The organism is Cupriavidus sp. FW305-F7 (assembly GCF_058782875.1).
Genome location: NZ_JBYSYC010000040.1, coordinates 1 through 81,717 on the forward strand (window position 1 = coordinate 1; position 81,717 = coordinate 81,717).

Annotated in this window: 81 protein-coding genes, 3 tRNA genes and 1 pseudogene; 41 read left to right on the forward strand and 44 right to left on the reverse strand. The window is 67.1% G+C overall.

Going from position 1 to position 81,717, the window contains the following annotated elements; translation table 11 throughout:
* Positions 1 to 210, forward strand: a 210-nt coding sequence (locus AC3WL8_RS29590) for an acyl-CoA dehydrogenase C-terminal domain-containing protein (protein WP_492379420.1), incomplete at its 5' end; no start/stop codon positions are given.
* A 78-nt stretch (positions 211 to 288) separates the two neighbouring features.
* Here the strand turns inward: AC3WL8_RS29590 and AC3WL8_RS29595 are convergent.
* On the reverse strand, positions 289 to 1,593 hold the full coding sequence (locus AC3WL8_RS29595) for a D-amino acid dehydrogenase (RefSeq protein ID WP_153955032.1): 1,305 nt from the start codon (positions 1,591 to 1,593) through the stop codon (positions 289 to 291).
* Between the two features lie 108 nt (positions 1,594 to 1,701).
* On the opposite strand from AC3WL8_RS29595, the gene AC3WL8_RS29600 reads away from it, so the two are divergent.
* Complete coding sequence (locus AC3WL8_RS29600) at positions 1,702 to 2,205, forward strand: Lrp/AsnC ligand binding domain-containing protein (RefSeq protein ID WP_013955869.1); 504 nt, start codon at positions 1,702 to 1,704, stop codon at positions 2,203 to 2,205.
* Positions 2,206 to 2,216: 11 nt separating this feature from the next.
* Complete coding sequence (locus tag AC3WL8_RS29605) at positions 2,217 to 3,437, forward strand: PA0069 family radical SAM protein (RefSeq protein WP_492379430.1); 1,221 nt, start codon at positions 2,217 to 2,219, stop codon at positions 3,435 to 3,437.
* A 296-nt stretch (positions 3,438 to 3,733) separates the two neighbouring features.
* Here the strand turns inward: AC3WL8_RS29605 and AC3WL8_RS29610 are convergent, their stop codons facing one another.
* The 5 genes from AC3WL8_RS29610 to AC3WL8_RS29630 form a co-directional block, all read right to left on the reverse strand.
* A complete protein-coding gene (locus AC3WL8_RS29610; RefSeq protein ID WP_211980825.1) occupies positions 3,734 to 4,642 on the reverse strand; it encodes a LysR family transcriptional regulator in 909 nt (302 codons plus the stop codon).
* Positions 4,643 to 4,664: 22 nt separating this feature from the next.
* Positions 4,665 to 5,156 (reverse strand): NINE protein, encoded by a 492-nt coding sequence (locus AC3WL8_RS29615; RefSeq protein ID WP_013955875.1) that lies wholly within the window; start codon positions 5,154 to 5,156, stop codon positions 4,665 to 4,667.
* Positions 5,157 to 5,292: 136 nt separating this feature from the next.
* Positions 5,293 to 5,448 (reverse strand): hypothetical protein, encoded by a 156-nt coding sequence (locus AC3WL8_RS29620; protein WP_013955876.1) that lies wholly within the window; start codon positions 5,446 to 5,448, stop codon positions 5,293 to 5,295.
* Positions 5,449 to 5,746: 298 nt separating this feature from the next.
* A complete protein-coding gene (locus AC3WL8_RS29625) occupies positions 5,747 to 6,148 on the reverse strand; it encodes a hypothetical protein (protein ID WP_013955877.1) in 402 nt (133 codons plus the stop codon).
* 153 nt (positions 6,149 to 6,301) lie between these two features.
* Positions 6,302 to 7,429 carry a PQQ-dependent sugar dehydrogenase gene (locus AC3WL8_RS29630; RefSeq protein WP_013955879.1) on the reverse strand — a complete coding sequence of 376 codons (1,128 nt, stop codon included), beginning with the start codon at positions 7,427 to 7,429 and terminating at the stop codon, positions 6,302 to 6,304.
* Positions 7,430 to 7,605: 176 nt separating this feature from the next.
* On the opposite strand from AC3WL8_RS29630, the gene rpsP reads away from it, so the two are divergent.
* From rpsP to AC3WL8_RS29655, 5 genes are all read left to right on the forward strand, one after another.
* On the forward strand, positions 7,606 to 7,860 hold the full coding sequence (rpsP, locus tag AC3WL8_RS29635) for a 30S ribosomal protein S16 (RefSeq protein ID WP_010812927.1): 255 nt from the start codon (positions 7,606 to 7,608) through the stop codon (positions 7,858 to 7,860).
* A gap of 111 nt (positions 7,861 to 7,971) precedes the next feature.
* Entirely contained in the window at positions 7,972 to 8,595 is a 624-nt protein-coding gene (rimM, locus tag AC3WL8_RS29640) for a ribosome maturation factor RimM (RefSeq protein WP_051591612.1), read from the forward strand.
* A 55-nt stretch (positions 8,596 to 8,650) separates the two neighbouring features.
* Positions 8,651 to 9,433: a tRNA (guanosine(37)-N1)-methyltransferase TrmD gene (trmD, locus tag AC3WL8_RS29645; protein ID WP_211980827.1), complete on the forward strand. Its 783-nt coding sequence runs from the start codon at positions 8,651 to 8,653 to the stop codon at positions 9,431 to 9,433.
* A gap of 75 nt (positions 9,434 to 9,508) precedes the next feature.
* The gene (rplS, locus tag AC3WL8_RS29650) at positions 9,509 to 9,901 is read left to right on the forward strand and encodes a 50S ribosomal protein L19 (RefSeq protein WP_013955882.1); all 393 of its coding nucleotides are present in this window, start codon (positions 9,509 to 9,511) and stop codon (positions 9,899 to 9,901) included.
* Between the two features lie 153 nt (positions 9,902 to 10,054).
* Positions 10,055 to 10,735 carry a CoA pyrophosphatase gene (locus AC3WL8_RS29655; RefSeq protein ID WP_153955034.1) on the forward strand — a complete coding sequence of 227 codons (681 nt, stop codon included), beginning with the start codon at positions 10,055 to 10,057 and terminating at the stop codon, positions 10,733 to 10,735.
* Between the two features lie 12 nt (positions 10,736 to 10,747).
* Here the strand turns inward: AC3WL8_RS29655 and AC3WL8_RS29660 are convergent, their stop codons facing one another.
* Entirely contained in the window at positions 10,748 to 11,596 is an 849-nt protein-coding gene (locus tag AC3WL8_RS29660; RefSeq protein ID WP_153955035.1) for a sulfurtransferase, read from the reverse strand.
* 208 nt (positions 11,597 to 11,804) lie between these two features.
* Between AC3WL8_RS29660 and dnaE the strand changes: the two genes are divergently transcribed.
* A complete protein-coding gene (gene dnaE, locus AC3WL8_RS29665) occupies positions 11,805 to 15,317 on the forward strand; it encodes a DNA polymerase III subunit alpha (RefSeq protein ID WP_153955036.1) in 3,513 nt (1,170 codons plus the stop codon).
* A gap of 19 nt (positions 15,318 to 15,336) precedes the next feature.
* Here the strand turns inward: dnaE and AC3WL8_RS29670 are convergent, their stop codons facing one another.
* Both AC3WL8_RS29670 and AC3WL8_RS29675 read right to left on the reverse strand, forming a co-directional pair.
* On the reverse strand, positions 15,337 to 16,410 hold the full coding sequence (locus AC3WL8_RS29670) for a glycosyltransferase family 4 protein (RefSeq protein WP_492379421.1): 1,074 nt from the start codon (positions 16,408 to 16,410) through the stop codon (positions 15,337 to 15,339).
* Positions 16,411 to 16,447: 37 nt separating this feature from the next.
* Complete coding sequence (locus tag AC3WL8_RS29675; protein ID WP_211980828.1) at positions 16,448 to 17,227, reverse strand: glycosyltransferase family 2 protein; 780 nt, start codon at positions 17,225 to 17,227, stop codon at positions 16,448 to 16,450.
* Positions 17,228 to 17,526: 299 nt separating this feature from the next.
* Here AC3WL8_RS29675 and AC3WL8_RS29680 point away from each other — a divergent pair, with 299 nt between their 5' ends.
* Positions 17,527 to 18,300, forward strand: coding sequence for a glycosyltransferase family 25 protein (locus AC3WL8_RS29680; protein WP_492379422.1), 774 nt, complete (start codon positions 17,527 to 17,529; stop codon positions 18,298 to 18,300).
* Positions 18,301 to 18,391: 91 nt separating this feature from the next.
* A complete protein-coding gene (gene msbA / locus AC3WL8_RS29685; RefSeq protein WP_153955049.1) occupies positions 18,392 to 20,122 on the forward strand; it encodes a lipid A export permease/ATP-binding protein MsbA in 1,731 nt (576 codons plus the stop codon).
* Between the two features lie 58 nt (positions 20,123 to 20,180).
* Here the strand turns inward: msbA and waaC are convergent, their stop codons facing one another.
* Entirely contained in the window at positions 20,181 to 21,167 is a 987-nt protein-coding gene (gene waaC, locus AC3WL8_RS29690) for a lipopolysaccharide heptosyltransferase I (protein WP_492379423.1), read from the reverse strand.
* A gap of 181 nt (positions 21,168 to 21,348) precedes the next feature.
* On the opposite strand from waaC, the gene AC3WL8_RS29695 reads away from it, so the two are divergent.
* On the forward strand, positions 21,349 to 21,939 hold the full coding sequence (locus AC3WL8_RS29695; RefSeq protein ID WP_492379424.1) for a peroxidase-related enzyme: 591 nt from the start codon (positions 21,349 to 21,351) through the stop codon (positions 21,937 to 21,939).
* 12 nt (positions 21,940 to 21,951) lie between these two features.
* Here the strand turns inward: AC3WL8_RS29695 and AC3WL8_RS29700 are convergent, their stop codons facing one another.
* Positions 21,952 to 22,464, reverse strand: coding sequence for a hypothetical protein (locus tag AC3WL8_RS29700; RefSeq protein ID WP_013955892.1), 513 nt, complete (start codon positions 22,462 to 22,464; stop codon positions 21,952 to 21,954).
* Between the two features lie 277 nt (positions 22,465 to 22,741).
* On the opposite strand from AC3WL8_RS29700, the gene AC3WL8_RS29705 reads away from it, so the two are divergent.
* The gene (locus tag AC3WL8_RS29705; protein WP_013955893.1) at positions 22,742 to 23,050 is read left to right on the forward strand and encodes a hypothetical protein; all 309 of its coding nucleotides are present in this window, start codon (positions 22,742 to 22,744) and stop codon (positions 23,048 to 23,050) included.
* Positions 23,051 to 23,121: 71 nt separating this feature from the next.
* Here the strand turns inward: AC3WL8_RS29705 and rng are convergent, their stop codons facing one another.
* The 8 genes from rng to AC3WL8_RS29745 all read right to left on the reverse strand — a co-directional run bounded on the left by rng (position 23,122) and on the right by AC3WL8_RS29745 (position 30,567).
* Positions 23,122 to 24,588, reverse strand: coding sequence for a ribonuclease G (rng, locus tag AC3WL8_RS29710; protein ID WP_013955894.1), 1,467 nt, complete (start codon positions 24,586 to 24,588; stop codon positions 23,122 to 23,124).
* 87 nt (positions 24,589 to 24,675) lie between these two features.
* The gene (locus AC3WL8_RS29715) at positions 24,676 to 25,290 is read right to left on the reverse strand and encodes a Maf family protein (RefSeq protein ID WP_153955042.1); all 615 of its coding nucleotides are present in this window, start codon (positions 25,288 to 25,290) and stop codon (positions 24,676 to 24,678) included.
* 33 nt (positions 25,291 to 25,323) lie between these two features.
* On the reverse strand, positions 25,324 to 25,803 hold the full coding sequence (gene rlmH, locus AC3WL8_RS29720) for a 23S rRNA (pseudouridine(1915)-N(3))-methyltransferase RlmH (RefSeq protein ID WP_011614787.1): 480 nt from the start codon (positions 25,801 to 25,803) through the stop codon (positions 25,324 to 25,326).
* Between the two features lie 53 nt (positions 25,804 to 25,856).
* On the reverse strand, positions 25,857 to 26,594 hold the full coding sequence (gene rsfS / locus AC3WL8_RS29725) for a ribosome silencing factor (protein ID WP_013955896.1): 738 nt from the start codon (positions 26,592 to 26,594) through the stop codon (positions 25,857 to 25,859).
* A gap of 61 nt (positions 26,595 to 26,655) precedes the next feature.
* Positions 26,656 to 27,390 carry a nicotinate-nucleotide adenylyltransferase gene (locus AC3WL8_RS29730; protein ID WP_013955897.1) on the reverse strand — a complete coding sequence of 245 codons (735 nt, stop codon included), beginning with the start codon at positions 27,388 to 27,390 and terminating at the stop codon, positions 26,656 to 26,658.
* Positions 27,391 to 27,400: 10 nt separating this feature from the next.
* On the reverse strand, positions 27,401 to 28,312 hold the full coding sequence (gene hemF, locus AC3WL8_RS29735; protein WP_013955898.1) for an oxygen-dependent coproporphyrinogen oxidase: 912 nt from the start codon (positions 28,310 to 28,312) through the stop codon (positions 27,401 to 27,403).
* Between the two features lie 176 nt (positions 28,313 to 28,488).
* Positions 28,489 to 29,757, reverse strand: coding sequence for a phosphoribosylamine--glycine ligase (gene purD / locus AC3WL8_RS29740; protein ID WP_010812906.1), 1,269 nt, complete (start codon positions 29,755 to 29,757; stop codon positions 28,489 to 28,491).
* Positions 29,758 to 29,841: 84 nt separating this feature from the next.
* Entirely contained in the window at positions 29,842 to 30,567 is a 726-nt protein-coding gene (locus tag AC3WL8_RS29745) for a YebC/PmpR family DNA-binding transcriptional regulator (protein WP_013955900.1), read from the reverse strand.
* Positions 30,568 to 30,796: 229 nt separating this feature from the next.
* On the opposite strand from AC3WL8_RS29745, the gene AC3WL8_RS29750 reads away from it, so the two are divergent.
* Complete coding sequence (locus tag AC3WL8_RS29750) at positions 30,797 to 32,323, forward strand: helicase HerA-like C-terminal domain-containing protein (protein ID WP_013955901.1); 1,527 nt, start codon at positions 30,797 to 30,799, stop codon at positions 32,321 to 32,323.
* A gap of 50 nt (positions 32,324 to 32,373) precedes the next feature.
* Here the strand turns inward: AC3WL8_RS29750 and AC3WL8_RS29755 are convergent, their stop codons facing one another.
* From AC3WL8_RS29755 to AC3WL8_RS29780, 6 genes are all read right to left on the reverse strand, one after another.
* Positions 32,374 to 32,538, reverse strand: coding sequence for a DUF3149 domain-containing protein (locus AC3WL8_RS29755; RefSeq protein WP_013955903.1), 165 nt, complete (start codon positions 32,536 to 32,538; stop codon positions 32,374 to 32,376).
* A 134-nt stretch (positions 32,539 to 32,672) separates the two neighbouring features.
* On the reverse strand, positions 32,673 to 33,323 hold the full coding sequence (gene upp / locus AC3WL8_RS29760) for a uracil phosphoribosyltransferase (RefSeq protein ID WP_013955904.1): 651 nt from the start codon (positions 33,321 to 33,323) through the stop codon (positions 32,673 to 32,675).
* A gap of 200 nt (positions 33,324 to 33,523) precedes the next feature.
* Positions 33,524 to 34,924 (reverse strand): MFS transporter, encoded by a 1,401-nt coding sequence (locus AC3WL8_RS29765; protein WP_013955905.1) that lies wholly within the window; start codon positions 34,922 to 34,924, stop codon positions 33,524 to 33,526.
* A gap of 620 nt (positions 34,925 to 35,544) precedes the next feature.
* Positions 35,545 to 38,427, reverse strand: a complete 2,883-nt coding sequence (locus AC3WL8_RS29770) for a c-type cytochrome (protein WP_492379431.1) — start codon at positions 38,425 to 38,427, stop codon at positions 35,545 to 35,547.
* A 50-nt stretch (positions 38,428 to 38,477) separates the two neighbouring features.
* Positions 38,478 to 38,975 carry a (2Fe-2S)-binding protein gene (locus AC3WL8_RS29775; RefSeq protein WP_013955907.1) on the reverse strand — a complete coding sequence of 166 codons (498 nt, stop codon included), beginning with the start codon at positions 38,973 to 38,975 and terminating at the stop codon, positions 38,478 to 38,480.
* 86 nt (positions 38,976 to 39,061) lie between these two features.
* Positions 39,062 to 40,222, reverse strand: coding sequence for an FAD-dependent monooxygenase (locus tag AC3WL8_RS29780; RefSeq protein WP_249678679.1), 1,161 nt, complete (start codon positions 40,220 to 40,222; stop codon positions 39,062 to 39,064).
* Positions 40,223 to 40,569: 347 nt separating this feature from the next.
* Here AC3WL8_RS29780 and AC3WL8_RS29785 point away from each other — a divergent pair, with 347 nt between their 5' ends.
* Genes AC3WL8_RS29785 through AC3WL8_RS29800 form a run of 4 tightly spaced genes read left to right on the forward strand, consistent with a single transcriptional unit; the run spans position 40,570 to position 43,885 of the window.
* Positions 40,570 to 41,322, forward strand: coding sequence for a maleate cis-trans isomerase family protein (locus tag AC3WL8_RS29785; RefSeq protein WP_010812897.1), 753 nt, complete (start codon positions 40,570 to 40,572; stop codon positions 41,320 to 41,322).
* A gap of 11 nt (positions 41,323 to 41,333) precedes the next feature.
* On the forward strand, positions 41,334 to 42,164 hold the full coding sequence (locus AC3WL8_RS29790; protein WP_492379425.1) for an alpha/beta fold hydrolase: 831 nt from the start codon (positions 41,334 to 41,336) through the stop codon (positions 42,162 to 42,164).
* A gap of 13 nt (positions 42,165 to 42,177) precedes the next feature.
* On the forward strand, positions 42,178 to 43,257 hold the full coding sequence (locus AC3WL8_RS29795) for a 2,5-dihydroxypyridine 5,6-dioxygenase NicX family protein (RefSeq protein ID WP_013955911.1): 1,080 nt from the start codon (positions 42,178 to 42,180) through the stop codon (positions 43,255 to 43,257).
* Positions 43,250 to 43,885 (forward strand): N-carbamoylsarcosine amidohydrolase, encoded by a 636-nt coding sequence (locus AC3WL8_RS29800; protein WP_492379426.1) that lies wholly within the window; start codon positions 43,250 to 43,252, stop codon positions 43,883 to 43,885. Before AC3WL8_RS29795 ends, AC3WL8_RS29800 begins: the two co-directional genes overlap by 8 nt.
* Positions 43,886 to 43,912: 27 nt before the next feature.
* On the opposite strand, the gene AC3WL8_RS29805 is transcribed toward AC3WL8_RS29800, so the two are convergent.
* On the reverse strand, positions 43,913 to 44,668 hold the full coding sequence (locus tag AC3WL8_RS29805; RefSeq protein ID WP_153955045.1) for a TetR/AcrR family transcriptional regulator: 756 nt from the start codon (positions 44,666 to 44,668) through the stop codon (positions 43,913 to 43,915).
* An 83-nt stretch (positions 44,669 to 44,751) separates the two neighbouring features.
* Between AC3WL8_RS29805 and AC3WL8_RS29810 the strand changes: the two genes are divergently transcribed.
* Positions 44,752 to 47,025, forward strand: a complete 2,274-nt coding sequence (locus tag AC3WL8_RS29810; protein WP_153955046.1) for a xanthine dehydrogenase family protein molybdopterin-binding subunit — start codon at positions 44,752 to 44,754, stop codon at positions 47,023 to 47,025.
* A gap of 27 nt (positions 47,026 to 47,052) precedes the next feature.
* Here AC3WL8_RS29810 and AC3WL8_RS29815 read toward each other — a convergent pair whose 3' ends face one another.
* The gene (locus tag AC3WL8_RS29815) at positions 47,053 to 47,532 is read right to left on the reverse strand and encodes a MarR family winged helix-turn-helix transcriptional regulator (protein ID WP_013955915.1); all 480 of its coding nucleotides are present in this window, start codon (positions 47,530 to 47,532) and stop codon (positions 47,053 to 47,055) included.
* 205 nt (positions 47,533 to 47,737) lie between these two features.
* Here AC3WL8_RS29815 and AC3WL8_RS29820 point away from each other — a divergent pair, with 205 nt between their 5' ends.
* Genes AC3WL8_RS29820 through AC3WL8_RS29835 form a run of 4 tightly spaced genes read left to right on the forward strand, consistent with a single transcriptional unit; the run spans position 47,738 to position 50,936 of the window.
* Entirely contained in the window at positions 47,738 to 48,625 is an 888-nt protein-coding gene (locus AC3WL8_RS29820) for a DMT family transporter (protein WP_492379432.1), read from the forward strand.
* Between the two features lie 55 nt (positions 48,626 to 48,680).
* On the forward strand, positions 48,681 to 49,469 hold the full coding sequence (locus AC3WL8_RS29825; RefSeq protein WP_492379427.1) for an SDR family oxidoreductase: 789 nt from the start codon (positions 48,681 to 48,683) through the stop codon (positions 49,467 to 49,469).
* Between the two features lie 57 nt (positions 49,470 to 49,526).
* Complete coding sequence (locus AC3WL8_RS29830) at positions 49,527 to 49,919, forward strand: methylglyoxal synthase (RefSeq protein ID WP_013955917.1); 393 nt, start codon at positions 49,527 to 49,529, stop codon at positions 49,917 to 49,919.
* 39 nt (positions 49,920 to 49,958) lie between these two features.
* Positions 49,959 to 50,936, forward strand: coding sequence for a quinone oxidoreductase family protein (locus AC3WL8_RS29835; RefSeq protein ID WP_013955918.1), 978 nt, complete (start codon positions 49,959 to 49,961; stop codon positions 50,934 to 50,936).
* A 71-nt stretch (positions 50,937 to 51,007) separates the two neighbouring features.
* Here AC3WL8_RS29835 and AC3WL8_RS29840 read toward each other — a convergent pair whose 3' ends face one another.
* The 6 genes from AC3WL8_RS29840 to AC3WL8_RS29865 form a co-directional block, all read right to left on the reverse strand.
* Positions 51,008 to 51,301 (reverse strand): YkvA family protein, encoded by a 294-nt coding sequence (locus AC3WL8_RS29840; protein WP_013955919.1) that lies wholly within the window; start codon positions 51,299 to 51,301, stop codon positions 51,008 to 51,010.
* Between the two features lie 324 nt (positions 51,302 to 51,625).
* Positions 51,626 to 52,771: a BMP family ABC transporter substrate-binding protein gene (locus AC3WL8_RS29845; protein WP_013955920.1), complete on the reverse strand. Its 1,146-nt coding sequence runs from the start codon at positions 52,769 to 52,771 to the stop codon at positions 51,626 to 51,628.
* Between the two features lie 59 nt (positions 52,772 to 52,830).
* Positions 52,831 to 53,751 carry an ABC transporter permease gene (locus tag AC3WL8_RS29850; protein ID WP_018312370.1) on the reverse strand — a complete coding sequence of 307 codons (921 nt, stop codon included), beginning with the start codon at positions 53,749 to 53,751 and terminating at the stop codon, positions 52,831 to 52,833.
* 18 nt (positions 53,752 to 53,769) lie between these two features.
* The gene (locus tag AC3WL8_RS29855) at positions 53,770 to 54,879 is read right to left on the reverse strand and encodes an ABC transporter permease (protein WP_013955922.1); all 1,110 of its coding nucleotides are present in this window, start codon (positions 54,877 to 54,879) and stop codon (positions 53,770 to 53,772) included.
* A complete protein-coding gene (locus tag AC3WL8_RS29860) occupies positions 54,872 to 56,434 on the reverse strand; it encodes an ABC transporter ATP-binding protein (RefSeq protein ID WP_492379428.1) in 1,563 nt (520 codons plus the stop codon). Before AC3WL8_RS29860 ends, AC3WL8_RS29855 begins: the two co-directional genes overlap by 8 nt.
* Positions 56,435 to 56,750: 316 nt before the next feature.
* Positions 56,751 to 57,683, reverse strand: a complete 933-nt coding sequence (locus AC3WL8_RS29865) for a pirin family protein (protein ID WP_013955924.1) — start codon at positions 57,681 to 57,683, stop codon at positions 56,751 to 56,753.
* A 689-nt stretch (positions 57,684 to 58,372) separates the two neighbouring features.
* Between AC3WL8_RS29865 and AC3WL8_RS29870 the strand changes: the two genes are divergently transcribed.
* The 5 genes from AC3WL8_RS29870 to AC3WL8_RS29890 are packed head-to-tail and all read left to right on the forward strand — an operon-like array spanning position 58,373 to position 62,290.
* The gene (locus AC3WL8_RS29870; RefSeq protein WP_013955925.1) at positions 58,373 to 59,089 is read left to right on the forward strand and encodes an ABC transporter permease; all 717 of its coding nucleotides are present in this window, start codon (positions 58,373 to 58,375) and stop codon (positions 59,087 to 59,089) included.
* A gap of 26 nt (positions 59,090 to 59,115) precedes the next feature.
* Positions 59,116 to 60,048: a glycine betaine ABC transporter substrate-binding protein gene (locus AC3WL8_RS29875; RefSeq protein WP_238553040.1), complete on the forward strand. Its 933-nt coding sequence runs from the start codon at positions 59,116 to 59,118 to the stop codon at positions 60,046 to 60,048.
* Between the two features lie 10 nt (positions 60,049 to 60,058).
* Positions 60,059 to 60,709, forward strand: coding sequence for an ABC transporter permease (locus AC3WL8_RS29880; RefSeq protein WP_013955927.1), 651 nt, complete (start codon positions 60,059 to 60,061; stop codon positions 60,707 to 60,709).
* Positions 60,706 to 61,875, forward strand: a complete 1,170-nt coding sequence (locus tag AC3WL8_RS29885; protein ID WP_211980834.1) for an osmoprotectant ABC transporter ATP-binding protein OsmV — start codon at positions 60,706 to 60,708, stop codon at positions 61,873 to 61,875. The genes AC3WL8_RS29880 and AC3WL8_RS29885 overlap by 4 nt, the downstream gene beginning before the upstream one ends.
* 40 nt (positions 61,876 to 61,915) lie before the next feature.
* Positions 61,916 to 62,290 carry a hypothetical protein gene (locus AC3WL8_RS29890; protein ID WP_013955929.1) on the forward strand — a complete coding sequence of 125 codons (375 nt, stop codon included), beginning with the start codon at positions 61,916 to 61,918 and terminating at the stop codon, positions 62,288 to 62,290.
* Between the two features lie 43 nt (positions 62,291 to 62,333).
* On the opposite strand, the gene AC3WL8_RS29895 is transcribed toward AC3WL8_RS29890, so the two are convergent.
* Positions 62,334 to 62,423: transfer RNA gene (locus AC3WL8_RS29895), tRNA-Ser, on the reverse strand.
* A 288-nt stretch (positions 62,424 to 62,711) separates the two neighbouring features.
* Here AC3WL8_RS29895 and AC3WL8_RS29900 point away from each other — a divergent pair.
* On the forward strand, positions 62,712 to 63,212 hold the full coding sequence (locus AC3WL8_RS29900; protein ID WP_153956178.1) for an outer membrane lipoprotein: 501 nt from the start codon (positions 62,712 to 62,714) through the stop codon (positions 63,210 to 63,212).
* Positions 63,213 to 63,292: 80 nt separating this feature from the next.
* Here the strand turns inward: AC3WL8_RS29900 and hemW are convergent, their stop codons facing one another.
* The 5 genes from hemW to AC3WL8_RS29925 form a co-directional block, all read right to left on the reverse strand.
* A complete protein-coding gene (gene hemW, locus AC3WL8_RS29905; protein WP_013955931.1) occupies positions 63,293 to 64,525 on the reverse strand; it encodes a radical SAM family heme chaperone HemW in 1,233 nt (410 codons plus the stop codon).
* Positions 64,522 to 65,139: an RdgB/HAM1 family non-canonical purine NTP pyrophosphatase gene (gene rdgB / locus AC3WL8_RS29910; RefSeq protein WP_013955932.1), complete on the reverse strand. Its 618-nt coding sequence runs from the start codon at positions 65,137 to 65,139 to the stop codon at positions 64,522 to 64,524. Before rdgB ends, hemW begins: the two co-directional genes overlap by 4 nt.
* A 15-nt stretch (positions 65,140 to 65,154) precedes the next feature.
* Entirely contained in the window at positions 65,155 to 65,874 is a 720-nt protein-coding gene (rph, locus tag AC3WL8_RS29915; RefSeq protein WP_153956179.1) for a ribonuclease PH, read from the reverse strand.
* Between the two features lie 361 nt (positions 65,875 to 66,235).
* Complete coding sequence (locus AC3WL8_RS29920) at positions 66,236 to 67,150, reverse strand: PP2C family protein-serine/threonine phosphatase (protein WP_153956180.1); 915 nt, start codon at positions 67,148 to 67,150, stop codon at positions 66,236 to 66,238.
* A 56-nt stretch (positions 67,151 to 67,206) separates the two neighbouring features.
* Entirely contained in the window at positions 67,207 to 68,253 is a 1,047-nt protein-coding gene (locus AC3WL8_RS29925; RefSeq protein WP_035819595.1) for a serine/threonine protein kinase, read from the reverse strand.
* Positions 68,254 to 68,443: 190 nt separating this feature from the next.
* Here AC3WL8_RS29925 and AC3WL8_RS29930 point away from each other — a divergent pair, with 190 nt between their 5' ends.
* From AC3WL8_RS29930 to AC3WL8_RS29945, 4 genes are all read left to right on the forward strand, one after another.
* Positions 68,444 to 69,379 carry a YicC/YloC family endoribonuclease gene (locus AC3WL8_RS29930; RefSeq protein WP_013955935.1) on the forward strand — a complete coding sequence of 312 codons (936 nt, stop codon included), beginning with the start codon at positions 68,444 to 68,446 and terminating at the stop codon, positions 69,377 to 69,379.
* A 31-nt stretch (positions 69,380 to 69,410) separates the two neighbouring features.
* Positions 69,411 to 70,073 carry a guanylate kinase gene (gmk, locus tag AC3WL8_RS29935; protein ID WP_010809225.1) on the forward strand — a complete coding sequence of 221 codons (663 nt, stop codon included), beginning with the start codon at positions 69,411 to 69,413 and terminating at the stop codon, positions 70,071 to 70,073.
* A gap of 105 nt (positions 70,074 to 70,178) precedes the next feature.
* Entirely contained in the window at positions 70,179 to 70,382 is a 204-nt protein-coding gene (rpoZ, locus tag AC3WL8_RS29940) for a DNA-directed RNA polymerase subunit omega (protein WP_006578656.1), read from the forward strand.
* A 196-nt stretch (positions 70,383 to 70,578) separates the two neighbouring features.
* A complete protein-coding gene (locus AC3WL8_RS29945; RefSeq protein ID WP_041228319.1) occupies positions 70,579 to 72,990 on the forward strand; it encodes a RelA/SpoT family protein in 2,412 nt (803 codons plus the stop codon).
* Positions 72,991 to 73,011: 21 nt separating this feature from the next.
* Here AC3WL8_RS29945 and greB read toward each other — a convergent pair whose 3' ends face one another.
* Positions 73,012 to 73,581, reverse strand: a complete 570-nt coding sequence (gene greB, locus AC3WL8_RS29950) for a transcription elongation factor GreB (protein ID WP_013955937.1) — start codon at positions 73,579 to 73,581, stop codon at positions 73,012 to 73,014.
* A gap of 156 nt (positions 73,582 to 73,737) precedes the next feature.
* Here greB and AC3WL8_RS29955 point away from each other — a divergent pair.
* Both AC3WL8_RS29955 and AC3WL8_RS29960 read left to right on the forward strand, forming a co-directional pair.
* Positions 73,738 to 73,814: transfer RNA gene (locus AC3WL8_RS29955), tRNA-Arg, on the forward strand.
* A 214-nt stretch (positions 73,815 to 74,028) separates the two neighbouring features.
* Positions 74,029 to 74,289 carry a hypothetical protein gene (locus AC3WL8_RS29960; RefSeq protein WP_013955938.1) on the forward strand — a complete coding sequence of 87 codons (261 nt, stop codon included), beginning with the start codon at positions 74,029 to 74,031 and terminating at the stop codon, positions 74,287 to 74,289.
* 55 nt (positions 74,290 to 74,344) lie between these two features.
* Here AC3WL8_RS29960 and AC3WL8_RS29965 read toward each other — a convergent pair whose 3' ends face one another.
* On the reverse strand, positions 74,345 to 74,530 hold the full coding sequence (locus AC3WL8_RS29965) for a hypothetical protein (RefSeq protein WP_013955939.1): 186 nt from the start codon (positions 74,528 to 74,530) through the stop codon (positions 74,345 to 74,347).
* A gap of 17 nt (positions 74,531 to 74,547) precedes the next feature.
* Between AC3WL8_RS29965 and AC3WL8_RS29970 the strand changes: the two genes are divergently transcribed.
* Positions 74,548 to 74,623: transfer RNA gene (locus AC3WL8_RS29970), tRNA-Met, on the forward strand.
* A 144-nt stretch (positions 74,624 to 74,767) separates the two neighbouring features.
* Here the strand turns inward: AC3WL8_RS29970 and AC3WL8_RS29975 are convergent.
* Positions 74,768 to 75,049: a hypothetical protein gene (locus tag AC3WL8_RS29975; protein WP_013955940.1), complete on the reverse strand. Its 282-nt coding sequence runs from the start codon at positions 75,047 to 75,049 to the stop codon at positions 74,768 to 74,770.
* A 151-nt stretch (positions 75,050 to 75,200) separates the two neighbouring features.
* Between AC3WL8_RS29975 and AC3WL8_RS29980 the strand changes: the two genes are divergently transcribed.
* The gene (locus AC3WL8_RS29980) at positions 75,201 to 75,884 is read left to right on the forward strand and encodes a Fe2+-dependent dioxygenase (protein WP_492379429.1); all 684 of its coding nucleotides are present in this window, start codon (positions 75,201 to 75,203) and stop codon (positions 75,882 to 75,884) included.
* A 57-nt stretch (positions 75,885 to 75,941) separates the two neighbouring features.
* Here the strand turns inward: AC3WL8_RS29980 and AC3WL8_RS29985 are convergent, their stop codons facing one another.
* The gene (locus AC3WL8_RS29985; RefSeq protein WP_013955942.1) at positions 75,942 to 76,250 is read right to left on the reverse strand and encodes a hypothetical protein; all 309 of its coding nucleotides are present in this window, start codon (positions 76,248 to 76,250) and stop codon (positions 75,942 to 75,944) included.
* A 158-nt stretch (positions 76,251 to 76,408) separates the two neighbouring features.
* Positions 76,409 to 77,857 (reverse strand): MocR-like pyridoxine biosynthesis transcription factor PdxR, encoded by a 1,449-nt coding sequence (gene pdxR / locus AC3WL8_RS29990; protein ID WP_153956182.1) that lies wholly within the window; start codon positions 77,855 to 77,857, stop codon positions 76,409 to 76,411.
* A 142-nt stretch (positions 77,858 to 77,999) separates the two neighbouring features.
* Here pdxR and AC3WL8_RS29995 point away from each other — a divergent pair, with 142 nt between their 5' ends.
* The 4 genes and pseudogenes from AC3WL8_RS29995 to lpxO all read left to right on the forward strand — a co-directional run bounded on the left by AC3WL8_RS29995 (position 78,000) and on the right by lpxO (position 81,426).
* A complete protein-coding gene (locus tag AC3WL8_RS29995) occupies positions 78,000 to 78,443 on the forward strand; it encodes a carboxymuconolactone decarboxylase family protein (protein ID WP_153956183.1) in 444 nt (147 codons plus the stop codon).
* Between the two features lie 136 nt (positions 78,444 to 78,579).
* A pseudogene (locus tag AC3WL8_RS30000) lies at positions 78,580 to 80,022 on the forward strand (DUF2252 domain-containing protein).
* A gap of 32 nt (positions 80,023 to 80,054) precedes the next feature.
* Positions 80,055 to 80,366, forward strand: coding sequence for a hypothetical protein (locus AC3WL8_RS30005; protein WP_013955947.1), 312 nt, complete (start codon positions 80,055 to 80,057; stop codon positions 80,364 to 80,366).
* A gap of 157 nt (positions 80,367 to 80,523) precedes the next feature.
* Positions 80,524 to 81,426 carry a lipid A hydroxylase LpxO gene (gene lpxO / locus AC3WL8_RS30010; protein WP_013955948.1) on the forward strand — a complete coding sequence of 301 codons (903 nt, stop codon included), beginning with the start codon at positions 80,524 to 80,526 and terminating at the stop codon, positions 81,424 to 81,426.
* Positions 81,427 to 81,717 lie beyond the last annotated feature (291 nt).

Consider the following 81,717-nt stretch of genomic DNA (forward strand, 5'->3'; position numbering starts at 1 on the left):
CTGTGCGGCATCGTGTTCTCCGGCTGGCAGTTCGGCCGCGCGATGCTGGCTGCCGATGCCAAGCGCGCCGAGGATCCTGCCTTCCACGATGCCAAGATCGCGACCGCGCATTTCTTCGCCGAGCACATCCTGTCGCAGGCGTCGGCATTGCGTGATGCCGTCGTCAGCGGCGGGGCGCCGGTCAATGCGCTGACCGCCGAGCAGTTCTGACCGGCAAGCGCTGCGCGCAGATGTGAAAAGGGCGACCCCGAAGGGTCGCCCTTTTTGCTGGTCGGGACGGTACCTGGATCAGGCGGCAGCCGGGCGCGGCGCCAGGTGCTGGCGCGCGGGCTTCAGGTAGCGGCCCACCGACAGGTCGTCGGCGCGGATCGCGGGCGACTTGCCCGAGACCAGGTCCGACAGCAGCTTGCCCGAGCCGCAGGCCATGGTCCAGCCCAGCGTGCCGTGGCCGGTGTTCAGCCACAGGCCGCGCACCTGGGTCGGGCCGACGATGGGCGTGCCGTCTGGGGTCATCGGGCGCAGGCCGGTCCAGAAGGTGGCGCGGCTGACATCACCGGCGCCCGGGAACAGGTCGGTCACCACGTGTTCGAGCGTGCGGCGCTTGGCCGGATCGAGGCTGCGGTCATAGCCGACGATCTGGGCCATGCCGCCCACGCGGATGCGGTCTTCGAAGCGGGTGATGGCGACCTTGTAGGTTTCGTCCAGCACGGTGGACACCGGGCTGCGCGACGGATCGTTCAGCGGCACCGTGATCGAGAAGCCCTTGAGCGGGTACACCGGCAGGTTGGACATGCCCGACAGGAACGGCTTGACCAGCTGCGTCGACCAGCTGCCCAGCGCCACCACCACCAGGTCGGCGGCCATCGGCTCGCCGTTGACCACGGCGCCGGTGACGGCATCGCCCTGGGTCATCAGGCTGTCGATCGAGCGGTTGTACAGGAATTTCACGCCCAGCATCTCGGCCATGCCTGCGAGCCGTTGCGTAAACAGCGCGCAGTCGCCGGTTTCATCGTTGGGGAGGCGCAGGCCGCCGGCCAGCTTGTGGCGGACGGCGGCCAGCGCCGGTTCGCTCGCGGCGAGTTCCTCGCGCGAAAGCAACTGGTAGGGCACCCCGGCTTCTTCCAGCACGGCGATGTCCTTGGCCGCGCCTTGCAGCTGCTCTTCGGTGCGGAACACCTGCAGCGTGCCTTGCTGGCGGCCTTCGTAAGCGATGCCGGTTTCCGCGCGCAGCGCGCGGATGCAGTCGCGGCTGTACTCGGCCAGCCGCACCATGCGTTCCTTGTTGACGGCGTAGCGCCCGGCGCTGCAGTTCAGCAGCATCTGCCACATCCATTGCAGCTGGAACAGGGTGCCGTCCGGACGGATGCTGAGCGGCGCGTGTTCCTGGAACATCCACTTGATCGCCTTGAGCGGCACGCCGGGCGCGGCCCATGGCGACGCATAGCCGGGCGAGATCTGCCCCGCGTTGGCAAAGCTGGTGCCGAGCGCGGGACCCGCCTCGCGGTCGACGACGGTCACTTCGTGACCGGCCTTGGCCAGGTACCACGCACTGGTGACGCCGATAACACCACTGCCGAGTACGAGAACGCGCATGTCCGGAAGCTCCAACTGCAATGACAAGTTGATAGAGGATTTATCTCTATACTATTGAATCCAATCCAGTCATTGTTATCGAATTTCTTCGGAAAACAGGAAAAACTCATGAGAACGAGTCGCCAGCCCATGCGCACCCTCGACCGGCTCGACCGCAAGATCCTGATGGCGCTGCAAAGCGACGGCAGGATGTCGATGAAGGACCTCGCCGAAGCGGTCGGGCTGACCATCACGCCCTGCATCGAGCGCGTTAAGCGCCTGGAGCGCGATGGTGTCATCATGGGCTACTACGCACGGCTGAACCCGGCACTGCTGGGCAGCGCGCTACTGGTGTTCGTCGAGATCTCGCTGGGCAACAAGTCGGGCAATATGTTCGAGCAGTTCCGGCGCGAGGTGCTGCGCATCCCGGAAGTGCTGGAATGCCACCTGGTCTCGGGCGATTTCGACTACCTGATCAAGGCGCGCATCCGCGAGATCGGCGAATACCGCCGGCTGCTGGGCGATATCCTGCTGCAGCTGCCCGGCGCAGCGCAGTCGAAGAGCTATGTGGTGATGGAAGAGATCAAGGAGACACTGGCGATTTCCGTCGAGGAGAAGAGCCAGGCAGTGTGACCAAGGCCAGCATGGAGCGCCCTCCGCAAAAACCCAAGCCCGCCAGCGGCCGCCCGACGCGGCCCGATGCCGACCCGGATGCACTCGCGCCGCAGGCAGGCCCGCGGCCGCCCGTGGCGCGCAAGGGCCGGGGCGCCGTGAGCAACCTGCAGGGACGTTTCGAGCGCGACCTGCGCGAAGCGTTCGACGATGGCTGGGGCAGTGCACCGGAAGAGGCACCGCATACCATCGAGGTCGCCCCGTCGCCGGAAGCCGCCCCGCTGCCGCCGCTGCGCACGGAAGTCCATATCGAGCGCGCCCGTTCTGTCCTGACGCGCAATGCATCCCCCGACATCCCGTTCGATGTCTCGCTCAACCCCTACCGCGGTTGCGAGCACGGCTGCATCTACTGCTTCGCCCGGCCGACGCACGCCTACCTGGACCTGTCGCCGGGGCTGGACTTTGAAACGCAGCTTTATGCCAAAACCAATGCCGCCGAGCGGCTGCGCGAGGCGCTGGCACGGCCGTCGTACCGCTGCGAGACCATCGCGCTGGGCGTCAACACCGACGCCTACCAGCCGATCGAGCGCGAACAGCGCATCACGCGCGGCCTGCTTGAGGTTATGAGCGAGTGTGACCACCCGGTGGCGCTGATTACCAAGTCGTCGCTGATCGAGCGCGATATCGACCTGCTCGCGCCGATGGCGGCGAAGCGGCTAGCGGTGGCGGCGGTCACCATCACCACGCTGGATGCCGGCATCGCGCGCACGCTGGAACCGCGCGCGGCCACGCCGTCACGCCGGCTGCGCACCATCCGCACGCTGACCGACGCCGGCATCCCGGTGGGTGTGAGCATCGCCCCGGTGATCCCGTTCATCACGGAACCCGACCTGGAGCGTGTATTGGAAGCGGCGCACGAAGCGGGCGCCGTCTATGCAAACTACATCGTGCTGCGGCTGCCCTGGGAAGTGCGGCCGCTGTTCGAGGAATGGCTGCTGGCACATTTTCCCGACCGCGCGGAACGGGTGATGAACCGCGTGCGCGACATGCGCGAGGGCAAAGCCTACGATGCCAGCTTTGCCTCGCGCATGCGCGGTACGGGCGTGTGGGCGGACTTGCTGCGCCAGCGTTTCTACAAGGCCGCCGAACGGCTAGGGTTTCGTTACAACCGGTTTGAGCTGGATACGTCGCGTTTCCGCCCGCCGGTCAGGGGGCCCCGCGGCAAGGACGATCCGCAGGGTTCGCTGTTCTGAGTCTTCTGAGCGCGCTCGGTGGCCAGTTGGTCGCCGATCATGCTGCTGGCGAGTTCCAGCGCGGCCTTCGCGCTCGATGGCGGCAGTCCCGAGGACAGCGCCAGCCTGACAGCGATCGCCGCCAGGCGTCCTTCCTCATAGGTTGGCATGTCGATGCTTGCTCCTTTGCGCCAGGGTGTGGCCCCGCCGCGCGTGACACCGCCGGGATCGGTCGGCTCTACCAGTATGGGCGAATTGGCGGAAAGGAGAGCCGCCGTTTGCGCCGGCCTTGATCGTGCGCAAGCGCGCAGTGCGCTCTAGGTATCGGGCCGGTCCCAATAGGGCGGGTTGCCGAAGCGCTCGGCGAAGAAGTCCACGAAGGCGCGTGTCTTGGGCGGTACCAGGTGCCGGCTGGGAAACACTGCCCAGATCGACACTGCCGGCACCACTGGATATTCGTCCAGCACTGTCGCCAGCGCGCCGCTGCGCAACAGCGGGCCCACATCCCAGGTCGACTTGAGCGAGATGCCGACGCCGGCCACCACCGCGTCGCGCAGCACTTCGCCGTTATCCACGCGCAGGTTGCCGCGCACGTTCACCACGGTCTCGCCCAGCGGCGTATTGAAGCGCCACGCCGACTGGTCGGCCAGCACCAGGCAGTTGTGCTGGCGCAGGTCGTCCGGGTGGCGCGGCACGCCATGGCGCTGCAGGTAGGCGGGTGAGGCGCAGATCACGCGGTGGCTGGGTGCGAGCGCGCGTGCCACCAGCGTGGAATCGGGCAGCACGCCCATGCGCAGCGCCACGTCGATGCTGGCATCGACCAGTCCGATCACCTGGTCGGTCAGGCGCAAGTCAAGCGTGATGTCGGGATAAGCGGCAAGGAATTCCGGCAGCGCCGGCGAGACATGCTGGCGCCCGAAGGACGCCGGCGCGGTCACGCGCAACTGCCCGCGCGGGTGCTCGGCGCCGGTGCCGACCGATTCGCTGGCCAGATCCGCGGTGGCAAGCAACTGCTCCGCATGCGGCAGGAAGCGTTCGCCGTCGGCGGTGAGTGCCAGCCGGCGTGTGGTGCGATGCAACAGGCGGCTGCCCAGGGACTGTTCCAGGCGGCCCAGGCGGGCGCTGGCGGTAGAGGTGGACAAGCCCAGGTCGCGCGCGGCGGCCGACAGGTTGCCCAGCGCCGCGGCGCGGACGAAGACGGCAATGTCGAGCAGGTCGAAATGCACGGCGCCAATGCCGCCGCGGCCGTTATTGCGACAACGCGCGGGCGGCCTCGACCTGCGATTCGAAGAAGGTCTGGAAGCTGATCGCCAGCCCGGCCATCAGCAGGCCGGTGCCGATCAGCAGCGACAGGATCACCAGAATCACCACCGGCCAGCCGGAGCGCGTAGGTTTGCCGAGCTGGTTGAAGCGTGCGTCCCATTTGTCGTCCGGGCGCAGCCCGTAGACGATGGCCGCCAGGAAGGCGCTGATGACGGAGGCTCCGCCGGCGACGGCGAAGGTCCAGTTCAGCACCGGGGTGCCCGCGCCGGCCGCCATCGAGGCCACGCCGATCGCGCCCGCCAGCAGCGCCAGCAGGTGCGTCCAGCCATACGGGTCGCGCAGGCCGCCCAGGTAGAAGCGATGCGCGCCCAGGCTGCCGAACAGGAACGCCAGCGCCACGGTCAGCAGCTTCGATTTGCCGCGCGCGGGCGGCGAGGCGAGCGTGGAGGCATGGCGGGCTGGCGTGGCTGCTGGCATGGTCGGATATCCGGCGGTTGCGGGCCGGCAATGCACCGGCACAGGAACGGCGGCACACGGGTACCGGCCGGCCCACATTGTACGCCGGCAGTCAGCGCAAGAAAGGGAAGTGCGTCAGAAGACGCGCAGGACGGCGCTAATGCCAGCCTGACTGCAGGCCGTCCAGGAAGGCCACCGCGTGCTCGCTGATATGGGTTTCGCCGTAGAGGACCAGGGTCAGGATGCCCATGAACAGGATTGACAGCGATAACTGGCCGGCGTGTTCGGCCAGGTCGCTAAGAAGGGATGACATGATAAACCTCACAGAATTATTGTTATTGTCTTTCTGGAGGCTGCGCCCGGGCCGTTTTGATCGGGTCCGGCAGGAGGTGTCGGGCAGAGGCAGGTCAGTTCGATTGCCGTCTGCACTGGACGGCACGCTGTGAGCCCCGGACAGCGCCGGGCGGCAGCCTGTGCGTGGCACCCGGAAAGCGGGGCACACACTTAAATAGAGACAGGGGGAGCGGGGGAGGAGTTCCGTGAACAGCCGAAAGACCGTTGGGCCGTGCGGCAATGGGCGGGGTTGCGCCGACAGCCGTCAGCAGCGACCTTTATCGGCCATTGTCGCGGCCACGTGCCTGCCAGCCGGGGCCGACGTTGCCTGGCCGGGAGTCGTTGCGGGCTTCATTGGGGTTGTCGCGTTCCTGGCCCCGGCCGCGGTTATCGTCGCGGGCACCAGCCAGCGCGGCGCGGCGCCCGCTCAGGCGGTCGTCGGCACGGGCGCGTGCTTCCATGCGGTCGATCTGGGCTTGCACGTGCTCGCGGCTCTCGGCGCGCACGCTGGCCATCTGCCAGCCGTCGCGGGGCTGCGGCTGCATCCGAGCGGAGCGGCCATCGGGCCGTACTTGTTGCCAGAACGCGACCTGGGCATGGCTGGCGGCAACCGCGCCGACCAGGCCCGAGGCCACCAGGATGCCAGCCACCAGGTCGCGCAGGAGAGAGCGGGTGAGCATGCGGATTCCCAGGTTCCTGACGCGCTGTGTTGCTGTTGGAAGATGGGTTCATGGTACGCATGGGCCATCGGGGCGCCTATGCCAATCCCGTTACCGGTGTAACGGATTGTTTCGGCCACCCGGGCCCCCTTTCCGTGGGGTTTTCAGCGGGGTTCAGGGCCGGTAGCGGATGCGGTAAATGGCCCCGGCAAGGTCGTCGCTGACCAGCAGCGAACCGTCCGGTGCAACCAGGACGTCGACCGGGCGGCCCCACGGCCTGCCACCGCGCAGCCAGCCCTGCGCGAACACCTCCTGGTGCACCGCCTTGCCGGCATCGTCGAGCACCACCCGGACCACGCGGTAGCCGGACGGCTCGCTGCGGTCCCAGCTGCCGTGCTCGGCAATGAAGACGTTGTTGCGGTAGGGCGCCGGGAATTGCGTGCCGGTATAGAAGCGCATGCCCAGGGCCGCCACGTGCGCACCCAGCAGGGCCACCGGCGGCACGAACTCGGCGCAGGAGCGCTGGCTGCCATATTCGGGATCGGCAACCTTGCCGGCATGGCAGTACGGGTAGCCGAAATGCTGGCCGGCAGCGGTGGCGCGGTTGAGTTCGTCGTCGGGCAGATCGTCGCCCATGCGGTCGCGGCCGTTGTCGGTGAACCACAGTTCGCGCGTGGCCGGGTGCCAGTCGAAGCCGACGGTGTTGCGCACGCCGCGTGCCACCACCTGCAGGTCGCTGCCGTCGGGCTTCATCTTCATGATGTTGGCGTAGCGGTTCTCGTCGGGCGCGCAGATGTTGCATGGCGCGCCGACCGGCACGTAGAGATAGCCGTCGGGACCGAAGGCGATGAATTTCCAGCCATGGTGCCCGTCCGTGGGGAAGCGGTCGCTCACCACCGTTGGTGCCGGCGGCTTGTCGAGGCTGGCCTCGATATGGTCGATCCGCACGATCTTCGACACCGAGGACGCGTACAGGCTGCCGTCGTGCAAGGCCACGCCGGCCGGCATGCGCAGCCCGGTGGCGACCGTGCGCACGCGCGGCCGGGCCCCCAGCGCGTCGGTCACCGCGTAGACCTTGCCTTCGCCGCGCGAGCCGACGAAGAGCGTGCCCGACGGCGACATCGCCATGGCGCGCGCGCCTGGCACGTCCTGCGTCAGCACCTCGATGCGGAAACCAGGCGGCAGCCGGACCTGGTCCAGCGGCAGGGCGGCCGGCGCGGACCCGGTGCCTGCCAGCAGTACAATGGCGAGCAGGGCCGCGGGCTGCACGGTGCGTGCCATGAAGTGCAGAGCCGGGCGCATGTCGGGCCTCCTGTCGCGGTTTTTGCCACGATGCCTGCACGGCAGGCGCGCGTCAATCGCCTAAGTTCACCTAAGTGTTTGTTTGGCCTCGGTAACTGGGCTATACTCTTGCGTTTCGTGTTCGAACGTCCTCGAACACCCCGTTTCGAACACCCCGTTTTCTGAGGAATCATTCCATGGTCGTTATCCGTCTGGCTCGCGGCGGCAGCAAGAAGCGCCCGTTCTTCAACATCGTCGCCACCGACTCGCGCAACCGTCGCGATGGTCGTTTCATTGAGCGCGTTGGTTTCTACAACCCGCTGGCTACGGAAGGTGAAGAAGGCCTGCGCCTGGCGCAAGACCGCCTGGCTTACTGGCAAGGCGTTGGCGCCCAGCTGTCGCCGACCGTTGCCCGCCTGGTCAAGCAAGGCGCCGCCAAGGCTGCTGCCTGATAGTCGCCTGCAGCGCGCCCCGTCGAACCGCTTTTACGGCCGGCGGGGCGTGTTCTTATTGCACACGTGACTGAACGAAAGCAGGGCGCCGTCCGGCCGCTGAACCGACCGCTGGTTCAGCCCCAGGGCGAGCCACAAAAGGCTTGCAAACTGCCCGCGGCGCTCCTGTATGCCGACCCCCTGCCGGAAGACCTTGTAGAGGTCGGCTATATTGGCGCTGCCTACGGCATCCGCGGCTGGATCAAGGTCTTGCCGCATGCCGATGATGCTTCGGCCCTGCTGCATGCCCGCCGCTGGTGGCTGCTGGCACCGCCGCAGGCGGGGCTGGTGGCGGCCGATGCGTCGCGTGCCCAGCCCGTCTGCGTAAAGATCGCGCAGTCGCGCGAGCACAGCGGCACCGTCGTGGCGCAAGCGTCCGGCGTGGCCGACCGCAATCTTGCGGAAGCGCTCAAGGGCCGTCGCGTGTGGATCCGGCGTGCGGATTTTCCCGCGCCGGAAGAAGATGAGTTCTACTGGGTCGACCTGATCGGCTGCACCGTCAGCAACGAGCAAGGCGAGTTGCTGGGCGAGGTGTCCGGGCTGATCGACAACGGTGCCCACCAGATCCTGCAGGTGGCCTGCGTGCTCCCTGACGGCAAGGCCGGTGAACGGCTGATTCCGTTTGTCGATGCGTTCCTGCGCTCGGTGGATACCGCGGGCAGGCGCATCGTGGTGGACTGGGGGCTCGACTACTGAGCCTGTGCCCGCGATGGTGCGGGATTGGCGCAGGATTGGGATTGGGAGAGAGCGGATGCAGTTCGATGTGATCACGCTGTTTCCCGACATGTTTCGCGCGCTGACCGACTGGGGTATCACCAGCCGGGCGGCCAAGCAGCAGCGCTATGGCTTGCGCACCTGGAATCCGCGTGATTTCACGGTCGACAACTACCGCACCATCGATGATCGTCCTTACGGCGGCGGTCCCGGCATGGTGATGCTGGCCAAGCCGCTGGATGATGCGATCGATGCCGCGGTGGCGGCGCAGGCGCAGGCCGGCGTGCCGAAGCCGCATGTGGTGCTGATGTCGCCGCAGGGCAAGACGCTGTCGCATGCCAGGGTGATGGAGCTGGCCGAACGGCCGGGCCTGGTCTTGCTGTGCGGCAGGTATGAGGCCATCGACCAGCGGCTGATCGACCGCCGCGTGGACGAGGAAATCAGCCTCGGCGACTTTGTGCTGTCGGGCGGCGAGCTGCCGGCGATGGCGCTGATCGACGCCGTGGTGCGGCACTTGCCCGGCGTGCTGGGCGATGCGCAGTCCGCCGTGCAGGACAGTTTCGTCAATGGCCTGCTGGATTGTCCGCACTACACGCGGCCGGAAGAATATGAAGGCGTGCGGGTTCCCGAGATCCTGCTCGGGGGGCATCACGCCGAGATCGAGAAATGGCGGCGCCAGCAGGCGCTGGCCAATACCGCGAGCAAGCGCCCCGACCTGATCAAGGCCGCTCGCGAACAAGGTTTGCTGACCCGCGCCGACGAGAAATTCTTGTCGGAATGGGCGGCGAAGGAAGGGCGGGGGGAGACCCCCGCCAGGTAAAACCCCATCCTCTGCCGGGGCCCGGGCAATGCCTGGGGCATACAACGCCGGCACGATGGTTACGGAGAAAAAACGATGAACATCATCGAGCAGATCGAGAAGGAAGAGATCGCGCGTCTGACCGCGAACAAGACCATCCCCGCATTCGCACCTGGCGACACCGTGATCGTCAACGTGAACGTGGTGGAAGGTACCCGCAAGCGCGTGCAGGCCTACGAAGGCGTCGTGATTGCCAAGCGCAACCGCGGCCTGAATTCGTCCTTCATCGTGCGCAAGATCTCGTCGGGTGAAGGCGTGGAACGTACGTTCCAGCTGTACTCGCCGCTGATTGCCGGCATCGAAGTGAAGCGTCGCGGCGACGTGCGTCGTGCGAAGCTGTACTACCTGCGCCAGCGTTCGGGCAAGTCCGCACGTATCAAGGAAAAGCTGGTGTCGAAGGCTGCTGTCGCTGCCAAGGCTGCGCAGTAAGCTGGGCATGCCGGCCGGGGCAGCCCGGCCAGCGTTTCCTCAGGAAGGGCACCCCAGGGTGCCCTTTTTGCATTGGCGCGGCGCAAACGTTGGAAGCGGCGGGCATTTTTGCTGCGACGCCAGAATGCGCGCTTCTGTCATACTTACAATGTTATGCGTCCTGCTTTCGATCCCGAATCCCTTCCCGTCATCGACACCGACCTGCGCAACAGCGCCCTGAGCGCGCCGCGGTTGCAGGTGGACTTTATCCGGCACCGCTTCCAGGTGCCGCCGGCCTGGGCGCCGGAGCTGACCGATGAATCGCGTGTCTATGACCGCAGCCGCGGGCTGCGCGACGCCGCCGTGCTAGTGCCGCTGGTGGAGCGCCATTACGGCCTGACGGTGCTGCTGACGCAGCGCAATGCCAACCTGAGCGCGCATGCCGGGCAGATCAGCTTCCCGGGCGGGAGGCAGGAGTCATGGGATGTCAACCGAATCGACACGGCGCTGCGCGAGACGGAAGAAGAGGTGGGCCTGGCGCGCGACTATGTGGAAGTGCTGGGTGCGCTGCCGGACTACATCACCGGCACCGGTTTCCACGTGAGCCCCGTGGTAGGGCTGGTGCGTGACGGTTTCACGCTGCGCCCCGATGCCTCGGAAGTCGCCGATGTCTTCGAAGTGCCGCTCGCGTTCCTGATGGACCCGTCCCACCATGAACGGCGCCTGTTCCGCTGGGTCGATGGCGAACGGGTGTTCTACGCCATGCCCTATCCGCGCGAGACAGGCGGCCACCGCTTTATCTGGGGCGCCACCGCGGGCATGCTGCGCAATCTTTACCACCTGCTGGCGGCCTGAGCTGCCGGGTTCTTACGCTGCGGCCTGGTCCTTGCTGCCGATGCAGTGGGGGCAGCTCTTGCCGACCACGTAGTGCGGGCTTTGCTGCTCCTGCGGCGTGACCACCGCGCGGCAGGCAAAGCATTGCTTAGGGCCGGCAGGCTCCAGGTTGGGGTTCAGCGCGGTGCGGTAGTCAAAGACGAAGCAGTCGCCGCGATAGTGGCTGCCGCCGACCTCCTCGAAGTACTTCAGGATGCCGCCCTCGAGCTGGTACACGCGCTCGATGCCGGCTTCCTGCATATGGATCGCCGCCTTCTCGCAGCGGATGCCGCCGGTGCAGAACGACACCACGGTCTTGCCTTCCAGCTCACCCTTGTGGGCCGCCACTGCGTCAGGAAATTCGCTGAACTTGGCGATGTCGTATTCGACGGCGTCTTCGAACGTGCCAACCGCGACTTCGAAATCATTGCGCGTGTCCAGCATCACCACCGGACGGCCTTCGTCGTCGTGCCCCTGGTCCAGCCAGCGCTTCAGGTCGGCCGGCCGCACTGACGGCGCGCGGCCTTCCTCGGGGCGGATCAGCGGCATCTTCATGGTGATGATTTCCTTCTTGGCGCGCACCAGCATGCGCTTGAAGGGCTGGTTTTCCGACAGGCTTTCCTTGGGCACGATATCGGCAAAGCGCGCATCGGCATGCAGCCAGGCCATGAAGCCGTCGATGGCAGCGCGCGGGCCCGCCAGGAACATGTTGATGCCCTCGGGCGCGAGCAGGATCGTGCCTTTCAGGCCGGCCGCTTCGCAGCGCTCGCGCATGGCCGGGCGCAGGGTCTCGATGTCGTCCAGCGAGACGAATTTGTAAGCGGAAATATTGACGATCTGCATGAGAGACTGCGCCTGCACGGCCGCGTCCGGGAGGGGCGCCGACGGCTTGCGATAACTACCTGATTGGAAAGGCGAAATTATAACGCGTGCGGGCGCCGGCGCCGCGCATTCCCAAGCACGCCGATCAGCTATGCCGGGCCCTCGCGCGAGGCCGCCTGCACGCAATATCGGAGGCATGCCAGCGGACTGAGCCGGTACAATGTCGCCCATGTCCGCACCCCGCTTCGTACACCTCCGCCTGCATTCCGAATATTCCATCGTGGACGGCATCGTCCGCCTGGAAGACGCCGTCAAGGCCGCCGCCGCCGATGGCATGGGCGCTCTCGCCCTGACGGACCTTGCCAACGCCTTCGGGCTGATCCGTTACTACAAGGAGGCGCGCGGCGGCGGCGTGAAGCCCGTGGTCGGTGCCGACGTCTGGCTCACCAACGCCGAGGACCGCGACAAGCCGTCGCGCCTGCTGCTGCTGGTGCAGGACCGCCGCGGCTACCTGAACCTGTGCATGCTGCTGTCGCGCGCGTGGCTGGGCAACCAGCACCGCGGGCGCGCCGAGATCGATCCGGCCTGGTTCCTGGAACCCGGCGAGGACGACCTGCCGCTGGCCACTGGCCTGATCGCCCTGTCGGGCGCAATGGGTGGCGATATCGGCATGGCGCTGGCCAACGGCAATGCCGACGGTGCGCGCCGCGCGGCACAGCATTGGTCCACGGTATTCGCGCAGCGTTTCTACATCGAACTGCAGCGTGCCGGCAATGCCGGCACCGATGCCTACGTGCAGCAGGCCGTGCAGCTTGCGGCTGAACTGCAACTGCCGGTGGTGGCCACGCATCCGGTGCAGTTCATGACGCCGGACGACTACACCGCGCACGAGGCGCGCGTGTGCATCGCCGAGGGCGAGCTGCTGGCCAATCCGCGCCGCACCCGGCGCTTTACCACCGACCAGTACTTCAAGACCCAGGACGAGATGTGCGCGCTGTTCGCGGACATCCCCTCGGCACTGGAGAACGCGGTCGAGATCGCGCGCCGCTGCAACCTGACGCTGGAGCTGGGCAAGCCGCGCCTGCCGCTGTTCCCGACGCCCGACGGCATGTCGCTGGACGACTACCTGGTCTTCATGGCCAAGGACGGGCTGGAGAAGCGCCTGGCAGTGCTGTTCCCCGACGAGGCGGTGCGCGAATCGAAGCGCCCGGAATACTACGCACGGCTGGAGTTCGAGACCGGCACCATCATCAAGATGGGCTTCCCCGGCTACTTCCTGATCGTGGCGGACTTTATCAACTGGGCCAAGAACAACGGCGTGCCGGTGGGTCCGGGCCGCGGTTCGGGCGCCGGTTCGCTGGTCGCGTATGCGCTCGGCATCACCGACCTGGATCCGCTCAAGTACGCGCTGCTGTTCGAGCGATTCCTGAACCCAGAACGGGTGTCGATGCCTGACTTCGACATCGACTTCTGCCAGCACGGCCGCGATCGCGTGATCACCTACGTGAAGGAGAAGTACGGCAAGGACGCGGTATCGCAGATCGCCACCTTCGGCACTATGGCGGCCAAGGCCGCGGTGCGCGACGTGGGCCGCGTGCTCGACCTCGGCTACGGCTTTGTCGACGGCATCGCCAAGCTGATCCCGTTCAAGCCGGGCAAGCTGGTCACCATCGAGGAGGCCAAGAAGGAAGAGCCACTGCTGACCGAGCGCGAGAATAACGAGGAAGAAGTGCGCCAGTTGCTGGAACTGGCGCAGCGCGTGGAAGGCATGACGCGTAACGTCGGCATGCACGCCGGCGGCGTGCTGATCGCGCCCGGCAGGCTGACCGACTTCTGCCCGCTGTACACGCAGGGCGCGCAGAACGACGGCATGAGCGGCGTGGTCAGCCAGTACGACAAGGACGACGTCGAGGCCGCCGGCTTGGTGAAGTTCGACTTTCTGGGCCTGACCACGCTGACCATCCTGGACTGGGCCGAGCGCTATATCCGCCGCCTCGATCCGAGCAAGGCCGACTGGAACTGCAGCCATATCCCGCTCGACGACAGTCCCGCCTTCGATATCCTGAAGACTGCCAACACCGTCGCCGTGTTCCAGCTGGAAAGCCGCGGCATGCAGGGCATGCTCAAGGACGCCAAGCCTGACCGCTTTGAGGACATCATCGCGCTGGTGGCACTGTACCGCCCGGGCCCGATGGACCTGATCCCCAGCTTCTGCGCGCGCAAGCACGGCCGCGAGAAGGTGGAGTATCCCGATCCGCGCGTCGAACCCGTCCTGAAAGAGACCTACGGCATCATGGTCTACCAGGAGCAGGTGATGCAGATGGCGCAGATCATCGGCGGCTACTCGCTCGGCGGCGCCGACCTGCTGCGCCGCGCCATGGGCAAGAAGAAGCCCGAGGAAATGGCGCAGCACCGCGTGATGTTCCGCGAAGGTGCCGACAAGAATGGTCTCTCCGCGCAGCAGGCCGACGATATCTTCGACTTGATGGAGAAGTTCGCGGGCTACGGCTTCAACAAGTCGCACGCGGCCGCGTACGCACTGCTGGCGTACTACACCGCCTGGCTCAAGGCCCACCATCCGGCCGAATTCATGGCAGCCAACATGTCGCTGGCCATGGATGACACCGACAAGGTCAAGATCCTCTACGAGGACTGCAAGCTCAACAAGCTCGCGGTGCTGCCGCCCGACGTCAACGCCAGCGAATACCGCTTCGCGCCGACCGACTCCAAGACCATCCGCTATGGCCTGGGTGGCATCAAGGGCAGCGGCCAGGGCGCCATTGAAGACATCCTGCGCGCGCGCGAAGAGCGCCCGTTCACCGATCTGTTCGATTTCTGCGAGCGCGTCGACCGCCGCCAGGTCAACCGCCGCACCATGGAGGCCCTGATCCGCGCCGGCGCCTTCGACAGCCTGAACGACAACCGCGCCCAGCTGCTGGCCTCGGTGCCGATCGCGATGGAGGCCGCCGAGCAGAAGGCCGAGTCCGCCAACCAGGTGTCGCTGTTCGACCTGATGGGCGATGCCGGCGAAGCGCACCGCCCCGAGCTGCTGGACGAGCCCCGCTGGAGTCCCAAGCGCACGCTGCAGGAAGAAAAGCAGGCGCTTGGCTACTACTTCTCAGGCCATCTGTTCGATGCCTATCGCGACGAGGTGCGCCGCTTCAACAAGGGCACGCTGGCAGCGCTGGAAAAGGAAGTGCAGGGCAACGGCGGCGGCTTCGGCCGCGATGTGCGCGGCAAGACCATCGCCGGCGTGATCTCCGGCGTCCGCACGCAGATGACCCAGCGCGGCAAGATGCTGATCGTGACGCTCGACGACGGCACCGGGCTGGTCGAGATGACGGTGTTCAACGAGCTGTTCGACGCCAACCGGCACATGTTCCGCGAGGACGAGCTGCTGATTGCCACGGGGAATGCGCGGCACGATACGTTTACCGGTGGGGTGAGGTTCACGGCGGAATCGGTGATGGACCTGGTGGCCGCGCGCCTCAAGTTCGCCAGCGCGGTGCGGCTGGCGATGAATGGCAATTCCTCGACCGGGATGCTGCGCGAACTGCTGATGCCGCACCTGGCCCGCGCCAGCGGCGGGCAGGGTTTGCCGGTGCGCATCCACTACCAGTCGGCGGCGGCTTCGTGCGAGGCCATGCTCGGAGCGGACTGGAAGGTGGTGCCCTCCGACGAGGCGCTGACCGCGTTGCGGCTGGCGCTGTCGCCGGACAGCGTCAGCACCCTCTACGAATAAACCGACGGCAGCGGCGGTCTCAGGCCGCCTGCCGGGCGGCACGCGCGCTGGCCGCCAGCGTTAGCAGCGCGTCGACGTGGGCCTCGATGCCCGGATCGTAGTTGAGCATCGCCATCGGGTCCGCCAGCCGGCCCTGGCCGCTGCGTGCCGCGTCGACCGCGGCGCGAATCGCGCGGTCGAGCGTCTCGGCGCGATCGCGTGCGAAGGCATGCACGGCCTGCGGCCGGATCACCTCCAGGCAGGCAATATTGTCGGCAAAGACCAGAGGTGTGCCGCACAGCACCGATTCCACGCCGACCAGTCCGAACGGTTCATAGCCCGAAGCCAGGATGGTGAAGTCCGCGGCGCGGTAGAGCGCGTCGATGCGGCTGCTGTAGCCCAGTTCCCGTACCCGCGGGATGGTGCGCCCGACCGGACGGCCGGCCACGGCAAGCGTGATCGGCAGGTCCGATTCAGGGAAATAGTCGGCAAGCAGGTCGAAACCCTTGCGGGCATGGCCCGAAGACGGGAACAGGAACACGACCTCATCGTCACCGAAACCGAACTCACGGCGCAACGCGGCGCGCGCGTCGGCGTCGACCGGCGTGAAGCGCTGCGTGTCGACCGGCGGATAGATCAGTTCCACGCGGTCCGGCGGCATCCCGTACAGCTCGATCACCTCGCGGCGCATCAGCGCCGAATGCGCCACCACGCGATGCGCGCCAGCATACTGCGCACTCTCCAGGTCGATCTGCCACTGGTCGGAGCGGCGCGCTGCCGTGCCGCGCGCGCCGAGATAGCCGCGGTGGGTGCCGCCGCAAATGGCGATGTCCGAGCCGCGCACGCGGTTGCAGCCGATCAGCACTTCATCCGCTGGCAGGCGCGCTTGCAGGCGCCACGAGAAATAGCGGTCGCGCAGCTTGCCGGGCAGCCACGAGACCAGGATGCGATGCGGCGTGACGCCGGCCGCCTGCGCCACGCCGGTGTCGAAGCGGCGCGCGTAGACCGACACCTCGGTGCCGGCGCGGGCGGCCATCGCGCGGCTGATGTCGAGCGCGTAGCGTTCCAGGCCGCCGCCTGCGCCGAAGCGATTGCAGGAGATGCCAACTTTCATCGATGCATGGAATAAAGGGGAGGGGCGGCCGGCCGCCTCAACGGGTGACCTCGGGGGCGGCTGCCTTGAGATCGGTTTCGGCCTGCAACTGCGCCAGCTTGGCGTACTTGTAGTAGCTTGCCTGCGCATTCATCAGCGCCACGCCAAAGCCTGCGCTGCCGTCCAGGAAGCCGCGCTTGAGCAGGTAGGTCCGGATGAAGGCCCACAGGCCGTGGCCCGCGGCGGACGCCACCGAACTACGCTTGCCCCGCGCGTAGGCCTGCTGCGCGCCTGCGCTGGAGTAGCTGTCGATCTTGCGCAGCACGTCCGACAGTGTGCGGTAGCTGTAATGGATCAATGGCTCGCGCAGATGAGTGACCGGGTCGACCACCTTCAGGTGTTCGTGGACCAGGTCATCCGTGAAGCGGCCGCGGCCCTTGCGGAAGACGCGGGTCACATAGTCCGGATACCAGCCTGCGTGGCGCACGAAGGTGCCGCAGAACGCTGAAAGGCGCGGCAGCGCAAGCGCGTGGGCGTCGGCCCGCTTCAGATGGCCCCGGATCTCGTCGCGCAGGGCGGGGGTGACACGTTCATCGGCATCGAGGCTCAGGATCCAGTCGCCCGTGGCGGCGTCAACCGCACGGTTCTTCTGCGGTCCGAAGCCAGGCCAGTCGTCGGTCTGGATGACAGTGGCGCCGGCAGCACGCGCAATCGCCACCGTGTCATCCGTGCTGGCCCAATCCACTATAATCGCCTCTTCGCACCAGGACACGCTTTCGAGGCATGGCCCGATATTGTGAGCTTCATTCCTGGTAATGATGACGGCCGAGACTCTCATGGAACATAGGGGAGGCACGCAGGTCGGACAAGACCGACGGGCCGCCGGAGTCGCCCACGGCGCCAGGCGCTGGATCGAGACCGCGTATTCTACCGCACTGGCGCATGGCGCCCTTCGCGCACCCTGATGCGATCGAGTCGGCTCGCGGGCCGTTTCCTGATTCTCAAATTGATGATACGAGCACAATTGTCCCGTTCTGCCGGGATGGAAGAAGTCTTCCTTCTGCCTGCGCGTGCAGCATTGGCCTCTCTCTTGCCGGCTGCAATCCGGGCAAGACCGGACGCGCAGGCGCTGGCCGCATGATCGGCGCCTACGTCATCAATCTCGACACCGCGCGGGAGCGCCGGGAGCGCATTTCCGGCCAACTGGCGGGCCTTGGTATCCCGTTCCAGGTGTTCCGGGCCGTGGATGGCCGCGTGCTGGCGGAGGAGGAAGTGGCCAGCAAGTACGATGCCGCCGCCGCCGCCGCGCGTTACCGCCCCATGAGCCGGGGCGAGGTGGGGTGCGGATTGAGCCACCTTGGCGTGTACCGCAAGATGCTGGACGACGGCGCCGCCTTCGCGCTGGTGCTGGAGGACGATGCATCGCTCGGCCCCGACCTCGCAAGCGTGCTGGCCGACCTCGAGTCACGCCTGGATCCGGACCGGGCCGAGGTGGTGCTGCTGTCCCATGTCGACAAGTACACCCGCTGGGGTGTGCGCAGGCTTGGCGGCGAGCGACGCCTGGTCAGGCGCTACGGCGAATGGTGGCTCGCGCACGGCTACGTGGTGACGCGCGCCGCAGCGCAGCGGCTGCTGGCCGGCCTGCAGCCGCTGTGGTGCGCGGCCGACTATTGGTCGGCCTTTGAAAAACAGGGTCTGGTGTCGGTCAGTGCGGTGGTGCCATATTGCATTGGCCTGACCGAGCTGGCCGAGACCTCGTCGCTCGAAACGCATCGCGCCGACCTGGACGCCACCGACAAGGCTCAGCGCAGCATCGGCTATTATCTGCGCCGCTACGTCTATCAGCGCTTCCTGTTCCAGCTCATCGTCAGGCCCTTCCTTCGGGTAGCCCGGCAGAAGCGGCCGGGCTAGCGCCGGGCCGGCACGTCGCCTCCACACACAAGAAATATCAGTGACCACATCCAAACCGCCCATTTCGCCAGGTGCCGCCGTGCCGTCCAGCATGGCCAGCCGGCTCTGGTCTTACCTGCGCCCCGAGTTACGTATCTTCATCGGCGCTATCCTCGCCATGGCCGTGGTCGCGGGCAGCGAAGGGGTGATCCCCAAGGTTGTCAATGACCTGCTCGACAAGGGCTTCGGCGGCGACTACGCCGGCACGCTGTGGCATGTCCCCGCGATCCTGACCGGCGTGGCCCTGATCCGCGGCGTGGCGCAGTTTGCCTCGGGCTACCTGTTGAACCTGATCTCGAACCGCGTGCTGCTGAAGATGCGCCTGCAGATGTTCGAGCGCCTGCTGCAGGCGCCGGCGTCGTTCTTCCACCGCAACACGGCGGCTTCGCTGATCAATGCCGTGATCTTCGAGGTCAACCAGGTGCTGCAGATCCTGACTAGCGTCTTTATCACGCTAGTGCGGGACTCGCTGACGGTTGTCGCGCTGCTGATCTATCTCTTCTATACCAACTGGCGCCTGACGCTGATCGTGGCGGTGATCCTGCCGGTGATCGGCTACCTGATGTCGAAGATCAACCGCCGGCTGCGCAAGCTCAACCGCGATCACCAGGCCTTTACCAACAACGCTGCCTATGTCGTGGAAGAGGCCGTGGGCGGCTACAAGGTGGTCAAGCTGCATGGCGGCGAAGCCTACGAGATGGGCCGCTTCCGCACCGTGGCCGAGCGGCTCAAGAACTACTCGATGCGCATGGCGGTTGCCGGCGGGCTGAACCAGCCGGTCACGGCCTTCCTGGCTGCGCTGGCGCTGTCGGTGATCATCACCATTGCGATGGTGCAGGCGCAGGCCAACCAGACCACGGTGGGCGGTTTTACCGGCTTTGTGATGGCGATGCTGCTGCTGATCTCGCCGCTCAAGCACCTGACCGACATCAACCAGCCGCTGACGCGCGGCATCACCGCAGCCGAGATGATTTTCCGGCTGATCGATGAACCGATCGAGCCGCAGGACGGTGGCAAGATGCTGGGTCGTGCCCGTGGCGAGCTGGCCTTCGAGCAAGTCGGCTTCCGCTACGGTGAAGCGTCCCGCGCAGCGCTGGAGGGCATTGACCTGCGCGTCAGTCCGGGCGAGGTGGTGGCGCTGGTGGGCCCGTCGGGCAGCGGCAAGACCACGCTGGTCAACCTGGTGCCGCGCTTCTTCGACCCCACTGCCGGGCGCATCTTGCTGGATGGCGCGCCGCTGACCGAGTTGTCGCTGAAGGACCTGCGCAACCAGATTGCCTTCGTCAGCCAGGACGTGGTGCTGTTCAACGACACCGTCGCCGCCAATGTGGCATATGGCGCGCAATCCGATAGCGAGATCGACATGGCCCGCGTTGAGCGCGCGCTGGCGGCCGCCTACCTGACGGAAACGGTCAAGGGGCTGCCGGAGGGCCTGAACACCAATATCGGCGACAACGGCATGAAGCTGTCCGGTGGCCAGCGCCAGCGGCTGGCGATTGCCCGGGCGCTGTACAAGGACGCACCGATCCTGATCCTGGACGAGGCCACTTCGGCACTGGATTCGGAGTCGGAGCGCCAGGTGCAGGCGGCGCTGGAGGAACTGATGAGGGGCCGGACCACGCTGGTGATTGCGCACCGGTTGTCCACCATCGAGAACGCCGACCGCATCGCCGTGCTGGACCACGGCCGCGTGGCGGAGCAGGGCACGCACGCGCAGCTGCTGGCGGCCAACGGCCTGTACGCCGGGCTGCACCGGATCCAGTTCGCGACGCAGCAACGGTAACGGACGTACCAACGACAAAGGCCGGCGCTTGCGCCGGCCTTTGTCGTTTCCTGCGTGCTCAGTTTGGCGAGCTGACGGGCGGCTGCACGCCCAGCACTTCATCGATGGCAGCCAGCACCTGATCGCGCCGCGGCACCACGCCGCCGCCGCCCAGCGAGACCGCGCGGCCCGGCTCATCGACGCCGTACAGGTGGCGCGACGTGGTCGTGAACAGGATCACGGTCGGGCGGCGCAGCGCATCGGCGATATGCACGAAGCCGGTGTCCATGCCAACCACCAGCGATGCCTTGCCTACCATCTGCGCCACGCCGGTGATGCTCAGGCGCGGCATCACTTCGGCGTTGGGCACGCTGGCGGCGATGGTCTCGGCTTCCTTGCGCTCCGCGTCGTTGCCCCAGGGCACCAGCACGCGCAGCCCGCGCGCCGAGATCGCGCTGCCCACGCTGATCCAGTCGGCGACCGGCCACTTCTTTTCTTCGCTAGAGGTGGCATGGAACAGCATCGCGTACGGACCCTTGGCGGCCGGCGCCGGCGTGTCTGCGGGCATCTCCAGGCCGTAGTCCATGTCCCTGGTCAGCTCATAGCTCAGGGCGCGGCTGACGGCGCGGCGCATCCGCTGCCGCGCGCAATCTTCTTCGACAAATGGCTGGAACACATGGTTGTAGGCGAAGCGAGCGCCGCTCTCGCCCAACTCTGCCACGGGGTAGCCATAGCGATTGCGCGTGCGTGCCAGGAAGGTCACGATGGCGCTCTTGTAGACGCCGTGGACGTCCAGCACCGCATCGTACTTCTCGCGGCGCAGTTCACGCAGCGCACTGAAGATCGCACGCAAGCCAGCCCAATTGCGCGACTTCTTGAAGCCGCGCAGCGGCGCGGAAATCACACGCTCGATATTCGGATTCCAGCGCGGCACGTCGGCGCAATATGAGTCGGCGATCCAGTCGATCTTGACGCCGGGAAAGGCCCGCTGCAGGTCCGCGACGAGCGGCTGGGTGAACACCATGTCGCCGAGGGAGGTCAGCTTGACGATGAGAATACGTTTCATCAGGAACAGTAGGGCGGGCAGTGTGCCCCGCCTGGTTCGGAAGGTGCGTAGTATGCCTTATCCAGGAGACAAGTGTCCGTGCGATGCATGGGCGACATGGCGCCCGCTACACCCATGCCGATCCGTTAGTATCTGCATCAGAAGCTCACGATCGATGACGCATATCCAACAGGAGACCACCATGTCCGAGACGTCATTCCCCATCAGCCGCTACCCCATCCCCGCGCTGACCAACCTTCCCGACGACATCCGCGCCCGCATCCTGGAAGTCCAGGAAAAAGCCGGCTTCGTCCCCAACGTCTTCCTGGCGCTAGCGCACCGTCCCGACGAGTTCCGCGCGTTCTTCGCCTACCACGACGCGCTGATGCTCAAGGAGGGCGGCCTGACCAAGGGCGAGCGCGAGATGATCGTGGTGGCGACCTCCGGTGCCAACCAGTGCCTGTACTGCGTGGTGGCGCATGGGGCAATCCTGCGCATCTATGAGAAGAAGCCGCTGGTGGCGGACCAGGTGGCGGTGAACTACCTGAAGGCGGATATTCCGCCGCGCCAGCGCGCGATGCTCGACTTTGCGATGAAGGTGTGCAAGGCGTCGCATGAAGTGGGCGATGCCGACTTTGCTGCGCTGCGCGAGCACGGTTTTTCCGAGGAGGATGCCTGGGATATTGCCGCCATCACGGCGTTCTTCGGCCTGTCGAACCGGATGGCGAACACGATCAGCATGCGCCCGAACGACGAGTTCTACCTGATGGGCCGGGTGCCGAAAGCGAAGTAACGCCGCAGGGGCTCAGCGCACCTCGGCGCAGGCACCGCTCTTGGGATCGAACAGCACCGGCCACGCCTGCTCGTAGATGCCGGGCGTGCAGTGCTTCTCGCAGCGGTTATGGGCCAGCGTCACGCGGCGCGGGTCCTGCCACACCAGCAGCTTGCACTGGCTGCCGTCGATGGCCTGCAGTTCGATGTGCGGGCTCTCGCGGACCTGGCGGAACTCGGCCAGGTTGAATTCGCAACTGCCGCGCCGCGATACCCACAACTTCCATTTCAGTGCGCGCACCTCGTTGGCCCTGACGTCCATCAGCGCGTCTTCGCGGAAGCCATCTTCCTCGGTGCGCTTGCAGGCGGCGGCAATGTTGATGGTCTTGTTCGCGATAGGGGTGGCGCGCTCCTTGGGCGCAGCGGCGACCGCTTCGCCCTTCGCCTCGGGCGGCGGTAGGGGCGCGCGCTTGGTGATCGGCAATGGCGCGCACGCCACCGACAACAGAAGGGCCAGCAGACAGGCCCCATGGTTCGTGGCGTTCATGCCGGACTCCTCGCTTGCTTGCTTGCCGGCCGGGCCGCGCCTTGCATCGGGGCGGCAGGCCGGGCGCGGCATCCGTGCGGATGCCGCTGACTACCCTAGCTTAGTTATAGCGGATGGCAAACGGAATTGGAGTAGGACCATCCCCGAGCCCGTGAGGAGGCGGACGCAAGCGGACAGACGAATGCGCTGCAACGCGGTTACGTTCGTAAACAGCTTGATACACAGATGCGGGATGCGGCGTGCTAGCCTTCCTCAACCATCGCTCGCCGCCCCCAGAATGAAGCCCCGCGCCCTTGTTGCCCTCGTTGTATTGCCCGTGCTCCTTGGCACCATCTCCGCCGCCGCGCATGCCGACGACGACTGGGACGACGATCACCACTACGCGCGCCGCTACAAGGGCGGCGACTACAAGGAAGAGTTCTGGGTCGGCAACTGCAAGATCAAGCGCAAGTGGAAAGACAACGGCGAGTACAAGGAAGAGCGCAAGTGCAAGGACCGGCCGGTCGTGTACCAGCCGCCGCCGGCTGTGTACTACCAGCCCGAACCCGCCTTCGTGGTGAGTCCGCAAGTCGTGATCCGGCCCTAGGCCAGAATGCAGAAAGGCCCGCCAGTGAGCGGTGCCAGTGAGCGGGCCTTTCCATGCCTGCGCCGACATCTTCACATCAGGATGATGTCGTATTGCTCCTGGTGGAACGTCGATTCCACCTGCAGCGAGATCGGCTTGCCGATGAAGTCGCCCAGCATCGCCAGATGCTGGCTTTCTTCTTCCAGGAACAGGTCGATCACTTCCTGCGAGGCCAGGATGCGGAATTCGCGCGGGTTGAACTGGCGCGATTCGCGCATGATCTCGCGCAGGATGTCGTAGCAGGCCGTGCGCGGCGTCTTGACCTGGCCCTTGCCCTGGCAGACCGGGCATTGCTCGCACAGCACATGCGCCAGCGACTCGCGCGTGCGCTTGCGCGTCATCTCGACCAGGCCCAGTTGCGAGAAGCTGTTGACCGTGATGCGGGTGCGGTCGCGTGCGAGCGCTCGCTTCAGCTCGGACAGCACCGCGTCGCGGTGCTCGGCGTTCTCCATATCGATGAAGTCGATGATGATGATGCCGCCGAGGTTGCGCAGGCGCAGCTGCCGCGCGATGGTGTGGGCCGCCTCCAGGTTGGTCTTGAAGATCGTGTCGTCGAAGTTGCGCGCGCCCACGTAGCCGCCGGTGTTGACGTCGATGGTCGTCATCGCCTCGGTCTGATCGATCATCAGGTAGCCGCCCGACTTCAGGTCCACCCGGCGCGACAGCGCCTTCTCGATCTCCGCGTCGATATTGAACAGGTCGAAGATCGGGCGCTCGCCGGTGTAGTGCGACAGCCGCGGCAGTACCGCCGGGGTGTATTCCTTGGCGAACTCCAGCAGCATCTGGTAGTTCTCGCGCGAGTCGATCTGGATCACGCCGGTGGCGTCGTTGATGAAGTCGCGCAGCACGCGCTGGGCCAGGTTCAGGTCCTGGTAGAGCAGGCTGGGCGCGGGCAGGGTGGTGGCGTTCTGGCGGATCGTGCCCCAGATCTTGCGCAGGTAGGCAATATCGTTGCCGAGTTCCTCGTCGGTCGCTTCCTCGGCGATGGTGCGCACGATAAAGCCGCCGCGCTCGTCGGCGGGCACCAGGCCCTGCACGCGGCTGCGCAGCGCCTCGCGGTCCACTTCGCCCTCGATGCGCTGCGAGATGCCGATATGCGGGTCCTGCGGCAGGTACACCAGGGTGCGCCCGGCGATGCTCACTTGCGTGGACAGCCGCGCGCCCTTGGTGCCGATCGGGTCCTTGATCACCTGCACCATCAGCGCCTGGCCTTCGAACAGGGTCTTCTCGATGGCCAGCTGCGGGGTGGAATTGTTGCGGTCGGCGTCGCGTGGATGCCAGATATCGGCCACGTGCAGGAAGGCGGCGCGCTCCAGGCCGATGTCGATAAAGGCCGATTGCATGCCGGGCAGCACGCGCACCACCTTGCCCAGGTAGATATTGCCGACCAGCCCGCGCGTCAGCGTGCGTTCGACATGCAGTTCCTGCACGGCGGCCTGCTGCACGATGGCGACGCGGGTCTCTTGGGGCGTGATGTTGACGAGGATGTCTTCAGTCATAGCGGGTGAAACGCGTCGCCGGTGGTCCGGCTGTATAGGGTGGCCCGGCGCGGGGGCCGGGTCTTGTCTGGGCACGGAGGGCGCGGCTCAGAACTGCAGATGAGCCTGGCGAAGTAACGCCGCCGTCTCAAACAAAGGTAAGCCCATGATACCTGAATAGCTGCCCGCGATCCGCTCCACGAACTCCGCCGCCCGGCCCTGGATGCCGTAGGCACCGGCCTTGCCGAGCGGCTCGCCGCTGGCGACGTAGCGCTCGATCTCGGCGGGCTGCATCTGGCGGAAGGTGACTTCGGAGATCGACAGCGCATGCCGCATGCCCGTGGTCGACACGATCGTCACGGCGGTCAGGACGCGGTGGGTGCTGCCCGAGAGCGCGCCCAGCATGGCCGCGGCATCGGCGCCGTCGGCGGGTTTGCCCAGGATGCGGCCGCCCAGGCAGACCGTGGTGTCCGAGGTCAGCACCGGCGCATCGGGCAGCGCGCGGCGTTCGCGGCGGCGCAGCGCGGCTTCTGCCTTCAGCGCGCAGACGCGCTGGACGTAGTCGTCGGGGGTTTCGCCGGGCTGGACCGCCTCGAGCGCTTCGGCATCCTCGTCGTCATCGGCCAGCAGCAGTTCGTAGCGCACGCCGAGCTGGGTCAGCAGCTCGCGGCGGCGCGGGCTCTGCGAGGCGAGGTAAAGATAGTCGTGCAGGGTGTCGGGCATCGCGGCGGAGGGGCCTTCCGGCGACAGCCGGGATCAGGCCCGATGATAGGGGTGGTTCTGCGTGACGGACCAGGCGCGGTACAGCTGCTCGGCCAGCAGCACGCGCACCATGCCGTGCGGCAGGGTCAGGCTGGACAGCCGGATCAGGGTGCTGGCGCGGGCTTTCAGGGCCGGGTCGAGCCCGTCGGCGCCGCCGATCAGGAAGGCCACGTCGCCGCCCTCGCGCTGCCAGTCGGTCAGCTGCGCGGCCAGTTGCACGGTGGTGAAGTCGCGCCCGCGCTCATCCAGCGCGACGATGCGGCACTGCTTCGACAGCGAGCCCAGCACCGCCTCGATGCGCGCGGCTTCGCGCTGCATCACGGTGGCGGCGTTGTTGCTGGATGAGCGGGTTTCAGGCTTGACCTCGCGCAGTTCGATGCGCAGCTCGGGCGGCATGCGCTTGGCGTACTCGCTGAAGCCGGTTTCGATCCAGCCGGGCATCTTGTGGCCGACGGCCACGATCACCAGTTGCATGGGGCAGAGGACGGGTCATGCTGCGCGGCCGCCTGGCGGCCGCGCGCCGGGGCTCAGGCCGAGCGGGTGGTGCGCTTGCGCGCGGCCGGCTTGGCTGCTGCGGTCTTGCTGGCAGCGGTCTTGCTCGGGGCCTTCTTGACCGCGGTCTTGGTCGCGGTCTTGCGCGCGGTGGTGCCGGCAGCGGTCTTGCGCGGCGCGGCGGCGCGGGTGCCGGCGGTCTTGGTCGCTGCCGACTTGGTGGCGGTCTTGCGGGCCGGCTTGCGGATGGTGGCGATGGCGTCCGCGTCGGTGTCCTCATGGCCCATCGGCGGCGACGGCTCCTTCATGCCTTCGGGCAGGCGGGCCAGCGCGGGGCGCAGGTTGCTGGCGCGGCGCACGGTGCGCACCGGGGCTTCGTCCTCGTCCTCGTCCATCGGCTCGCTGGCCTTGGCCAGGCCGCGGCCGCCGGTGGCCAGCTTCATGCGCACCGGCTTGTCGCCCCAGATCTCTTCCAGGTTGTAGTACAGGCGCAACTGCGGCTGCAGGATGTGGACCACGGCGTCGCCGCAGTCGACCAGCACCCATTCGCCGGTTTCCAGGCCCTCGACCGCCACGATATGGCCGCCGGCTCCCTTCACCGTATCCCGCACCGACGCTGCCAGCGCCTTGGTCTGGCGGTTGGATGTCCCGCTGGCAATCACCACCCGGTCGAACAGTTCGGTCAGGTGGCTGGTGTCGTACACCTTGATGTCCTGCGCTTTGACATCCTCGAGGCCGTCGACGATGGCGCGTTGCAGTTTACGAATATCCATGGTGTCTTCTTGTTCAGCTGAGATCGGTTGGGGGTGGGCGCCGGGATTGGTGCAACCCCGGTCATGCCCTGGCCGGGGCGTTGCGGTACAGCCCGTGGTTGGCAATGTAGTGTGCCACGCCGGGCGGCAGTTGGTCATCTGCCGGCTGGCCGGCTGCCAGCCGCTGGCGCAGGTGGGTGGAAGACAGGTCGACGGCGAGCGTCTGGTCGATCCACATCCGGCCGGAGGGCGTGCATTGTATCAGGTGCGTGTCAGCCTGGCGTTCGGCCAGTGCCGCCAGCACCGGACCCTCCAGTGCCGCCAGCTCAAAACGCGGCCGCGTGGCGGTGCACAGGTGCACATGTTCGAACAGGGCCTGCCAGCCGTGCCAGGTGTGCAGGCGCAGCAGCTGGTCGGCGCCCATCAACCAGCACAGCGAGGCTTCGGGGCCGTATTCGGCGCGCAGCTGGCGTACCGTGTCGATGGTGTAGCTGGGGCCGGCGCGGTCCACTTCCATGCGGCTCACGCGGACTTTGGCGCCGCTGTCGCCAAGCGCCGCGGCGGCCAGTTCGGTCATCGCCAGGCGGTCGGCGGCAGGGGTCACGTCGTCGCCTTTTTGCCACGACTGGCCGGTGGGGATCCACACCAGCTCATCCAGCCCAAGGTGTTCGATGCACAGCCGCGCCAGTGCCAGGTGGCCGACATGGGGGGGATCAAAAGTGCCGCCAAGGATACCCAGGCGATAGGGGCGGGCGGACGGTTGCGGCGGTTCTCCCGCGTCGGCGGCGGGCTTGCGGTGTTGCGCTGGATTGGCCATAGGTCAGGCGTCAGGCCCAGTCGCGCGCTGGCAGGAAATCGGTGTACAGCGCCGCTTCGGGGCTGCCCGGTTCCGGTTGCCAGTCATAGCGCCAGGTCACCAGCGGCGGCATCGACATCAGGATGGATTCGGCGCGTCCGCCCGACTGCAGGCCGAACAGCGTGCCGCGGTCGAACACGAGGTTGAATTCGACGTAGCGCCCGCGCCGGAAGGCCTGGAAGCCGCGCTCGCGCTCGCCGTAGGGCGTGTCCTTGCGCGCCTGCAGGATCGGCAGGTAGGCGTCCAGGAAGGCGTCGCCGACCGATTGCATCATGGCGAAGCTGCGCTCGAAGCCCAGCGCGGAGAAGTCGTCGAAGAAGATCCCGCCCACGCCGCGCGCCTCGTTGCGGTGGCGCAGGAAGAAATACTCGTCGCACCACTGTTTGAAGCGCGGGTACAGGTCATCGCCATAGGGGGCCAGCGCCTGCTGGCAGGTGCGGTGGAAGTGCGCGCAGTCGCCGGCGTCGCCGTAGTAGGGCGTCAGGTCCATGCCGCCGCCGAACCACCATACCGGCTCGGCCCCCGGCTTGACCGCCAGGAAGCAGCGCACGTTCATATGGACTGTGGGCACATAGGGATTGCGCGGGTGGAACACCAGCGACACGCCCATGGCCTCGAAGCTGCGACCGGCCAGTTCCGGCCGGTTGGCGGTGGCCGACGGCGGCAGGGTGTCGCCGCTCACGTGCGAGAAGCCCACGCCGGCGCGCTCCATCACCGCGCCGCCTTCCAGGATGCGGGTGCGGCCGCTGCCGCGCAGGCGTTCGGTGGGCGGTTTCTCCCAGGCGTCGGTCAGGAACGGCTGGCCGTCGATGGCACCGATGGCATCGGTGATGCGGTCTTGCAGACCGAGCAGATAGGCACGGACTGCCTGGGAATCGATCATGATTGGCGGAAAGCGGATGGACCGGGCTCGGCGTCCGGCAGCGCTGGCGGCTGCCGGGTGCGTCACAACGTTGTCACGATTGTACCGGCTGGGGCCGCTGGCCGGGCGCGCGGGTCCAAAGCTGGCCGGCAAGGCGGATCAGCCATGCCGGCCGGAACGGCGTTTGCCGGGAAGGATCAGCGCTTGATGGCGCGGTAGCCGATGTCGGTCCGGTACTGCATGCCGTCGAAGCGGATCTGCTCGACCGCGGCATAGGCGGCGCGCTGCGCTGCCTTGACGGTGTCGGCCAGGCCCACCACGCACAGCACGCGCCCGCCCGAGGTCAGCAGGGTGCCGTCCTTGAGGGTGGTGCCAGCGTGGAAGGTCACGCTGTCGTCGGTCTCGGCCGGGATGCCGGTGATGGCATCGCCCTTGCGCGGGCTGTCGGGATAGCCGTAGGCGGCCATCACCACGCCCAGCGCGGTGCGGCGGTCCCAGTCCAGTTCGATGCTGTCGAGCTTGCCGTTGACGGCGTGCTCCATCACATCGACCAGGTCGGTCTTCAGGCGCGCCAGGATCGGCTGGGTTTCGGGGTCGCCCATGCGGCAGTTGAATTCCAGCGTCTTCAGGTTGCCGTCCTTGTCGATCATCAGGCCGGCGTACAGGAAGCCCGTGTACGGAATGCCGTCCTTTTCCATGCCGCGCACGGTCGGCAGGATGATCTCGCGCAGCGCGCGCGCATGCAGCGCGGGCGTGACCACCGGGGCGGGGGAATACGCGCCCATGCCGCCGGTGTTGGGGCCGGCGTCGGCGTCCAGCAGGCGCTTGTGGTCTTGGCTGGTGGCCAGCGCCAGCACGTTCTTGCCGTCGACCAGCACGATAAAGCTGGCTTCCTCGCCGTCCAGGAACTCTTCGATCACCACGCGCGCGCCGGCGTCGCCGAGCTTGTTGTCGGCCAGCATCATGTCGACCGCGGTGTGCGCTTCTTCCAGCGACATCGCCACCACCACGCCCTTGCCCGCGGCCAGGCCGTCGGCCTTGATCACGATCGGAGCGCCTTGGGCGTCGATGTAGGCGTGCGCCTGGGTGGCGTCGGAGAAGGTCTGGTAGGCGGCGGTCGGGATGCCGTGGCGCTCCATGAACGCCTTGGCGAAGTCCTTGGACGATTCCAGCTGCGCGGCAGCCTGGGTGGGCCCGAAGATGCGCAGGCCCTTGGCGCGGAAGATATCGACGATGCCGGCGGCCAGCGGGGCCTCGGGGCCGACCACGGTGAAGGCCACGCCCTCGCGCTCGGCAAAGGCGGCGATGACCTCGGGGTCGGTCAGCGGAACATTCTGCAGGCGCTTGTCGAGCGCGGTCCCGCCGTTGCCCGGCGCGACATACACCACCTGCACCTTGGGGGACTGGGCCAATTTCCAGGCCAGCGCGTGTTCACGTCCACCCGAGCCGACAACCAATACTTTCATGATCACTGCCAGAAAAGAAACACATACTAAGAGGCGGCGGCCTGGGCTGTGTCCGGGTCGCCGCCGATGGGGGCTTGTTGCAGCTTAGTCTTCGATTACCGCGTTGGTGAAGACTTCCTGCACGTCGTCCAGGTTTTCCAGGGCGTCGAGCAGTTTCTGCATCTTGAGCGCGTCGTCGCCGCTGAAGCTGACTTCGTTCTGCGGCTTCATCACCACGTCGGCCACTTCCGCCTTGAAGCCGGCGGCTTCCAGCGCGGCCTTGACCGCCGAGAAGTCGTTGGGCGGGCAGGTGACTTCGATCGAGCCGTCGTCGTTGGTGACGACGTCGTCGGCGCCGGCTTCGAGCGCGGCTTCCATCAGCTTGTCTTCCGGCGTGCCGGGGGCATACAGGAACTGGCCGCAGTGGGTGAACATGAACGCCACCGAACCTTCGGTGCCCATGTTGCCGCCGTGCTTGGAGAACGCATGGCGCACTTCGGCCACGGTGCGGGTGCGGTTGTCGGTCAGGCAGTCGACGATGATGGCCGCGCCGGCCAGGCCGTAGCCCTCGTAGCGGATTTCTTCGTAGTTGGCGCCTTCCATGCCGCCCACGCCGCGCTGGATGGCGCGCTGGATGTTGTCCTTGGGCATGTTCGCGTCCATGGCCTTGTCAATCGACAGGCGCAGGCGCGGGTTGGAGTCGACATCGCCGCCGCCGAGCTTGGCGGCAACGGTGATTTCCTTGATCAGGCGGGTCCAGATCTTGCCGCGCTTGGCGTCAGCGGCGGCCTTCTTGTGTTTGATATTGGCCCATTTCGAGTGACCGGCCATGATTCTCTCCGAAGCGGAATGCGGTGATCTGCGGTGATGTTGTGCGGGGTCGCCATGCACGCCGTGACCGGGGTGGCAAAGCCCTCGGACAGCGCGCGCCAGGTGACGGATATGCCTGGCGGCTGGCTATAATCAGCCCAGGATTTTATCACGCGGGCCTGCCCGCGCCGCCCCGGATCCACCAGATCCCATCAGACGCTATCAGACGCTTACGGAACCCAGGAACATCATGGCCGACCCCATCCTCATCGCCAAGAACGCCGAACATGAACTGGTGCTGCTGCCGCAGATGGGCAACCGGCACGGGTTGATCACCGGCGCCACCGGCACCGGCAAGACCGTCACGCTGCAGACGCTGGCTCAGGGCTTCTCGCGCCTGGGCGTGCCGGTCTTCATGGCGGACGTCAAAGGTGACCTGACCGGCATCTCGCAGGCCGGCCAGCCGTCCGACAAGCTCAAGCAGCGCCTGGCCGACCTGAACCTGCCGGAGCCGGCATGGGGCGCGTGCCCGACCACGCTGTGGGACGTGTTCGGTGAGAAGGGCCATCCGGTGCGCGCCACGGTCTCGCATATGGGCCCGCTGCTGCTGTCGCGCATGCTGGAGCTGAACGACACCCAGCAGGGCGTGCTGAACCTGGTGTTCCGCATTGCCGACGCCAACGGCCTGTTGCTGCTCGACGCCAAGGACCTGCGCGCCATGCTGCAGTACGTCGGCGACAACGCCGGCCAGTTCACCACCGAGTACGGCAATATCTCGGCCGCCTCGATCGGCGCCATCCAGCGCGGGCTGATCGCGCTGGAATCGCAGGGCGGGGATGTCTTCTTCGGCGAGCCGATGCTGAACCTGGAAGACTTCATCCAGACCGAGAAGGGCCAGGGCGTGGTCAATATCCTGGCCGCCGACAAGCTGATGAACGCGCCGCGCCTGTACGCCACTTTCCTGCTGTGGATGCTGTCCGAGCTGTTCGAGAAGCTGCCCGAGGCCGGCGACCTGGACAAGCCCAAGCTGGTGTTCTTCTTCGACGAGGCCCACCTGCTGTTCAACGATGCGCCCAAGGCGCTGCTCGACAAGATCGAGCAGGTGGTGCGGCTGGTGCGCTCCAAGGGCGTGGGCGTGTACTTCGTCACGCAGAACCCGATCGATATCCCCGACACCGTGCTGGGCCAGCTGGGCAACCGCGTGCAGCATGCGCTGCGCGCCTTTACCCCGCGCGACCAGAAGGCGGTCAAGGTGGCTGCCACCACCATGCGCGCCAATCCCAGGCTGGACCTGGAAACCGCGATCAGCGAACTGGGCGTGGGCGAAGCGCTGGTGTCGTTCCTGGACGCCAAGGGCACGCCCTGCGTGACCGAGCGTGCCTGGGTGCTGGCACCGGGCAGCCGCATCGGCCCGGCGACGGAGGAAGAGCGCAAGCAGCTGATCGCCAGTTCGCTGGTGGCGGGCACCTACGAGAAGACCGTGGACCGCGAATCCGCCTATGAAAAGCTGCGCGGCAGCGTGGCGACGGCCGGCAATGGCAACGGCAAGGGCGCTGGCGGCGCGCCGGCGGGGCAGCCCGCTGGTGAGCAGGACAGCGGCTGGCTCGGTACGGCCGGCGAGATCTTCGGCACGCTGACCAAGGGCACCGGCAAGACCGGCCGCGGCGATTCGATCCTGGAGTCGATGGCCAAGTCGGCAGCGCGCACGGTGGGGTCGCAGGTCGGCCGCGAACTGATCCGCGGTGTGCTGGGCAGCCTGCTGGGTAAGAAGAAGTAAAGACGGACTGACGGAATGACGGAAAGGGCCGCGCGATGCGGCCCTTTTCCTTAGTGGCGCTGCGCCTGTTGCTGCGCCTTGGCCGCTGCCGCGTCCTCGCGCATCTTGCGCGCGAACATCCGCGCAAAGAACCACCCCATGCCGATGATGAAGACGATCACGCCCAGGCTCATCAGGCCGGTGCTGGTACTGAACAGGATCTTGAAGGCTTCCATGCTTGGCTCCCTTTGCGTTGGCGTTGGCGATGGCGGCCGGCGAGGTCTCGCCGGCGCTTGCCGCCAGTGTAGGGAGCCCTGTGGCGCGGACTATTGAGGCCGGTCAAGCGCAAGCCAGCCCGCCGCCGCACCACTCAGTTCTTGGTGCCGAACAGGCGGTCGCCCGCATCGCCCAGGCCCGGCACGATATAGGCATCGCCGTCCAGGTGGCTGTCCAGCGAGGCGACGAACAGCTTCACCCCCGGATGCGCCTTCTGGAACACTTCCACGCCCTCCGGGGCCGCCACCAGCGCAACGAAGGTGATGGCCTCGTCCTTGACCCCGCGGCGCTTGAGCACCTCCACCGCGTGCGCGGCGGAGTAGCCCGTGGCCACCATCGGGTCGCACAGGATGAAGCTGCGGTCTTCCAGGTCAGGCAGACGCACCAGGTATTCCACCGGGCGGTGCTGCTCGTCGCGGTACACGCCGATGTGGCCGATGCGCGCCGACGGGATCAGCTCGACCAGGCCGTCGCTCATGCCCACGCCCGCGCGCAGCACCGGCACGATGGTCAGCTTCTTGCCGGCGATCACCGGCGCCTCCAGCTCTACCAGCGGCGTTTCGATGCGGCGTGTGGTCAAGGGCAGGTTGCGGGTGATCTCGTAGCCCATCAGCAGCGTGATCTCGCGCAGCAGTTCGCGGAAGGTGCGCGTCGACGTTTCCTTGTCGCGCATGTGCGAAAGCTTGTGCTGGATCAGCGGGTGGTCGAGGATGAACAGGTTGGGAAAGCGCGGATCTTGTTTCATGGCTGGCGGCGAGGGCTCGGCGGGGTAGGGACAAGCAGGTGAAGCGGGCGGCGAGATCGGATGGACCAGCGCGCCGCGCCGTTGCAGCCGGATTGTAATGGAAGCGGGCCGCCCTGCCCGTGGCTTCGCTTTCGAGACCCGCCCACGCCAGCCGCCGGCGGGCTCCCTGAACTGCCGGGAGCGGCCGGCGGTGCCTTGCGCTAGTCAAGCGCGCGATTCTTCGACTCGATATCCACCATGTAGATGGCGATTGCCGCCACGGCAAGAAATGACGAAAGCAGCGCCAGGGCAAGGGTGAACTGGCTGGCCATGATCGGTGCAATGATCGAAGGCGCAAACAGGCCGCCAAAGCGCGCCATCGCGCCGGCAGTGCCCATCCCGCTGGCGCGCAGGTCGGTCGGGTACACCTCGGGCGTGAAGGCGTAGAGCGCGCCCCAGGTACCGAGGAGCGAGAAGCTCATCAGCAGGGTCGAGCCGACGATAAGCGCGGTGGACTGGCCCAGGCTATAGAGCATGCAACCTGCCGCGCTGAGCAGCAGGAAGCCGATCAGCGTCGGCTTGCGGCCCCAGCGCTCGACGCCGTGCGCGGCCAGCGCGAACCCGGGAAGCTGCACCAGCGCGAGCACAATCAGGAAGACCTGGCCACGCATGAAGCCAAAGCCCTGGCCCGCCAGCTTGACCGGCAGATAGACGAAGACGCCGTAGTAGGCGATCGAGATCAGCGCCCAGGCGGCAAGCAGGCAGATGGTGCGGCGCCGGCATCCGCGCGCGAACAGCGCAAAGACCGACTTGCGCTCCATCGGCTGCGGCTCCAGGTTGCCGATTTCCACGGACACGCGATTGGCGGTGGCGACACGCTGCAGCACCGCGCGTGCCTCGGCCGAGCGTCCCGATTTATTCAGGTAGAGCGGAGACTCGGGAACAAAGAACCGGAAGACCACGCCGACCAGGGCGGGGATGCCCGTGACGAGGAAGATCAGCCGCCAGGCATCATCGCCTCGCGACACGGCGATCAGCGCAAGAATGGCGAGCAGGATCGTGCCGACGGCCCAGAACGACTCCAGCAGCACCAGCCAGCGACCGCGCCGGTCCGAGGGCAGGAACTCGGCCATCATGGTGTAGTCCACGGGCAGCGTGCCGCCCACGCCGATGCCGGTCAGGAAGCGCAGCAGCAGCAGCCACTGGAAGTCCGGTGCGAAAGCGGAAGCGACACCGCAGATGGCGTCGATGACCACCGCCATCATCAGCACGGGCCGGCGGCCGATCCTGTCAGCCAGTCGGCCGAACACGAATGCGCCGATCAGCATGCCGACAAAGAACATCGTCCCGGTCTGCAGAGCGGTCGGTACGGGAATGCCGAAGGTCGCCGCAATCGACGGCGCGGTGAAGCCGATCGACAGCACCTGCATCGCGTCAGCCAGCCAGACCAGGCCGAAGATGACAAAGAGCCGATACTGGAACCGGCCGACGCCGGCCGCGCGGATGCCTTGCTCGATCGTGATGGTTTGAGGCGATGCTCCCCGCGCGCTGGGCTGTGGGGCCGAGCCTAGCGTGACTTCCGGGATGGTCGTGGTTGCCATGGATGAAATTGATGACGACATGTTGTCTACCTGTCTTTATAGGCTGGTTCTTGAACTCGGACGCACACGTTTATCGAAGCAGGGCCAGACGGTACTGACTAATGCGTGATGATCACACCGGGACAACCGCACCAAATTGCAACGAAACGTGGTGAGTACTCCAATTGGCGAGGCTGGAACTAACCCGGTAGCACGCTCGCAACACCTGCTTGGTTCTGATACGACATAGTCACTCCTTGTTGTCTACCCTTGGTTGGTCCAGGCCCGGCCTCCCGGTCGGCGCTGCGGGGAACTATGCAAGCCCCGGGCCAGCGCTTCCGGTGATGTAAAGGGCCAATCTTTTAGTTTTGTTGTCTCGTCTGCCGCTTGCGGCGCGCCGTCCTTGTGCGGGGAGGCACCGCTGCGGGCCTAGCGGCACTCATGTAGTGCGCACTACATGATCGTTCAGCGTAAGCTACATGAAACTGGCGGGCAAGGCCGAATTGCGTTTTCCCTCCTCGGGGTTTTCCCGCGCGTGGCGCCGGCGCGGGAATGCACGTCTCCCTGCCCGGTGGCGAAGCGCCTTGCCAGGCACGGCGTAGGTGCGGTCAGCGTGGATGCGGAAGGCGCGGCGAGCCGGCCCCGCGGCGTCTGCGTTGGTCCTAGTGGGCAGGCATCGCGCGCAGGCGCGCGACGGTGTTCTCCAGGTCCTGCCATGCGGGTTTGTCGGGCGCAAAGCGCGCGCGCAGGTACTGCGCCAGCTGCGCGATCTGCTGGTCGTCGAGGGTGTCGGCATAGGCCGGCATCGCACCCAGTTCGCTGTTGGGCGGTGCCGGCATGCCTTGCAGCAGCACCTGGATCACGTTGTCCGGCAGCTTGCTGTGCAGGTTCGTATTGAGCGCCAGCGAAGGCTTGACGCCGAACTGGGCGATGCCCTGGTCCGACTGGTGGCAGACCGCACATGCGCTTTGGTACAGGCGTTCGCCGGGACCGCCCAGGGTGCGCGCGGCCTGCGCGCTGCGCTGCTCGATCTGCGCGGCCTGTGCGGCCTGTGCGGCCAGTACGGTAGGCGAGGGCGGTGACGTGCCGAACGAGGCCACGTAGTGCGCGATCGCGCGCACGTCGGACTCAGGCAGTTGCGCCAGTTCTTCGACCACCGGTGCCATCGGTCCGGCCGCGGCGCCATGGTGCGGCGCATAGCCGCCGCGCAGGTAGGTGAACAGCGCTGCTTCGGTCCAGGGCAGCGGTGCGTGCGACAGTGCGCTCAGCGGTGGCGCTTCCCAGCCTTCGGCGCTGCCGCCGGTCAGGTACTGGCGGCCGCCTTGCTCGGCACCGAGCGCGTTGCGCGGCGAATGGCAGGCGCTGCAGTGGCCCAGTCCTTCGGCCAGGTACGCGCCGCGATTCCATTGCGCGGAGCGCGACGGGTCCGGCGTGAAGCGCTCGTTGCGATGGAACAGCAGGTTCCAGCCGGCCAGCAGCGGGCGCACGTTGAAGGGGAACGCAAGCTGCGTCTGCGGGACTTCGGATTTCACCGGCCCTGCCGACATCAGGTACCCGTATAGCGCCTGCATGTCGCCATCGCTGATCTTCGCGAATGCGGTGTATGGGAACGCGGGATACAGGCGCCGTCCGTCGCGGTGGATGCCCTCGCGCATGGCGCGCTCGAACGCGGCGAAGGACCAGTTGCCGATGCCGGTCTGCACGTCCGGGGTGATATTGGTGCTGTAGACCGTACCGAAGGGCGTCTCCAGCGGCAGGCCGCCGGCGTTCTTCACGCCGCCCGGCGCGGTATGGCAGACCGCACAGTCTCCCGCGGCGGCCACCAGCCGGCCGCGTTCGAGCGTGGCGGCGGAATAGAAGCCGGCCTCGGGCGGCGCCACCGGTGCGATCGGCGCGCGCCAGGGCAGCAGCGTGGCGCACACGCCGGCAGCGGCTGCGGCGGCAGCGGCGATCCAGCCGCGCTTGCTGCGCTGGTTGCCGGGCCTGGCCTCGGCCAGCGCCAGGCGGATGCGATCGGCGCTGAAGGGCGGCGCGCGCAGGCGCACGCCAGTGGCGTCGTAGATGGCATTGGCCACGGCCGCGGCGGCGGGCATGGAGTCGGTCGGGCTGGCAGCCAGCGCGTCATGCGTGGCGAGCGTGCCGGCCAGGCGGATTTCCGGCAGGGTGCTGCCCGGCACGGCTGGCAGCGTCTGGCTGGCAGGTGGCGCTTCGGCCGGCCAGGTGTCGAAGGCGGGCGTGGCCGACGTCAGCTGCAGGGCGGCATCGGCCACGGCCTGCTCCAGCAAGCGCGCGGACGGCGCGGCTTGTGCGCGCGGCAGCGATTCACTGTCATGCCCCACCGTCACGCGCGTGACCGCCAGCTCGCCGGTGGTGCCGTCGACCTCGACCTCGGCCACCCATGCCGACCAGGTCTGCCCGGCTTCGTGATCGACGGTGTTGGCATAGGCAAAGCCGCGGCCGCGCTGCACGTTGCCGGCCGCTGTGTTGGCGCGGGGCGCGGCCGACGTCCAGCCGGCACGCTCGGACACTTGGCGTACCAGGGCTGTGCCGCGCGCATCGTCGAGATGCGCCAGCCGCAGCGCGACCGGGTCGGTGCCGGAGTCGGCGGCAAGCTCGTCGAGATGGGATTCCCGGGCGAACACCTGGGCCCGGGCTGCCGCCAGTGGCGCCGCATCGGACGCGGCGGCGCTGCCTGTCGAGACCAGGTCGACATGCGGGATGCGATAGGGCGGCATGGCGGTGTCGCCTGCGTGGCCGGCAGCGATGCTGTCCGCCACGGGCGATGCCGTATGCGTCAGCCACAGCGCCAGCGGCACGGCCGGGGCTGTGGTGCCCGCCAGTGTTGCGGCGTAGGCTTCGACGGCGGTGCCGGCCAGCGCGGTGTCGACGCGCACATCGAGCACGGCATCGGCAAGGCCTACATCGGCCGCACACAGCCGACGCATCACGGGCAGTCCGGCGGCGTGGGCCAGCAGCGCCGCGTCGGCGGCGGCGTGCGGCGCGAGCAGCGCGGGGTCCGCGCGGTCGTCGGGCGATTGCCAGCAGGCCAGCACCACCTGTTGCGGCGCGATGCCCAGCAACGCGGCAAGCTCGGCGCGCAGCGCGCCAGGGCGCGTGCTTGGCAGCCACACGGTCAGCTTGCTGTCGCGCCAGTCGGCGACGGCCGTGCAATACGCCTCAGCGTGGGTGCCGGCCAGGGGCCACTGGTAGTGCTGCGTGTGGCGCGCATCGGCGCCGGCCAGCACCGCATCGGCATTGCCGCGCTGGGCCAGCGTGAGGCGCGCTACCGGCGCGTCGTCCGCGCGGGGCGGGGCGGACCATCGTGCCTGCAGCGCATGGGTTGCGTTGATGGCCTGTGCGCCGGAAGCCGTTGCCATGCCGGCGAAATTGTTGCGGATGACGACCGCGCGCACGCCCGGCAGCGCCAGCGCTGCCTCGCGCTCCGCGCCCAGCAGGCGCGCCGTCAGCGGCTTGCCGTCGATCCAGCGCAGGCCAGGCGGTGTCAGCACCCGGGCAACCAGGCAGTCGGCGGCGGGCGGCGGCATGCTGCCCGCGACCGCGGTCGCAGGGGTGGCCTGTGGCACGAGCCCTTCGTTCACGATGCCGACCCCTCGGCCGCCTGCCGTTGCAGCACCGCGGCCCGTTGCACCGCACGCACGATTTCCACGTGGGTGCCGCAGCGGCACAGGTTGAAGCGCAGCGCCTCGCGGATCTGGGCCTCGTCGGGATCGGGGTTCTGCGCGAGCAGCGCCTTGGCGGTCATGATCATGCCATTCAGGCAATAGCCGCATTGCGCGGCCTGCTCATCGATAAATGCTTGCTGCACAGGGTCGGGCTGCGCGTCGGTGCCCAGTCCCTCCAGCGTGGTGACGGCGTGCCCGACCACGGCCCTGACCGGCAGCACGCAGGCGCGTGCGGGCATGCCGTCCACCAGCACCGTGCAGGCGCCGCACTGGCCCAGACCGCAGCCATACTTGGGCCCGTTGCAGCACAGGTCGTTGCGCAGGATATAGAGCAGCGGCGTGTCAGGGGCCACGCTCAGCGTGTGCTCGGCGTGGTTGACTTGCAATGTCAGGGGGCGGGGCGTGTTCATCGGGGGCTGGGGGCGGTTTGAACATCACGCATCGCTGCGCCGCGCCCCTTCGATGAGGGGCTGCGGCGGGCAGGGTTGGTCAGGCGTCAGGCCGCTGCGGACAGCGTCCCGGTCCCGGCCGACACCAGCGGCACGTTGAAGACATCGTAGCCGAAACACCAGTCGGGGTTCTCGTTGCCGCGCAGCCAGGTGTTGTTGTGCGAGACCAGCTGGACCTTGCTTGCGCGCTCGTTGCGGTTCGCTTCATACAGCGCGAATGCCGAGGCGAAGTCGTCCACGCCGGTCTCGGTGAAGCAGCGCGTGAGCATGGCCGCATCCTCGATCGCCATCGCGGCGCCTTGTGCCATGTGCGGCTTCATCGGGTGGCAGGCGTCGCCGAGCAGCACCAGGCGGCCCCGGCTCCACAGCGGCAGCGGGTCGCGCTCCAGCAGCGGCCACTTGGTCACTTCAACGGTGCCTTCGATCAGCGACTGCACGCCCTCATGCCAGCCGTCGAACGCGGCGCGCATTTCCTCGATGCTGCTCGGCACCCAGCTCTTGCTCATGTCCCACTCGGGCTCGGGCACGCCGGTGACGTAGTAGATCTCGTCGAGCTTGCTGGTATCGAAGTAGACCATCATGTGGCGGTCGTCGGTCCACCACTTGGTGCAGCGCTCATGCGTGAAGCCCTTGACGCGCGCGATCGGGAACACCGCGCGGTGTGCCACGTAGCCCGTGTACTTGGGCGGCTCGGCGCCCAGCAGCGTCTCGCGGATGCGCGAGTTGACACCGTCCGCGCCGATCACGATGTCGGCCTCTTCGACCGTGCCGTCGGTGAAGCGCAACTGCACCACGTCGCCCTGGTCGGTGACGCTTTCCAGCTTCTTGTTGAAGAACAGCGTGTCGGGCGCCACGGCGTCGGTCAGCAGCTTGTGGAAGTCGCCGCGGTGCACGGTCAGGTAGCTGGCACCGTAGTGGCGCTCTGCGTAGTCGCCCAGCGGGATCTGCGCGATCACCTCGCCGGTCAGGCCGTCGCGGCTGTACCAGTAGTCGGGGTGGCAGCCCATGTCGTTGAGCGCGTCCTCGATGCCGATGCGCCGCATGATCTTCATCACGTTGGGCCCCACATGGATGCCCGCGCCCAGGCGCGAGAACGCCGGTGCCTGTTCATACAGCCTGACTTGGAAGCCGGCTCGCTGCAGCAGGGCGGCCGCGGCCGTTCCTCCGAGTCCGGCGCCGACAACTGCGATTCGCGGTTTGCCTTGCACGTTCTTTCTCCTGGCAATGACACAAGGTCGATGGGGGCTGGGGCGGCCACTCGGCCGACCGTTGAAAACGAGTGTACACACTCAAAACATCAAAGTAAAAGAAGAAAATTATGAACCTATGGAAAACCCTTACTGAAATGTGATGACGCTCACGCATCACGCTATATCGGTGAAATGATGCGCAAATACAGGGATTGATTAGTTAAGTATGCACTGAACGAGTGAATTCGCGGGGGCGCAGATTCTGTTTGCTTAGATAAAGTGTGTACACTACAATCAATCACAGCATGCAGGGCCGCCAGGCCGAGGCAGGCGGGTAGACAGACAAACAGATGACGGAGTCGACAGTGCAGAAAGTTTTCCGAATCGGCCAGATCGTGCCGAGCTCCAACACCACCATGGAAACCGAGATCCCGGCGATGCTGGCTGCGCGCCAGCTGGTGCGCCCGGAACGCTTCACCTTCCACTCAAGCCGGATGCGGATGAAGAAGGTGGTCAAGGAGGAACTGGCGGCCATGGATGCCGAATCCGACCGCTGCGCGGTGGAACTGAGCGACGCCCGCGTCGACGTGCTCGGCTATGCCTGCCTGGTGGCCATCATGGCCATGGGCCACGGCTACCACCGTGTGTCCGAGCAGCGCCTGCAGGCGCATACCGCCGAGAACGGCGGCGACGCGCCGGTGATCACCAGCGCCGGCGCGCTGGTCGATGCGCTCAAGGTGATGGGCGCGAAGCGCATCGCCGTGGTGGCGCCCTATATGAAGCCGCTGACCGAGCTGGTGGTCGACTACATCCGCAATGAAGGCTATGAGGTGGTCGACTACCGCGCGCTGGAAATCCCCGACAACCTTGAGGTGGGGCGCCACGACCCGGCACGGCTGCCGGAGATCGTCGCGCAGATGAATACGGCCGACGCCGATGTCATCGTGCTGTCGGCGTGCGTGCAGATGCCGTCGCTGCCAGCCGTGGCCAAGGTCGAGGCGATGACCGGCAAGCCGGTGGTCACCGCCGCCGTCGCCACCACCTATGCGCTGCTGAAGCGGCTCGGGCTGGAGCCGGTGGTGCCGGGCGCCGGCGCGCTGCTGTCGGGCGCGTACTGAAGGGGGCGGCCATGGCAGACAGCACCTTTCTCTACGGCGCCAACGTGAACGCCAACGGCATCCGCCAGCACTACCTGCGCTATGGCGGGCAGGGCGGTGCGCGTGCGCAGCGCGATGCCGTCATCATCGTGCCGGGCATCACCAGCCCGGCGGTGACCTGGGGCTTTGTCGGCGAGCAATTCGGGCAGCAGTTCGATACCTATGTGCTCGACGTGCGCGGCCGGGGCCTGTCGCAGGCCGGCGCTGAGTTGGACTACAGCCTCGATGCGCAGGCTGCCGATGTGATCGCGTTTGCGCAAGCGCTTGGCTTGCAGCGCTACGCCATCGTCGGCCATTCGATGGGCGCGCGCATCGGCATCCGCGCCGCGGGCAGCAAGCCGGCAGGCCTGACGCGCCTGGTGCTGGTCGATCCGCCGGTGTCGGGGCCGGGCCGCCGCCCATACCCGTCGCAACTGCCGTGGTACATCGATTCGATCCGGCTGGCGCAGCAGGGCATCGACGTGGAAGGCATGCGCCGCTTCTGCCCGACTTGGACCGAGGACCAGTTGCGCCTGCGCGCGCAATGGCTGCATACCTGCGACGAGCGCGCGATCCTGGCCAGCTTCAATGGCTTTCATGAGGACGATATCCACGCCGACCTGCCGCACGTCGCCGTGCCGGTCCTGCTGATGACCGCGGGCCGTGGCGACGTGATCCGCGAGGAAGACGTGCAAGAGATGCGCAAGCTGCTGCCCGCACTGCTGCTTGCGCATGTCGCCAACGCCGGCCACATGATCCCGTGGGACGACGAGGCCGGCTTCTACCGCGCCTTTGGCGACTTCCTGGGTGCGGCGCTGAACTAAACGAGGAGCGAACATGCCCGTAAGCGATTACGACCTGACCGCGGCGTGGAAGCAGGTGCTGACGCTGTCGAAGCTTGAGCCGGGGCAGACCGTCACCGTGCTGACCGGCGCCGCCACGCATCCGCAGACGCTGCGCACCGCGATGGTGGCGGCGGCATCGATGGGCGCCATCGTCAACCGGCTCGACTTGCCGCCGGTCAATGGCGAAAAGGCGCTCAGCCGCGACGCGCTGGCCTATCTGGGGACCACGCCGCTGACCGGCAACCCGGCCGCCATTGCCGCACTCAAGGCCAGCGACCTGGTGCTGGACCTGATGACGCTGCTGTTCTCGCCCGAGCAGCACGAGATCCTGGCGCAAGGCACCAGGATCCTGCTGGCTGTGGAGCCGCCCGAAGTGCTGGCGCGGCTGGTGCCGACCGAAGCCGACCGCGCCCGCGTCAAGGCCGCGGCCGCGCGGCTGGGCAAGGCGCGCGAGATGCATATCGTGTCCGACGCCGGCATGGACCTGCGCTGCCGCCTGGGCGAGTTCCCGGCGATCAGCGAGTACGGCTTTGTCGACGAGCCCGGCCGCTGGGACCACTGGCCGAGCGGCTTCGTGCTGACCTGGCCGGACGAGGGCGGCACCAACGGCACCATCGTGCTGGACCGCGGCGACATCCTGCTGCCGATGAAGTCCTATCTCCAGGCGCCGATCCGCATTACGGTCGAAGCCGGCTACGTGCGCCGCATCGAAGGCGGCGTGGACGCGGAGCTGCTGGCCGACTACATGGCCTCGTTCAACGACCCCGAAGCCTATGCCATGTCCCATATCGGCTGGGGGCTGCAGCCGCGCGCCAGCTGGTCGGCGCTGGCGATGTATGACCGTGAGGCCACCATCGGCATGGACGCGCGCGCCTACGAGGGCAACTTCCTGTGCTCGTTCGGCCCCAACAACGAAGCCGGCGGCAGCCGCACCACCGCCTGCCATATCGACATCCCGGTGCGCCACTGCACCGTCAGTCTGGATGGCGAGCCCGTGGTGGTGCGCGGCAAGGTGATGGACGGCCACCACGCGCCGGCCGCTTCTCTCTACAAGGACGCGCGCCATGGATGACGCCGTGCAGACTTACCAACGCCAGGGCTTTGGCGCAGCCATGGAACTGAGAGCGCCGTACGGCCTGCTGATCATCGACTTCGTCAACGGCTTCGCCGATCCGGCGGTGTTTGGCGGCGGCAATATCCCCGAGGCGATCCGCAACACGCAGCCGCTGCTGCGCACCGCGCGCGAGCAGGGCTGGCCGGTGGCGCACAGCCGCATCGTGTTTGCCGACGACGACAGCGACCACAATATCTTCACGCTGAAGGTGCCGGGCATGCTGACGCTGAAGGAGGATGGCCACAACAGCAAGATCGTGCCGGAGCTGGCGCCCGCGCCGGGCGAACTGGTGGTGCGCAAGACGGTGCCGTCAGCGTTCTTCGGCACTTCGCTGGCGGCGTGGCTGACGCAGCGTGGCGTGCAGACGCTGCTGGTGGCGGGTTGCGTCACCAGCGGCTGCGTGCGCGCCAGCGTGGTCGACGCGATGTCGCTGGGCTTCCGCCCGCTGGTGGTGTCGGATTGCGTGGGCGACCGCGCGCTGGGCCCGCATGGCGCCAACCTGTTCGACATGGCGCAGAAGTACGCCACCGTGCTGACGCGCGACGAGGCGCTGGCGCAGGTTGCCGGCGTGCGCGCCGCCGCCTGAAGCGTGGCGATGCGGCCGGGCCTGGCGTCAGCCTGCCGCCGCGCGCCGGCCGCGGGCCGTCTTGCGCGGCGCGGCCGGCGGCGCCACATCCGCATCCGGCACAGCGCCGGGCACGGCCACGGCGCGCAGCACCGTCTGCTGGATCACATCGCGCCAGTGCGCCAGCGCCGGCGGGCTCATCATGGGTTCGCCCAGGAAGGCGCTGAGCGTATGATGGTTGGAGTTGTAGAAGTAGCCAAGCGAAGCGATCACCATATAGACGTCGCGTGCGGCCGCGTCCGGCCGGAACAGCCCCGCGGCCTTGCCGCGCGCGAGGATGCCGTCGAGCACCGACAGCGCGTAGCTGGAGATCTCGCGCAGCCGCACCGACTTCTTCGCGTGCTTGCCCTGGCTCATGTTCTCGCTGGTCAGGATGGCGACGAACTCCGGATGATCCAGGTAGTACTGCCAGATGAAATCGATCAGTTGCGACAGCGCGCGCACGGGGTCGGCGGCGTCGAGCTCATGTTCCAGCTGCTGCTCGGCTTCATTGAGCTGCAGGTAGATGGTCTCGAGCACTTCGACAAACAGCTTTTCCTTGCTGCCGAAGTAGTAATAGATCATCCGGTCGTAGGTCTTGGCCAGCGACGAGATGCGTTCGATGCGGCCCCCGTCGTAGCCGCGCTGGGCGAAGACCTTGATCGCAGCCTTCAGGATGCGGTCGCGGCTGTCCTGCGCTTGCCTGGCCCGCGTGCCGGCTGGCGCCCGCTTTGCGGTTGGCTTGGGCGCGGTCGTGATCGTCATGGTCGATGCTTGGGCTATTCCACTGTTGGCTTGCAGTATAACGGGCGCCCCGGGGCGCAGCCGGTGAAGGAGATGGCAGAACGATGACGGCAACCAATCTGCAAGCCGCGGCACAGGCCGACGCCGACACGCCGCGCACGCTGCGGCTGGCGCTGCTGCAGGCCACCGGCGTGCTGCTGGTGACGCGCGCCCCGCAGGCGGCGGCACGGCCCGCGCCCGGCCAGCCCGGCGCGGCGTCGGACTACGTGCCGGCACTGCCGGACATCTTCATTGCCTTGCGCGACAGCGGCGAGGTGCTGGCCTTCAACGGCCACGTCGACCTGGGCACCGGCATCCGCACGGCACTGGCGCAGATCGTGGCGGAAGAACTCGACGTGCCGCTCGAACGCGTACGCATGGTGCTTGGCCATACCGAAGCCACCCCCAACCAGGGCCCCACCATTGCCAGCGCATCGATCCAGATCTCGGCGCTGCCGTTGCGCCGCGCCGCCGCCCAGGCGCGTGCGTGGCTGCAGGCGCGTGCCGCGCAGCACCTCGGCGTGGAAGCCGGCGGGCTGGAGGCAGAGGACGGCGTCTTCCGGGTTCCCGGCACGCAGGCCAGCGTCGGCTATGGCGCGCTGCTTGCCGGCGAGCACCTGGAACTGCCGCTGGCCGACGACATACCGACCAAGCCGGTCGAGTCCTACCGCATCGTCGGCCGTGCCGCGGGCCGCGTCGATATTCCCGGCAAGGTGCGCGGCGCACTGACCTTTGTCCACGACGTGCGCGTGCCCGGCATGCTGCATGGCCGCGTGGTGCGACCGCCGTATGCGGGGCGCGACAGCGGCCACTTTGTCGGCAACAGCCTGCTGGAAGTCGATCGCGACTCCGTGCGCGACGTGCCGGGCGTGGTCGATGTGGTGGTGCAGGGCGACTTTGTCGGCGTGGTGGCCGAGCGCGAGGAATACGCGGTGCAGGCCGCGCGCCGGCTGCGCGTGCGCTGGAAACCCATCCCGCCACTGCCGGCGCTGGACGATCCGGAGCCCGCGCTGCGCGCCAACCCGGCCACGCGGCGCGAGTTGCAGGCCGACGGCGAACTGCCGGCAAACGGCGCCGGCATGGCATTGCAGCGGCGCTTCGTCTGGCCGTACCAGATGCATGGCTCGATCGGCCCGTCATGCGCCGTGGCCGACTGGCATGACGATGGCCTGACAGTCTGGTCCGGCACGCAGAACCCGCATGTGCTGCGCATCGATCTGGCAAAGTTGTGCGGGCTCGGCGAAGACCGCATCGAGATCGTGCGCTTGGAGGCTGCCGGCTGCTACGGGCGCAACTGCGCCGACGATGTAGGCGCCGACGCGGCACTGCTGTCGCGCGCGGTCGGGCGGCCCGTGCGCGTGCAGCTCTCGCGCGAGCAGGAACACCTGTGGGAGCCCAAGGGCGCGGCCCAGCTGATGGACGTCAGCGCCACGCTGGGGCCGGACGGCGCGCTGCTTGGCTATGACTTCACCAGCCGCTATCCGTCCAACGATGCGCCCACGCTGGCGCTGGTGCTGACCGGTGCCGTGCCCAACGCGCCGCGCACGCTGGAGATGGGCGATCGCACCGCCGTGCCACCGTACGCGTATGGCGCGCGCCGCATCGGTTGCGACGACACGCCCGCGATCGTGCGCGCGTCCTGGCTGCGTGGCGTGTCGGCGCTGCCCAATGCGTTTGCGCATGAGTGCGTGATCGATGAGCTGGCAGCAGAGGCGGGTGCCGATCCCGTGGATTTCCGGCTGCGGCACCTGCCGGATGAACGTGCCGCGGCTTTGCTGCGTGCCGTGGCCGAAGCGGCTGGCTGGCAGCGGGGCGTGGCCGGATCGCGGGGTATCGCGGATGCCGAAGGCCGGCTGCGCGGCCGGGGCGTGGCCTATGCCCGCTATATTCACAGCCGTTTCCCGGGGTTCGGCGCAGCGTGGTCTGCCTGGGTGGTGGACCTGGCGGTGGATGCCGGCAGCGGCCGCATCACCATCGAAAAGGTGGTGGTCGGGCAGGACACGGGCATGATGGTCAACCCCGACGGCGTGCGCCATCAGATCCACGGCAACGTGGTGCAGACGCTCAGCCGGGTGCTGAAGGAGCAAGTGCGCTTCGATGCGGAGGGTGTCGCCAGCCGCGAATGGGGCAGCTATCCGCTGCTGACCTTCCCGGAAGTCCCGCCGATTGAAGTGGTGCTGATGCCGCGGCAGTCGGAGCCGCCGCTGGGCGCCGGCGAATCGGCCTCGCTGCCGGGTGCGCCGGCGATCGCCAATGCCTTGTTCGATGCGCTGGGGGTGCGGCTGCGCCGGCCGCCTTTCGTGCCGGAGACGGTGCTGGCGGGGTTGCAGGCCCGCTGAGGCCCCCAAACTCAAAGCGGCGCCTGCTCAGGCGCCGCCATTCCCCTCGTCAATCTCACTCATCTTGCGCAGCAGGTAGGTCACCGCCACGCGCTCGGCCGGGTTCAGGCCGCCGAAGGTCTGCTCCGAGATCTCCTTCGCAAACGGCACGGTCTCATCGATCAGTGCCAGCCCGGCGGGCGTGACCGTTACCACCACCTTGCGCCGGTCATTGGGATCGTGCGACACCGCAATCAGCTCGCGCGACTTCAGCCGGTCGATGATGCCCCGCACCGTGGCCTGGTCGATGGCGGTGGCGCGCACCACCTCGTTCATCGAACACGGCTGGCGGTCCCTGACCGCGCACAGCACCACGAACTGCGCCGCGGTCAGCTGCGAATCCGGGATGGTCTGCTGGAAGATCGCCACATGGCGCTGGTAGGCGCGCCGCAGCAGGTGGCCCACCTGCTCGGTGAAATCGTAGTCGGCGGCGGTCTTGCCGGAAGGCGTGTCGGAGGGCTGGGGCACGAACCTGGTGCAGTGGGTAAGGTGACTCAGAGTATACCGAGGAAGGGGCCGGGAAGGTGGCCGGGGCCGCCGCGGCGATGGCCGATGCCATTGCGTCTTTTCGAATACAATCGTCGGGTCGTTTCGCGGGGCCGACGTGCCCGCCCGCTTTCCCCCTGTGTTCCCCGTGCCAGCCTCCCAGAAGTCTCTCGCCGCACCTGCCGCGCTGCCGTCGCCGCAGCGCTCGGGGCTTGTCATCGCCGCCGTCGGAGCGGTGCTGTTCTCCGCCAAGGCGATCGTCGCCAAGCTGATGTACCGCTACAACGTCGATGCGGTGATGGTGATCACGCTGCGCATGCTGTTCGCGGTGCCGCTGTTCATGGCGATCGGCTGGTGGCAGTCGCGCCGGCTGGCGCCGCTGTCGTGGGCGGATCGGGGCCGCGTGGTGTTTCTCGGATTTATCGGCTACTACCTGTCGAGCTTCCTCGATTTCATCGGGCTGCAATACATCACCGCCGGGCTGGAGCGGCTGATCCTGTTCCTGACGCCGTCGTTCGTGCTGCTGGCCACCGCGCTGGTGTTCCGCCGGCCGATCGCCATGCGCCAGTGGCTGTCGCTGCTGCTGGCCTACGCCGGCATCGTGCTGGTATTCGCGCATGACCTGGACGTCAGCGGCAGCCAGGTGTGGCTGGGCGGCGCGCTGGTGCTGGGCAGCGCCTTGACATATGGTATCTACCTGATCCTGAGCGGCGAGCTGGTGCGGCGCATCGGCTCGCTGCGGCTGGTGGCGTATGCGATGTGCGTCTCGACCGCCTGCTGCGTGATCCAGTACCTGGTGCTGGGCCGGCCGGTGGCGGAACTGGCGCAGCCGGCGCCGGTGATGTGGCTGTCACTCGTCAATGCGGTGTTCTGTACCGTGCTGCCGGTGTCGCTGACCATGGTGGCGGTGTCGCGCATCGGCGCGCCGATGGCGTCGCAGGCGGGCATGATCGGCCCGGTGTCGACGCTGTTCCTGGCCTTCTGGCTGCTGGGCGAACCCGTCAGCGGCGTGCAGCTCGCCGGCAGCGCGCTGGTGATGGGCGGCATGTATTTGCTGTCGGCAAGAAAAACGTGATTCCAGGCCGGCCGCGGAGCTGGCCCGTCAAAGACAACAGACAAAGGAGAAAGACATGGATCTGGGACTGCGCGGCAAGCATGCGCTGGTATGCGGCGCCAGCAAGGGCCTGGGCTTTGCCTGCGCCGATGCGCTGGCGGCCGAGGGTGTTGACGTGGTGATCGTGGCGCGCGGCGCCGAGGCGCTGGAGAAGGCCGCTGCCGGCTTGCGCGCGCGCCATGGCCGCCGCGTGATCGCGGTGGCGACCGACATCACCACGCCCGAAGGCCGCAAGGCGGCGCTGGACGCCGTGGCCAAGCTGGGCGACCTCGACATCCTGGTTAACAACGCCGGCGGTCCGCCGCCGGGCAACTTCCGCGACTGGGAGCGCAGCGACTGGCTGGCCGCACTGGACGCCAACATGCTGACCCCGATCGAGCTGATCAAGGCCACCGTCGACGGCATGATCGCGCGCAAGTGGGGCCGCATCATCAATATCACCAGCGGCGCGGTCAAGGCGCCGATCGATGTGCTGGGCCTGTCCAATGGCGCGCGCTCGGGCCTGACCGGCTTTGTCGCGGGCGTGGCGCGCGAAGTGGCGCAGCATGGCGTGACCATCAACAACCTGCTGCCGGGTCCGTTCAACACCGACCGCCTGCTCAAGACCATGGAAGGCGGGGCCAAGAAGGCTGGCCTGACCGTCGATGAGGTGGCGCAACGCCGCGCCGCGGCGAACCCGTCGCGCCGCTTCGGCGAGCCGGGCGAGTTCGGTGCCACCTGCGCCTTCCTGTGCAGCCGCCATGCCGGCTACATCACCGGGCAGAACATCCTGCTCGATGGCGGCGCCTACCCGGGCACCTTCTGATTCCGCTGCTTTCTCCTGTTTCCTGACGTTCACCGACCCCGCAACAAGGAACCCCTGATGACTCGCCCCCGCATCGCGCTGATCGCCCACGACCACAAGAAGGACGATATCGTCGCCTTCGCCACGCGCCACCGCGCCTTCCTTTCGCAGTGCGAGCTGCTGGCCACCGGCACCACCGGCGGGCGCCTGATCGACGAGGTCGGGCTGGAGGTGACGCGCATGCTGTCGGGGCCGTGGGGCGGCGACCTGCAGATCGGCGCGCAACTGGCAGAAGGCCTGGTGCGCGCCGTGGTGTTCCTGCGCGACCCGATGACGCCGCAGCCGCATGAACCCGATATCAACGCGCTGGTGCGCGCCTGCGACGTGCACAACGTGCCGTGCGCGACCAACGTGGCCACTGCCGAGCTGTTGATCGCCGGGCTGACGCGCGAGGCTGAAGCCGGCAACTGAATTCCCATCGATGCATCACCATAACGAGGAGCGACACAGATGAGCAAAGCCATCCGGATCGAGCAGACCGGCGGTCCCGAAGTCATGCAGTGGGTCGATGTCGAAGTGGGCGATCCCGGCCCCGGCGAAGTGCGCGTGCGCCATGAGGCGGTGGGCCTGAACTACATCGATGTCTATTTCCGCACCGGGCTGTACAAGCAGCCGCTGCCGGGCGGGCTGGGCATGGAAGGCGCCGGCGTGGTCGAAGCGGTGGGCGAGGGCGTGCGCCACGTCGCCGTGGGCGACCGCGTGGCCTACGCCGGCCGTCCCACCGGCGCCTACGCGCAGGTGCGCGTGATGCCGGCCGATATCGTGGTGCGGCTGCCCGATGCGATCCCGTTCGACACCGCCGCGGCGATGATGCTGCAGGGCCTGACCGCGCAGTACCTGATCCGCGACAGCTACAAGGTGCAGCCGGGCGACACGGTGCTGCTGCATGCGGCCGCCGGCGGCGTTGGCCTGATTGCCAGCCAGTGGCTCAAGGCGCTCGGCGTGACCGTGATCGGCACCGTGGGCAGCGACGAGAAGGCCGAACTTGCGCGCGCCAATGGCTGCGCCCATACCATCGTCTACACGCGCGAATCCTTCGTGGACCGCGTCAAGGAAATCACCAACGGCAAGGGTGTGGCGGCGGTCTATGACTCGATCGGCAAGGACACTTTCGAGGGCTCGCTCGACTGCCTGGCGCCGCGCGGCACCATGGTCAGCTTCGGCAATGCCTCGGGCCCGGTGCCGCCGTTCGATCTGTCGGTGCTGAGCAGCAAGGGGTCGCTGCGGCTGACGCGCCCGACGCTGATGACCTACGTGGTGAATCGCGAGCTGCTGGAGCCGATGGTGGCCGACCTGTTCGACGCCGTGGCCACCGGCAAGGTGAAGATCGACATCCGCCAGCGTTACGCGCTGTCCGAGGTGGCGCAGGCGCACCGCGACCTGGAATCGCGCAAGACCACCGGCTCGACCATCCTGCTGCCGAACTGAGCACCAGCCAGGCAAGCAAAAGCCCCGGGGCGGCAGGTGCCGCGCCGGGGCTTTGTCATTCAGCGATGCGGTCAGTGCGGCCGGACCGTGGTGGCGGTGGCGCGCGTCTGCGCCTGGCGCAGGATATGCGGCGGCAGGCGCTTCAGGATCAGGTGCACCGCCAGCGGAATCAGCACCACGTCATCGACGATGCCCAGGCCCGCGACCACATCGGGGATCAGGTCGATCGGCGAGATTGCGTAGAGCAGGAGCCCGATGGCGGCGGGCTTGAGCCAGGCCGGCGCGTCCGGATGGCGCAGCGCGTACCAGAACAGGCGGCCGTCGCTACGAACCAGCGTCCACAGGGCCGAAAATCGCTTCCACATGAGAGGCCTCCTTCACATTGCGGGCGCCGGTCACTGGCGCATGCACAGATAGCTTGGGCCGTTATCGGCGGCTTCAAGTTCCGGAGGTGCAGGGAGATGCCTTGGGTATAGCCAAGGCTGGCGGTTTGCGCCCCTCTCCCGCTTGCGGGAGAGGGGCGGGGGAGAGGGCAGGAGCGTCAAAGGCTGAGGGCGGTGGGTGAAAACCGTTGGCCCCGCTTGGTGTGGCTCCTAGCTAAACCACCGCTCTCCCCGACCCTCTCCCGCTGATGGGAGAGGGAGAACACCTTGCTTAGGCAAGCTCGGGCGGCTCAGGAGCACCGGCGATCAGCCCGGGATCTTGCCTTCCACGCCTTCGACATAGAACTTCACGCCGTGCAGGAAGCCATCGTCGGCCACCTGGTCCTTGGCCAGCTGTTCCTTGCCAGTGTTGTCCTTGATCGGACCCTTCCAGATCGGCGCGCTGCCGTCGGCGATGCCCTTCTTGCGCTCTTCGACCAGCGCCTTGACGTCAGCCGGCACGTCCGCGTTGAAGCCCTTCAGGTCGATCATGCCTTCCTTCAGGCCCCACCACGTGGTGCCGTTCTTCCACTGCTTGTTCAGCACGTCTTCCACCACCTTGTTGTAGTAGACGCCCCACGAGATCACCGACGCGGCCAGGTGGGCCTTGTCGCCGAACTTGCTCATGTCGCTGTCCCAGCCAAAGGCGTGCACGCCCTTTTCCTGCGCGGTCTGCACCACGGCGGCGGAGTCGGTGTTCTGCATCAGCATGTCGACGCCCTGGCCGATCAGCGTGGTGGCGGCTTCGCGCTCCTTGCCCGGATCGAACCACTTGTTGACCCACACCACCTTGACCGTGGCCTTGGGGTTGACGCTGCGCGCGCCCAGTGTGAACGAGTCGATATTGCGGATCACCTCGGGGATGGGCACCGATGCCACCACGCCCATCTTGCCGGTCTTGCTCATCTTGCCGGCGACCACGCCCGCCAGGTAGGCGCCCTCATAGGTGCGCACGTCGTACTGCGCCAGGTTCTCGGCGGTCTTGAAGCCGGTGGCGTGCTCGAACTTCACGTCCGGGAATTCCTTGGCGACCTTGAGCATCGACTCCATGTAGCCGAAGGTGGTGCCGAAGATCAGCTTGTTTCCCTGACTGGCCAGGTCGCGGAACACGCGCTCGGCGTCGGCGGCGGATTCGGGCACGTTCTCGACGAAGGTGGTCTTGACCTTGTCGCCGAACTTCTCTTCCACGGCCTTGCGGCCGGTGTCATGCGCGAAGGTCCAGCCGGCATCGCCGACCGGCCCGATATAGACGAAGGCGACCTTGAGCGGCTCGGCCTTCTGCCCGGCCGCGGGCGCGGAGGCCGCGCCTGCCGTCTCGGCAGGCTTGTCGGCCTCTTTCTTGCCGCAGCCTGCGAGGGCCAGCACGGCGGTGGCGGCCAGGGCCGCCAGGGTCTTCCTGCGCGTGACGATCATGATTTCTCCTTGTGATGAATTGTTGGTAGCTCAGGGATTTCCGTCAAAAAAAATGAGGCTCAGGCATTGCCGGGCCGGAAGGGCTTGCCCAGCGAGGCCGGCATGTTCAGCCGGATCCAGGCCGGATTGCGCGAGATCAGCGCCAGCACCACGATGGTGGCGGCGTACGGCAGCATCGACAGGAACTGCGATGGCACCGATACGCCGATCCCTTGCAGGTAGAACTGCAGGATGGTCACGCCGCCGAACAGCCACGCCCCCACCAGCACCCGGCCCGGGCGCCAGGTGGCAAAGGTGGTCAGCGCCAGCGCGATCCAGCCGCGGCCGGCGACCAGGTTCTCGACCCACATCGGCGTGTACACCAGCGACAGGTAGGCGCCGGCCAGCCCGCAGCAGGCGCCGCCGAACAGCAGTGCGCCAAAGCGGATGGTGCGCACCGGGTAGCCCAGCGCGTGCGCCGATTCCGGCGCTTCGCCGATCGCGCGCAGCGTCAGCCCCGCGCGCGTGCGGAACAGGAACCACATGATGGCGAAGCACAGCAGCAGGCTGAAATACACCATCCAGTGATGCTGGAAGAAGGCCGGCCCGAAGAAGGGCAGGTCGGCCAGGCCGGGCACGGCCTTGGCCTGCGCCGGCATGGCGTGGCCGACAAAGCGCTGGCCCATGAAGGCCGACAGGCCGGTGCCGAAGATCGACAGCGCCAGGCCGGTGGCGACCTGGTTGGTGGCCAGCACCAGCGCCAGCCACGAGAACAGCGTGGCCATCAGCATGCCGGCGAGCGCGCCGGCGGCAAAGCCGAGCAGCGGCGACTGGGTCTGGTAGCCGACCATGAAGCCGGCCACCGCGGCCACCAGCATCATGCCTTCGGCGCCCAGGTTGAGCACGCCCGAGCGTTCGTTGATCAGCAGGCCCAGCGCGGCCAGCAGCAGCGGCGTGCCGGCGTTGATGGCGGTGGCGATGAGGGGAGCGAGTTGTTCCATATTGTTCGGTAGCTCCGCTCAGGCCGTGGTGGCGCGCCAGCGCAGGCGGTTTTCGATCAGCGTGTCGCAGGCCAGCAGGAAGAACAGCAGCATGCCCTGGAACACCCAGCCTATGGCCGACGGCAGGCCCAGGCGCGATTGCGCCATCTCGCCGCCGATATAGAACAGCGACATCATGATGCCGCCGAACACGGTGCCGACCGGATGCAGCCGGCCGATGAAGGCAACGATGATGGCGGTGAAGCCGTAGCCCGGCGAGATCGACGGCAGCAGCTGGCCGATCGGGCCGGTTACTTCGAACGCGCCCGCCAGGCCTGCGGTGGCGCCCGAGATCAGCAGCGCGCTCCACAGCGCGCTGCGCGCCGAGAAGCCCGCGTAGCGCGCCGCCGCCGGCGCGGTGCCGCCCACCTGCAGGCGGTAGCCCGCAAAGCTGCGGAACACGAACACGGTCATCACCGCCACCAGCACCAGCATCACCACAAAGCCGACATGCAGGCGCGAGCCCGACATCAGGTTGGGCAGCAGGTACGCGGACGAGAACACCTTAGACTGCGGGAAGTTCATGCCGTTGGGATCCTTCAGCGGCCCATTGACCACCCACAGCAGCAGTTGCTGCGCGATATAGGTGAGCATCAGCGAGACCAGGATCTCGTTGGCGTTGAACCTGTCCTTGAGCACCGCCGTGAGCGAGGCCCACAGCATGCCGCCGATCATGCCGGCCAGTGAGGCCAGCACCAGCACCACGGTGCCGTTCATGGCCTGGCCCGGCACATCGAAGTAAAGCACGGTGGCGCCGGCGCAGATGCCGCCGGCAATCAGCTGCCCGTCGGCGCCGATATTCCACACGTTGGCGCGGTAGCACACCGACAGGCCGAGCGCGCACAGCACCAGCGGCACGGTCTTGAGCAGCACCTCGCCGATGGCGCGCTGGTCGCGCAGCGGATCGGCCAGGAAGACCTTGAGCGCGGCCACGGGGTCCTTGCCGAGCACCAGGAACAGCAGCGCGCCGAACAGGAGCGTCAGCGCCAGTGCGATCACCGGCGAGGCATAGGCCATGGTGCGCGAGGGCAGGCCACGCGGCGTCAGCGAGAGGGGGGAGCGGGGCAGCAGTTGTCGCACATCAGTCATGGCTTGCCACCTCCGCGCCGGATTGCGCCTGGGCGGGTCCGCCTTGCCACAGTCCGCTCATCCACAGGCCGACCTGCTCGCGCGTGGCGGTCTCGGTCGGCATCGAGGGCGACAAGTGGCCCTTGGCGATCACGTGCAGCCGGTCGCAGATCGCGAACAGCTCATCGAGCTCCTCCGACACCACCAGGATGGCGCAGCCGGTGGCCTTCAGCGCCAGGATCTCGTTGTGGATCTGCGCCGCTGCGCCCACGTCCACGCCCCAGGTCGGTTGGGCCACGATCAGTACCTTCGGGCCGCTTTCGATCTCGCGGCCGACAATGAATTTCTGCAGGTTGCCGCCGGAGAGGCTGCGCGCCAGCGCCTCGGGGCCGCTGGCCTTGACGCGGAATCGGCTGATCACCGCCGCGGCCAGCCCGGTGGCGGCCTTGGGCGAGATCATGCCCCGCCGCACGTAGGGCCGCGTCTGGTGCGACAACAGGATATTGGTGGCCAGGCTCATGCCCGGCACGGCGCCGCGGCCCAGGCGTTCTTCCGGCACGAAGGCCAGGCCGGCGCGGCGGCGCTGGCGTGCATCGCGCTTGCCCACCAGCCTGCCGCCGAGCTGCACCGATACGTTGGCCGCGCGCGTGTCTTCGCCCGACAGCGCTGCCAGCAGTTCCTGCTGGCCGTTACCGGAGACCCCCGCAATGCCGACGATTTCGCCCGCATGCACGTCCAGCGAAATCCGGTTCAGCTCGGTGGCGAAGGCATGCGCACGCGGCAGCGACAGCTCCTGCACGCTCAGCTGCACCGGGCCGCGAAAGGCAGCCACGCGCGTCTCGCGCGGGGGCTCGCCGCCGATCATCAGGCGCGACAGCGAGGCCGCGGTTTCCTGGCGCGGATCGCACACGCCGGTGACCTTGCCCATGCGCATCACGGTGGCCTGATGGCACAGCGCGCGGATCTCGTCGAGCTTGTGGCTGATATAGAGGATGCTGGTGCCCTCGGCGGCCAGCTGGCGCAGCGTGACGAAGAGTGTATCCACCGCTTGCGGCGTCAGCACCGAGGTGGGTTCGTCCAGGATCAGCAGCTGCGGATTGGCCAGCAGCGCGCGCACGATCTCCACGCGCTGGCGCTCGCCGACCGACAGCGTATGCACATGGCGGTTCGGCTCCAGCGGCAGGCCATAGCGCTCGGCGGTGGTGCGGATGCGCTCGGCCAGCTGCTTCATGTTGCCTTGCTGCCCGGCGGGCAGGCCGAGCGCGATGTTCTCGGTCACGGTCAGCGTGTCGAACAGCGAGAAATGCTGGAACACCATGGCGATGCCCAGGTTGCGGGCGTCGTGCGGGCTGTTGATCGTGACCTGCGCGCCGTTGAAGTGCATCTCGCCGGCATCCGGACGGACCGCGCCAAAGATAATCTTCATCAGGGTGGACTTGCCTGCGCCGTTTTCACCCAGCACGGCATGGATCTCGCCGGGAGCGACGCTTAGGCTGACGTCGTCGTTGGCGACGACGCCCGGGTAGCGCTTGCTGATATGGGCCAGCGCCAGCCTGGGAGGGAGTTGTGATGTCACTGAGGCGGCTCGGGTTGTTGTGGTGGCAGCAACGTGGGATGAGTCAACGGCGCGGCAGTGCGTGGCGCAGCATCGCCGCGACGCATTGCAGCATTCATCATGGTCTGGTGATGCCCGATATTGGTGATGGATTATATAAGTGAGCGGGGACCGGGCGGGCCGATTCCGGCGTCAATCCAGTCCCTGCAACGGTTTGGGGGCGGTTGCAAGTCGCGTGCCGGCTACAGCACGAAAAAACCGCCGGCTCCTTGCGGAGCCAGCGGCTGGGCTGGCGCGGCAGCGGCGGGCGGCCAGGGCGGCCGCTCGCTGGCAGGGCTCAGGCGTCGATGGCGGCGGCGCTGGTGGCGAAGCGCCCGTCGCGGAAGTCCGCCAGGGTCTGGTAGATCTGCTCCTGCGTGTTCATCACGAACGGCCCGTACTGCGCGATCGGCTCGTTCAGCGGCTGGCCCGCGATCAGCAGGAAGCGCGCGTCGGCCTCGGCCCTGACGATGACGCCGTCAGACTGGCCGGCGTTGTCCAGCACGCCCATGCGCTGGGCCTCGATCACGGCGCGGTCGTCGCCGTTGCCGATCGAGACCTCGCCCCGGTACACGTAGACGAACGCGTTGTGCCCGACCGGCAGCGCCTGCGCAAAGGTCTGGCCGGCCGGCAGGTGCACGTCCAGGTAGACCGGCTCGGTCACCGGGCGCGTGATCGCGCCGGCCACGCCGTGCGTGGCGCCCGCCAGCACGCGCACCGTGCCGCCGTTGTCCAATGCCACCGTCGGGATCTCGGCGGCGGGCAGGTCGCGGTACCACGGCGCGGTCATCTTGTCCGCGGCCGGCAGGTTCAGCCACAGCTGGAAGCCCTCCATGCGGCCGTCTTCCTGCTCGGGCATTTCCGAGTGGACCACGCCGGCGCCCGCCACCATCCACTGCGCGCCGCCGTTCTGCAGCAGGCCCTCGTTGCCGGCGCTGTCGCGATGGCGCATGCGCCCGGCCAGCATGTAGGTGATGGTCTCGAAGCCGCGGTGCGGGTGATCGGGGAAGCCGCCGATGTAGTCGTCCTTGCTGTCGGTACCGAAGGCATCGAGCATCAGGAACGGGTCCAGCCGGCGCTGCAGGTTCTGCGTCAGCACGCGGGTCAGCTTGACGCCGGCGCCGTCCGAGGTGGCGATGCCCCGCACGACGCGATCCACGGCGCGCGAACGTTGCACGGTTTCGGCAGCGGCGGCGGGAACGGTGGCGAGGGTGGTGGTAAGGGTGTCCATGTCTTTCTCCTGTGGGCGGGTCCCGCGCGGCAATGGCCAGGCCGGGTTCCCGTCGTTTCAGCTACCTCGTCAATTTAGTGGTTTGGCGCGGAAAGAGTAGAGGGTCGCCGGGCAACAGATTGTTCTGCTGGCGTACCAATTACCTGCGTCGGTCTCCGCGAATTCAGAACGATCCGAGTGATCGCGATGTGCTGACTAATGCACGGCCGAAACTGCCGTCCCAGTGCTGCCAATTCGCGCCAGATCGGCGCAGGAAGGCCGGAAGAATGCGGGAAGATGACAGGATCGATGAAGATCGCTATAATAGCGCTCTCTTTGTCATCCGTTGAAGCGAGATGCGGGGGTGGAAAAACCTCGCTAGCCCTTGCCAGTCAACGGCCGATGTACCGGCGGCGCGTCGGAAAACTTCAATACTTGCGCTGCCACTGGCCAACCGATCGCAACATGCTTGCGGCGCCGGTTGCGCCGCTTCAGGGACTGCCATCCAACCCGGCATCCCGTCAATCGGACTTCCCGCCCACGGCGGAGGAATCCACAGACCGTCCGCCGGCAATCGTGCCGGTCATGGCGGCAATGCAATCTGAACCGGGACTGGTGGCGCCCCATCTCCGCACGCACCAGCCCATATTGTTTTCCATCGCCGGGAAGTGGCGTGCTGCGCGCTTTCCGGTTTCGGAAAAGGGGAGAGTATGTCAAAGGAATCGGCACGGGTCTTCGCCTGGGCAGGACTGACGCTTGCCGCGCTGGCCGCACTGGTGGCATGGATCGGCGTCGATGTGATCCGCCAGTACCAGGAGCGCCTGCTCTACGACGTGGCCGACCACTTGCGCCTGGTGGTGCTGTCCATGACGCTGGCGCTGGCCACCGGCATCCCGGCCGGCATCGCGCTGAGCCGCCCGTGCATGCGCCGCTGGGCCGACCGCCTGATGCAGGTCTTCAACGTGGGCAATACCGTGCCGTCGCTGGCGGTGCTGGCTCTGGCCCTGGCCGTGCTCGGCATCGGCGAGCGGCCCGCCATCCTGGCGCTGTGGCTGGCCTCGCTGCTGCCGATCGTGCGCAATACCTACGAAGGCCTGCGCAATGTCTCGCCCACGCTGCTGGAAGCGGCGCGTGGCATCGGCATGACCCCGGTGCAGCGCCTGGTGCGCGTGGAACTGCCCAACGCACTGCCGGTGATGCTGGCCGGCATCCGCATCGCCCTGGTCATCAACGTGGGCACGGTGCCGCTGTCGTTCCTGATCGGCGCCAACAGCCTGGGCGAGCTGATCTTCCCGGGCATCTATCTGAACAACCAGCCGCTGCTGCTGCTTGGCGCGGCCGCCACGGCGCTGCTGGCGCTGGCCCTGGACGCGCTCTTTGCCGCCGCCGGCCAGCTGTACCTGCGCCGCCGCGGCCTGGCGCGCTGAACATGGGGACCGAAATGGAAAACCAGATGCAATTCATTCGCCGCCGTGCCCGGCGTGTCGCCCTGGTGGTGGCTGCCGTCACCGCCTTTGCGGCGGGCCTGGCGCTGGCCACTGCGCCTGAAGCGCATGCCGAGGCCACGCCGATCCGCGTGGGCGGCAAGAACTTCACAGAGCAGCTGCTGCTGTCGTCAATGACGTCGAAGTACCTGCGCGCCAAGGGCCTCACCACCGAACTGACCGCCGGCCTGGGCAGCACGCTGATGCGCCAGGCAATGGAGAGCAACCAGCTCGACGTGGTGTGGGACTACACCGGCACCGCGCTGATCGTGTTCAACAAGGTCCAGGAAAAACTGGGCGCCAGGGAAAGCTACGAGCGCGTCAAGCAGATGGATAGTGCGCGCGGGCTGGTGTGGCTCGATGCCTCGAACATCAACAACACCTATGCGCTGGCGATGCCGAAGGAACGCGCGGCCAGCGGCGTGACCACGCTGTCGGGCTTTGCCGAGCAGATGCGCCGCGCCGGTCCCGACGCCAGCCACCCGTTCGCGGTCGACATGGAATTCGCTGCGCGCCCGGACGGCCTGGAGCCGCTCAAGGCGCTGTACAAGCTGCCGTTCTCGCGCCGCGACGTGATCCAGCTCGACCCGGGCCTGGTCTACACCGCACTGAAGAACAACCAGGTGGAACTGGGCCTGGTCTATGCCACTGACGGCCGCGTCAAGGGTTTCGACCTGGTGCTGCTGGAAGACGACCTGCACTTCTTCCCGCCCTACAACGCCGTGCCGGTGGTGCGCAAGCCGGTGCTTGACCAGCACCCGGAGCTCGCGGGCCTGCTCAACGCGCTGGCGGCCAAGCTCGACAACGAGAGCATGACCGACATGAACTACAAGGTGGACATCGGCCAGCAGCCGGTGGACAAGGTCGCGGAGGATTTCCTGCGCCGCCACGGACTGATCTGAGGAGGGCTGCATGGACTTGATCTCGTACCTGCAACACAGCTGGCCCACGCTGCTGAAAATGACCGGCGAGCACCTGGCGCTGGTGGGTTCGGCAGTGGGGCTGGCCATCCTGATCGGCGTACCGCTGGGCATTGTGATCACGCGCTTCCGCGCGCTCGCCACGCCGCTGCTGGCGCTGGCGACGATCGTGCTGACGCTGCCGTCGATCGCGCTGTTCGGGCTGATGATCCCGATCTTCGCGCGCTTCGGCCATGCGCTGGGCTACGTGCCCGCGGTGACGGCGGTGTTCCTGTACTCGCTGCTGCCGATCATGCGCAACACCTACACCGCGCTGGCCAATGTCGACCCCGGCATCCAGGAAGCGGGGCGCGGCATCGGCATGACCACCTGGCAGCGCATGCGGCTGGTGGACCTGCCGCTGGCGGTGCCGGTGATCCTTGGCGGCGTGCGTACCGCCGTGGTGATGAATGTCGGGGTTGCCACCATTGCCGCCATCATCGGCGCGGGTGGCCTTGGAGTGCTGATCCTGCAGGCGATCAGCCAGAGCAACATGAGCAAGCTGGCCGTGGGCGCGGTCCTGGTCAGCCTGCTCGCCATCGTGGCGGACGCCTTCCTGCAGTGGCTGCAGCGCGCGCTAACGCCGAAAGGAATCCGGCTATGATCGAACTCGACCAACTCACCAAGTCCTTCCCGCAGAAAGACGGCACCGAAACGCGCGCCGTCGACGCCGTGTCGCTGACGGTGCCGCGCGGCGAGATCTGCGTCTTCCTCGGCCCCTCGGGCTGCGGCAAGACCACCACGCTGAAGATGATCAACCGGCTGATCGAGCCGACCTCGGGCACGGTGCGCATCGAGGGCGAGGACACGCGCGGCCTTGACGGCGTGACCCTGCGCCGCGAGATCGGCTACGTGATCCAGCAGATCGGCCTGTTCCCCAACATGACCATCGAAGAGAACATCATGGTGGTGCCGCGCCTGCTGGGCTGGGACAAGAAGCAATGCCGCGAGCGCGCGCGCGAGCTGATGGCGATGGTGCAGCTCGACCCCAACCGGCTGCTGACGCGCTATCCGCGCGAGCTCTCCGGAGGCCAGCAGCAGCGCATCGGCGTGATCCGTGCGCTGGCGGCCGACGCGCCGCTGCTGCTGATGGACGAGCCCTTCGGTGCGGTCGACCCGATCAACCGCGAGAGCATCCAGAACGAATTCCTGCAGATGCAGCGCCAGCTCGGCAAGACCGTGATCATGGTCTCGCACGACATCGATGAGGCCATCAAGCTGGCCGACAAGGTGGCGGTGTTCCGCCGCGGCAAGCTGGTGCAGTTCGACCACCCCGACGCGCTGCTGGCACATCCGGCCGATGAGTTCGTGCAGGCCTTCGTCGGCCATGACAACACGCTCAAGCGCCTGCTGCTGGTGCGCGCCGGCGACGCCGCCACCATGCCGCCGAGCTGCCGCCCCGACATGCCGCTGGCCGAGGCGCTGGCCGTGATGGACGACGCCGACGTGCGCCACCTGCCGGTGGTGGACGACGCCCAAGTCGCGCTGGGCTACGTCACGCGCCGCGATGCGCGCTCCGGCAAGGGGCAGTGCAGTGATGTAATGCGTCCGTTCGCCGTGACCGCGGCCTTCGACGAGCACTTGCGCATCGTGCTGTCGCGCATGTACCAGCACAACACCAGCTGGCTGCCGGTGATGGGCGCTGACGGTGCCTACCTGGGCGAGGTCACGCAGGAATCGATCGCGGGGTACCTGAGTTCGGGACGTTCGCGCGGGCAGGCCGGGGCGCTGGCCGCCTCCGCTCCCGCGCCGCTGCGAGCGGCGGCCTGAGCCAGCAGCAGGGCGGCGGCTTCCGCGCTATGCTAGGTGCATGCTTCGCTATTGCCGCTCGCCCCTGTGCCTGGTCGTCGAAACCCGCTGGCTGATCCCGCGCGGGTTTGACGGCTTCACGCCCGGTCCGCTGATCCTACTGCGCCCCGGCGCCAGCCATGCGCTGATCGAGCACGAGAAGGTGCATGTGCGCCAGTTCTGGCGCAGCTGGGGCCTGATGGGCGTGCTCTACCTGGCCAGCCGGCGCTGGCGCCTGCGCTATGAAGTGGAGGCCTACCGCGTGCAGCTGCGGTACAGCCCGCCGGGCGCGGCGCATGGGCTGGCGCGCGTGCTGGCGTGCAAGTACCGGCTCAGGATTTCAGAAGCCGAGGCGTACCGGCTGCTGACGCAAGACCCGCACGGCGATGCCCAATGAAAACGGCCCGCACCAGTCACTGGTGCGGGCCGTTTCTCTTGTCTGGCGGAAGCGGTGAGATTCGAACTCACGGATGGGTCACCCCATCGGCAGTTTTCAAGACTGCTGCCTTAAACCACTCGGCCACGCTTCCTGGAAAGTGCGGACATTGTAGCGCGAAAGGACACGGGCCCCGCGCGCTGCCGCCTGCAGACCTGACGGTCAGGCCGCGCATTATACAAGGCTCGCGTGGATCGATGGTGGTCTTGTGTTGCGGCACGCAAGCGCGCGTAAACTTCCTGCCACATCCACCGCCGCGGATGTCGGCGTCTGTCTGACATTACGGAACCTTCACACGCCGGCATCGCTCATATTGTCGTGCCGGGTGGCGCGGTGTGTGCCGCATCCCCGGCTTTCGCTTGGCAACAGAGGAGAACTCAAAATGCGAATCCATAGCAAGAAATGGCTGATCGTTCCGGTGGCCGCAGCGGCTGTGCTGGCCGGTTGTGCCGCGCCGCCGTATGACAGCGGCTACAACACCGGCTACAACGCCCCGCCTCCGGGGTACCAGACTCCCAACACCTCGCAGGCCCCGGCTGGCGCGGTGTACTACGGCCGTGTGGAATCGATCGAACCGATCACCAACACGCAAAACAGCTCGGGCCTGCTTGGCACCGTGATCGGCGGTGCGGCCGGCGGCCTGCTGGGCCACCAGATCGGCGGCGGGCGCGGGCAGACCGCGGCGACCATCGGCGGTGCCGTGGTCGGCGCCGTGGCCGGCAACCAGATCGAGAAGCGCGCGGGCAGCAACACGCAGACCGCGTACCGCGTCAACGTGCGCCTGGATGATGGCCGCGTGGCCACGGTGACCCAGTCGAGCCTGGGCAACCTGCAGGTGGGCATGCGGGCGCGCGTGGCCAACGACATGGCAACGCCGTACTGATAAGGCCAGCCTGACGTTTGCCAGCATGTAAAAGGCCACGCATTGCGTGGCCTTTTTTTGTTGCCGGCGCACGGCGGCGCTCAGTCCTTCAGGAACATCTCCTGCAGGTCGTTGAGGAAGCGCCGGCCCAGCTCGGTGGGGCGGATGGTGGTCAGGTCCGCTTCCAGCAGCCCTTTCTTTTCCGCCTCGGCCAGCTGCTTGCTGATGGTATGCAGCGGCAGCCCGGTGTAGTCGTGGAAGCTTGATGCCGGCACGCCGTCGGTCAGGCGCAGGGCGTTGAGCATGAACTCGAACGGCAATTCGTCGGCGCCGACATCGCGCGCTTCCTGCACGGCATTGCCGGCCAGTGCCCGCTCCATGTAGGTGGCCGGATGCTTGTGCCGCATCTGGCGCAGTATCCGATGCGGGAACGACAGCTTGCCGTGCGCGCCGGCGCCGATGCCGAGGTAGTCGCCGAAGCGCCAGTAGTTCAGGTTGTGGCGCGCCTCGCGATGCGGCTTTGCGTACGCCGAAGTTTCGTAGTGCCGGTAGCCGGCCTCGGCCGTGCGCGCTTCAATCCAGTCCTGCATCTCGTACGCGCTGTCGTCGTCCGGCAGCGCGGGCGGGAACCTGGCGAACAGCGTGTTGGGCTCCAGCGTCAGGTGGTACAGCGACAGGTGCGTGGTGCCGTACGACAGCGCGGTTTCCACATCCTGCCGGCATTCATCCAGCGTCTGGCCGGGCAGGGCGTACATCAGGTCCAGGTTGATGTTGTCGAAGCTGGCCTGGGCGATGTCGATCGCCTTGCGCGCCTCGGCACCGCCGTGGATGCGGCCGAGCGCCTGCAGGTGCCGGTCGTTGAAGCTCTGGATGCCGATCGACAGCCGGTTGATGCCGCTGGCGCGGTAGCTGGCGAACTTGTCGGCCTCGAAGGTGCCGGGGTTGGCCTCCATCGTGATCTCGGCGTCGGCGTCCAGCGGCAGCAGCGCGCGGATATCCGACAGTAGCCGGTCCATACCCGCTGCCGACAGCAGGCTGGGCGTGCCGCCGCCGATAAAGACCGTATGCACCGGCCGGCCCCACACCAGCGGCAGCGATTGCTCCAGGTCCGCGCGCAGCGCGTCCAGGTAGATGTCTTCCGGGATCTCGTGGTTGTCGGCGCCGGGCGCGGCGTGCGAGTTGAAATCGCAATACGGGCACTTGCGCACGCACCACGGGATATGCACGTACAGCGACAGCGGTGGCGAGCCGGGTAGGCTGATCTGCCCGGGCTTGAGCCAGAGCTGCTTGCTGTCCACGGGCACGGACGCGGAGACCGGTACGATCGGGATCATCGGGTGGTGGTTTCCGCGGCATCGGCCTGCAGCCGTGCCACCAGCGCGCGCAGCGCCTGGGCCCGGTGGCTGACCGTGTTCTTCTCTTCGGGTGACAGCTCGGCGGCTGTCTTGCCCAGGCGCGGCAGCAGGAAGTGCGGGTCGTAGCCAAAGCCGCCCGCGCCGCGCGGCGCGTCGACGACCTCGCCGTGCCAGAGGCCTTCGGCAATGATCGGGCAGGGGTCTTCGGCGTGGCGCACGAACACCAGCACGCAGTAGTAGTGTGCGTGGCGGTTCAGCTTGCCGGCCAGTTGCGAGACCAGGTGCGCATTGTTGGCGGCATCCGACCTGGCCTGCCCGGCCATCTGCGCATAGCGCGCGGAATAGACGCCGGGCGCGCCGTCCAGCGCCTGCACGCAGATGCCGGAATCGTCGGCCAGCGCGGGCAGCCCGGCCAGCCGGCTGGCGTGGCGGGCCTTGGCCAGCGCGTTCTCGACGAAGGTGGCAAAGGGCTCTTCGGCCTCGGGAATGCCCAGTTCGCCCTGGGGCACCACGTCAAAGCCGAGCGGAGCCAGCAGCGCGCCGAATTCGCGCAGCTTGCCGGCGTTGTTGGAAGCCAGTACCAGGCGTTGCATCGCGGGTCCCGCTGCTCAGGCCAGGTCGAGCGCTTCGCGCTGGTGCTGCACCAGGCGGGCGATGCCGGCTTCGGCCAGGCGCGTCATGGCGTCCAGGTCGGCGCGGCTGAAGGGCACGCCTTCGGCGGTGCCCTGCACCTCGACAAAGCCGCCGCTGCCGGTCATGACCACGTTCATGTCGGTGTCGCAGTTGCTGTCCTCGGCGTAGTCCAGGTCCAGCACCGGCACGCCGTCGACCATGCCGACTGAGACCGCGGCAACATGGTCGCGGATCGGGCTGGCGGCGATCAGGCCGTCGCGCAGCATGGTCGAAACCGCGTCATGGGCGGCGACGAAGGCGCCGGTGATGGCCGCGGTGCGGGTGCCGCCGTCGGCCTGCAGCACGTCGCAGTCCAGGTGGATGGTGTATTCGCCCAGCGCCGCCAGGTCGAACACCGAGCGCATGGCGCGGCCGATCAGGCGCTGGATTTCCTGGGTGCGGCCGGTCTGCTTGCCGCGCGCGGCTTCGCGGTCCGAGCGGGTGTGCGTGGCGCGCGGCAGCATGCCGTATTCGGCCGTGACCCAGCCTTCGCCGCTGCCTTTCTTGTGCGGCGGCACCTTGGCCAGCACGCTGGCGGTGCAAAGCACCTTGGTGTCGCCAAAGGCACACAGGACGGAGCCCTCAGCATGGCGGGTGTAGTGGCGGGTAAGGCTGATGGAACGCAGCGCATCGGCTGCGCGGCCGCTGGGTCGCATGGGATGGTTTGTCCGAATCGGGGAGAGACCGCGATTCTAACGCCGCCAGCCCAAAGAACCCATTTCATGATGAAAGGGGACGCGTTCAAGCCAGGCGCGGCGCAGGCTAGGCGCGGGCCGCCGGCCTTGGTTATTCCAAGGTCAAGGCCCGCAACAACGCATGCGCCACGCCTGGCTTGAACCCACAGGGAAGGCTGCTGCCGGGCCGCATGGCGTTGTTGTGGCCTCTTGCGTGGAGTGACCACGCGGCGTCGGCCACGCCTAACCCTGCGGCCCGGCAGCAGCCTTCGCGCCCCTTCTTCATCATGAAATGGGTTCTAAAACGCTGCATAGCCTCCCCGGCGTGCGCCCGGGAAGGGCATTACCGCATCAGGTTGCTGGTCTTGTCGATGGCGGCGCGGATCTCGGCGATCGAGCGCTCGATCTCCTCTTCGGACAGCAGGTCGCTATCAGTGCCGGTGCGCTCCAGGATCGAGGTGGTGAAGGCGTTCAGCGGCAGGGTGTCAGTCATGACCGAATCCTGTCCCGCCGCATTGCTGTCCAGTTCCCACATCATGGCGATGCCGGTGGTGTTGTCGGCACCTTCGCCGGCGTTCTGCAGCGCCTGCTCGATCAGCGCCGGCACCGCCTGCACCACCGACAGGCGCGACAGCTTGTCCACCAGCGCGGGCTCTTCCAGCGCGCCCCACAGGCCGTCGGAGCAGAGCAGGGCCACGTCGCCCGGCTCCAGCCGCACCGGGCCGCCCAGGTCGATCAGCGGCAGGTTGGGCGAGCCCAGGCAGTTGTAGAGCTTGTTGCGCTCCGGGTGGTTGGCCACGTGCATCGGCAGCACGCGCTCCTGCTGCAGCAGGTTCTCGATCTTGGAGTGGTCGCGCGTGCGCGTCAGCAGCCGGCTCTTGCGCAGCAGGTAATAGCGCGAGTCGCCGGCGTGGGCCCAGTAGATCTGGCCCTGCTGCACCAGGCAGCAGACCACCGTGGTGCGCGGCACGTCCGCCATCTGGTTGGCTTCGGCATAGCGGTGGATCTCGCGGTGGGCCAGCATGATGGTGTCCTGCAGGAACTCGGCCGGGTTGCGCACCGTGGGCCGCGCCTGCACCTGGAACTGGCGCGCCAGCGTCTGCAGCGCCTGCTGCGCGGCGACTTCGCCGTGCGCATGGCCGCCCAGGCCGTCGGCCAGCACCATCAGCAGCGCGTCGCGCGTGAAGCAATAGCCCATGCGGTCCTGGTTGACGCGGCGGCCGCCTTTCCTGCTTTCCTGGTAGACAGAGAATCGCATGTTGGCTTTCAGGGAATTCAGTGGACTGGCCGCAACCGGGGCGCCAGATTTGTGATTCAGTCGACGCTCGCGCCGGGGACGGGTTCGTCACGCCGGCGCAGCAGGGTCAGGAAGCGCGATGTCGCCGCGGGCCGCTCCGCCGGTGCCATGGCCGGGGCTTGCGTCTGCGGCGCCAGCGTCTGCTCGCCCAGGGCGTTGGTCTGCTCGCGCAACTCCTTTTGCAGCCGGAACACGCTCTGCGGGCGCTCGGCCGGCGTCAGCCGCAGGCACCATTCGACCAGGTCCACCAGCCCGTTGGTGTAGCTGCTGCGCAGCCGCGCCAGGGCTTCGCCCATGCGGTCTTCCTTTTCGCGCTGGTTGGCTTCCTGCGGCGGCATGCCGGCCATGCAGGCGTAGAGCGTGGCGCCCAGGCTGTAGACATCGGTCCACGGGCCCAGGTCGGAATGCTTGCCATAGAGCTCGGGCGCGGCAAAGCCGGGGGTGTACATCGGCTGGAAGCGGGCCGCTTCCATCGTCAGGGTCTGCCGCGCGGCGCCAAAATCCAGCAGGATCGGGGATTCGTCCTCGCGCAGGTAGATGTTGCCGGGCTTGATGTCCAGGTGCAGCAGCTTGTGGATATGGACCTCGCGCAGGCCGCTCATCAGGTCGTGGAAGACCTTGCGCATGAAATGCTCGCGCAGCACTTTGGGGCCGCCTTGCTGCCGGGCGGCCAGCACGTGCTCCTGCAGCGTCTTGCCCAGCTCGTAGTTCATCACCATGTAGACGGTGGAATTCTCGCGGAAGAAATTCACTACGCGCACTACGCTGGGATGGGAGATGCGGGCCAGCGAGCGGCCCTCTTCAAAGAAGTATTTCAGGCCCAGCCGGAACGCGGCGGCGTTTTCCTCGGGCACCACGGGGATGAGTTCGCCCGGGTTGCGCCGCGCCAGCGACGCCGGCAGGTATTCCTTGATGGCAACTGGCGCGCCGGTATCGTCGGTGGCCAGGTAGACGAAACTGAACCCCCCGCTGGCCAACTTCTTTACAATACGATAGTTGGACAACAGCGTGCCGACGGGCAGCGGTGCACTCTTCGGTTGTGTCGTGCCCTTTGGCTCTGTCATGGGAATAGGGACCTGATTTGCCTCCGGATTGTCCGGGCTAATCGGTCACTTGTAAAGAACACAAATAAGGGCATTGTTGCCCTCCTTTCAACGTATTGAGAGCGTCCCCGGGCTCCCATGCGGGGCGCTCGAGGCGGACGTACGCGGGCCGCCAGCAGCCCGGGGCCGCCGCCATTCACGAGAACATCCAATGATCCACAGCATGACAGGCTATGGCCTGGCGACGCGCCAGGCGCCATTGACCAACGCGCAAGGCGAGCCCAGCGGGCGCTCCGCGTCCGTTTCGGTGGAATTCCGCACTGTCAATTCGCGTTTCCTCGACCTGTTGTTCCGGGCCCCGGAAGAGTGCCGCGCCTTCGAGCCGGCCCTGCGCGAGATGCTGATGGCCGAGCTGTCGCGAGGCAAGCTGGAGTGCCGCATCAACCTGCAGCGCACCGACGCCGGCGGCGCCACCCTGGCCCTCAATGAAGGGCTGCTGGCGCAGATCCGCGCGCTGGAAACCACCGTCGCCGCCACCTTCGCCAGTGCCGGCACCCTGCGCATGGGCGAGATCCTGCGCTGGCCGGGCGTGCTGGTCGAGCCGGAACTGTCGCAGGAGGCACTGCGCGAGGCGGTGCTGGGCGCCGCGCGCGAGGCGCTGGACCAGCTGCTGGAAGCCCGCCGCCGCGAAGGCGACGCGCTCAAGGCGACGCTGATGGAGCGCATCGACGCCATGCTGGCGATCGTCGAGCGCCTGACGCCGACCATCCCGCAGCTGATCGCCCATCACCAGGACAAGCTGACCGAGCGCCTCCAGGAGGCCTTCAACCTGGCCGCGCCTGCCGGCATGCCGTCGATGAGCCGCGACGAGATCGCCGAGCGCATCCGCCAGGAAGCCACCGTCTACGGCATCCGCATCGACATCGCCGAAGAGCTGTCGCGGCTGCAGGCGCACCTGAACGAGACCCGGCATATCCTGAAGAAGGGCGGCCAGGCCGGCAAGCGCCTGGACTTCATGATGCAGGAGCTCAACCGCGAGGCCAACACGCTTGGCTCCAAGGCCGCCGCCAAGGAACTGGCCGACGCCTCGATGGAGCTCAAGCTGCTGATCGAACAGATGCGCGAGCAGGTCCAGAATCTCGAATAAAGACAGTTCCAGGAATCACCAAAGAATCATCATGAGCCCAACGCCTCAATCCGCGCCCCACACTGCCATCGATACCGTCTACCCCGGCAACCTCTTCATGGTGGTGGCGCCGTCCGGAGCCGGCAAGTCGACGCTGGTCAACAAGCTGCTGTCGCAGGACCCGGCCATCCGCCTGTCGATCTCGCACACCACGCGCGCGCCGCGCCCGGGCGAGCAGGACGGGCGCGAATACCACTTCGTCACGGTCGACGCGTTCCGCGCTGCGCGCGATCGCGGCGACTTCCTGGAATGGGCCGAGGTCCACGGCAACTACTACGCGACCTCGCGCGTGTGGATCGAGCAGCAGATGGCGCAAGGCAACGACGTGCTGCTCGAGATCGACTGGCAGGGCGCGCAGCAGGTGCACCAGCGCTTTTCCAACGCGGTCGAGATCTTCATCCTGCCGCCGTCGCTGACGGCGCTGGAAGAGCGCCTGAAAAAGCGCGGCCAGGACGAGCCCAATGTGATCGTGCGCCGGCTGCTGGCGGCGGGCAGTGAAATGGCCCACGCCTCGGAGTCGGACTACGTCATCATCAACGAGGTCTTCGACGATGCTCTGGAGCAGTTGCGCAACGTGATCAGCGCCACGCGGCTGCGGTTTTCCTCGCAGAAAGCGCGGCATACGGAGCTGTTTATCGAGCTGGGCATCCACTGAGCCGATGCCTGCCGATGACAGCCGCGCGAGGCGCCGCCGGCGTTTTCCGCCGCGTGCTGTAAAATAGCAACCCAACGTAAGGTTTTGTCCCAAGGTGGATTTGATATGGCGCGTATTACCGTCGAAGATTGTCTGAAACACATTCCGAATCGCTTCGAGCTCGCGCTGGCGGCCACGTATCGTGCCCGTCAGCTGGTGCAGGGCCACACGCCCAAAGTCGAAGCAAAGGACAAGCCGACTGTGGTGGCACTGCGCGAGATCGCGTCGGGCCAGGTCGGCATCGAGATGCTGAAGAAGGTCCCGACCTGATTGGTCAGGCGGCCCATGGCTTATCCTCGCATCGTGCCAGCACGTATCCAGCCGGATTCCAGGGGCCGCCGCCATGCCTTCGCCGCATTCGCCCTCCAAGCCTCCCTCCCAGCCGTCGCCGACTGCCGTGGCGCCGGCGCTTGGCGATGCGGCCCCGCCTTCGGCGCGTAAGCGCACCATTCCGGGCCAACCCTCCGTGAACGCGCGCACCGGCGCTCCCAATCTTCCCGATCCGCTCGGCGGCGATGTCGTCGGCGAACGTGCCGTCGCGCCCGCGCTGGCGCCGGGCAAGGCCAGGGGCGCGGCACTGCAGGACGAGCTGGCCGCGATGCAGGATGTGGCGCCGGCGGCTGACAGCCTGTTTATCGACGCAGTGCTGGCGCAGTCATACCGTCACTTCTTCGGCCCGACCTCGCAGCCGGCGGTGCCGCCGCGCCAGCAGGTCATCTCCATCACCCGGCTGATGGAGAAACTCGCGTACCTGAAGGCGCCCGACCTGGCGCGCGTGCGCGAGGCCTTCCAGTTTTCCGACGAAGCCCATCTGGGCCAGTACCGCCAGAGCGGTGAGCCCTACATCACCCATCCGGTGGCGGTGGCCGAGCTGTGCGCGGACTGGAAGCTGGATGTGCAGTCCATCATGGCGGCGCTGCTGCACGACGTGATGGAAGACCAGGGCATCACCAAGAGCGAGCTGGCCGAGAAATTCGGCCCCAAGGTCGCCGAACTGGTCGATGGCCTGACCAAATTGGACAAGCTCGAATTCCAGAGCCGCGAGCAGGCGCAGGCGGAGAGCTTCCGCAAGATGCTGCTGGCGATGGCGCGCGACGTGCGCGTGATCCTGGTGAAGCTGGCCGACCGTACGCACAACATGCGCACGCTCGACTTCGTGCCGCCGGAGAAACGCCGCCGCATCGCGTTGGAGACGATGGAGATCTATGCGCCGATCGCGCACCGTCTCGGTCTCAACACGATCTACCGCGAACTGCAGGAGTTGTCCTTCAAGGTCGGCTCGCCGTTCCGCTACGCCACGCTGGAGAAAGCCGTCAAGGCCGCGCGCGGCAACCGCCGCGAGGTGGTCAAGCGTATCCTGGAAGCCGCGCAGAAGGGGCTGGCCGATGCCGGCATCGTGGCCGAACTGTCCGGGCGCGAGAAAACGCTATACAGCATCTACCGCAAGATGCACGACAAGCAGCTGTCGTTCTCGCAGGTGCTGGACGTATATGGTTTCCGCGTGGTGGTGGAAACGCAGATGCACTGCTACATGGCGATGGGCGCGCTGCACGGGCTGTACAAGCCCATGCCCGGCAAGTTCAAGGACTACATCGCCATCCCCAAGATCAACGGCTACCAGTCGCTGCACACCACGCTGGTGGGCCCGTTTGGCACGCCGGTGGAGTTCCAGATCCGCACGCGCGACATGCACCAGATCGCCGAGGCCGGCGTGGCTGCGCACTGGATGTACAAGCACCAGGCCGACCACGCCAACGATATTCAGCAGCAGGCGCACCAGTGGCTGCAGTCGCTGCTCGATATCCAGAGCCAGACCGGCGATTCGCAGGAATTCCTGGAGCACGTCAAGATCGACCTGTTCCCGGATGCGGTCTATGTGTTCACGCCCAAGGGCCATATCCGCGCGCTGCCGCGCGGCGCCACCGCGCTGGACTTTGCCTACGCGGTGCACAGCGATCTGGGCAACCAGTGCGTTGCGGTCAAGATCAACAACGAGATGTTGCCGCTGCGCACCGAGCTCAAGAGCGGCGATATCGTCGAGGTGGTGACGGCGCCATACTCCAAGCCCAATCCGGCGTGGCTGTCGTTCGTGCGCACCGGCAAGGCGCGCGCGGCGATCCGCCACTACCTGAAGACCACCAAGCTCGACGAAGCCATCCAGCTCGGCGAGCGCCTGCTGGAACAGTCGGCGCGCCAGCTCGGCTTCGAGCTCAAGGCGGTGCCGCAGTCGGTGTGGGACCGCATGGTCCAGTGGACCGGCAACAAGCAGCGCGAAGACATCTTTGCCGACCTGGCACTGGGCCGGCGTGTGCCGGCGGTGGTGGCCAAGCGCATGGAGATCCTGCTGCAGGAGCTGTCCGGCGATGTTGACAGCGCGCTGCTGGCGGCGGTGCAGACCTTTGCCGGCGAAGAAGCGCCCGCGGTGCCGATCACCGGCGACGAAGGCATGTCGATGATCTTCTCGGCGTGCTGCCGCCCGATCCCGGGCGATTCGATCGTCGGCTACCTGGGCAAGGGCGAAGGGCTGCAGATCCACGTGCAGGACTGCAAGATCGCCAAGCGCCTGCACAGCAAGGATCCTGAGCACTGGATCGACGTGATGTGGGCCAAGAAGACCACGCGCGCCTTCGATGTATCGATCAAGGTGATGGTGCGCAACGTCAAGGGCATCGTCGCGCGCGTGGCGGCCGACCTGACCGCCGCCGATGCCAACGTGGCGCACGTGGCCATGGAGCAGCAGGACGCCGGCCACCAGGAAGCCACCTATATGCAGTTCATCATCCAGGTACAGAACCGCCTGCACCTGGCCAACGTGATGCGCGGGCTGCGCCGCAACCCCGACGTCATCCGCATCTTCCGCGACCGCAACGACGGCTGAGCGCCGCTCGGCAGCGTGGGATTACTCGGCGCCGCGCGGCGACGGGTAGCGGACTTCCAGGATATCGATCTGCTCGACCCCGGCCGGCGTGCGCAACGCCACGGTGTCGCCTTCGCGCGCCTTGATCAGCGCCTTGGCGATCGGCGAGATCCAGCTCACGTGGTTGCTGTCCAGGTCGACTTCATCCATGCCGACGATGGTGATGGTGGTTTCTTCGCCGGCGCGATTGGCGTAGGTGACGGTGGCGCCGAAGAAAATCTGGTCGTTGTCGCCCTGCAGGGACGCGTCGACCACTTCCGCCTTGTCGAGGCGGCGCGTCAGGAAGCGGATGCGGCGGTCGATCTCGCGCAGCCGCTTCTTGCCATAGAGATAGTCGCCATTCTCCGAGCGGTCGCCATTGGAGGCCGCCCACGACACGATCTGCACCACATCGGGCCGGTCGACGTCGATCAGCTGCATCAGCTCATTGCGCAGGCGGTTGTAGCCATCGGCGGTGATGTAGTTCTTGGTGCCGGGAGGTAGCGGCGTTGCGCCTTCGGGGAGATCGTCGTCCTCGTCGCCGGACGACTCTTTGACAAATGCCTTGTTCATGTTCCGGATCACTTCTTGGGTCTGTCATTATAGGAAAACGCCACAGGCGAACCTCGCCGGCGGGCATCTGCTGCGCCCCTTCCAAGGAAAGATCACAAAAAAGTTGCGAAGGGGCTTCCCAAAAATAAAAACTGGGTTATAATCTTTTTCTCGCGTGCGGCTGTAGCTCAGTTGGATAGAGTACTTGGCTACGAACCAAGGGGTCGTGGGTTCGAATCCTGCCAGCCGCGCCACCTATGCAGAAAGAAAAGGGCTTCCGGAAACGGAAGCCCTTTTTCGTTTCCGTCCTCTCGCCGTCGTGCCGTTCGACCTGTGCGCTGCGGCGACCGTTCCCGCTTTCCCCTGCACCCAACGCGTCGCCTGCGATTGCTGCGTCACGCCTTGCGGTCGCGCGTGCGGCCTCCTAGGCTCGAATCAGGCACAACCTCGACCCTGGGAGCTGAGCGCATGGAAAACGCAGAGTGGCGCGTTGAAGAGTACCGCGGCATGGATGTCTATGTCCTGGTATCGCCGCAAGGGCAGGACAGCATCGGCCGTTGGGGCTATGAAGTCCGCGTGTCGCAGGAAGGCGCCGACCCGGCCGACGCGGGCGATACCGAGTTGCTTGCCAGCGGCCCGCAGCAGTTCGCCACGCGCCATGCGGCAGAGGTGGCTGCCTTCGGCGCGGGCTATGCCCTGGTGGACCGGCTGCTGGGGCCCGCCGAATAAGGGCTGCGCGTCATTGTGATTGGCGCAACGGCTTATATCATGCCGTGATCTATTGCTATTGACGCGGATCATTTTTGATCCGGCCCGGCATTCCTACGCTGGAAATGAAGCGAGCGAAGTCTCGCTCGGTCCATGAACCGGACGGCAAAGCCAGGCGCATTGCATGACGGCGCGAGGCACGAATGAACGATTTCATGCGCACGGCAAAATAGCGCTTGCCATGCGCGGGTGAATCGCCCATAATCCGTCTCCTTCAGACGCGGGGTGGAGCAGTTGGCAGCTCGTCGGGCTCATAACCCGAAGGTCGCAGGTTCAAGTCCTGCCCCCGCAACCAACGCCTTATCTCAGTATCCAGCGGCATTCGCCGCAGTCCTTCAAGGCGTTGTTCTCAAGGCCGTCCGGCCTGACTCACCCACTGCTCCGATGTGATTCCGCGCAACCCAAAGGCATGGCCTTGCAGCGTTCGTGCGCCTGCTCGCTAGGTGCGCACCAGTTCCGCCGCACGCCTGAACGTATCGCGCACCAGCGGCTGGTCTTCACGCTCCGCGGCGTCGGCATGCTCACGCAGCCGCATGGCCAGCACCGTCAGTGTGCCTTGCGCCTGCGGCCCGCCCGCGGCCTGGCACTTGGTTACCGCTTCGCGCATCACCGCATCGAGCTCGCCGCTGACATCGGCACCATCGAAGGCGCTCACCGAGAGAGCCGAGATGCGTTCCAGGTAGAGATTGACCAGCGCTTCATCGTGTAGCGGTTCGGACATGTCGGCTCCTTGTCGGTGACGGGGATACAAACCCCATTGTAGTGAAGCCGCCGCCCGCACAGGATCAAACAGTAATGATTCTTGTTCTTGTCCTTTCCGCGCTTCCCATACAATGTGCACCTGCCCAATTTATCCCGATGTTATTGCCATCATGATGCTGCAGATTCCCGACGTACTGTCCAAGGCCCAGGTGGCGCAAGTCCGGCAAGTCATCGACGCGGCGGCGTGGGCCGACGGCAATGAGACCTCGGGTTACCAGTCGGCGCTGGCCAAGCGCAACCTGCAGTTACCGGAGGGCTCGCCGGCGGCGCGCCAGGTGGGCGACCTGATCCAGGACGCGCTCGGCAACAATGCGCTGTTCTTCTCGGCGGCGCTGCCGCTGAAGGTCTATCCGCCGCTGTTCAACCGCTATGAGGGCGGGCATACCTTTGCCAATCACATCGACAACGCGATCCGCTACCTGCGCGGCACCAGCTTCCGCATCCGCAGCGACCTGTCGGCGACACTGTTCCTGACCGAGCCGGAGGAATACGACGGCGGCGAACTGGTGATCGAGGACACCTACGGCCAGCAGCGCGTGAAGCTGCCGGCCGGGCATATGGTGCTGTACCCGGCCACCAGCATCCACCACGTGACGCCGGTCACGCGCGGGGCGCGGGTGTCATCGTTCTTCTGGATCCAGAGCATGGTGCGCGACGATGGCCAGCGCGCGCTGCTGTTCGAGCTGGACGCACGTATCCGCCAGGTGGCGCAGGAGTTCGGCCAGGCGCATGAATCGGTGATCGGCCTGACCGGGGTCTATCACAACCTGCTGCGCCGCTGGGCGGACGCCTGAACGCCGGCGGCGCCCTCTCAAGGGCGCTGCATCACGTCAGCCAGCAAGCAGGCGCGACTATTCGTCGCGCCGTCGCTGCATCTGCAACAGTTCGATCGGAGAGGGCTGGATACGCCGCCGCGCCGGACGCAGCGCGCGGTTGGGCCACAGCACGTAGTTGGTGTGCGGATCCAGCGGCTTGCCGAAGTACGAGACCCAGACCTGTACGCCTTGCTCGGTTTCGGCAATGATGGCCGCGACGGCGCGCGCCGCGGCGGAAGGGGACTTGAGCAGCTCCGCCAGGGCTTCGACGCCCTGCACGACATGGTGCTTCACCCCGGCAAACCATGCGTACTGACGCATGGCGGACAACAAACGCTTGGTCATGAACGCGACTCTGGTTGTGTGGAAAGTGCGAATGAGACCCGCACGCTTCCGATTTGTTCACGGCAGTTTGCGAAATACCAGCATGACTGCGACGCCATCTCGCCGGGATGGCATGCGCGCGGGATGCGTCACCTGATATCGCTCCTGTGCCGCTCGCGTCACGTGGCGTGCGGCGGCTCAGGTACCAGTGCAGAGAGTACCATTGCCAGCCGGTCCAGGGCAGGATCGATATCCAGCAGGTCGATGGCGCCGAAGCCCAGCAGCAGCCCCGCGCAGGTAGCAGGGGGCGAGGCATAGCAGGGATCGAGCGTGGCAAGCGCCAGGTCGGCCAGGCGCGCCATCGAGACCAGCGCCTCGGACGCCACCGGCACGCGCAGCCGTGCCGCCAGGTGGAAGCCCGCCATCGCCGGCAGCGGCTCCAGCCACGGCGACAGGTCGCCCTGCAGCCGCGCCAGCAGGCGGGCGCGGCGCTGGGCGTGGCGCGCGTGCGAGCGCCGGATATGGCGCAGCAGGTGCCCCTCGGACAGGAAGCGCGCCAGCGCCTGCTGGATCAGCGTCGGCGTGTACCAGTCCATCAGGTGCTTGACCTTGCGCGCGGCCGGCATCAGCCAGGGCGGCACCACCAGGTAGCCGCCGCGCAGGTTCGCCACCAGCGTCTTCGAGAAGGTGCCGAGGTAGACCACGCGGCCATGCCGGTCCAGCGTCTGCAGCGCGTCCAGTGCCTGGCCGCCGTAGCGGAATTCGCTGTCGTAGTCGTCTTCCAGGATCACCGCGTGGCGGCGCGCCGCCCAGTCCAGCAGCGCCTGGCGCCGCGCCAGGCTCATCGGCACGCCCAGCGGCGACTGGTGCGAGGGGGTGACATAGACCAGCGTGGCATCGTTCGGCAGTGCGTCCACCACCAGCCCTTCGCCATCGACCGGCACTGGCACCACCCGTGCGCCCAGCCCCTGGAACAACGAACGCGCCATCGGGTAGCCGGGATCCTCCATCGCCACCACGGCGCCGGGCCCGAGCACCAGCCGGGCCAGCAGGTCGATGCCCTGTTGCGCGCCGCCTGTGACCAGGATGTCAGTCGGCATGCTCTGCACGCCGCGCGTGAATGCGATATGGCGGGCAATGGCCTGGCGCAGCACCATCTCACCGGCCGGATCGGCGGCGCCGGGCGGACGCTGGCGCTCGGCGGCCAGCGCCGCGCGCACGCAGCGCGACCAGGCTTCATGCGGAAAGCGCGTGGTGTCGGCCTGCCCCGGCTGGAACGCATAGCGCGCGCCGCCGGCGGCGTCCAGGAACGGCGTCGGCACCGCCATCCAGCGCTGCACGGCGGGCGGCAGCACCGGCGCAGCCGCCATGCGCACGGCCGGGCGGGACAGCCCCTCGGCCACATAGGTGCCGTCGCCGACGCGCGCGTGCAGCCAGCCCTCGGCCACCAGCCGTTCATACGCCGTGGTCACCGTCTTGCGCGCCACGCCCAGCTGCGTGCCAAGCAGGCGCGTAGGCGGCATGCGTGCGCCGGCCCCGAGCCGTCCGCCCTGGATTGCGTCGCGGATCTGGTGGACGATCTGCGCGGTCAGGTCGCTGGCTTGGTCCAGCGCGAGATGCAGTTCCATGAGGGTACGCGTCGATCAAAATTGGTCTACTGATTCTGCCGGAAATTGGCAGTGTACGGGACCAATCGATGCGTCTATCTTTCATCCCAACGGGCGCGACACAGTGCCCGCCGAATCCAACCTGTCAAATCGGAGATCGATCATGGAAGAACGGATGAACTGGCAAGACGTGGCCCCTGACGCGTACAAGGCAATGATCGGCCTGGAGGTCTACCTGGCGCGCTGCTCGCTGGAGACCACGTTGAAGGAACTGGTGAAGATCCGCGCCTCGCAGATCAACGGCTGCGCGTTCTGCCTGGACATGCACATCATCGATGCGCGCAAGCATGGCGACAGCGAGCGCCGCTTGAACCTGCTGCCGGCCTGGCGTGAAGTGAGTTGGTTCACCCCACGCGAGCGCGCCGCGCTGGCGTGGACCGAGGCGCTCACGCTGCTGCCGCAAAGCCAGGCGCCGGATGCGGACTACCAGGCCTTGCGCGAGCAATTCTCGGAAAAGGAAATGGCCGACCTGACCTTGCTGATCTCGGCCATCAATGCATGGAACCGCTTTGGCGTCGGTTTCCGGCGCCAGCCACCGGCGCTCTGAGCCACGGCGCACATTCGCCTGACCCCAGCCTGACCCCTGCCGCGGCCTGCCGATTGACAAGCCGCGGCGCAGTGCATTAGCTTCTGTTGCAGATGCTGCACAAATGGCAACCGCCGGCGGCGCCGGCATCGGGGGCATGGTGGCGATACGTCAGGAGGGCGGCGAAGCCGGGGCCGAGGGTACCGTCGAGGCCCGGCGCGAGCGCGGCAGGGCCGCACGCCAGAAGGTGCCGTGCGGTGCGCATGAAGCCATCGGCAACGTCGACCGCGACCCCGTCGAACTGCTGGAAATCAGCAGCCACGGCCGGGTGGAGCGGCTGGTGCCGCTGCGCTATGGCCGCGTGATCCAGTCGCCGTTCGCCTTCTACCGCGGCAGCGCCATCATCCAGGCGCACGACCTGGCCGGCACCGCGGATTCCGGGCTGCATATGCAGATCTGCGGCGACTGCCACCTGGCCAACTTCGGCGGCTTTGCCACGCCCGAGCGCGCGCTGCTGTTCGACCTCAACGATTTCGACCAAATCAGCCCCGGCCCGTGGGAATGGGACCTCAAGCGCCTGTGCGCAAGCTTCGTGGTGGCGGCACGCCACCTGCAGCACAAGGCCGGCGTGGCCGAAGCCGTGGTGCGCGAGGCGGTGGGCAGCTACCAGCGCCGCATGCTGGCCTATGCCGAAATGGGCATGCTTGGCATATGGTACGACCGCATCACCTTCGAGCGGCTGCTCGAAGAAGAAACCTTGCCCGAAGTCCAGAAACGCATCCGGCGCGGCATGGAGCGCGCCGCCGACCGCACCCACGAGTCGCTGCTGCCCAAGTTGGCCGAGCGCATCGGCGACCGCTGGTCGATACTCGATACGCCGCCGGCTATCTTCCGCGTGCGCGGCGAGCAGACGCTGTTCGGGACGGGCGACGACTGGCTGGCCGCCAGCGACGCGGATCTGGCGCTGGACCAGGCCTACAAGGACTACCTGTCCACGCTGGCTCCCGACCGGCGCCAGCTGCTCGGCCATTTCACGCGCCATGACGTGGCCTTCAAGATGGTCGGCGTAGGCAGCGTGGGCACGCGCTGCCTGGTGCAGCTGATGTGGACCAGCATGAGAAGCCGCTGTTCCTGCAGGTCAAGGAGGCCACCAGGTCAGTGGTGGCGCGTTACTTCAAGAGCGCGCCGAGCGCGCACGAGGGCCGCCGCGTGGGCGAGGGCCAGCGCCTGATGCAGGCCGCGAGCGACCTGTTTCCTCGGCTGGACCAAGGGGCTGTTCGGGCGGCACTTCTATATGCGGCAGCTGCGCGACATGAAGCTGTCGGCACAGATCGAGCTGATGGATGGCGACCTGCTCGGCCGCTATGCCTCGCTGTGTGGCTGGGTGCTGGCGCGGGCGCACGCCAAGGCCAGCGGCCTGGCCGCCGAGGTCAGCGGTTACCTGGGCCGCAGCGACCGCATGGCCGACGTGATGGTAGGCTATGCCAATGGCTATGCCGACCAGGTCGAGCGCGACTACGATCAGTTTGTCGCCGCGTGCCGCTCGGGGCGCCTCGAGGCGCGCACCGATGCCGACATGGCTGCTGATTTCCGCGTGTAGCCCACGCATCTTGCCTGGCCAGGAGTCTGCCCATGACAGAAGACACCCTGCTGCAACTGATGACGGAAGTCGAGAAGGAAGACCCCATCGACTACGCCGACCTGCCGTTCGACGACGCCGCGCTGCGCCGGCTGGCGTGCCGCCTGATCGCCGAGCGTTCCAGCGAGATGGAGGCGTCCGGCCTGCCGGTGGAAGCACTGCTGGCCACGATGTGGGCCTCGACCGCCAAGCTGGTGCTGGAGAACCTGGTGCTCAACGCGCGCCTGCTGACGCTGCAGGGCCTGCCCGACGACGCCCAGGCGCTGATCGAGCGCATCGCGCGCCAGTCGCGCGGCGGGGCCTGAACGCGCCAGCCTGACTGCGCGGCCCGCACCCCGGGCAATGTGCCGCAATCATCTCAAGCTGCGGCGGCTCTGCCGTTTCGCTAAAATACGCGTTTTCACCCAGCCGGTCCGCGCTGTGACTGACACGCGGCGGAGGCGGCTGACCAGGAGGATTTCGGTGATCAAGTGGATAATCGTCGCGGGCTACCTCGGTGCCGTCCTGTATGTGCACTTCCGCGGCAAGGTGCGCCTGCGCATCTGGCGCCAGCTGCTGGACCATTCGGCCCTGGTGGCTCCAATCAACTGCTTCATGTATGCGTTCTCGGGCGTGCCTCGCACGCCGTACATCCCGGTCGACAACTTCCCCGACCTGGAAAAGCTGCGCGCCGCCTGGCCCGAGATCCGCGATGAAGGGCTGGCGCTGGCCGCGATGCGCAAGATCAAAGCCGCGGACAAGAACGACGACGCCGGCTTCAATTCCTTCTTCAAGTACGGCTGGAAGCGCTTCTACCTGAAGTGGTACGAGGCCCAGCACCCGTCGGCCGAGCAGCTCTGCCCCAAAACTGTGGCGCTGCTGCGCGAGCTGCCCACGGTGAAGGCGGCGATGTTTGCCGAGCTGCCGCCGGGCGGCAAGCTCAACCCGCACCGCGACCCGTTTGCCGGCTCGCTGCGCTACCACCTGGGCCTGGCCACGCCGAACGACGACCGCTGCTTTATCGAGGTCGACGGCGAGCGCCACAGCTGGCGCGACGGTGAGGGCGTGGTCTTCGACGAAACCTACCTGCACTGGGCCGAGAACCGCAGCGATGCCAACCGGCTGATCCTGTTCTGCGATATCGAGCGTCCGATGCGCTACGGCTGGGCTGCGAAGTTCAACCACTGGATGGGCCGCAAGGTCATGACCGCGGCCAGCTCGCCCAATGACGAGCACGACCAGACCGGCATGATCAACCGGCTGTTCCGCTTTGTCTGGCTGGGCGGCCAGTATCGCCGCCGCTTCAAGGCCTGGAACCGCCAGCTTTACTACGTCACCAAGTTTGGCCTGATCGTGCTGGGCGTGGGGCTGATCGTCTTCCTGTAAGCAGCAAGAGAGCCGGCGCAAGCCGGCTCTTTGCCTTGGGCGGGCAGCGAGCGCCGTTCACATCCCGCTTTGCGACCCTGTTCCGGAGATCCCGATGCGCGTCCGCTCCGCACTGTGGCTGGCCGCCGCCCTTGGCGCCGCCGCTTGCACCACGACACCTGAAGAACGAGCCGCCAGCAGCGCCGCTGCCGTCGGCAAGCCCAACCCCGCCTCCTTGACATCCCCCCGTCCTCAGCCTTCGGCTGCCGCCTTACGGCGGAAAGGACGAGGATTCCTACGGCGCTACGTGAT

What these genes read in the sequence shown, in the direction of transcription:
- AC3WL8_RS29595 (WP_153955032.1), bottom strand. Translation starts at nt 1,593, where the DNA reads ATGCGCGTTCTCGTACTCGGCAGTGGTGTTATCGGCGTCACCAGTGCG.
- AC3WL8_RS29600 (WP_013955869.1), top strand. Translation starts at nt 1,702, where the DNA reads ATGAGAACGAGTCGCCAGCCCATGCGCACCCTCGACCGGCTCGACCGC.
- AC3WL8_RS29605 (WP_492379430.1), top strand. Translation starts at nt 2,217, where the DNA reads ATGGAGCGCCCTCCGCAAAAACCCAAGCCCGCCAGCGGCCGCCCGACG.
- AC3WL8_RS29615 (WP_013955875.1), bottom strand. Translation starts at nt 5,156, where the DNA reads ATGCCAGCAGCCACGCCAGCCCGCCATGCCTCCACGCTCGCCTCGCCG.
- AC3WL8_RS29620 (WP_013955876.1), bottom strand. Translation starts at nt 5,448, where the DNA reads ATGTCATCCCTTCTTAGCGACCTGGCCGAACACGCCGGCCAGTTATCG.
- AC3WL8_RS29625 (WP_013955877.1), bottom strand. Translation starts at nt 6,148, where the DNA reads ATGCTCACCCGCTCTCTCCTGCGCGACCTGGTGGCTGGCATCCTGGTG.
- AC3WL8_RS29630 (WP_013955879.1), bottom strand. Translation starts at nt 7,429, where the DNA reads ATGCGCCCGGCTCTGCACTTCATGGCACGCACCGTGCAGCCCGCGGCC.
- rpsP (WP_010812927.1), top strand. Translation starts at nt 7,606, where the DNA reads ATGGTCGTTATCCGTCTGGCTCGCGGCGGCAGCAAGAAGCGCCCGTTC.
- trmD (WP_211980827.1), top strand. Translation starts at nt 8,651, where the DNA reads ATGCAGTTCGATGTGATCACGCTGTTTCCCGACATGTTTCGCGCGCTG.
- rplS (WP_013955882.1), top strand. Translation starts at nt 9,509, where the DNA reads ATGAACATCATCGAGCAGATCGAGAAGGAAGAGATCGCGCGTCTGACC.
- AC3WL8_RS29655 (WP_153955034.1), top strand. Translation starts at nt 10,055, where the DNA reads ATGCGTCCTGCTTTCGATCCCGAATCCCTTCCCGTCATCGACACCGAC.
- AC3WL8_RS29660 (WP_153955035.1), bottom strand. Translation starts at nt 11,596, where the DNA reads ATGCAGATCGTCAATATTTCCGCTTACAAATTCGTCTCGCTGGACGAC.
- dnaE (WP_153955036.1), top strand. Translation starts at nt 11,805, where the DNA reads ATGTCCGCACCCCGCTTCGTACACCTCCGCCTGCATTCCGAATATTCC.
- AC3WL8_RS29670 (WP_492379421.1), bottom strand. Translation starts at nt 16,410, where the DNA reads ATGAAAGTTGGCATCTCCTGCAATCGCTTCGGCGCAGGCGGCGGCCTG.
- AC3WL8_RS29675 (WP_211980828.1), bottom strand. Translation starts at nt 17,227, where the DNA reads ATGAGAGTCTCGGCCGTCATCATTACCAGGAATGAAGCTCACAATATC.
- AC3WL8_RS29680 (WP_492379422.1), top strand. Translation starts at nt 17,527, where the DNA reads ATGATCGGCGCCTACGTCATCAATCTCGACACCGCGCGGGAGCGCCGG.
- msbA (WP_153955049.1), top strand. Translation starts at nt 18,392, where the DNA reads ATGGCCAGCCGGCTCTGGTCTTACCTGCGCCCCGAGTTACGTATCTTC.
- waaC (WP_492379423.1), bottom strand. Translation starts at nt 21,167, where the DNA reads ATGAAACGTATTCTCATCGTCAAGCTGACCTCCCTCGGCGACATGGTG.
- AC3WL8_RS29695 (WP_492379424.1), top strand. Translation starts at nt 21,349, where the DNA reads ATGTCCGAGACGTCATTCCCCATCAGCCGCTACCCCATCCCCGCGCTG.
- AC3WL8_RS29700 (WP_013955892.1), bottom strand. Translation starts at nt 22,464, where the DNA reads ATGAACGCCACGAACCATGGGGCCTGTCTGCTGGCCCTTCTGTTGTCG.
- AC3WL8_RS29705 (WP_013955893.1), top strand. Translation starts at nt 22,742, where the DNA reads ATGAAGCCCCGCGCCCTTGTTGCCCTCGTTGTATTGCCCGTGCTCCTT.
- rng (WP_013955894.1), bottom strand. Translation starts at nt 24,588, where the DNA reads ATGACTGAAGACATCCTCGTCAACATCACGCCCCAAGAGACCCGCGTC.
- AC3WL8_RS29715 (WP_153955042.1), bottom strand. Translation starts at nt 25,290, where the DNA reads ATGCCCGACACCCTGCACGACTATCTTTACCTCGCCTCGCAGAGCCCG.
- rlmH (WP_011614787.1), bottom strand. Translation starts at nt 25,803, where the DNA reads ATGCAACTGGTGATCGTGGCCGTCGGCCACAAGATGCCCGGCTGGATC.
- rsfS (WP_013955896.1), bottom strand. Translation starts at nt 26,594, where the DNA reads ATGGATATTCGTAAACTGCAACGCGCCATCGTCGACGGCCTCGAGGAT.
- AC3WL8_RS29730 (WP_013955897.1), bottom strand. Translation starts at nt 27,390, where the DNA reads ATGGCCAATCCAGCGCAACACCGCAAGCCCGCCGCCGACGCGGGAGAA.
- hemF (WP_013955898.1), bottom strand. Translation starts at nt 28,312, where the DNA reads ATGATCGATTCCCAGGCAGTCCGTGCCTATCTGCTCGGTCTGCAAGAC.
- purD (WP_010812906.1), bottom strand. Translation starts at nt 29,757, where the DNA reads ATGAAAGTATTGGTTGTCGGCTCGGGTGGACGTGAACACGCGCTGGCC.
- AC3WL8_RS29745 (WP_013955900.1), bottom strand. Translation starts at nt 30,567, where the DNA reads ATGGCCGGTCACTCGAAATGGGCCAATATCAAACACAAGAAGGCCGCC.
- AC3WL8_RS29750 (WP_013955901.1), top strand. Translation starts at nt 30,797, where the DNA reads ATGGCCGACCCCATCCTCATCGCCAAGAACGCCGAACATGAACTGGTG.
- AC3WL8_RS29755 (WP_013955903.1), bottom strand. Translation starts at nt 32,538, where the DNA reads ATGGAAGCCTTCAAGATCCTGTTCAGTACCAGCACCGGCCTGATGAGC.
- upp (WP_013955904.1), bottom strand. Translation starts at nt 33,323, where the DNA reads ATGAAACAAGATCCGCGCTTTCCCAACCTGTTCATCCTCGACCACCCG.
- AC3WL8_RS29765 (WP_013955905.1), bottom strand. Translation starts at nt 34,924, where the DNA reads ATGTCGTCATCAATTTCATCCATGGCAACCACGACCATCCCGGAAGTC.
- AC3WL8_RS29770 (WP_492379431.1), bottom strand. Translation starts at nt 38,427, where the DNA reads ATGCCGCCGCCCGCCGCCGACTGCCTGGTTGCCCGGGTGCTGACACCG.
- AC3WL8_RS29775 (WP_013955907.1), bottom strand. Translation starts at nt 38,975, where the DNA reads ATGAACACGCCCCGCCCCCTGACATTGCAAGTCAACCACGCCGAGCAC.
- AC3WL8_RS29790 (WP_492379425.1), top strand. Translation starts at nt 41,334, where the DNA reads ATGGCAGACAGCACCTTTCTCTACGGCGCCAACGTGAACGCCAACGGC.
- AC3WL8_RS29795 (WP_013955911.1), top strand. Translation starts at nt 42,178, where the DNA reads ATGCCCGTAAGCGATTACGACCTGACCGCGGCGTGGAAGCAGGTGCTG.
- AC3WL8_RS29800 (WP_492379426.1), top strand. Translation starts at nt 43,250, where the DNA reads ATGGATGACGCCGTGCAGACTTACCAACGCCAGGGCTTTGGCGCAGCC.
- AC3WL8_RS29805 (WP_153955045.1), bottom strand. Translation starts at nt 44,668, where the DNA reads ATGACGATCACGACCGCGCCCAAGCCAACCGCAAAGCGGGCGCCAGCC.
- AC3WL8_RS29810 (WP_153955046.1), top strand. Translation starts at nt 44,752, where the DNA reads ATGACGGCAACCAATCTGCAAGCCGCGGCACAGGCCGACGCCGACACG.
- AC3WL8_RS29825 (WP_492379427.1), top strand. Translation starts at nt 48,681, where the DNA reads ATGGATCTGGGACTGCGCGGCAAGCATGCGCTGGTATGCGGCGCCAGC.
- AC3WL8_RS29830 (WP_013955917.1), top strand. Translation starts at nt 49,527, where the DNA reads ATGACTCGCCCCCGCATCGCGCTGATCGCCCACGACCACAAGAAGGAC.
- AC3WL8_RS29835 (WP_013955918.1), top strand. Translation starts at nt 49,959, where the DNA reads ATGAGCAAAGCCATCCGGATCGAGCAGACCGGCGGTCCCGAAGTCATG.
- AC3WL8_RS29840 (WP_013955919.1), bottom strand. Translation starts at nt 51,301, where the DNA reads ATGTGGAAGCGATTTTCGGCCCTGTGGACGCTGGTTCGTAGCGACGGC.
- AC3WL8_RS29845 (WP_013955920.1), bottom strand. Translation starts at nt 52,771, where the DNA reads ATGATCGTCACGCGCAGGAAGACCCTGGCGGCCCTGGCCGCCACCGCC.
- AC3WL8_RS29850 (WP_018312370.1), bottom strand. Translation starts at nt 53,751, where the DNA reads ATGGAACAACTCGCTCCCCTCATCGCCACCGCCATCAACGCCGGCACG.
- AC3WL8_RS29855 (WP_013955922.1), bottom strand. Translation starts at nt 54,879, where the DNA reads ATGACTGATGTGCGACAACTGCTGCCCCGCTCCCCCCTCTCGCTGACG.
- AC3WL8_RS29865 (WP_013955924.1), bottom strand. Translation starts at nt 57,683, where the DNA reads ATGGACACCCTTACCACCACCCTCGCCACCGTTCCCGCCGCCGCTGCC.
- AC3WL8_RS29870 (WP_013955925.1), top strand. Translation starts at nt 58,373, where the DNA reads ATGTCAAAGGAATCGGCACGGGTCTTCGCCTGGGCAGGACTGACGCTT.
- AC3WL8_RS29875 (WP_238553040.1), top strand. Translation starts at nt 59,116, where the DNA reads ATGCAATTCATTCGCCGCCGTGCCCGGCGTGTCGCCCTGGTGGTGGCT.
- AC3WL8_RS29880 (WP_013955927.1), top strand. Translation starts at nt 60,059, where the DNA reads ATGGACTTGATCTCGTACCTGCAACACAGCTGGCCCACGCTGCTGAAA.
- AC3WL8_RS29885 (WP_211980834.1), top strand. Translation starts at nt 60,706, where the DNA reads ATGATCGAACTCGACCAACTCACCAAGTCCTTCCCGCAGAAAGACGGC.
- AC3WL8_RS29890 (WP_013955929.1), top strand. Translation starts at nt 61,916, where the DNA reads ATGCTTCGCTATTGCCGCTCGCCCCTGTGCCTGGTCGTCGAAACCCGC.
- AC3WL8_RS29900 (WP_153956178.1), top strand. Translation starts at nt 62,712, where the DNA reads ATGCGAATCCATAGCAAGAAATGGCTGATCGTTCCGGTGGCCGCAGCG.
- hemW (WP_013955931.1), bottom strand. Translation starts at nt 64,525, where the DNA reads ATGATCCCGATCGTACCGGTCTCCGCGTCCGTGCCCGTGGACAGCAAG.
- rdgB (WP_013955932.1), bottom strand. Translation starts at nt 65,139, where the DNA reads ATGCAACGCCTGGTACTGGCTTCCAACAACGCCGGCAAGCTGCGCGAA.
- rph (WP_153956179.1), bottom strand. Translation starts at nt 65,874, where the DNA reads ATGCGACCCAGCGGCCGCGCAGCCGATGCGCTGCGTTCCATCAGCCTT.
- AC3WL8_RS29920 (WP_153956180.1), bottom strand. Translation starts at nt 67,150, where the DNA reads ATGCGATTCTCTGTCTACCAGGAAAGCAGGAAAGGCGGCCGCCGCGTC.
- AC3WL8_RS29925 (WP_035819595.1), bottom strand. Translation starts at nt 68,253, where the DNA reads ATGACAGAGCCAAAGGGCACGACACAACCGAAGAGTGCACCGCTGCCC.
- AC3WL8_RS29930 (WP_013955935.1), top strand. Translation starts at nt 68,444, where the DNA reads ATGATCCACAGCATGACAGGCTATGGCCTGGCGACGCGCCAGGCGCCA.
- gmk (WP_010809225.1), top strand. Translation starts at nt 69,411, where the DNA reads ATGAGCCCAACGCCTCAATCCGCGCCCCACACTGCCATCGATACCGTC.
- rpoZ (WP_006578656.1), top strand. Translation starts at nt 70,179, where the DNA reads ATGGCGCGTATTACCGTCGAAGATTGTCTGAAACACATTCCGAATCGC.
- greB (WP_013955937.1), bottom strand. Translation starts at nt 73,581, where the DNA reads ATGAACAAGGCATTTGTCAAAGAGTCGTCCGGCGACGAGGACGACGAT.
- AC3WL8_RS29960 (WP_013955938.1), top strand. Translation starts at nt 74,029, where the DNA reads ATGGAAAACGCAGAGTGGCGCGTTGAAGAGTACCGCGGCATGGATGTC.
- AC3WL8_RS29965 (WP_013955939.1), bottom strand. Translation starts at nt 74,530, where the DNA reads ATGGGCGATTCACCCGCGCATGGCAAGCGCTATTTTGCCGTGCGCATG.
- AC3WL8_RS29975 (WP_013955940.1), bottom strand. Translation starts at nt 75,049, where the DNA reads ATGTCCGAACCGCTACACGATGAAGCGCTGGTCAATCTCTACCTGGAA.
- AC3WL8_RS29980 (WP_492379429.1), top strand. Translation starts at nt 75,201, where the DNA reads ATGATGCTGCAGATTCCCGACGTACTGTCCAAGGCCCAGGTGGCGCAA.
- AC3WL8_RS29985 (WP_013955942.1), bottom strand. Translation starts at nt 76,250, where the DNA reads ATGACCAAGCGTTTGTTGTCCGCCATGCGTCAGTACGCATGGTTTGCC.
- pdxR (WP_153956182.1), bottom strand. Translation starts at nt 77,857, where the DNA reads ATGGAACTGCATCTCGCGCTGGACCAAGCCAGCGACCTGACCGCGCAG.
- AC3WL8_RS29995 (WP_153956183.1), top strand. Translation starts at nt 78,000, where the DNA reads ATGGAAGAACGGATGAACTGGCAAGACGTGGCCCCTGACGCGTACAAG.
- AC3WL8_RS30005 (WP_013955947.1), top strand. Translation starts at nt 80,055, where the DNA reads ATGACAGAAGACACCCTGCTGCAACTGATGACGGAAGTCGAGAAGGAA.